Annotated in this window: 99 protein-coding genes and 2 riboswitches (1 of these 101 only partly in view); of the genes, 35 read left to right on the top strand and 64 right to left on the bottom strand. The window is 62.2% G+C overall.

Annotation, left to right across the window (positions count from 1 at the left end; all coding sequences use genetic code 11):
* Positions 1-96: 96 nt before the first annotated feature.
* The 10 genes from HB676_RS26975 to HB676_RS26930 form a co-directional block, all read right to left on the bottom strand.
* A complete protein-coding gene (locus HB676_RS26975) occupies positions 97-345 on the bottom strand; it encodes a hypothetical protein (protein ID WP_213741514.1) in 249 nt (82 codons plus the stop codon).
* A gap of 110 nt (positions 346-455) precedes the next feature.
* A complete protein-coding gene (locus HB676_RS26970) occupies positions 456-854 on the bottom strand; it encodes a hypothetical protein (protein ID WP_213741513.1) in 399 nt (132 codons plus the stop codon).
* 47 nt (positions 855-901) lie between these two features.
* On the bottom strand, positions 902-1,216 hold the full coding sequence (locus HB676_RS26965) for a hypothetical protein (RefSeq protein WP_213741512.1): 315 nt from the start codon (positions 1,214-1,216) through the stop codon (positions 902-904).
* 2 nt (positions 1,217-1,218) lie between these two features.
* A complete protein-coding gene (locus tag HB676_RS26960) occupies positions 1,219-1,683 on the bottom strand; it encodes a hypothetical protein (RefSeq protein ID WP_213741511.1) in 465 nt (154 codons plus the stop codon).
* 320 nt (positions 1,684-2,003) lie between these two features.
* The gene (locus HB676_RS26955; RefSeq protein WP_249780487.1) at positions 2,004-3,722 is read right to left on the bottom strand and encodes an amidohydrolase; all 1,719 of its coding nucleotides are present in this window, start codon (positions 3,720-3,722) and stop codon (positions 2,004-2,006) included.
* A 294-nt stretch (positions 3,723-4,016) separates the two neighbouring features.
* Positions 4,017-4,202 carry a hypothetical protein gene (locus HB676_RS26950; RefSeq protein ID WP_213741510.1) on the bottom strand — a complete coding sequence of 62 codons (186 nt, stop codon included), beginning with the start codon at positions 4,200-4,202 and terminating at the stop codon, positions 4,017-4,019.
* On the bottom strand, positions 4,189-4,425 hold the full coding sequence (locus HB676_RS26945; RefSeq protein WP_213741509.1) for a hypothetical protein: 237 nt from the start codon (positions 4,423-4,425) through the stop codon (positions 4,189-4,191). The genes HB676_RS26950 and HB676_RS26945 overlap by 14 nt, the downstream gene beginning before the upstream one ends.
* A gap of 261 nt (positions 4,426-4,686) precedes the next feature.
* Positions 4,687-5,076, bottom strand: coding sequence for a response regulator (locus HB676_RS26940; RefSeq protein ID WP_213741508.1), 390 nt, complete (start codon positions 5,074-5,076; stop codon positions 4,687-4,689).
* Between the two features lie 175 nt (positions 5,077-5,251).
* Complete coding sequence (locus HB676_RS26935) at positions 5,252-5,917, bottom strand: response regulator (protein ID WP_213741523.1); 666 nt, start codon at positions 5,915-5,917, stop codon at positions 5,252-5,254.
* 14 nt (positions 5,918-5,931) lie between these two features.
* The gene (locus tag HB676_RS26930) at positions 5,932-6,141 is read right to left on the bottom strand and encodes a hypothetical protein (RefSeq protein ID WP_213741507.1); all 210 of its coding nucleotides are present in this window, start codon (positions 6,139-6,141) and stop codon (positions 5,932-5,934) included.
* 248 nt (positions 6,142-6,389) lie between these two features.
* On the opposite strand from HB676_RS26930, the gene HB676_RS26925 reads away from it, so the two are divergent.
* Complete coding sequence (locus HB676_RS26925) at positions 6,390-7,490, top strand: AraC family transcriptional regulator (protein WP_213741506.1); 1,101 nt, start codon at positions 6,390-6,392, stop codon at positions 7,488-7,490.
* Positions 7,491-7,679: 189 nt separating this feature from the next.
* Here the strand turns inward: HB676_RS26925 and HB676_RS26920 are convergent, their stop codons facing one another.
* Complete coding sequence (locus HB676_RS26920) at positions 7,680-7,829, bottom strand: hypothetical protein (protein WP_213741505.1); 150 nt, start codon at positions 7,827-7,829, stop codon at positions 7,680-7,682.
* 269 nt (positions 7,830-8,098) lie between these two features.
* Between HB676_RS26920 and HB676_RS26915 the strand changes: the two genes are divergently transcribed.
* On the top strand, positions 8,099-8,464 hold the full coding sequence (locus tag HB676_RS26915; RefSeq protein WP_213741504.1) for a hypothetical protein: 366 nt from the start codon (positions 8,099-8,101) through the stop codon (positions 8,462-8,464).
* A 171-nt stretch (positions 8,465-8,635) separates the two neighbouring features.
* Here HB676_RS26915 and HB676_RS26910 read toward each other — a convergent pair whose 3' ends face one another.
* The 6 genes from HB676_RS26910 to HB676_RS26885 form a co-directional block, all read right to left on the bottom strand.
* The gene (locus HB676_RS26910) at positions 8,636-8,800 is read right to left on the bottom strand and encodes a Flp family type IVb pilin (RefSeq protein ID WP_213741503.1); all 165 of its coding nucleotides are present in this window, start codon (positions 8,798-8,800) and stop codon (positions 8,636-8,638) included.
* A gap of 927 nt (positions 8,801-9,727) precedes the next feature.
* Positions 9,728-9,874 (bottom strand): hypothetical protein, encoded by a 147-nt coding sequence (locus tag HB676_RS26905; RefSeq protein ID WP_213741502.1) that lies wholly within the window; start codon positions 9,872-9,874, stop codon positions 9,728-9,730.
* A gap of 454 nt (positions 9,875-10,328) precedes the next feature.
* A complete protein-coding gene (locus HB676_RS26900; RefSeq protein WP_213741501.1) occupies positions 10,329-10,910 on the bottom strand; it encodes a DUF6456 domain-containing protein in 582 nt (193 codons plus the stop codon).
* Between the two features lie 59 nt (positions 10,911-10,969).
* The gene (locus HB676_RS26895; RefSeq protein ID WP_213741500.1) at positions 10,970-11,500 is read right to left on the bottom strand and encodes a DUF1376 domain-containing protein; all 531 of its coding nucleotides are present in this window, start codon (positions 11,498-11,500) and stop codon (positions 10,970-10,972) included.
* Positions 11,501-11,511: 11 nt separating this feature from the next.
* Positions 11,512-11,706 (bottom strand): hypothetical protein, encoded by a 195-nt coding sequence (locus HB676_RS26890; protein ID WP_213741499.1) that lies wholly within the window; start codon positions 11,704-11,706, stop codon positions 11,512-11,514.
* Positions 11,703-12,233, bottom strand: a complete 531-nt coding sequence (locus HB676_RS26885; protein WP_213741498.1) for a GcrA family cell cycle regulator — start codon at positions 12,231-12,233, stop codon at positions 11,703-11,705. The genes HB676_RS26890 and HB676_RS26885 overlap by 4 nt, the downstream gene beginning before the upstream one ends.
* A gap of 207 nt (positions 12,234-12,440) precedes the next feature.
* On the opposite strand from HB676_RS26885, the gene HB676_RS26880 reads away from it, so the two are divergent.
* Positions 12,441-13,064 carry an XRE family transcriptional regulator gene (locus tag HB676_RS26880; RefSeq protein WP_213741497.1) on the top strand — a complete coding sequence of 208 codons (624 nt, stop codon included), beginning with the start codon at positions 12,441-12,443 and terminating at the stop codon, positions 13,062-13,064.
* 163 nt (positions 13,065-13,227) lie between these two features.
* On the top strand, positions 13,228-13,503 hold the full coding sequence (locus HB676_RS26875; RefSeq protein ID WP_213741496.1) for a hypothetical protein: 276 nt from the start codon (positions 13,228-13,230) through the stop codon (positions 13,501-13,503).
* A 273-nt stretch (positions 13,504-13,776) separates the two neighbouring features.
* On the opposite strand, the gene HB676_RS26870 is transcribed toward HB676_RS26875, so the two are convergent.
* Positions 13,777-15,096, bottom strand: a complete 1,320-nt coding sequence (locus HB676_RS26870; RefSeq protein ID WP_213741495.1) for an MFS transporter — start codon at positions 15,094-15,096, stop codon at positions 13,777-13,779.
* Between the two features lie 273 nt (positions 15,097-15,369).
* Here HB676_RS26870 and HB676_RS26865 point away from each other — a divergent pair, with 273 nt between their 5' ends.
* Positions 15,370-15,564, top strand: a complete 195-nt coding sequence (locus HB676_RS26865) for a hypothetical protein (RefSeq protein WP_213741494.1) — start codon at positions 15,370-15,372, stop codon at positions 15,562-15,564.
* 230 nt (positions 15,565-15,794) lie between these two features.
* On the opposite strand, the gene HB676_RS26860 is transcribed toward HB676_RS26865, so the two are convergent.
* Entirely contained in the window at positions 15,795-15,977 is a 183-nt protein-coding gene (locus tag HB676_RS26860) for a hypothetical protein (RefSeq protein ID WP_213741493.1), read from the bottom strand.
* A 367-nt stretch (positions 15,978-16,344) separates the two neighbouring features.
* Between HB676_RS26860 and HB676_RS26855 the strand changes: the two genes are divergently transcribed.
* Positions 16,345-17,472, top strand: coding sequence for an amidohydrolase family protein (locus tag HB676_RS26855; protein ID WP_213741492.1), 1,128 nt, complete (start codon positions 16,345-16,347; stop codon positions 17,470-17,472).
* Between the two features lie 376 nt (positions 17,473-17,848).
* On the opposite strand, the gene HB676_RS26850 is transcribed toward HB676_RS26855, so the two are convergent.
* From HB676_RS26850 to HB676_RS26820, 7 genes are all read right to left on the bottom strand, one after another.
* Complete coding sequence (locus HB676_RS26850) at positions 17,849-18,409, bottom strand: amino acid synthesis family protein (protein ID WP_213741491.1); 561 nt, start codon at positions 18,407-18,409, stop codon at positions 17,849-17,851.
* Position 18,410: 1 nt separating this feature from the next.
* On the bottom strand, positions 18,411-19,388 hold the full coding sequence (locus HB676_RS26845) for an amidohydrolase family protein (protein WP_213741490.1): 978 nt from the start codon (positions 19,386-19,388) through the stop codon (positions 18,411-18,413).
* 1 nt (position 19,389) lies between these two features.
* On the bottom strand, positions 19,390-20,085 hold the full coding sequence (locus tag HB676_RS26840; RefSeq protein WP_346347433.1) for an ABC transporter ATP-binding protein: 696 nt from the start codon (positions 20,083-20,085) through the stop codon (positions 19,390-19,392).
* Between the two features lies 1 nt (position 20,086).
* Entirely contained in the window at positions 20,087-20,815 is a 729-nt protein-coding gene (locus HB676_RS26835; protein WP_213741522.1) for an ABC transporter ATP-binding protein, read from the bottom strand.
* A complete protein-coding gene (locus HB676_RS26830; protein ID WP_213741488.1) occupies positions 20,812-21,825 on the bottom strand; it encodes a branched-chain amino acid ABC transporter permease in 1,014 nt (337 codons plus the stop codon). Before HB676_RS26830 ends, HB676_RS26835 begins: the two co-directional genes overlap by 4 nt.
* A 3-nt stretch (positions 21,826-21,828) precedes the next feature.
* Complete coding sequence (locus HB676_RS26825; RefSeq protein ID WP_213741487.1) at positions 21,829-22,713, bottom strand: branched-chain amino acid ABC transporter permease; 885 nt, start codon at positions 22,711-22,713, stop codon at positions 21,829-21,831.
* A gap of 267 nt (positions 22,714-22,980) precedes the next feature.
* Positions 22,981-24,249 (bottom strand): ABC transporter substrate-binding protein, encoded by a 1,269-nt coding sequence (locus HB676_RS26820; protein ID WP_213741486.1) that lies wholly within the window; start codon positions 24,247-24,249, stop codon positions 22,981-22,983.
* A 130-nt stretch (positions 24,250-24,379) separates the two neighbouring features.
* Here HB676_RS26820 and HB676_RS26815 point away from each other — a divergent pair, with 130 nt between their 5' ends.
* Both HB676_RS26815 and HB676_RS26810 read left to right on the top strand, forming a co-directional pair.
* Positions 24,380-25,294, top strand: a complete 915-nt coding sequence (locus HB676_RS26815; RefSeq protein ID WP_213741485.1) for a LysR family transcriptional regulator — start codon at positions 24,380-24,382, stop codon at positions 25,292-25,294.
* 39 nt (positions 25,295-25,333) lie between these two features.
* Complete coding sequence (locus tag HB676_RS26810; RefSeq protein ID WP_213741484.1) at positions 25,334-26,335, top strand: alpha/beta hydrolase; 1,002 nt, start codon at positions 25,334-25,336, stop codon at positions 26,333-26,335.
* 493 nt (positions 26,336-26,828) lie between these two features.
* Here the strand turns inward: HB676_RS26810 and HB676_RS26805 are convergent, their stop codons facing one another.
* Complete coding sequence (locus tag HB676_RS26805; protein ID WP_249780486.1) at positions 26,829-27,209, bottom strand: DoxX family protein; 381 nt, start codon at positions 27,207-27,209, stop codon at positions 26,829-26,831.
* A gap of 335 nt (positions 27,210-27,544) precedes the next feature.
* On the opposite strand from HB676_RS26805, the gene HB676_RS26800 reads away from it, so the two are divergent.
* Entirely contained in the window at positions 27,545-28,387 is an 843-nt protein-coding gene (locus HB676_RS26800) for an alpha/beta fold hydrolase (RefSeq protein ID WP_213741482.1), read from the top strand.
* Positions 28,388-28,391: 4 nt separating this feature from the next.
* Here HB676_RS26800 and HB676_RS26795 read toward each other — a convergent pair whose 3' ends face one another.
* Positions 28,392-29,873, bottom strand: coding sequence for an aldehyde dehydrogenase family protein (locus HB676_RS26795; protein ID WP_213741481.1), 1,482 nt, complete (start codon positions 29,871-29,873; stop codon positions 28,392-28,394).
* 261 nt (positions 29,874-30,134) lie between these two features.
* Between HB676_RS26795 and HB676_RS26790 the strand changes: the two genes are divergently transcribed.
* A complete protein-coding gene (locus HB676_RS26790; RefSeq protein ID WP_213741521.1) occupies positions 30,135-30,941 on the top strand; it encodes a CbbQ/NirQ/NorQ/GpvN family protein in 807 nt (268 codons plus the stop codon).
* Positions 30,942-30,973: 32 nt separating this feature from the next.
* Positions 30,974-33,256, top strand: a complete 2,283-nt coding sequence (locus HB676_RS26785) for a VWA domain-containing protein (RefSeq protein ID WP_346347431.1) — start codon at positions 30,974-30,976, stop codon at positions 33,254-33,256.
* Between the two features lie 201 nt (positions 33,257-33,457).
* Here HB676_RS26785 and HB676_RS26780 read toward each other — a convergent pair whose 3' ends face one another.
* From HB676_RS26780 to HB676_RS26755, 6 genes are all read right to left on the bottom strand, one after another.
* On the bottom strand, positions 33,458-34,789 hold the full coding sequence (locus HB676_RS26780) for a cytosine permease (RefSeq protein WP_213741480.1): 1,332 nt from the start codon (positions 34,787-34,789) through the stop codon (positions 33,458-33,460).
* A gap of 123 nt (positions 34,790-34,912) precedes the next feature.
* Positions 34,913-35,950: an aliphatic amidase gene (locus HB676_RS26775; protein WP_213741479.1), complete on the bottom strand. Its 1,038-nt coding sequence runs from the start codon at positions 35,948-35,950 to the stop codon at positions 34,913-34,915.
* 185 nt (positions 35,951-36,135) lie between these two features.
* Positions 36,136-36,744 (bottom strand): ANTAR domain-containing protein, encoded by a 609-nt coding sequence (locus HB676_RS26770; protein ID WP_213741478.1) that lies wholly within the window; start codon positions 36,742-36,744, stop codon positions 36,136-36,138.
* A gap of 18 nt (positions 36,745-36,762) precedes the next feature.
* Positions 36,763-37,929 (bottom strand): transporter substrate-binding domain-containing protein, encoded by a 1,167-nt coding sequence (locus HB676_RS26765; RefSeq protein WP_213741477.1) that lies wholly within the window; start codon positions 37,927-37,929, stop codon positions 36,763-36,765.
* 67 nt (positions 37,930-37,996) lie between these two features.
* The gene (locus tag HB676_RS26760; protein WP_213741476.1) at positions 37,997-38,941 is read right to left on the bottom strand and encodes a DMT family transporter; all 945 of its coding nucleotides are present in this window, start codon (positions 38,939-38,941) and stop codon (positions 37,997-37,999) included.
* A complete protein-coding gene (locus HB676_RS26755) occupies positions 38,938-39,132 on the bottom strand; it encodes a hypothetical protein (RefSeq protein WP_213741475.1) in 195 nt (64 codons plus the stop codon). The genes HB676_RS26760 and HB676_RS26755 overlap by 4 nt, the downstream gene beginning before the upstream one ends.
* 274 nt (positions 39,133-39,406) lie before the next feature.
* Between HB676_RS26755 and HB676_RS26750 the strand changes: the two genes are divergently transcribed.
* Positions 39,407-40,522, top strand: a complete 1,116-nt coding sequence (locus HB676_RS26750; RefSeq protein WP_213741474.1) for an acyltransferase — start codon at positions 39,407-39,409, stop codon at positions 40,520-40,522.
* A gap of 31 nt (positions 40,523-40,553) precedes the next feature.
* Here HB676_RS26750 and HB676_RS26745 read toward each other — a convergent pair whose 3' ends face one another.
* Both HB676_RS26745 and HB676_RS26740 read right to left on the bottom strand, forming a co-directional pair.
* Positions 40,554-41,861, bottom strand: coding sequence for a type II toxin-antitoxin system HipA family toxin (locus HB676_RS26745; protein ID WP_213741473.1), 1,308 nt, complete (start codon positions 41,859-41,861; stop codon positions 40,554-40,556).
* Positions 41,861-42,106: a helix-turn-helix domain-containing protein gene (locus HB676_RS26740; protein WP_213741472.1), complete on the bottom strand. Its 246-nt coding sequence runs from the start codon at positions 42,104-42,106 to the stop codon at positions 41,861-41,863. The genes HB676_RS26745 and HB676_RS26740 overlap by 1 nt, the downstream gene beginning before the upstream one ends.
* A 302-nt stretch (positions 42,107-42,408) precedes the next feature.
* On the opposite strand from HB676_RS26740, the gene HB676_RS34290 reads away from it, so the two are divergent.
* The gene (locus HB676_RS34290; RefSeq protein ID WP_213741471.1) at positions 42,409-43,551 is read left to right on the top strand and encodes a polysaccharide deacetylase family protein; all 1,143 of its coding nucleotides are present in this window, start codon (positions 42,409-42,411) and stop codon (positions 43,549-43,551) included.
* Here HB676_RS34290 and HB676_RS26730 read toward each other — a convergent pair.
* A complete protein-coding gene (locus HB676_RS26730; protein WP_213741470.1) occupies positions 43,526-43,948 on the bottom strand; it encodes a hypothetical protein in 423 nt (140 codons plus the stop codon). The genes HB676_RS34290 and HB676_RS26730 overlap by 26 nt on opposite strands.
* 365 nt (positions 43,949-44,313) lie before the next feature.
* On the opposite strand from HB676_RS26730, the gene HB676_RS26725 reads away from it, so the two are divergent.
* On the top strand, positions 44,314-45,180 hold the full coding sequence (locus HB676_RS26725) for a fumarylacetoacetate hydrolase family protein (RefSeq protein ID WP_213741469.1): 867 nt from the start codon (positions 44,314-44,316) through the stop codon (positions 45,178-45,180).
* Positions 45,181-45,423: 243 nt separating this feature from the next.
* Here the strand turns inward: HB676_RS26725 and cobD are convergent, their stop codons facing one another.
* Positions 45,424-46,413 (bottom strand): threonine-phosphate decarboxylase CobD, encoded by a 990-nt coding sequence (cobD, locus tag HB676_RS26720; RefSeq protein ID WP_213741468.1) that lies wholly within the window; start codon positions 46,411-46,413, stop codon positions 45,424-45,426.
* Here cobD and HB676_RS26715 point away from each other — a divergent pair.
* Together HB676_RS26715 and cbiB are read left to right on the top strand one after the other, a co-directional pair.
* A complete protein-coding gene (locus HB676_RS26715) occupies positions 46,405-47,307 on the top strand; it encodes an ABC transporter substrate-binding protein (protein ID WP_346347430.1) in 903 nt (300 codons plus the stop codon). The two genes, cobD and HB676_RS26715, sit on opposite strands and share 9 nt — an antisense overlap.
* Before the next feature lies 1 nt (position 47,308).
* Complete coding sequence (cbiB, locus tag HB676_RS26710; protein ID WP_213741518.1) at positions 47,309-48,280, top strand: adenosylcobinamide-phosphate synthase CbiB; 972 nt, start codon at positions 47,309-47,311, stop codon at positions 48,278-48,280.
* Here cbiB and HB676_RS26705 read toward each other — a convergent pair.
* The 6 genes from HB676_RS26705 to HB676_RS26680 form a co-directional block, all read right to left on the bottom strand.
* Positions 48,253-49,734 (bottom strand): cobyric acid synthase, encoded by a 1,482-nt coding sequence (locus HB676_RS26705; protein WP_213741467.1) that lies wholly within the window; start codon positions 49,732-49,734, stop codon positions 48,253-48,255. The two genes, cbiB and HB676_RS26705, sit on opposite strands and share 28 nt — an antisense overlap.
* The gene (cobO, locus tag HB676_RS26700; protein WP_213741466.1) at positions 49,734-50,366 is read right to left on the bottom strand and encodes a cob(I)yrinic acid a,c-diamide adenosyltransferase; all 633 of its coding nucleotides are present in this window, start codon (positions 50,364-50,366) and stop codon (positions 49,734-49,736) included. The genes HB676_RS26705 and cobO overlap by 1 nt, the downstream gene beginning before the upstream one ends.
* Entirely contained in the window at positions 50,363-54,040 is a 3,678-nt protein-coding gene (cobN, locus tag HB676_RS26695) for a cobaltochelatase subunit CobN (protein WP_213741465.1), read from the bottom strand. Before cobN ends, cobO begins: the two co-directional genes overlap by 4 nt.
* Positions 54,041-54,074: 34 nt before the next feature.
* Complete coding sequence (gene cobW, locus HB676_RS26690) at positions 54,075-55,088, bottom strand: cobalamin biosynthesis protein CobW (protein ID WP_213741464.1); 1,014 nt, start codon at positions 55,086-55,088, stop codon at positions 54,075-54,077.
* A 217-nt stretch (positions 55,089-55,305) separates the two neighbouring features.
* Positions 55,306-55,839 carry a bifunctional adenosylcobinamide kinase/adenosylcobinamide-phosphate guanylyltransferase gene (cobU, locus tag HB676_RS26685; protein WP_213741463.1) on the bottom strand — a complete coding sequence of 178 codons (534 nt, stop codon included), beginning with the start codon at positions 55,837-55,839 and terminating at the stop codon, positions 55,306-55,308.
* Positions 55,836-56,261 (bottom strand): DUF1636 domain-containing protein, encoded by a 426-nt coding sequence (locus HB676_RS26680; protein ID WP_249780485.1) that lies wholly within the window; start codon positions 56,259-56,261, stop codon positions 55,836-55,838. The genes cobU and HB676_RS26680 overlap by 4 nt, the downstream gene beginning before the upstream one ends.
* Before the next feature lie 140 nt (positions 56,262-56,401).
* Positions 56,402-56,605: riboswitch (cobalamin riboswitch) on the bottom strand.
* Between the two features lie 89 nt (positions 56,606-56,694).
* Here HB676_RS26680 and cobT point away from each other — a divergent pair.
* Together cobT and cobS are read left to right on the top strand one after the other, a co-directional pair.
* On the top strand, positions 56,695-57,768 hold the full coding sequence (cobT, locus tag HB676_RS26675; protein WP_213741461.1) for a nicotinate-nucleotide--dimethylbenzimidazole phosphoribosyltransferase: 1,074 nt from the start codon (positions 56,695-56,697) through the stop codon (positions 57,766-57,768).
* 1 nt (position 57,769) lies between these two features.
* On the top strand, positions 57,770-58,534 hold the full coding sequence (cobS, locus tag HB676_RS26670; protein WP_213741460.1) for an adenosylcobinamide-GDP ribazoletransferase: 765 nt from the start codon (positions 57,770-57,772) through the stop codon (positions 58,532-58,534).
* On the opposite strand, the gene HB676_RS26665 is transcribed toward cobS, so the two are convergent.
* The 7 genes from HB676_RS26665 to cbiE all read right to left on the bottom strand — a co-directional run bounded on the left by HB676_RS26665 (position 58,524) and on the right by cbiE (position 64,452).
* The gene (locus HB676_RS26665) at positions 58,524-59,039 is read right to left on the bottom strand and encodes a tyrosine protein phosphatase (protein ID WP_213741459.1); all 516 of its coding nucleotides are present in this window, start codon (positions 59,037-59,039) and stop codon (positions 58,524-58,526) included. The genes cobS and HB676_RS26665 overlap by 11 nt on opposite strands.
* A gap of 267 nt (positions 59,040-59,306) precedes the next feature.
* A complete protein-coding gene (bluB, locus tag HB676_RS26660) occupies positions 59,307-59,951 on the bottom strand; it encodes a 5,6-dimethylbenzimidazole synthase (protein ID WP_213741458.1) in 645 nt (214 codons plus the stop codon).
* Positions 59,948-61,297: a cobyrinate a,c-diamide synthase gene (locus HB676_RS26655; protein WP_213741457.1), complete on the bottom strand. Its 1,350-nt coding sequence runs from the start codon at positions 61,295-61,297 to the stop codon at positions 59,948-59,950. Before HB676_RS26655 ends, bluB begins: the two co-directional genes overlap by 4 nt.
* Positions 61,294-62,079: a uroporphyrinogen-III C-methyltransferase gene (gene cobA, locus HB676_RS26650; protein ID WP_213741456.1), complete on the bottom strand. Its 786-nt coding sequence runs from the start codon at positions 62,077-62,079 to the stop codon at positions 61,294-61,296. Before cobA ends, HB676_RS26655 begins: the two co-directional genes overlap by 4 nt.
* On the bottom strand, positions 62,079-62,840 hold the full coding sequence (gene cobM / locus HB676_RS26645; protein ID WP_213741455.1) for a precorrin-4 C(11)-methyltransferase: 762 nt from the start codon (positions 62,838-62,840) through the stop codon (positions 62,079-62,081). Before cobM ends, cobA begins: the two co-directional genes overlap by 1 nt.
* Positions 62,837-63,220, bottom strand: a complete 384-nt coding sequence (locus tag HB676_RS26640; protein WP_213741454.1) for a cobalamin biosynthesis protein — start codon at positions 63,218-63,220, stop codon at positions 62,837-62,839. The genes cobM and HB676_RS26640 overlap by 4 nt, the downstream gene beginning before the upstream one ends.
* Positions 63,217-64,452: a precorrin-6y C5,15-methyltransferase (decarboxylating) subunit CbiE gene (gene cbiE / locus HB676_RS26635; protein ID WP_213741453.1), complete on the bottom strand. Its 1,236-nt coding sequence runs from the start codon at positions 64,450-64,452 to the stop codon at positions 63,217-63,219. Before cbiE ends, HB676_RS26640 begins: the two co-directional genes overlap by 4 nt.
* Before the next feature lie 14 nt (positions 64,453-64,466).
* On the opposite strand from cbiE, the gene HB676_RS26630 reads away from it, so the two are divergent.
* Positions 64,467-65,237 (top strand): cobalt-precorrin-6A reductase, encoded by a 771-nt coding sequence (locus HB676_RS26630; RefSeq protein WP_213741452.1) that lies wholly within the window; start codon positions 64,467-64,469, stop codon positions 65,235-65,237.
* On the opposite strand, the gene cobJ is transcribed toward HB676_RS26630, so the two are convergent.
* The 6 genes from cobJ to HB676_RS26600 form a co-directional block, all read right to left on the bottom strand.
* A complete protein-coding gene (cobJ, locus tag HB676_RS26625) occupies positions 65,201-65,968 on the bottom strand; it encodes a precorrin-3B C(17)-methyltransferase (RefSeq protein WP_213741451.1) in 768 nt (255 codons plus the stop codon). The two genes, HB676_RS26630 and cobJ, sit on opposite strands and share 37 nt — an antisense overlap.
* Positions 65,965-66,723 carry a precorrin-2 C(20)-methyltransferase gene (locus tag HB676_RS26620; protein ID WP_213741450.1) on the bottom strand — a complete coding sequence of 253 codons (759 nt, stop codon included), beginning with the start codon at positions 66,721-66,723 and terminating at the stop codon, positions 65,965-65,967. Before HB676_RS26620 ends, cobJ begins: the two co-directional genes overlap by 4 nt.
* The gene (locus tag HB676_RS26615) at positions 66,720-67,352 is read right to left on the bottom strand and encodes a precorrin-8X methylmutase (protein ID WP_213741449.1); all 633 of its coding nucleotides are present in this window, start codon (positions 67,350-67,352) and stop codon (positions 66,720-66,722) included. The genes HB676_RS26620 and HB676_RS26615 overlap by 4 nt, the downstream gene beginning before the upstream one ends.
* Positions 67,345-68,634, bottom strand: a complete 1,290-nt coding sequence (gene cobG, locus HB676_RS26610) for a precorrin-3B synthase (RefSeq protein ID WP_213741448.1) — start codon at positions 68,632-68,634, stop codon at positions 67,345-67,347. Before cobG ends, HB676_RS26615 begins: the two co-directional genes overlap by 8 nt.
* A 140-nt stretch (positions 68,635-68,774) precedes the next feature.
* Complete coding sequence (gene cobF, locus HB676_RS26605) at positions 68,775-69,545, bottom strand: precorrin-6A synthase (deacetylating) (RefSeq protein WP_213741447.1); 771 nt, start codon at positions 69,543-69,545, stop codon at positions 68,775-68,777.
* Between the two features lie 257 nt (positions 69,546-69,802).
* Positions 69,803-71,827 carry a carbohydrate porin gene (locus tag HB676_RS26600; protein WP_346347429.1) on the bottom strand — a complete coding sequence of 675 codons (2,025 nt, stop codon included), beginning with the start codon at positions 71,825-71,827 and terminating at the stop codon, positions 69,803-69,805.
* A gap of 196 nt (positions 71,828-72,023) precedes the next feature.
* Positions 72,024-72,262: riboswitch (cobalamin riboswitch) on the bottom strand.
* Positions 72,263-72,601: 339 nt separating this feature from the next.
* On the opposite strand from HB676_RS26600, the gene HB676_RS26595 reads away from it, so the two are divergent.
* From HB676_RS26595 to efeB, 6 genes are all read left to right on the top strand, one after another.
* Positions 72,602-72,811 carry a CbtB-domain containing protein gene (locus HB676_RS26595; RefSeq protein ID WP_213741445.1) on the top strand — a complete coding sequence of 70 codons (210 nt, stop codon included), beginning with the start codon at positions 72,602-72,604 and terminating at the stop codon, positions 72,809-72,811.
* Positions 72,812-72,874: 63 nt separating this feature from the next.
* Positions 72,875-73,711: a CbtA family protein gene (locus HB676_RS26590; RefSeq protein WP_213741444.1), complete on the top strand. Its 837-nt coding sequence runs from the start codon at positions 72,875-72,877 to the stop codon at positions 73,709-73,711.
* Positions 73,712-73,779: 68 nt separating this feature from the next.
* Positions 73,780-74,379 carry a histidine phosphatase family protein gene (locus HB676_RS26585; protein ID WP_213741443.1) on the top strand — a complete coding sequence of 200 codons (600 nt, stop codon included), beginning with the start codon at positions 73,780-73,782 and terminating at the stop codon, positions 74,377-74,379.
* A gap of 135 nt (positions 74,380-74,514) precedes the next feature.
* Complete coding sequence (gene efeU / locus HB676_RS26580; protein ID WP_213741442.1) at positions 74,515-75,342, top strand: iron uptake transporter permease EfeU; 828 nt, start codon at positions 74,515-74,517, stop codon at positions 75,340-75,342.
* 30 nt (positions 75,343-75,372) lie between these two features.
* Positions 75,373-76,533: an iron uptake system protein EfeO gene (efeO, locus tag HB676_RS26575; RefSeq protein WP_213741441.1), complete on the top strand. Its 1,161-nt coding sequence runs from the start codon at positions 75,373-75,375 to the stop codon at positions 76,531-76,533.
* Between the two features lie 9 nt (positions 76,534-76,542).
* Positions 76,543-77,832 carry an iron uptake transporter deferrochelatase/peroxidase subunit gene (efeB, locus tag HB676_RS26570; protein ID WP_213741440.1) on the top strand — a complete coding sequence of 430 codons (1,290 nt, stop codon included), beginning with the start codon at positions 76,543-76,545 and terminating at the stop codon, positions 77,830-77,832.
* A 16-nt stretch (positions 77,833-77,848) separates the two neighbouring features.
* Here the strand turns inward: efeB and HB676_RS26565 are convergent, their stop codons facing one another.
* The 4 genes from HB676_RS26565 to HB676_RS26550 form a co-directional block, all read right to left on the bottom strand.
* The gene (locus tag HB676_RS26565) at positions 77,849-79,126 is read right to left on the bottom strand and encodes a HipA domain-containing protein (RefSeq protein WP_213741439.1); all 1,278 of its coding nucleotides are present in this window, start codon (positions 79,124-79,126) and stop codon (positions 77,849-77,851) included.
* Complete coding sequence (locus HB676_RS26560) at positions 79,113-79,448, bottom strand: helix-turn-helix transcriptional regulator (RefSeq protein WP_213741438.1); 336 nt, start codon at positions 79,446-79,448, stop codon at positions 79,113-79,115. Before HB676_RS26560 ends, HB676_RS26565 begins: the two co-directional genes overlap by 14 nt.
* 157 nt (positions 79,449-79,605) lie before the next feature.
* Entirely contained in the window at positions 79,606-80,487 is an 882-nt protein-coding gene (locus tag HB676_RS26555; protein WP_213741437.1) for an alpha/beta hydrolase, read from the bottom strand.
* Between the two features lie 10 nt (positions 80,488-80,497).
* Complete coding sequence (locus HB676_RS26550; protein ID WP_213741436.1) at positions 80,498-81,289, bottom strand: SDR family oxidoreductase; 792 nt, start codon at positions 81,287-81,289, stop codon at positions 80,498-80,500.
* A 250-nt stretch (positions 81,290-81,539) separates the two neighbouring features.
* Between HB676_RS26550 and HB676_RS26545 the strand changes: the two genes are divergently transcribed.
* The 4 genes from HB676_RS26545 to HB676_RS26530 are packed head-to-tail and all read left to right on the top strand — an operon-like array spanning position 81,540 to position 85,072.
* Entirely contained in the window at positions 81,540-82,631 is a 1,092-nt protein-coding gene (locus HB676_RS26545; protein WP_213741435.1) for an ABC transporter substrate-binding protein, read from the top strand.
* On the top strand, positions 82,621-83,511 hold the full coding sequence (locus tag HB676_RS26540; RefSeq protein ID WP_213741434.1) for an ABC transporter ATP-binding protein: 891 nt from the start codon (positions 82,621-82,623) through the stop codon (positions 83,509-83,511). The genes HB676_RS26545 and HB676_RS26540 overlap by 11 nt, the downstream gene beginning before the upstream one ends.
* Positions 83,511-84,341 carry an ABC transporter permease gene (locus tag HB676_RS26535; protein ID WP_249780492.1) on the top strand — a complete coding sequence of 277 codons (831 nt, stop codon included), beginning with the start codon at positions 83,511-83,513 and terminating at the stop codon, positions 84,339-84,341. Before HB676_RS26540 ends, HB676_RS26535 begins: the two co-directional genes overlap by 1 nt.
* Positions 84,338-85,072 carry a GntR family transcriptional regulator gene (locus tag HB676_RS26530; RefSeq protein WP_213741432.1) on the top strand — a complete coding sequence of 245 codons (735 nt, stop codon included), beginning with the start codon at positions 84,338-84,340 and terminating at the stop codon, positions 85,070-85,072. The genes HB676_RS26535 and HB676_RS26530 overlap by 4 nt, the downstream gene beginning before the upstream one ends.
* Positions 85,073-85,084: 12 nt before the next feature.
* Here the strand turns inward: HB676_RS26530 and HB676_RS26525 are convergent, their stop codons facing one another.
* Both HB676_RS26525 and HB676_RS26520 read right to left on the bottom strand, forming a co-directional pair.
* Complete coding sequence (locus HB676_RS26525; RefSeq protein ID WP_213741431.1) at positions 85,085-86,263, bottom strand: MFS transporter; 1,179 nt, start codon at positions 86,261-86,263, stop codon at positions 85,085-85,087.
* Between the two features lie 97 nt (positions 86,264-86,360).
* Positions 86,361-87,758 (bottom strand): ATP-binding protein, encoded by a 1,398-nt coding sequence (locus HB676_RS26520; RefSeq protein WP_213741430.1) that lies wholly within the window; start codon positions 87,756-87,758, stop codon positions 86,361-86,363.
* Positions 87,759-88,134: 376 nt separating this feature from the next.
* On the opposite strand from HB676_RS26520, the gene HB676_RS26515 reads away from it, so the two are divergent.
* The 6 genes from HB676_RS26515 to HB676_RS26490 all read left to right on the top strand — a co-directional run bounded on the left by HB676_RS26515 (position 88,135) and on the right by HB676_RS26490 (position 96,326).
* Positions 88,135-88,464, top strand: a complete 330-nt coding sequence (locus HB676_RS26515; protein ID WP_346347428.1) for a DUF3467 domain-containing protein — start codon at positions 88,135-88,137, stop codon at positions 88,462-88,464.
* Between the two features lie 80 nt (positions 88,465-88,544).
* The gene (locus HB676_RS26510; RefSeq protein ID WP_213741429.1) at positions 88,545-90,437 is read left to right on the top strand and encodes an efflux RND transporter periplasmic adaptor subunit; all 1,893 of its coding nucleotides are present in this window, start codon (positions 88,545-88,547) and stop codon (positions 90,435-90,437) included.
* 9 nt (positions 90,438-90,446) lie between these two features.
* Complete coding sequence (locus tag HB676_RS26505; protein ID WP_213741428.1) at positions 90,447-92,594, top strand: PqqD family peptide modification chaperone; 2,148 nt, start codon at positions 90,447-90,449, stop codon at positions 92,592-92,594.
* Positions 92,587-94,599 (top strand): preprotein translocase subunit SecA, encoded by a 2,013-nt coding sequence (locus HB676_RS26500; RefSeq protein ID WP_213741427.1) that lies wholly within the window; start codon positions 92,587-92,589, stop codon positions 94,597-94,599. Before HB676_RS26505 ends, HB676_RS26500 begins: the two co-directional genes overlap by 8 nt.
* A 4-nt stretch (positions 94,600-94,603) precedes the next feature.
* Positions 94,604-95,431 (top strand): efflux RND transporter periplasmic adaptor subunit, encoded by an 828-nt coding sequence (locus HB676_RS26495; protein ID WP_213741426.1) that lies wholly within the window; start codon positions 94,604-94,606, stop codon positions 95,429-95,431.
* Positions 95,432-95,450: 19 nt separating this feature from the next.
* Positions 95,451-96,326: a putative capsular polysaccharide synthesis family protein gene (locus HB676_RS26490; RefSeq protein ID WP_213741425.1), complete on the top strand. Its 876-nt coding sequence runs from the start codon at positions 95,451-95,453 to the stop codon at positions 96,324-96,326.
* Positions 96,327-96,401: 75 nt separating this feature from the next.
* On the opposite strand, the gene HB676_RS26485 is transcribed toward HB676_RS26490, so the two are convergent.
* Positions 96,402-101,279, bottom strand: the end of a protein-coding gene (locus HB676_RS26485; RefSeq protein ID WP_213741424.1) for an LEPR-XLL domain-containing protein. Its footprint extends 20,631 nt past the window's final position; only the last 4,878 of its 25,509 coding nucleotides appear in the window; its start codon lies beyond the right edge, outside the window; the stop codon is at positions 96,402-96,404.

Here is a 101,279-nt window from a genome sequence, read left to right as displayed (position 1 = left end):
GGAGCAAGTAGCCGATAGCTCATCCTGGCGACAAGCTACCCTCAAAACAAAGAGGCCGCCCCAACGAGGCGGCCCCTGATGTCGGTTTGCGGGGCCTTACGCGCCCTTTTCGCATTTCGCCATGAAGCTGTTTTTCGCAGCACCGGACAGCGGCTTGCCCTCCGAGCTGACCGCCTTGGTGGCGCAGCTATCGGCCATGCACTTCTTCATGAAGGATGTCTTGGCCGCGCCGGCCAGCGCCTTGCCGTCCTTGCCGACCGCCTTGCTCTCGCAGGTTTCCTGCGCGAAGGCCGCGCCGCCGGCAAAGGTAGCAATAATTACCGCAAATACGATGTTTCTGATCATGTCGTTCTCCCATCCGATCTGCTCGGAGCCGAATTTGACCGCGAAAACGCCGCGCGATCAAGTGCCGCATGCACTGGTTTCACCCGAAGATTGTTGGGAGGCCTGAAGGATTACGGCGCCGGCTCCAGCAGGCAATCGACTGAAACCGGCGCATCGCCGTCATTGGCCATCCGGCGCCGGGAAATATCGACGGTGCGATAGCCGGTCTTGGTGCAGGAAACCGTGACGTCATCGGCGACCGTGTCCGCGCCGAAACTCGGAAGCTTGAAATGGCCGTCCGAATTGGTGTTGATCAGCATCCGCCGGCCGTTGTATTCGACCGTCACCCGCACGTTCTGCAGCAACTTGTACGTGCCGACCTCATGGGCGTCGCCAAAGAAATAGGGCCCGACATCGGCTTCGTCACGTTCGCCGAGGGCTTCACCCGCGCGCGCACTCCCGACATCAGCGCAACTCATCGCAAAAGCCATCAGGAGCGCCAGCGAAACGGCGAATTTGCATCGCAACATATCAACCCATTCCCTTCGGCGCTGGCGATCGCCGGCGGGGCCCCTTCTCAGTGCAGAAAGAAACTGCGGAAGAGATAGAGGAAGATCACCCCGACCACGATCGGAACCACCCAGCCGAGCCAGAATTGCGTCGAGGCGCGGCGGACGATGGGGTAGCTTACCAAGCTTACAGCGATCGCACCAAGTAACGAAGTGACGAGCCAGCCATACCAGTACATCGGCGGGCCGTTCTTGGCGGGCTGCGCCAGGAACTGCCATTCGTTGATCTTGGGGTGATAGGTGAACAGCGCCCAGTTGAAGTAGACGGCCAGCTCATAAATGATGGCAAAGGACGCGGCAAAGACCGGGAAGGTTTTTTCCATCTTCATAGCCCGAACAAGCCCCTGATGTTGTTGAGGACGTGGCCGACCAGGAAGCCGTACCAGGTGATGGCGCATAGAATCAGTGTCACCGCGATGCGGGCCGGTTTGGCGCCGTCTTCCAGCGGCCGGTTCCACAATAGCCAGTACAGCGGCAGCATGCCGACGCCGACCGCGACGAATTGTTCTTTAAGTTCGAACGAGCCGGTCGCCGCGAACAACCGCGCGTTCTCCAGAAACGAGCGCACCCCGACCCGGTAGACCGGATAGATGATGCCGCCGAGGATCGCGGTGGCCAGATACAGCACGATGTTGGCGTTGGTATAGACCGAGCTGTTGGTGGCGCGATACGAATTGGCGATGCCGGATTTGCTTCGGGACGGCCACGCCACGGCCACCGCCTGATGGGTAATTCCCCCCAGCAGCACGACCGCAAGCAGGCCATGCAACAGAATAAGATACATAATCATAGTTTGCTCCCCACGCACGCTCTGCGGCGGTTGTGTCTAGAGACACATAGCGGACGCAGAATGCAAGAGCAGCGATCCGGGAGAGTTTAGAATTAGAAAGATTCTGGAGTGATGTTGACGATGCGAAACAATCGACGCTCCATCACGGTCATTCCGGGGCGATGCGCAGCATCGAGCCACGATGTGCAATTGCACATCGGGGAATCTCGAGAGGTTGGATCGCATCTCAAAAAATTTCACGATGTGAAATCGTGCGGGTCGCGTCCTCCAGATTCCGGGCTCATCGCTGCGCGATGCCCCGGAATGACGAGCATCACGACTCACTGCCCTCGCCCCGCTTCCAACTCCGCGAACGGCGCCGCAGCAAAGACCACCTTGCCACCCACCATCGTCAGCACCGAATGGATCTGCGCGACGCGCGACAACTCAACGCTGAAATAGTCGTCGCTGAGCACTGCAAGGTCCGCGAGCATTCCCGGCATCAACCGCCCGCGCCTGTTGTCGTCATGGGCAAACCAGGCACTTCCTATCGTATAGAGCCGCAGCGCCGCCTCGCGGCTCGGGATTTCCTGTGGCCCGCGCGTCGCGATGCCGTCGACGGTGCGGCCATCGAGCATCCAGCGCAGCGACACGAACGGATTTGGCACCATCACCCGGTTCGCATCGGTGCCGCCGCCGACGGGAATTTCCAGCTTCAATGCCGACACGATCGGCGGCGTGTGGCTCATCTGATCCGGCCCGCGCTCGGCGATATAGGAAGGTGCTGCAAAATACAGCCCATCCTGCATCAGCCAGCCAACGCCGAGCGCCTTCATGCGTTGCAGCGATGAATCCGAGGCGTCATGCAGATGCGCGATCGACCAGCGCAATTTCGCCAGCGGGATTTCGCGATTCACCCGCTCGAACACATCGAGCAGATGATGCACCGAGGCTTCGTTGTTCCAGTGCACCGTTAGCGTCATGCCCTGCGAAGCAGCCCAGCGCGCGACGCGATAAAACTCTTCCTTGTTGGCTTCAGTCGGCGTCTCGTTGTTGTACATGCCAAACGTCACGGTTTCGCCGATGCCGTTGAAACGCAGCCAGTCGTCGCCGGTGCCCATCGGCAGGAAGCGCGTGAAAGCCTGAAAGTCTTCCAGCTCCTTGCCCGGGCGCTGCGCGCAGATGCTGTAGACCACGCGCAGCGGAAGCGCATGTTCGCGCCACAGCGCAAACAACGCCGCATAATCCTCGGGGTCGAGATTGTGCCCGCCGGGATCGATCACGCCGGTGATGCCAAGCCCGCTCAATTCGCGCAGGAAGCGCCGCGTGCCGTCGATCGCCTGATCCATGTCGGGCTTGGGCAGGCGCGCATAGGTCGAGGTGATCAGCGAAGCCGGCCCGGTGATCCAGCCGGTGTCGCGATCGTATTTCGCGCCGAGCAGATCTTCCTCGGATCCGATGCCGAGCAGTTCGCGCCCCCGGGCATTGAGCAGCATCGATCCGTAAAACAACTGGATATAGACGGGATGCTCGCCCGCCACCACGTTGATCTCAGTTTCAGTTGGCCGGCGCAATTCGCGAAATTGCCGCGCGGTCCAGCCGCCGGCCACGATCAGCCATGAACCGGGTTTTGTCTGCGCAGCGGCGACGCGCAGCCGTTCCATCGCCTCTTTAATGTCGGTCGCGCCGTCCCAATGCACTTCGGTGGCGTAGCGAAAGCCAGCGCGAATGGCGTGGATGTGGGAATCGATCAGGCCGGGGATTACCGTGCGGCCGCCGAGATCGATGATTTTGGTCGCCGGCCCCGCCTGCTTGCGCATTGCCTCATTGCTGCCGGTTGCGGCAATGCGCCCGCCCTCGATCGCCAGCGCCCCGTGAACGGATGAGGTCGCATCGAGGGTGATGATCTTGCCGTTGACCAGCAGGATATCGGCGGGGTTTGCCCATGCCGGCGCGGCGAAGCCGAACATGACCATGGCGAGAGCAACGCAGCAACGCGCGAGAGATTTATTGAGACGCATGTCGCGATGGTGCCACACCGCGTGGCTCTCGTCACGCATCCCGAGAGGCCGCGAAGCTTGCTCCGACCTCATCCTTCGAGACGCGGCCAAGCGGCCGTTCCTCAGGATGAGGTCCGTGCAAGTATCTCAGAACCCTCATGGTGAGGAGGCGCTCTTGCGCCGTCTCGAACCATCGGGCCACAGTCTATCGCCATCCTTCGAGACGCCGCTTCGCGGCCCCTCAGGATGAGGCCCGTGCAAGGATCTCAGACCCTCATGGTTCGAAACCTGGAGCAGGCTCACACTTCATCCAGAGGATGCCGCGAAGCGCCGTCACGAAAAATGGAAACAGCCCTAATCGTACAGCGCGGGAACGGCTTCCTGCTGCGGCGTCGCCGTTGATGTCTTCAGGAAGATCACGCCCGCCAGAATATGAAGCGCCAGAAATGCCACCGCGATGATTGCGATCAGCGCGGTTTCGCTCAGTACCGGTAATCTGATCGATGATTTTCGGGATAAGGACCGTTCATTCACCGGCATTTTTATTGGCTCCAATCGTTTTATTCAAATTGTGCAAATCAGTATCTTTGGGATCGGCAACCAGATCCCGGTATTGCCGCAGAACGCGTTGTGCCTGCGCCCGCCGCGAAAGATGCAGGGCGGCGAAAATCCCGGCGAAAAAATTCCTGCGAATGGTCTTTTGAGCGCGAAGGACTGTCTCGGACGAAACGGTTTCGGCGATATGGAAGGAGGCGTGTTTCATCGTTGAAACTCCTCGGGTGTGTAGCGACACCCCTCCATGCCCCGATTGCCCCGGCACGGCTGTGAAATGCCTCACATCTCACCTGATGGTGATCGCCGGCGTCACCTGTATGGTGATCGGCCCGCAGTCATCTGCCGTGATCGCACGAGACCGCCGACACAGCATCGCCCAAAGGGATGACGCCGGCTGCAGGATTAGCCTGAGTATGATTCTGAATTGGAATTCGATGAGCCGCGTGCGCTCGGGCGCACGCGATTTTGCCTATGTCGTCGGCGTGCCCGTATTGAGAAGCTGCGCAACCGCCGTCACCAGTTGCGCCGGCGCGAACGGCTTGGTGAGCAGGATGCTGTTCGGAACGCCCTTGGAGGCCCATTCGTCGGCGCTGTCGCCGGTCATATAGATGATGGGCATGTCGGGCCTGCTCTCCCGGGCCTGCCGGGCCACGTCCCATCCATCCATCCGGTCCCGCCCGAGATTGATATCGGTGACGAGCGCGCGAAATTGCGGATTTGCGTCGCTCAGGAGTTCGACGGCCTGCTCGCCGGACGAGGCGATGGTGATCTCAAATCCGCCATCGCTGAGCGCTTCTTCGATCAGACCCTGAATCGCCTGATCGTCTTCGACCACCAAAATCACAACCAGATCGTCCAAGATACTCTCCCCCTTGCCGCATCGCTGCGGCGCAGTCCCCGGGAGGGTAAGTGACGATGGGCGAATTCGTTCCGGGCTTATGTTCAAAAATGAACATAAGGGGGTTCCGGGGCGATTTCCTGCGAAAACGCAGGGATAACCCGATGTGCGCGGCGCGTCAGCGTTCGCCGGCGCTTCAGCGCTCGCCGAGAATCCGGCGAAACAGTTGGGCAGCGTTCTTGACGCCGACTTTCCGCATGATGTTGGCCCTGTGACCCTCGACCGTGCGCGCGCTTAATCCGAGCTGGCGCGCGGCTTCCTTGTTGGAGACGCCGGCCGCCAGCCGTTCCAGCACTTGCTGCTCGCGCCGGGTCAAGGGTTCGCAGCCCGGAAACTGCAGCACGGGAGATTTCGAACGGATCTCGGCCTGCTGCCAGCGCGACAGCTCGCCCATCGCCGCCTTGAGCCGCGCCACGACGTCGGTGCTGCGGAACGGCTTTTCGATGAAGTCGAGCGCGCCATGGCGGATCGCAGCCACCGCCATCGGAATATCGCCATGGCCCGAAATGATAAAGACCGGCGCCGGATAATCTTCCGCGCGCAGTTTTTTCAGAATATCGAGGCCGGCCTGATCGGGGTTGCGCACCTCGATGAACATGCAGACCGGCGTGCGCTCGCGCGCCAGCGCCAGCAACGCGGCGCCATCGGCGAAGCAGACCACGTCATAGCCCTCTTCCTGCAACGCGATCGACAAAGTTTCGCGCATCGCCACATCTTCATCCATCACGAAGATCTCGCCGCGTGAGACGCGGTCGCGGGGCACGTCCTGGGTGCCGCCGAGGAAGTTCGATTGAGCCAGCATCATTTTTTGCGAGTTCATGTCCGGCCTGCCATCACGAGCGGAAGTGAGTGCTGCCCCGCGTCCTGATCCACTTCGTCCATCAGCAGTTCGGCGTCACGATTAGCCGCCGACAACAGACGCGCCGACATCGCAAACAACGCGGACGCGGTCCTCTCGTCGCTACACTGGCGCGCGAGGCGCGCGCATTCGACCGAGCAGTCCAACACAATTTTCGAAACAGACATTGTAAAAAACCCAATGCATGCCGCACGCCTTCGCGAGGGCGTGCAGAGGGGGAAGAATTCAAAAGACGAAAAGCGCCGGTTCACCGAAATGAACCGGCCTCACGGGCACAGCTTTGATAAAGGCCATGCGCCCCAGCAATGGGCGGCGCTTATTGGCCTGATGCTGCAGTACAGCAAAACTACGCCCGTGGTTTTACGGATTGAGACAATTGTTTTACTTTTCGGGACATTGGATTAGATTTTGACGCATGGCTGATCTGATCCGCAGCGCCTGCCTGACGCATTATGCCGAGGTCGCCCGTTCGGTCGGGCTCGACCCACTGGCGATGCTGCGAAAAGCACGGCTGCCGCGCGAGAGCCTCGAACAACAAGACCTGCGAATTCCCGTCAGCGGCGTCCGCCGCCTGATGGAGATATCCGCAGCCGAATCCGGCGTCGCGGAGTTTGGCCTGCGCATGGCGGCACAGGGCGGCCTGGCCAACCTCGGGCCGGTCGCGCTGGTCGTGCGCGAACAGGCGACGGTCGGTGCCGGGCTGGAGGCATTGGCGCGCTACATCCATATTCACAATGAAGCGATGCGCCTGACCATCGAGCATAAGGACGATCTGGTCATCCTTTACCCGGTTTTGCGCGGCCGGCGTCCGCCGCGGCAATCGACCGAATGGGCGCTGGGACTGGTCTACTGCATCGTCAGGTCGCTGTTCGGCCGCGACTGGCGGGCGCTCGAAGTTCACTTCGCCCATGCCGGGCCGGACGATCGCAGCTTCTACCGAACCGGCTTCGGGTGCGACGTTATCTTCGATTCGGATTTCGATGCGATCGTCTGCGCCGCCGCCGATATGGATCACACGATCCCGCACGCTAATCCGATGATCGCCCGCTATGTGGAAGCCAGGGTGGAGGCGATCGAGCAACGGCTTGAACACTGGGACGACAAGGTCAGCGAGCTCGTGCGCACGCTGTTACCGGAAGGCCATTGCACGATCGAGCGGGTCGCCGAACATTTCGGCGTCGACCGGCGCACCATCCATCGTCATCTGCTGGAGCGCGGCACCACCTTTACCGAAATCCTCGACACCCAGCGCGCCAACCTGATCGAGCGGCTGATCGGGGACTCCAACCGGCCGCTGGCGGGCATCGCCGAACTCCTGGGTTTCTCGGCGCAAAGCGCGATGGCGCGCTGGTTCCGCGCCCGCTTCGGCTGCAGCATCACGCAGTGGCGAGGCGGTATGCGGCCGAAGGAATTACCTGCCGGAAGCCCGCGAGGGGTTGTCAGCCGGCCCCGCGCGGTCCGCAAATCGAAGCGCGCCGTTGCCGGAAGCCGGCGCCCGAAGAAACGGGCGCGCTGAGCGGCGAGAGCGTGGCGAAAGCGTCGAATGCCGCCATCCTTCGAGACGCATCGCGTCGCGATGCTCCTCAGGATGAGGATCGAGCCAAGATCAGGTTTGAGCCAGGATTTCAGACCCTCATGGTGAGGAGCGCGTTTACGCGCGTCTCGAACCATGAAGAAGGGAACGACGGTAGATCAACACCCCTAATCAGGTACGCCAGTCCTCGCCCTTGACGCCCTGCGAGCGATGCTCGGGCGCATTAGGCGGTAGCGAGAGACCGCGAAAGAAAACGGTTAATCCAAGCGCGACGACGCCGAGACCCAACCCAACGCCCATCCACTGCCAAACCTGCGCCATTACTGCCCCTGTTGTCCCGGGTTTAAGTCGCAAAACATCGCGACTGGTTCAAAGAGACGCTTTGCAGCCCCCGTTGCCCCTCACCCCCAGACGGGCGGGTTGTACGTCGCCGGCGGATCGATTGCATTGCAAACCCGCGTGAACCCGGAACTTCCCCGGTGCGACCCATGCAGCGTACGACCCGTCATACAAGACCCGCCTTACCATTTCACCGGCGCCGACAGCGTCAGAGCCCTGACCCGCGCCACCCAACATCGAAGGACAGCAACATGCTCGCTCGGCGCGATATGCTCAAATGGGGCTCCCTGGCGGCCCTCCTGGTCGCCTCCATGCAGGTTTCAAACGCGCAGGCGCAGGAGACCAAGACCGCCTTGTTCAAGGTCGTCACATCGAAGGATGAAATCATCATCGGGCTGACCACCGACGAGCTCAAGGCACTCGGCGGCACCGATGCCGCCGCGGTGGCGCATGCGCTGGCGCAAAAGGGCGACATGGCGGTGTGGCAGTACAACGTGCACCGCGGCGCCAATGGCGAATTGCAGGAATCCCCGACCGCCAGGATCGGCCTGATCGCCAATTCCTCGCTGCGGGTCGAGCCCTACAGCACGACGTACGCGATCGTGCCGCATCAGTGAGGTTGGAAGAGCCTCGATAAGGCCGCCATTACTTCAGTCGTCATGCGCGATCAGCGCGAAAAAAAATGCCCCGCCGGAGTCGAATCCGGCGGGGCAGGACCACATGTCTTCCAGGTTTTTCCCTGAGAAGGTTTTCCCTGACAAGTTCTCCCCTGAGAAGGGAACAGGAAACTACTTCAACGAGCTGTTGATCGTGCTGAAATTGGCGTTGAGGGTGGTGCCGAGACCATTCACCGCCGCGATAATCGCGAGCGAGATACCCGCCGCGATCAGACCGTATTCAATCGCGGTTGCACCCGATTGATCGGACAAAAACTTCAAAAAGCAACGCCGCAAATCGACCTCCTGTTGGGACCGTGTTGATCGTGAATCGTGTCGAAGGCATCAAGCGCCGTAGAAATACGGTCGCCGATCTAAGGTTGAGTAAACAGGTTGCGCCCAGTTTTATGCACAACTGAGCTGTTCCATTTCCGGAACCCGGCACACTTTGTCATGCCGGCGTCATGATCCGGCTTGCCGATGGGGCTCGATTTGGAAAAAATGCAGTCGGATCAAAGCGCCGCTGTCGACCGATCTCGATTATCCGTTCAATTCACCGGCGTGTGCACTGCAAAAACAAGCTCAACTCTGGCGAAAAAAATAAACCGGCGCGAAACCATATTTGGAAACTCGGTTCCATCGGGTTCCATTCGTCCCGGCCGCCGGTTCCAAAGATCGGGGTTTCCCCACGCTCTGCGTGGCCTGCGATTGCGGCGAAAGCTCTTTAAAGGCGATGTGAACGGGCGCCATTTTGGGCCGGGCGCATTTCTGCGGGCGGCAACGCGCGCCAAAACATCAGACCGGAATTTTACGGCTTATTATCAGCCTATTCGCTGGCGAACTGTGCCGACGGAAGATGGAAAATCCCCGCCCCTGAAACCTGCGACGCAATCAAAAATGCCGCAACGACGGCCGGCACACTGATCAGTCTCAGAAATTGATCCACCGAAAGCATGATTGTCCCCCAAAGCCTGTCAAAAAAATGCTCTTAATTGGTCCTGCGCATCGCCTGCTGATCGCCGGTCAGAATCAGATCTGACACCACAGCCCCCGAGATCGTGAGCAGCGCGAGAATCGAAATCACGGCCAACGTTTTCATGTGACGGATGGTCGATCCGGATTGTGGCCGAAAACGTCAAAGCTTGGCGCATTTTCAGGACGATGCCGGGAAACAATCGTGGCGGGGGATTTTGTTCCCCTAGAATTACGCGCGCTTTTTCGGGCTCAGTTCCCGTCGGCGACGCAGCTCCATCCGGAGCGGGTTCCGAGCGAGGCAGCGAAGCCGTCGCGGCACATCGGCTTGGTCAGGACCAGCCAGAAGCAAAACAGCACCGCGATCAGCGCGAGGCTAAACCACAGCCGCTGCTTCATCTCCGCGCCTCCCCTTCGCGATGCCACGCGCGCGACATTAGCAAAGGACAAGACGGCGGCGGAAGACAGCGGCCGACAAGAAATTACCCGGCATAAAACCGAGCAGGTCCGCGTCCGGAAGACACCCGAAATGCACAACGCCGCTCTAGCGGAGTATGATCGCTAGAGCGGCGCTGCACTAGACCTGAGAAATTGCAATGCCCCAGTATCCATTCGTCCACCTGGGGTCTGAAAGGTTCATTGGTCCGCACACAAATTTTCGGTTTTGTGACAGATACCATATTACCTCTCGCCGCCCGGCGGGAGCGTTTTCGAGCCAGCGGGTCGCGCGAACGCGCACCCGATGACAGGCTCCGTGGATACCGGTTCGCACAGCAATCAAGTTTACGCAGATTGCGTAGACTTATCTGCGTAGAAAACGCGTCAAAACAAAAGACTGGAGCCCGTTTCTGATTCAACACGGCACCGATGGCCGTCTTTGGGCCGGCGCCCGCTCCGTCGCGAAGCCGTACAATAGCGCCAGCCGGTCCAGGCACTCCTTGAAACGCCGCGCGAAATAGTCGATCCAGCGCTGCCCGCGCAGGCCGCGGCGCTGGCCGACCTGCTCCATGGTCAGGCCCAGCACCAGCACCTCATGCACCAGTGCGGAGCCGTCGGCGCCGAGTTCGCGCTCCGCCCGGTTGAGCCGCAGCACCGCCTTGCGCTGGCGTTCGGTGATCGGTTCGCGCATCCCGCCGCCATCGACATATTCCCGGGTCGGGTCGACCGCCTGCGGGCCGCGCTCGGCCTTCTCCCAATCGTCCTGGAACGCCCGCCCGCTCTGGTACTGCGCCTCGTCGAGATGGCGATGGCTGTGCATCCGCCCGAGCGGATCGTTGCGGATCGAACGCAGCGTGATGATCTTCTCGCCCGGCTCCAGTGCAAGGGGATCGTCGACCTCGACCGCCGCGACTTCGGCGTTGCGCGGCAGATCCTGCGATCGCCGGTCATGGACTTTTGTTTTGGTGCGCGCCTTGCTGCGTTTGGCCCGTGCCATCTCGGATGTCTCCCTTTGCAAGTTTGAATCAAGAATGGATGATGGAATGCGTTCGCCGGTTACGTCGTTCTCTTGGCCACATAGGCCGCCAACTCCGGACTGACGGCGATCTCAGGCTTCGCCGCGCGTCCTCGCGTTTCGCCCGGACTCTCATCCGTAGAAAGACTCTGATGTGAGTCTGAGTGTGAGTGGTCGGCGCCGGCCGTGGCCTCGGTTGACGGTTGCACAGCAATTGCCCGCGGCGGCGCGGGGCGAGAACGCGAAGCATTCTCCAGCTTCATGCGCGCCAGCGCCGAGCCGAGTCCGCCCTTTTGCCCGGCGATCGCGCGCTTTTCAGACACACGCATCATCTTGGCGAGCTCCGCGTCGATGCGCTTGTGCTTCCAGCCCTCGTAGAAGAAATCCTGCAAGGTCGCGCGGTAGTCGCACCAGGTTTTGAGCGGCAGCTTGGCGATCTTGGAGAGCTGCCGGTCGTCGTCGGGCAACTCGCCCTTGCGCCAGTAATGCATCATCAGCAGCAGATACGCGCCGTGCTGCGTGGTGGTGAGGTGGCCGGTGTCGCCGAGATAATCGCCGACATAGAGCGGCATCCAGGGACGGTTCATGGCGCGCGGTTTTCGTTGGCGGCCGGCGGCGGCATCAACCGGTCGCGGAGCAACGCGGCCAGCTCAATCCGCCGTGTCGAATGATCCGGCTGTTGCCGGATCAGCGCGCGCAGATGCGCCAGGCGATGGCGCGGCGACAGCAGCCTGATTCTGGCGGCGACGATGCAGGCCGGCGGATGGCTTGATGTCATGCCGCCTCCACGAGGCGCAGCAGAACCTTGATGGCGGAGCGTTCCGGCGCGGACTCCACCTTGCGCGTCAGATGGAAATGCGCGGCGCAGTAGCTCGAATCTTCCTGTCGCGGATGGCCGCAAAAGGTGATGGCTTCGCCATCCTTGTCGCCGCCATAAGGGTAGCGGCAGTCGCGGGCTTTCAGTTCGATCAAAGAAAGATGACGCGGCTCGATCCCGACGCAGCGCAATTTCAGCGCCGCCGCCCGCTTCAAAACCGGCCGCTGCGGCACCAGGCGGGGTTTGGCCGCACGGTGTTTGCGCATCTTGCGAAACGGCAACAGGCCCGGCTTGCGCAGCTTTCTCGGCCGGCTGTTTTCGGCCAGACCAGCCAGCCCCATCCGCCTGGCGCGGCCGATGGTGGCGTTGCGGGTATAGTCGGTGTTGAACGCCGCATTGATCCGGCGCGCGATCTCCGAATAGGGCAGACCCTTGGCGAGATATTCGCGCAGCGCATCGGAATGTGCCGGCTCCCAGCTTGTTTGCATTTTGTTCCTCACGATTTTCCACGTCATTGCGAGGAGCGAAAGCGACGAAGCAATCCATGCTTCTACCGGGCTATGGATTGCTTCGCTTCGCTCGCAATGACGGCGGCGCGGCTATTCGTCAAAATTCTGATAATCCGAATTATAAGTCAAGTCTTATTTCTGAAAATCGGAATTGCTTATACTTCGGAAATTCGGAAAGAATGCGTCATGGTTGACGTGAAGATGATCGAACGGGGACTGAAGAAGCCGGGCAAGACCAAGGGGGGTCTGGCGGCCGCGATGGGCGTGCGCCCGGGCGCGGTGTCGGAGATTTTGTCCGATATCCGCCTGATCAAGGCGTCGGAAATCCAGCCCATCATCGATTATCTCGATCTCAATTCGGTCCCGATCATGGGCCGGGTCGGCGCCGGCGCGACCATCGAGCCGGAGCACGAACAGGTGCCGCCGGAGGGCCTCGGCGAGATCGAGCTGCCGTTCCCGATCGCCGAGGAGACCATCGCCTTCGAGGTTTCCGGCGATTCCATGCTGCCGAAATACGAGAATGGCGACATTATCGTGGTCTATCGCGATCAGCGCCACCCGATCTCGAGCTTCTACGGCGAAGAGGCCGCGGTGCGGCTGAAGACCGGCGAGCGCTATCTGAAGACCGTCGAGCGCGGCAAATCCCCTACCGTGGTCAACCTCACCAGCTTCAACGCCAAGCCGATCACCGGCGTCAAAGTGGAGTGGATCGGCGAGATATGCGTCACGCTTCCCCGGGGCCAGATCGAGCGCCTGCGCGCCAAGGCCGCCGCCCGCGCCCGCAAGGCCCATAGCGCCTCCAGGAAATAACCGGCCGGCGACGCCAGCCCTGCCCGCCCAGCGATTCGCGGCCGGAGGCGGCTTCCGGCACGCGTTGGACGCTCTATTTCCGATTATCAGAAATTTAGCGCTTGACTGGTTTCCGATTTTCAGAAATATTGCGGCCATCCCTTCGGAGGCCGCCCGAACCCGCATGCAGTATTTCGTGGTGATGATCGATTATGGACGGCGCGGGCGCGAGGCCATCGTCGACCCCGAAATAACCCGCCGCGAAGTCGTCTCGCGCATCGCGTCCGGTGAATACCGCAATATCAGTTTCATCCACGAGGTGGCAGATTCAGCGGTCGACGACATCACCGCCGAAATCCTGGCCGAAGCAGCGTTGCCCGAGGTTGCGGATGCCGGTGCGGATTTGCAGGCGGACCGTTTCGATCACGCGCGGGATCTGAGGAAGCATGAAAGGGCGTGAGCAACAGCGGAAGTGTGCGCCCTCTCCCGCTTGAGGGAGGGCTATCGCATATGAAGAAAGAGGCTGGTCCCGCAGTCTTTGTACGGCGATCCTTCGAGACGGCCGCCTACGGCGTCCCCTCAGGATGAGGACTTTCTGCGCGGCTAAATCTTAAACCCTCATGGTGAGGAGCCTCGTCTTCGAGGCGTCTCGAACCATGAGGCCCCAGGCGATTACCGCGGCGGAAAAGCCATATGCGATAGCCCCGCCCGCAAGCGGGAGAGGCGAATCCCCCTACTCCTTCGAAATCACCAGTTTCAGCGACAGCGAGGCCACCATCGAGGCCAGGATGATCGCGGCCACGGCCGAGAGGCCGACGACGTAGGAGCCTGAAAACTCCTTCAGATAGCCCATCATCGAGGGGCCGAAGAAGCCGCCGGTCGTCGCGACACTGTTGATGAAGGCAAGCCCGCCGGCGGAGGCGACGCCGGTCAAAAAGCGCGTCGGGATGGTCCAGAAGATCGCCCGCGCCGCGGTGACGCCGACCAGCGCCACGCTGAAGCCGACCACGGCAATCCAGAGCGAGCCGGACAGCACCGGCGCCATCAGGCCGATGGCGCCGATAAAACACGCCGCCGCGAGGTTGAAGATACGCTGGCCTTTTTGATCGACGATCCGCGCCCACACGATCATGCCGGCCGAGGCGAAGACGTAGGGGATCGCCGAGATCCAGCCGATCGCAATCGTCGAGAGATGATATTCCTTGAGCATCAGCGGCAGCCAGATGCCGATGCCGTAGGATCCCAGCGTGAAGCCAAACTGGATCGCGGCGCAGATCAACACCCGCGTGTCCTTCAGCGCGCCCCAGAGCGAGGACGGCGGACGCTCGCGCACTTCGCTGGCGAGCACCTTGTCCAGCGTGTCGCGCTCAGCCTGGGTGAGCCAGGTCGCGACCTGCGGGCGATCGGATAGCAGCCACAGCGTCGCGAGTCCGAGGGGGATACAAGGCAGGCTCACCAGCAGGAACAGCCATTGCCATCCGGCATAGCCCCAGATGCCGTCCATCTGCAACAAGAACCCGCAGATGGGACTGCCGACCAGCGACGACAGCGGAATGCCGATCAGAAACCAGGCCAGCATCCGCGTGCGATAGGCAACGGGAAACCAGGCCGCGAGAAAGAACGTCACGCCCGGAAAGAATCCGGCCTCCGCAATGCCGAGCGCCAGTCGCAGCCCGTAAAAACTGTTCGGCCCGACCACAAAGGCGGTTGCCGCCGACACTACCCCCCAGGAAATCATGATGCGCGCCAGCCAGCGCCGCGCGCCGAATTTATAGAGCAACAGATTGCTGGGGATTTCGAACGTCGAATAGCCGAGAAAGAAAATGCCGGCGGCCAAACCGAATTGCCCGGCAGTCAGCCCGAGCTGCTGGTTCATGGTCAGCGCGGCAAAGCCGAGACTGGTGCGATCGAGATAATTGAACAGATAGGCGATGGTCAAAAGCGGCACGAACCGCACGGCGGCCTTGCGCACCGCGGATTGCAGCACCGGATCGGAAGCGGCCTCCCCGGCGGCTTTGAGCCCACCCGAAACGCCCTGCTGCAACACCGTCATCCCCAATCCTTCCGTATTCTTGTTTTTGTGCGTCGTGAGCCGCCTATAGCATGCCCGCCGCATCCGTCGCGAATGGATATCGGGCCGCAAACCGCCCAAAAACCCGCCAGAACACTGGCTCACGATACCGCCGATGTTACATGAATGTCACAGCCACGCAGATTGTGCGGCTGTTCTATATCCGTTCGAAAGAGTTGATGAGGGGCTTGCAACCGGCGCGATTAGGTTGAGGCGGGGTTGAAATCACCGAGCTTCCGCCAAAGGAGAGCCGTCATGCCAGCCTACATTCAGCATCACGAAGCCGAGACATCACCGGTGATATGTCCCGGCTGTATCGGATTGCTTCCGATGTTCGTGCGAGACGTCGAGCCGCATTGGAGTCTCGCCAAGATCGACTTCATCTATGAATGCTCGGATTGCGGCGCCGAAGTCAGGCAGACCGTGACCAAGCCGGAACGGCATCATTAGAGATACCGCGCCCGCGCGGCACGTCGCTAGCGAGCGCGTGGCCCACCCGATACTCGTCGTCCCGGCGAACGCCGGGACCCATACGCCGCAGCTTATCGTTTTAGCTTCACTGTTTGACAACTGTGCGTGGCCCGGCGGCCTGTGGTTATGGGTCCCGGCGTTCGCCGGGACGACATGAAGTGTAAGGCGACCGCCCTTTGCTCAACAGCATTTATTAAGAAGCGCGGGTCTCAGGCCGCGTAGGCCGGAGCGCTTTCGAGATTGCACTCGCGGAAATAATACGCGATCTCGTCCAGCGCGCGCTGCTCCCACTGTTCGGCTTCAGCGAGCCAGAAAATCCGGCGTTCGGAATCGAGTGACGCACGCTCGCGGCAGAGAAATTCCTGCCGGCGAATTTCAATGAGCTTGTTCATGAACTCCACTCCTCTGTGAAGCCAATTAACGTGGGGACTATAGCGGAGTCGTGACGGAAAGTCCTTTCGATTTTATTCGGCGAAAGAGGCAACGTTGCTGCCCCTGTTAATAAGCCGGAAGCCACCGCAGTGCAGCAAGGACGCAATTGCGGCGGGGCCAATTACGACCGAACTTGTTCTCTCCGTCATGCCCGGGCTTGACCCGGGCATCCACGCCTTGACGATATTACAGAAAGTAAGACGTGGATGGCCGGGTCAAGCCCGGCCATGACGACTCTGCTTCTATTGTCTGCAGCAATCGCATACCGCTAAAGTGCAGCCTCACTTGGGGCCAATCAGAAGAAACGAAGCGACAGGGGAAAATGTGATGAAAAAGCACAGAACAGAAAAACATATTGCGCCATCGCTGCGCGGCTGCGTTTGCGGTTGCAGCAACACGCTTTCGTTATCCGGCGCGGCGCTGAGCCGGCGCAATTTCATTCAGGGAGCGGCAGGTGCCGCGACGCTCGCGGCGGCCGGGATCATTCGTCCGCAGGATGTACTGGCCCAGACCGCCGATACAAAACCTTATCGCATCGACGTCCACCATCATCTGTCGCCGCCGAGCTACATCGCGGCTTCCGTCGCCAATAATTTCGGCGATGGCCCGATGCGCAACTGGACGCCGGAAAAATCGCTGGCGGATATGGATGCGGCCGGCGTCACGGTCGCGATGCTCTCGATCACGCAGCCCGGCGTCAATTTCACTTCGGGCGAACCCGCGCGCAAGCTGGCGCGCGAATGCAACGAATACGCTGCCAAGCTGATCGCGGATCATCCCGGCCGCTTCGGCGGTTTCGCGATGATCCCGCTCGCCGATACCGAAGGCAGCTTGAAAGAGATCGCCTACGCGCTCGACACGCTCAAGCTCGACGGCATCGGCCTGCTCACGAACTACCACGACAAATGGCTCGGCGATCCCGTCTTCCTGCCGGTGATGGAAGAACTCAACCGGCGCAAGGTCGTGGTCTATACCCATCCGGCCACGGCCGATTGCTGCGTCAATCTGGTGCGCACCGAGCCGCCGGGCATGATCGAATGGGGCACCGATACCACGCGCACCATCGCCGACATCGTGTTCAGCGGCAACGCGCAGAAATTCCGCGACATCCGCTGGATCTTCTCGCATGCCGGCGGCACCATGCCGTTCCTGATCGAGCGCCTGATCCGTCATCCCCTGCTGGAGCCGAAATACAAGGCCACGGTGCCCGATGGCACGCTGGCCGAGCTGACGCGGTTCTATTACGACACCGCGCAAACCGCCAACAAGGCCGCGATGTCGGCGCTCTCGGCCGTGATTCCAACCTCGCAGATCGTGTTCGGCACGGATTTCCCGTATCGAACCAGCATCGAACATGTGAAGGGCTTGCGCAGCAGCGGCGTCTTCACCGACGCCCAGCTCACCGAGATCGAACGCGGCAATGCGCTGAAGCTGCTGCCGCGGCTGGCGGTGTGATGGCGATAGCACCTCTCCCGCTTGCGGGGGAGGTCGACGCGCTCGAAGAGCGCGGCGGGTGGGGGAAATCTATACTCCCCTCGGTCATTTCGTTTTGCGGAAGCACCCCCACCCCGGCCCTCCCCCGCAAGCGCAGGGCTATCGCATATGACTTCCCGCCGCGGCAATCGCCTGGGGCCTCATGGTTCGAGACGCCTCGAAGACGAGGCTCCTCACCATGAAGGTTTAAGATTTAGCCGCACAGAAAGTCCTCATCCTGAGGGGACGCCGCAGGCGGCCGTCTCGAAGGATGGCCGCACAAAGACTGCAGGCCCAATCTCTTTCTTCATATGCGATAGCCCTACCCGCAAGCGGGAGAGGGAGTCCACCACCACTGTCACCTCGGCGCATGCGGCGCCACTGCGCCTGACTTCGCGATGCGCGGGCGCGGGCGGCCGCCGTCGGCGAGTGCGACGATCACCACGATCTCGTCGGGCCGCGGCGCGTTCGCGACCGTGATGCCGAGCGTGTCGATCTGGTCGAACGCCCAGACATCGTCCTTGTGGCCCAGGGGCACGTCGATGCTGCAGCCGACCGCGCCGATCTTCACGTTGGAGGGAATGATCGCCTGCCCGCCGCCGATCGCCTCGCGCATCGGCTTGCCCATGCGCGGATGCAGGATCGCCGCGCCATGCTCGATATCGCCCGAGGTGCCGACGATCGCGGCCTTGCCATAGGACAGCGCGGGAAGCGGCAGCGCCTTCAGCGCTTCCTGCACCAGCATTTTGCCAAGGTCTTCCCCGAACGGAATCAGCTCGTCGAGATATTCCTGCGCCCGGCCGGCGAGCGGATTGGCAATCACCGCGCAAGCCGCCGCGCGCGTCACCGGCGCCATCGCAGGCAGACCGCCCTCGGCATAGACCACATCCTTGATCACCAGCAGGCGTCGAATATCCATCTCAGGCTCCTATCAGGCGATCGAAATTGCGGTTGAGAATGAGTTCGGCCTGATCGGCCGGCAGCGCATTCTTCACGAAGGTCACCGGATTGGGTTCACCGAGCGGAAACGGCGCATCGCTGCCCAGCATCAGATGCTCGACCGGCACCACTTCGGTCACGTAACGAAGCATCGCAGGCTCGAAGCAAATCGTGTCGAAATAGAGCCGGCGCAGGTAATCGCCGATCGGCATTTTCAGCGAGCTGGCCAGTTGCGGATTGGTATCGACCTCGCGCTGCATGCGCGCGCGCAGCGGCAGGCTGAACGCACCGGCATGGGCGTAGATCAGTTTCAAAGCCGGCCAGCGATCGAGAAAGCCCGAGCAGATCATTTTCAGGATATTGATGGTGTTGTCGAACAGATAACCCGCAACGATGGTCAGCTCATATTCTTTGGTGCGGTCCTTGCCGAGCGGATCGGCCGGATGCACGAACAAGGGCACATTGAGATCGACCGCCGCCCGGTAGATCGGCTCGAACTGCGCGTCGTGCAGATAGACGCCGCGCACGTTGGAAGCGACATGGCCGCCGACAAAGCCGTGATCCCGCACACAACGGCGCAATTCCTGCGCGGCCGCGACCGGGTCCTGCATCGGCAGCAGCGCCCAGCCGCCGAAACGTTTGCGGTCCGATGCGATCGCCGCCGCCAGGCCATCATTGAACACCCGCGCGGCTTCGACCGCGATCTTCGCATCGAGGTGATAATCGATGAACGGCGTGGCCAGCGACAAAATCGTCCGCTCGACGCCGTCGCGCGCCATCCGCTCGAGCTGCTTGTTCATCTCGAAGAACGTGGTGTTGAGCCCGAAATGCATGCCCCTGATGTCGAGATCGACCGCGTCGCCTTCGCGCCGCTTGATCTTGATCGCGAACTCGTCGCGCGACTGGGCGAACCGGAAGAAGTCTTCCGGCACGAAGTGACAATGCATATCGGTAATCATACTAGAGCCCCAGGTAAGCGGTTTTGAGACGGTCGTCGTTGAGAAGTGTCGCGCCCTTGCCTTCCATCACGATCCGGCCGTTTTCGAGCACATAGGCCCGGTCGGCGGTGCGCAGCACGTGATGGACGTTCTGCTCGACGATCATCACGGTCAGCCCGCTGGCGCGCAGGCTGACGATCAGGTCGAACAGCAGTTTGACATAGATCGGCGCGAGACCCTCGGTCGGCTCGTCCAATAGCAGCACGCGCGGCTTGGCCATCAGCGCGCGGCCGATCGCCAGCATCTGCTGCTCGCCGCCGCTCATCGAGCCGGCAATCTGCTTGCGCCGTTCCGCCAGCACCGGCAGCAACGCAAAGACTTCATCGAGCGTTTGCCGCGCGACCGCGCGGGCCTCCGCCGCATAGGCGCCGATTTCGAGATTTTCCAGCACGGTCATGAACGGAAACAGCCGCCGCCGTTCCGGCACCAGAACGAGGCCGCGCTTGGGCCGTTCATAGGCCGCGAGATCATCGACCGCGACGCCGTCGAGCAGCACCTCGCCTTGATGAGTGGTGCGCAGCCCCGCCAGCGTGAACATCAGCGTGCTCTTGCCAGCGGCGTTGGCGCCGACCAAGCCGACGATCTCGCCCTTGCCGACGAACAGATTGACGTCGTGCAACACCTGCACGGCGCCGTAGAACGCATCGAGATGTTTCACCTCAAGCAAGGTCCATCTCCTCGCCGAGATAGGCCTTCACGACCTCCGGATGCCGCGCCAACTCCGTCGGCGTGCCCTCGGCGATCTTCTTGCCGCGGTTGACGACGACCATCCGCGTCGCGGTCTTCATGATCGCATAAAGCACATGCTCGACCCAGATCACGGTAATGCCGCGCGCGGGCAGGCCTGCGACAAATTTCGTCATCGCGCCGACTTCGGTGGGCGTCAGCCCCGCCATGATCTCGTCGAACAGCACGAGTTTCGGCCGCATCGCCAGCGCGCGGGCTACTTCGAGCCGCTTCAACAGCCCGACCGTCAGCGAGCTTGCGGGTGATCCGCCATAAGCATCGAGGCCGACATCGGCCAATGTCGCCTCGGCGAGCCTGCGCGCCCCGGCGATGGATTTCTCGCGCAGGAAGGCGCTGAGCATCACGTTCTCGATGACGGATAACTGCCGATACGGTTTCGGGATCTGGAAGGTGCGCGCGACGCCGACGCGGGCGATGTCGTGCGACTTCCAGCCCTGAATGGGCTTGCCATCGAACAAGATCTGGCCGGACGATGGCGCGATCACGCCCGCGACCAGATTGAACAGCGTGCTCTTGCCGGCCCCATTGGGGCCGATCAGACCCAGCAATTCGCCGGGCTGCACTTCGAAACTGGCATCATCCACCGCCAGCGTGGTTCGGAACGAACGGCTGACATGGCGCACTTCCAACAGCGCACTCATCGCGGGCGCCCTCGCCGGGTCAATTTATCCAGCGCGCCGGCGAGACCCGCCGGGAAATACAGCATCACGACAATCAGCCCGAAACTGTAGATCACCAGATGCAGCCCGACTGCCGAGCTGCCGAGATAAGATCGCAACAATTCGGACAATGGCGTGATCAGGAACGAGCCGAGTACAGGGCCGATCGCGGTGCCCAGACCTCCGACCGCCGGCAACAGCGCGAACTGAAACGACAGTTCCGGCGAAATTACATAGGTCGGATCGAGATAGAGGAAATATTGCGCGAACAGCGAGCCGCCGATACCGGTCAGCGCCGCGCTCAGGGCCAGCGCGGCGGTGCGCCCGAGCAGCGGATTGACGCCGGCCGCACCCGCGGCATCCTCATTGTCGCGGATCGCGAACAAATAATAGCCGAAACGCGAGGCTTCCAATCCCTTGGTGATGGCAAACACCGCGACGAGATAGAACAGCATCAACGCGGCGTAAGCGGCCTTCGAGGCGAACACCATGCCGATAAGACTCGGTGCCGGCATGATCGACAGGCCCTCCGCGCCGCCGGTCAGCGAGGACCAGTTCAACGCGCCGATGCGCACGACTTCGGCAAAGGCGAGCGTCGAGAGGATGAAGAACGGCCCGCGCAGCCGCGCGCAGATCAGCGCCAGCACGGCGCCGAACATGGCAGCGATCAATGCGCCGATCCAGATCCCGATCCACGGCGTGATGCCGTAGCGTGTGGACAAGATCGTCGACGCATAGGCGCCGACACCGAAGAATGCCGAATGACCGAACGAGATCAGGCCCGCATAGCCGCCTGCGATATTCCAGGCCAGCGCCAGACCGCCGAACAGAAAGCTCAGCAGCAGCACATCCTGCAGGCTGGACGCCATGCCGGAGACCACCAGCGCGCAGGCGATCAGCAGCAGCGCAATCTCGAACCACGAGATGCGCCCGCGCGTAGGAAACCACGCCATGCGCCTGGGGCTGAGTGAGGGAATCGTTTCCGCTGACATCGGCTACTCGTTCATGCCGATGGTCGCGGCACCCTGCTGGCCCAGCAGCCCGTTGGGGCGGAAGATCATTACCAGCAGAAACAGAATGAAGAAGAACATCTGCCCGAACGCCGGCGCGACATAATAGCTGCTCAGCGATTGCACCACGCCGACACAGATGCCGCCGATCAACGCGCCCTCGATGCTGCCCATGCCGCCGAGCACAACGATGACGAACGCGATCAGCACGAAATTCAAGCCGACCGACGGAAACACCGAAAACAGCGGCACCATCACGCAGGCCGCAAGACCCACCAATGCCGATCCGCCCGCAAATGTAATGAGAAAGATACGCGGCACCGGAATGCCCATCAGCATCGCGGCCTCGCCGTCCTGTACGGTCGCCCGGATCGCCTTGCCGAGATAGGTTTTGCGGATCATCCACTGCAGCGCAAACGTGCACAGCAGCGTGATCGCAAAGCCCAGCAGCAGTTCGACCTTGAGATGGATCGATCCGATCACGATCGACCGGTTGAAGATCGGCGGAATGTCGCGCAGGTCCGCGGTCATCGCCATCAGCGCTGCGTTCTGCAGAAAGATCGACAGTGCCATGGTCGCGAACACCACCACCAGATGCGGCTTGTCCAGCGCCGGATTGATGACGAGCCAATACACGACGGCGCCGAACAGGAACATCGCCGGCACGATCGCGACCGCGGCGATGTAGGGATTAAGCCCGAACAGATGCGTAAACGCCCAGGCGCCGTACATCGCGATCATCAGGAATTCGCCATGGGCGAAATTGACAATTCGCAGCACGCCGAAGATCAGCGTGAGGCCAATGCTCATTAAAGCATAGACGCTGCCGACGAGGATGCCTGAGAGGATGAGCTGGATAAGGGTGCTCATGGCGTGGACCCCACGGCGTCAAGGGAGTCCATCAGCGAGCCCACTTACCTCTCCCCTTGTGGGAGAGGTCGGATCGCATCGCATCGCGATGCGATCCGGGTGAGGGGTTACGGACCATCGATAGACCTGCCCCCCTCACCCCAACCCTCTCCCACTCGAAGTCGGACATATCCGACTTCGATAAATTGAATTGGCCCAACTCTGGTATACCCGAGTTGGGTGGGAGAGGGGGCTCACCGCCGATGCTGCAGCAGAGCCGCCTCATTTCTAGCGATTGCTCCAGTTCGGCAGCGGCACCATCGCCGGCTCGTGGGTCGCGAGTTCCGGCGGGAACACCTGTTCGTTGCCGGTCTTGGTCCATTGCCAGACGCCGATCGAGGCTCTCAGGTTCTGTCCGGCGTCCTTGGGATCATCAGGCCAATCGAAATTGGTGAACTTGATGCCGGAGCCGTTGACCAGCGACCCCTCGGGCAAATCGAGTTTCAGCGCGATCTCGCGCAGTTCATCCGGCTCGTACGTCTTGGCCTTCGGCAGCACCTCGGTGAACAGCGCCCACACCGCGGAGAAGCCCGCCGCGGCGTGGCCCGCTGGCGCGCGCTTCAATTTGGCTTCGTAGCGCTTGTAGAATTCCCGCGCGACTTCCTTGACCGCAGGCTTGAGCACGCCCTCATTCACCTTGGGCGGAAAGTCGGCAACAAAGATGCCGGCGACGGAATCGCCGATCGAATCTCTTAGATCAGGCGCGGAATAGCCGGCGCTGACGCCGATAAACGCGGCGACGTTGAAATCGAGCTCCTTGGCCTTGCGCTGAAACAGGATCGCATCATTCGGGAAGGAGATCGCGATCAGCACGTCCGGCGCAACATCCTTCAGCTTCTGCACGATCGGCGTCATGTCGGTCGCGGTCTGATCGTAACCCTCGTCATAGACCAGCTTGATGCCTTTGGCCTGCGAGTAGGTGCGGATGCCGTCGCCAACAGACTTGCCGAAGGCGCGATTTTCCCAGAGCAATGCGAGCTTCACATCGGCCGCCGGCTTCTTCAGCCGCTTGGCCAGATCGTCGAGCACGATATCGACCGCAGCCTGGCCGTATTTGCGCGCGGGCGCGCCCACTTGAAACGTATATTTGAAACCGCGGCGGGTGATGATCTCGGCAGCGCCGGTGGTTTCCCAGTGAAACACGCCGTGGCGTTCCGCCGCCTGGCTCACGGCGATGGCGATCGGCGAGGCGAACGAGCCGGTGGTGATCTTGACGCCGTCCTTGGTGATCAGCCGCTCGGTCTCGCTGATCGCCGCGTTGGGATTGGTGGCATCGCCCTGGACGTATTCGATCTTGCGGCCGTTGACGCCGCCGCGCTCATTGATCATGTCGCGCGCGATCTGCATGGCCTCCCAGTTTTCGATGCCGTTTTTGGCGAGCGGCCCGGTGAACGGCAGCAGCACGCCAATTTTAATAGGCTCCTGTGCCTGCGCGCCAAACGTCAGCGCCAGCAGGAAGCTCGCGACAAACGCGCAGGATCGGAAAACAAGTCGCATGGCGAAGCTCCATTGCATCGGCAGGTCCACGGCAGATGAAACGTAGCAATGGCGCTGACATGCAGCAATCGAATTTTTCCTATACAATCTATTCAATAATCGTATATGTGGAAAAACGAGGGCCGCCGCGATGGATATCCGGAAAATCCAGTACTTCTTTGCGGTGATCGAGCACGGCAACCTCTCCAGCGCGGCGCAATCGCTGCGGGTGTCGCAGCCGACACTCAGCCGGCAGATCCAGTCGATCGAAGACCAGTTTCAAACCCCTCTATTCGTGCGCGGCGGTCGCGGCATGATGCCGACCGAGGCCGGCAAGCAATTGCATGAAGGCCTGCAAAGCATCGAGCGGCAATTGCGCGCGCTCAAGACCGACGTCGCCGCGGTCTCGCTGGAGCCCACCGGCGAAGTCGCGTTCGGCATTCCGCCCTCGCCGCGCGGACTGATCGCCGTTCCCCTGGTCAAAAACTTCAACGCCGCCTATCCGCGCATTGCGGTGCGCATCATCGAGGAAACCAGCGCGCAACTGCGCGACCTCGTCGCCAACGGCTTGATCGATGTCGCCGTGACAAACAGCCATGAGCCGGCGCTGGGCGTCGCGGCGCGACAGCTCGGTCGCGAACGCATGCTGCTGGTCGGTCCCGTCGGCGCGAAACTGTCGATGCGGCGCGAGACCCCGATCAAGGCGCTGGCTGAATTGCCGCTGATCCTGACTACGCGGCCGAACAGCCTGCGTCTGACCATCGAGACCGGGCTCGCGGCCCATGGCCTGCAGCCGAATGTGCGTTTTGAGGCCAACACGCTGCCGCTGATGACGGACCTCGTCACCGCCGATCTCGGCTATACGGTGCTGCCGGCCTGCGGCGTGCGCGAGCTATTGGCGCAGAACAAGATCACCGCGAGTCCGATCGCGGGGCTTTTCATCACCTGGCTGGTGGCGCGGCCGAAGGCGCGCACGCTCGGTGTGGCGGCGGAGCGCTTTTACGATATGCTGTGCGAACTCGGACGCAAGCAGGTTCGCGACGGCATCTGGGAGGCGGCCACTTAGGCCGCTCACTCCTGCCGCAAAAATCCCGGAGAGGATGAGATGACTGAACGGAATAATAAAGGCGTGAAACTCGATCGCAGAACCATCCTTGCAGGCATTTCGGCGGGCCTCGCCGCTACCGGCGCGGTGTCGGCGCAGCAAGCGGCGACGTCTGCTTCCGAAAAAGGACCTGCGGTCTGGCTCGACATGGACCAGAAGCAGCTCGACGACGCCTATGACCAGTCGAAATACGCGCCGAACCTCAAGCAAGTCACCGATCGCTATACGTCCAACAGCAATGACATGCGCGCGCGTCTCGGCGAACCCAAGCGCTTCAACTACGGCCCGACCGCGATCGAGAAACTGGAAGTCTATTCGAGCAAGCGGCCAAATGCGCCGATTAATATCCACATTCACGGCGGCGCCTGGCATCAGCGCCCCGCGACCGACTATGCTTTTCCGGCGGAAATGCTGATGAATGCCGGCGCGCATTATGTGGTGCCGGATTTCATTTCGGTCGATGAAGCCAATGGCGATCTCGTGCCGATGGTCGATCAGGTCAAGCGCGCGATCGCCTGGACCCTGCGCAATGCGCCCATGCTCGGCGGCGATGCGGATCGGGTCTACGTCTCCGGCTTTTCCTCAGGCTCGCATCTTGCGGGTGTCGCGCTGTTGACCGACTGGAAAAAGGAATTCGACCTGGCTCCAAACCCGATCAAGGGCGCGGTGCTGTCCAGCGGCATGTACGATCTCAAGCCGGTGCGGCTTTCGGCGCGCTCGAAATATGTGAAGTTCACCGACGCGATGGAGGATGCTCTCAGCACCCAGCGCCATCTAGCGCAGCTCAACGTGCCGCTGGTGCTGGCACATGGCACCTACGAGACGCCCGAATTCAAACGCCAGACCCGCGACTTCGCCGCCGCGCTGAAGGCCGCCAGCAAGCCGGTGCAGTTCCACATCAACGAGAACTACAACCATTTCGAGATGATGGAGACGTTTGGCAGTCCCTACGGTTTGCTCGGCCGCTGCGTGCTGGAGCAGATGCAATTGCGGTCGACCTGACGTTCCTGCCGCGTCATCCTTTGAGAGGCGGCCGCGTGCGAACCCTTCTCCCCTCCCCCCGCGTGCGCAGCGCGTGGCGAGGAGGGGTCGGGGCTGGGGGGTGTTTCAACAAATTCACCGCCAACAGAAGCGCGAGGTGATAGCCCCCCACCCCCGACCCCTCCCCGCCGCTTCGCGGGAGGAGGGGAGAAGATAAAGCGCGCATGCATCGCTTCTCAGGATGAGGTCAGCGCTTTTGCCGAAATACTCCGTCCTCATCCTGAGAGTCTGACTCATAATTCGCAGGACGGCCGCACTTTGGCATTTTTGTCCTGCGGCAGTCGACTTGGCTTCGCTTCTCTTGATTCTAAAATTTCAGAACCACACGCTAATCGATTCTAAAGTTGCGCGGGAACCGGTACTTAAAGCCACACACGGTGGCTCCTACGAATTATCAGTCAGGCTCTGAGGAGGCCGCAACGCGGCCGTCTCGAAGGATGGAAGCAAGCGCGACCTACTTCTCCGGCGTAACCGCCCAGCGGCCCGGCCCCGCCACGAAATACAGCAGGAACACGAAGCAATACAGAATCGCGCCATCGCCGCCGTTGAGGATCGGGAAGAAGCCTTTGGACGCGTGCGCCATGAAATACGCTACCGCCATATCACCTGCCAGGATGAACGCGACCGGCCGGGTGAACAGGCCCAGCGCAAACAGCACGCCGCCCGCCAATTCGATCACGCCCTGAACCCACAGCAGCGTTCCCATCGCCGGCATGCCCATCGGCGTTTGCGGAAATCCGAACAGCTTGGCGGTGCCATGTTCGAGAAACAACAGCCCGATCACAATGCGCAAAATGCTGAGTGTTTCCGGCCAATACTTAGCGACGCGATCCATAGAGAACTCCATTTAACGACGAACCGGATGTGGCTCGTCCCCCGTATCCGCGCACCCTAGCCCCGGGAATCGCCGACTGCCAAGCAGCCGCGCCCATCCCACGGATAGGCACATCCATGTTACCAGCTTCGCGATTGTGCTGGCCGCGCCAACAAAATCGCCAATCACCAGATTTATCGCGGATATCTGCTCGCCCTGCATGCAACGCGTGAGCCGGACCGATCTCACATTCACGACATCTTGTTCCGGGTGCGTCGCTCCGGTGTCACGCCACTGTGACAAAAACCGGGGAAAAGGGCCGGTACAGGTTTCACCCAGACCGAGAAAACCAGACCATGAAACGCGGAATTGCCATTCTGCTGTCGCTGTGCGCGGTCGTGATCGTGGGTTATTTCACCGCGAGCAAATGGGCGATCCACCACAAGACGCTGACGCTGTTCGATCCGCTGCGCACCGACCGCACCGTCGAGGTGGACATCGCGGTCCGGCGCGACAGGGAATGGGAAGCCACGGCTGAGATGATCACGCTGCCGGTGGTGATCCTCAGCCATGGCAACACCGTCAAGTTCACCGAATACTCTTTCCTGGCAAACGTATTTGCCGCGCGCGGCTACATGGTCGTGAGCATCCAGCACGATCTGGAAACCGACGAGCCGATGGTGACGAAAGTCGGCGAGCAATATGTCGGCCGCGGCATGCAGTATAATCGCGGCATCGCCAACATCATGTTCGCGATCGACCAGTTGAAAAAGCTGCAGCCCAATTCCGACTACCGCCACCTCACCATGGTGGGCCATTCCAATGGCGGCGACATCTCGATGTATTTCGCCAAGCGCTATCCTGAAATGATCAAGAAGGTCGTGACGCTGGACAATCTGCGCGTTCCCTTCATGACCGACGGCAAGTTCAAGATCCTGTCGTTCCGCTCGAAAGACCCGGTGTTCAAGGCCGATCCCGGCGTCGTGCCCGACGACGACATCTGCCAGAAGGCCGGCATCACCGTCATCAACACCGGCTTTCAGCACACCGACATGAGCGATCGCGGCCCCGACGAGGTCAAGTCGTCGATCCAGAGCATCATCGACAAGTTTCTGGCCGACGAGGAAGAAGCCACCGCCGATACCGGCGCCCGCGGCATGACCGAGCCGGCAGCGGTTTCCGCCTCGGTCGTGAACTAAGCGATCAACGCATGACGAATGGATTGGCCGGTGCGCCCTGCGCCGTCGAAATCCATACGCTCTTGGTCTCCAGATACTCCCGGACGGCATCGATGCCGCTCTCGCGCCCGAGACCGGAATGCTTCATGCCGCCGAACGGCATCATGTAGCTGATGGCGCGATAGGTGTTCACCCATACCGTGCCGGCACGCAGCAGTTTCGGGATGCGCACGGCACGCGCGAGATCGCTGGTCCAGATGCCCGCCGCAAGACCATAGATGGTGTCGTTGGCGATACGGACCGCCTCTTCCTCGGTATCGAAGCCGATAATCGAGAGCACCGGCCCGAACACTTCCTCGCGTGCGATCCGCATCGTGTTGACCACATCGGTGAAGATGGTCGGCTCGACGAACTGACCGCCCGTGATGCCCGCGCCTGACGCCGGCTTTCCGCCGAGCAGACAGCGCGCGCCCTCCGCCTTGGCGATATCGATATAATCGAGCACTTTCTTGTACTGCGCCGGCGTCGTGATGGGTCCGATATTGGTGTCCGGCGCCATCGGATCGCCGATCTTGGCGGACCGCGCCAGCTCCATCAGGCGCTCGACAAACTTCTCCCTGATCGATTTCTGTACCAGCAGGCGCGATCCGGCGATGCAGGTCTGGCCCGTCGCCGCGAAGATGCCCGACACCGCGCCGGCCGCCGCGGCGCCGAGATCGGCGTCCTCGAATACGATGTTGGGAGATTTGCCGCCGAGTTCAAGCGAGACCCGCTTGAGGCTGCGCGCGCCGGTCTCGTAGACCTTCGCGCCTGTGGTATCCGACCCGGTGAACGTGATTTTGGCGACGCCGGGATGCGAAATGAGGTCGGTGCCGACCTCGGGCCCAAAGCCCGTGACCACGTTGAAGATGCCGTCGGGAATACCGGCCTCCTTGGTCAGCGCGGCGAATTCCAGCGTGCTTGCGGAGGTGAATTCCGATGGCTTGACGATCACAGCACAACCGGCGGCGAGTGCCGCGGCGCATTTCCAGGCGACGAACAATAGCGGCGAATTCCAGGCCGTCAGCGCGGCGACGACACCGACCGGTTCGTGCGTGGTGTAGGCAAAGACATCGGGCTTGTCGATCGGCACCAGGCTGCCCTCGAGCTTGTCGGCGAGGCCGCCGAAATACCACCACCACTCCGGATGATAGCGAAGCTGGCCAAGCATTTCGGCCATCAGCTTGCCGTTGTCGCGCACCTCGATTTCAGCCAGGCGCTCGGCGTTGGCGGCCACGAGGTCGCCGAGCTTGTGCATCGCCTTGCCGCGCGCCGACGCCGTCATTTTCGACCAGGGACCGCGCCACATCGCCTCGTTCGCGGCCTTCACGGCGGCGTCGACATCGGCGGCTGACCCACGCGGTATCTTCGCCCAGGGTTCCCCCCGATAGGGATCGATCGAGTCGAACCATTCGCCCTTGGCGGGATCGACGTAATTGCCATTGATGTAAAGTTGATATTTCTTCACGCCGATCTCCCATTGTTGTTTTTTATAATTCCTAGCAGATCATTCCGGTTTGGACCACCAAAGCGCACCGCAGCCCTCTTGTGCAAAACCGCAATAGGCGGTCTAATACCGCTTGAGGCGTTCTGTAACGCCTGATCCGCGCGCTCCAGGGCTGTGGCGCGTCCATAAGGCGATGTTTGCCGAACCCGTTGCGCGGGCGCAGATCTTAACATCGACAGTCCTGACATCGACGGTCGGTCTCCCCACGCATTATCCGTGGAGATGCATGTGAACCTCGATGCCTACCGAATTGCCGCAGAGCCTTATTACCAGCCGGTCGGCGACGAAATCGCGATATTCGAAGCCGCGTTTTCGCAGCGCCTGCCGGTGATGCTGAAAGGGCCGACCGGCTGCGGCAAGACCCGGTTTGTCGAGCATATGGCCTGGCGCCTGAACAAGCCGCTGGTCACCGTGGCGGCGCATGAAGACATGACCGCCTCGGACCTCGCCGGCCGCTATCTGCTGGAGCCTGAGGGTACCGTCTGGCACGATGGCCCGCTGACCATGGCGGTGCGCTATGGCGCGATCTGCTATCTCGATGAAATCGTCGAAGCGCGGCAGGATACGACAGTCGTGATCCATCCGTTGACCGATGCACGCCGCATCCTGCCGTTGGAAAAGCACAACGAGATCGTTCCGGCGCATGCTGATTTCCAGCTCACGATTTCCTACAATCCCGGCTATCAGAGCGCCGTCAAAGATCTCAAGGAGTCGACCAAGCAACGCTTCCTCGCGATCGATTTTTCCTATCCGCCGGCCGCGGTCGAAGCCGCCATCGTCGCGCGAGAATCCGGCACCGATGCCAATCTGGCCGGTACGCTGGTCGCGATCGCCGAGCGGTCGCGCAACCTTCAAGGCCATGGCCTCGACGAAGGCGCCTCGACGCGGATGCTGATCCACGCCGGGCGTCTGGTGCGCGCGGGGTTACCGCTTGAGGCCGCCGTGCGCTCGAGCATCGTGCTGCCGATCACGGACAATCCCGATATTCGTCAGGCGCTCAGCGCCGCGATCGAGGCCTGCATCCCGTGAGCGCTGCCGCGCGCCCAGCAACGCTGCGGTTGGTGCCAGCGCAACCTTCTGTGCGCCGGCTGCACGAATTGATGCGCCAGCGCGACGCGTTGCGGCCGCTGTTTCGTTCGAGCTGGGACAATCTCGCCGGGCGTTTCGAGGCCGATGAACTCGAAGGCTGGGCTGATGGCGTGCTGGCGCTGGCCGATGTCAATGCCGGGCCATCGTGCCTGGTGGCGTTCTGGGAGATCAGCCGAAACCAGCCGATTGAGGAAGGCATCGCGCCGCTGATCGCGGCGGCCTACACGTCAGCCAATATATGCCGTCATGCTGGTGCGCAGGCCACCGCTGCGACCATCGTCTCGGCCGCGGCCGCGCGGCGGCTTCTCCGCGGCCGCGCAGATCTGGCGCGGTGGTGGCGCAGCATGGACGATCTGGCGCAACGCGCGCCGGAATCGGTCGAGGCCGCGGCGCTGCGGATGAGCGAAATCCTGGCGGCGGGCAGCATCGATGCTTTTGAAAGTTTTATCGCCGCCGGTTTGAAACTGGCGGCCGGTGACAAGCGCAAGCGGCTGTCCTTCTTCACGCTGCAGGACGAGCTGGCGCGGCGGCTGGTCGAGCGCGCGGTGGCCGGCATCGGATTTGCCGAGACCGAACGCCAGACCAAGGCGTTCATCACGGCCTTATGGGGACGCGCGCCGCTGCTGCGAAGTTTTTCGGCCGGCGGCAGCCAGAGCCCGCAACGCCGCGCGGGAATTGCGGGGCCACTGATACGCATGCCCGATATCTATCGCGGCGTGCAGGGCGACGCGGCCTTTGCGCTGTATCGGGCCGCAGCGGCGCATGCGCAAGCGCATCTGGTGTACGGCGGCCCACGATTCCCCGTCGGTCAATTAAAGCCGCTGCAGACCGCGCTGGTCACGCTGATCGAGGATGCTCGCGTCGAGATGCTGGCGATGCGCGCGCTGCCCGGATTGCGCAGACACTGGTCGCCCTACCACGTTGCAGTTCCCTCCAGCGTCGCGACCGCACCGATGCTGCTGGCGCGTCTGTCGCGGGCCTTGTTCGATCCGGCCTACGAGGACCATGACGGTTTTGTCGCCAAAGGCCGCGCGATGTTCGAGGCACGCCTCGCGCGGCTCGAAGACCCCGCGATCAGCCGCGAGATCGGCATGCTGCTGGGCAACGATCTCGGCCAGATGCGCGTGCAGTTCAATGCCAAGACCTATGTGGTCGAACCTGTATACCGCGACGACGGCCTCGGCCTGTGGGATTTTGGCGCGAACGCGCCCTCCTCGGGCGAAGCGCTCGATGTCTCCGTCGATGCCGCGCGCCCTGAACCGCGCGACGAGCCGGACGAAAATGCGCGCAATCCCGATCCAGCCGAAGACGACAGCCAGGTCGGCCGCGCCCGCCCCGTCGCGCCGGACCAGCGTGGCATGGTGATCGCGAAATATCCGGAATGGGATCGCGGCCATAACATCGAGCGGCCGGACTGGACCACGGTGCGCGAGGTCGCCGCTCTGCCGGGCGATCCCCGGTCGGTCGAAGCCGCGCTCGACCAGGCCGATGTCCTGCGCAACCGCATCCGGCAATTGGTGCGTGGCGTGCGCGTCGGCCGCGCCATCCGCCTGAAACGCCAGCTTGACGGCCATGATCTCGATGTCGACGCCATGCTCGATGCCGGCATTGCGCTGCGCATGCGACTCGAGCCGGATCCGCGGGTGTTTAGAACCACGACCTCGAAGCATCGCGACCTCGCAGTGCTGCTGCTGCTCGACATCTCCGAATCCACGCGTGATCGCCTCGCCTCGGGCGCCACCGTGCTCGATGTCGAACGCCTCGCGGTCGCGGTGCTCGCCGAAGCCATGAGCGCGCTCGGCGACCCCTTCGGCCTGCTCGCCTTTGCTTCCAATGGCCGCGACGATGTCGAGATGACCACTGTGAAGCGTTTCGACGAACCTTATGACCGCGCCTGTATCGGGCGGCTGGCTGCACTGTCGTCGGGCCTGTCGACACGGCTCGGTACAGCCTTGCGCCACGCCGGCGAAGTGATCGGCCACGCCAGAAGTTTCCGCAAACTCGTGATCGTACTGACCGACGGCGAACCATCCGACATCGACGTCGCCGATCCCCTTGATCTCGTCGAAGACGCCCGCCGCGCCGCGGTCGGATTGCGTGCCCGCGGCATCGACGGCTTCGGCGTGGTGCTGGGATCGGGCGCGATGAATTCGGCGGTGCGCATTTTCGGGCGCGGCAATACCATGCTGGTGCCGCGGGTAGAGGATCTGCCGGCGAGGTTGTCGGAGGTTTATTTCCGGCTGGCGCGGAGGTAGGTCCATTCCACCGCTTCATCCTTCGAGACGCGCGCAAGAGCGCGCTCCTCAGGATGAGGTCTTGGGGGATGAGACCTAAATTCTTCTGAACGAAATCTCAACTCCCTCATGGTGAGGAGCGCGGCACCGCCGCGCGTCTCGAACCATCGAGCAGGAGCGCCCACAGAAAGTCGGCCTGCCAACTTTAGCAGGCCGAGCGCCTCACGCCGTACTCGCCGCCTTCTCGCTCGCCACACCGGCCACCGCCAGCGCGTAATAAGCAATCCCCGCGACAATCGCGGCGGACAACGCCGTCGAGAGTTGCGGGAATCCCTTTTCAACCACGAACGCACAGACCGAGCCGATGCCCCAGGCGATGAATGGCAGCGGGCGCCAGTCGGCGCTGATCTTGGCGTTGGGCCGCAGCACATATTGATCGATCAGAATAACCGCACCGATCGGCGGCACCAGAATGCCGAGCAGCGACAGCCACTGGATGAAGAACGCCCAGACGTTGCCCGCGGCCACCACGATACCGATGGCGCCGAGAATGACGGCCATCACGCGCATGCGGGTGCCGAGAATACGCGACCAGCCGGTCGCCGCATTGTAAAGACAATGCGCGCAGACCGAACCGAGGTTGACGTAAAGAAAGACGAACGCCAGCACGCTGAGCCACGCCATCTGCTTGCCGTTCATGTAGCCGAACATGTTGTCGGCGCCGAACGGATTGGCGTTGGGAACCGCCAGCGCCGCCGTCATCACGCCGCCGACCAGCATCGCGATCAAATTGGCGAACGGGAACGCGCTGAAGGTCGAGACCAGCGAAGCCGACGGCGTCGCCGCCCAGCGATTGAAATCGGCCGTCACGGTGCCGGCATCGATGAACAGCGCCAGCACCACAGTCAGGCCGACGCCCATCGACATCGTCGCCGCGCCATTGTTGCCGGCATAGTTGAAGATCGCGGAAGCCGTCGTCGTCGAGGCGGCGTCAGCGGCGACCCAGATGCCGAGAACGACAAACAGCGGCACCGAGGCGAGGCCGATCCAGTGCAATCCCTTGACGCCGACAAAGGTGATCGCGATGTAGAGAATCCCGGCGATCACCGTCATCGCGACGTAATTGAGCCCGAAGGTCGAACTGACCAGCGCGCCGGTAATGCCGGTCTGCACGGCGTACCAGCCGAGCAGCAATGTCGAGAGCAGTCCCGAGGCGAGCATGTAGCCATTCTTGCCGAACACGATGCTGGCGATCAGCGCGAAGTTCATGCCGCGCTTGGTGCCGAGCAGCCCGAGCGCGCCGACATAGGCGAACATGATGATGTTGCCGACGATCATCGCGACCAGCGCGCTCTTGAAGCCCATGCCCAGCACCAGCAGCGATCCTGTCATCGCGCCGGTGATGATCATCGGGAAACCGAGCCAGACCATCGTTACCGAAAAGGCACTGCGCCGCGCACCTGCCGGAACCGGCTCGTGCTCGTATTCTTCTCCAAGAAGATGTTCGATCTGTTCTTCGCCTTGAAGCGTCGCGGTTTTCAGACTTTTATCCATGTCGACCTCCAGCCTATGGTTTGAGTTAAAATTGCAGGGCAAGCAGTTTTGGCGCGCAGTTCTCCGTTCGGCGCGCAGGGGGTGCCCGCGCGCCGTGGCCGTTGTTGAAACTCAGTCAGTCAATCAGCGGTGAGTGGTGACCTTGTTGGGAATGCCTTCGATCGGACATTCCTCGACACCCACCGTCGGACGCGTGAAGGATTCAACCATCTCGCGTGTACCTTCGGGATCGGCGATCCATTTCGAATAGAAATCATACGGGCAGGCCGCGACGCCGCGGTCACCCTCGCCGGAATTGATCATGCCGGTGTAACCACGATGCACCAGCTTGAAGAGATGGTTTTCCGATTGGCCGGTGCGGCGCGCATCGCGGATCAGGGACTTGGAGATGGCCGCGTATTGGATGCCGTAATCCTCCTCGCCGCATTCGCCGAGCGTGCGACCGTCGAAACCGATGATCGCGGAATGGCCGAAATAAGAATAGACGCCGTCGAAGCCCGAGGCATTGGCGACCGCGACATAGACGTTGTTGGCCCAGGCCATCGCCTTTGCCATCAGCACCTGCTGATCCTTGGCGGGATACATGTAGCCCTGGCAGCGAATAATCAGTTCGGCCCCCTTCATCGCGCAGTCGCGCCAGATTTCCGGGTAATTGCCGTCGTCGCAGATGATCAGCGACATCTTCATGCCCTTCGGGCCTTCGGAGACGTACGTGCAGTTGCCGGGATACCAGCCTTCGATCGGCACCCATGGCATGATCTTGCGATATTTCTGGACCACCTCACCCTTGTCGTTCATCAGGATCAGCGTGTTGTACGGCGCTTTGTTCGGATGCTCCTCATGGCGCTCGCCAGTCAGCGAGAACACGCCCCACACCTTGGCCTTGCGGCAGGCCTCGGCGAAAATCTCGGTCTCTTCGCCCGGCACGCTCGACGCCGTGTCGTACATCTCCTTGGAGTCGTACATGATGCCGTGGGTCGAATATTCCGGGAAGATCACCAGATCCATTCCGGGAAGACCCTTCTTCATGCCGACCAGCATGTCCGCGATCTTGTGGCAGTTGGCCAGCACCTCGGCCTTGGTGTGAAGCCGCGGCATCTTGTAATTCACGACGGCAACGCCGACCGTGTCATTGCTCGATGAAATGTCGCCGTGATGCATGTTGCTCTCCTTGCGAAGCCGAGGTTCAAAAACACAGACCCAAAAACAGAGGCCCAAAAACAAAAAAGCCCGACAGATCCTCACGGATCTTTCGGGCTAACCTAGCCAAGCCTGACCAACGTCACTGGTGGTCGGGCGAATTTTTACGACCAGAACATCATTGTCCTAAATGGCCGATTTAAAAACTAAACATCTTTTGCGCGGTACTGCAAGAGTTCATTTGCGTGGATGATCGCAGCGGCCATGTCGTCCATCGACAACCGCTTCGCCATCGCCTGGCGGCGAATGCTTTCGTAGGCGTCGGCTTCGCTCAATCCCTGACCGTCCATCAGGATCGATTTCGCTTTCTGGATGCGCTGCAGCCCGGAGAGTTTGCGCTCCAGCTTGCGGATGCGCTTTTCGGTCTCGCGCTTCTCCAGCCAGATGCTGCGCGCGATCGTCAAATTGGTAAGCAGACCGAACGGACGGATCGGCCGTTCGATCACCGCGACCGCACCGGCTTCCAATACCAGTTGCAATGTGGAGGGGTCTTCATAGCCGACAATGGCAATGAGTGTGGGCCGCGGGCCGTCGGCCGATTTCAAGAGACGCTGGATATCGCTGCGCACATCATGCTCGACCGCCAGCAGCATCACGTCGCAACCGCCGGTCCAGGTTTCCGGCACCGGCCACTGCGTTTCCGCCATGCAGCCGATCCGCCTGAGATGTTCGACGAGCCGCACGCGCTCGCTGTCCGGCGGATGCACCACCAGCACGCGAAGGCCCCGAAGATCGCGAAGGATTTGGATTGCCACCGCTGCTCCCGCGCCCCCTCAGTGGCTGACTGTATCGAGATCGTCGACCGACCAGTCGTCGAGACTTTGGACCACGCAATACGGGTCCGGCTTGATCCGCACACCGGGATTCCAGACCGTCTGGAACCGGCCAGACTTGTCGAGGCGCGCGATGCGCGGCCACAAATAAGTGTGGTTATTTTCCAGATCGATCCGCACCCGACCCTGCGGCGCGTCGAATTCGGAATCGCGCAATTCCCTGAGCACGTTTTCCGGATCGTCCGATCCGCACCGCGCCAGCGCACGCATCGCCAGATGCACCTGAAAATAAGCCGCCTCCGCCGCGGCCGGCACCGGCGCGTCCGGGCCGTATTTGGCCTTGAAGCTTTCGACGAAGCGGCGGGCGGCCTTCGAGGGCGACGTCTCGAAAAACGGCGCCGCAGTGATGTGGCCTTCCGCGGCCTCGCGGCTCATCTGCGCGACTTCGGCTTCGCTGGTGGTCAGGCTCGCGATCGGCATTTTTGCAGGATCGAAGCCGGCGCTACGATAGGCTTCATAGAGCACCGAGGTGCTGCGGCCGACTACTGTTGAAAAGATCACATCCGGCGAGGTCTTCTTGATCCGGGCGATGACCTTTTCGAAATCTCCGGCTCCCGCCTCAAGCGGCACATAGATCTCGTCCAGCACCGCGCCGCGGCCCTGCATCACGAAATCGGCCATCAGGCGATTGGATTCATACGGGTAAATGTAGTTCGATCCGACCAGCAGGAAGCGGTTGCCGTAGGTGGACAGCAGATAGCGCGCGAGCTGCAGCGAATTCTGGTTCGGCGCGGCTCCCGTATAGATGCAGTGGCGCGAATATTCGAAGCCTTCATAGAGTGTGGGATAAAACAGCAGCCCGCGATGGCTTTCGACCACCGGCAGCACCGCCTTGCGCGTGCTCGACATGTAGCAGCCGAACAACAGCCTGATGTGATCGGTCTGAAACAGGCGCTCGGCGAGGCTGCGGAATTGCTTGGGGTCGGACGCCGGATCGTAGATCACCGGCTCAATCATGCGGCCGAGCACACCGCCGGCGGCGTTGATTTCCTCGATCGCGAGCAGCGTCGCATTCAATTGGGATTGTTCGACGGCGGAAGTCACGCCGGTCTGGGAGAACAGCACTCCCACACGCCACGGAGCCTCGGTCTTTTCGCTGGAACTCATGAGCCTGACGCAAACCATTTCACGCTGGAAGATTAAGTGAATGAGCTTACGTCAGATCGCACGAAACTCAAATCTCCTGCACCGGCTCCGGGCGCAGCCGCGCTGGACCGGATTTTCCTGAAATCAACAGCCCCGCGAAGATCGCCGCGATGCCGGCGAGATGATACCAGGCCAGTTGCTCGCCGAGCCACAGGATCGAAAGCCCTGCCGAGAATAACGGGCTGAGATAGAGAAACGCCGCCGCGCGCGCGGCGCCGACCACGGCGACACCGTAGAGATAGAAGAGATTGCCGAGCATGGTCGGCAGAATTCCCATGTAACCGACCGCGGCGAGCGCGAAGCCCAGGTTGGCGTTGTTCCACACGAACCACGGTTCGCCCAAAGCGACCGAAATTAGATAAGCGGGCGTCATCACGATGAGCAGCCCCGCCCATCCCGTCACCACCATCAGCGGCAGCGAGGCGATGGTGCGGCTCCAGTCGCGGATGCGGATCGAGAACCACGCAAAGGCGATCGCCGCGATCAGCGACCACAGATTGCCGAGGCTGAGCTGAAACTGGGTGAGTGTCTCGAGCCTGCCCTTGGTGATGATCAGAACTGTGCCGGCAAAGGCCAGCGCGACGCCCCATTTCGTCATCGCCGAGAGCGGCGCCGCGCCCATCCAGCGTCCGAGCACGAGCACCCAGACCGGCGTGGTCGCATTGATGAAGCCGACTTCGATCGCGAGGCTTTGATAGGCCCCGCCGAGCAGGCAATAGGAAAACAGCCCGACGCCGATCACCCCGCCCACGATCAACCCGCCGAGCTGAGCGCGGATCGCCGGCCAACCCTGCCGCAGCGCGGGCCAGACAATGATGGTGAGAATGATGGCGGCGGGCACCCAGCGCCAGAACACCAGCGCCGGCAGCGGGACCATTTCGCGCACGGATCTTCCCGCAACGTGATTGCTGCCCCACAGCGCCGCGGTGGCGATCAGCGCCAGCGTGCCTCGCGACGTCTGGTCAGTCTTCATACGCGCCCGGAGGATCGTTCGTGGCGCGCGCGTTGCGCCAGATGCGGCATGTCAGGACCGGGCGGGCGCAAACCCCGCGCCATGTCGATCACGATCGAAAAAATCGAGAGCATCAGCGTCATCACGACCTTGGGCTGGGGCCCGTCCCCATCCAGATCACGAACACCGGCGCCAGCAAGATCAGCGCCCATCACCACGCCTAAACCCCCACCCATTATCAACGAATTAATCAATAATGAGCGCGCACTGCTGTCAAGACGGCGTGCGGGCTGCCTCCGGCAAACCCGCCGATTCGTCGCTCCGCCGCGGAAATATCGCAAAACACCGACAAGCATGGCAAAATACCCGGGCCTGCTTGCTAGTTGAGCATGACGAACGGGGGGTATTTCGGATAATCATTCCGGGATTCAGCGCTGCTGGCACAAACTGCGCTGGGTTTGCTGCGCGAGAGCTTGGGGAAACATCATGGCGGCCGATATCAGAGCGTTGACGGGGGTGCGGGGCGTCGCGGCCGTGATCATCGTGGTCTATCATTACGGAAAATTCCGTCTCGATCTCACCGGCAATACGGGCGTCTGGAACGTGGCGCACGGCTATCTCGTGGTCGACATGTTCTTCATGCTGAGCGGGTTCGTGATCGGCTATGTCTACAAGGAAGCATTTGCTTCGGAAAACTGGAACGAGTTCGGGACCAACTACAAAAGCTTCATGCTCAAGCGCTTCGCGCGCCTCTATCCGGCGTACATCGTGATCGCGGGTTGTTACGCGCTGAAGATCGCAGCCGGCCTGACCGGCGAAGAGACCTTCGCCCGCTTCCACACCTTCGATTGGATCGGCAACATCCTGATGCTGGTCGGCTGGGGGCTTCATATCTATCCGCTGATTGGCGTGTCCTGGGCCTCGAGCGCCGAACTCGGCTCCTATGTCGCCTCGCCCGTGCTGATGAAATACACGCTGCATAAAACCATCGGCTGGTGCCTTGCCAGCGCGGCGCTGTCCTTAATCGGGATTTACGGGATCAGCATCAGTGGCCAGGGCTCCGCCGGGCCACTCGATGTGGTCTCGGACAGTTCATTCCTGCCGCTGCTGCGCGCGCTTTTCGGCTTTACGCTGGGATTGGCGACATTCCGTTTCGCGCATCATCTGGACCGGCTGTCCGCCACCGCCCAGGACATCCTCGTGATCGCGATCCTCGCCGCGATGCTGGCGGTCGCGATCTTTACCAAGGACGATCTGCCGATTTACGTGCTGTTCATTCCGTTCATCGCGATCCTGTCGCGCGATGGCCGCATGGCGCAGCTATTGTTCGGCAATCGCCTGGTCTACCACCTCGGCGTGATCTCCTATTCGATCTATCTGATCCATCCGTTTTTCCTGACTTTCACGGAGCGCACGACGCGGCATGTCGGAAACAATCTGACGGCCTATGTGTGCTGCATGCTGGTCGCCCTGGCCGCGATCTGGCTGTTGTCATATCTGAGCTGGCGCTTCATCGAGATTCCGGGCCGCGAATTCGTGATCCGGTGGCTCAGCCCCAAGACCAAAGATAAGGCCAAGGCTAAAGCCGCGCCGGCAACCTGACCGGCGTGCGCGCGGGAGGAATTCCGGCCGGCTAACCCGCCTTGATCAGTTCAATCCGATGCGCCAAAGCCGTCAGGATTGAATCTGACACGGCCTGAGGAAATCTTGCGGGAAGGTTTTTCACGACCATTTCGCTCGCGCGCACGGCATTCTTGATCAAATCATCGAAGATTGTCGTGACCAGGCCGGATTCGATACCAGCAGCTTCTGCCGTTTGAAGAAAATGCCTCGGCATGATTTCGGCGACTTCATAGTGGCGGCTTTTCCCGACTGACATTGCCAGTTTGAATTTTTTACGCTGGATCTGATGGGCATCAAGGCTCGGTTGTGCACTTAGCACGTCATAAAGTGGCGTCATGCGGAAGCGTCCGCCCGGCCCCAGGAAAATGCTGAAATTTTTTGCGTGGCCATCGGTCGCGCCGATCAGCCAGAAGATGATATTGGCGCGCATGAATGTTGCCAGATTGTCATCGGGAATGTCGCTCCCCTTCAACAATCTGAAAATCTCGTTCACGCCAGGACCGCCGTCAGATTGATATTTCCTGGTCGGCGGAATCGAGAGAGCCTGCAGACAATCCTCCTGCGGAAGGCGGAGTAACCGTCCATCGCTCGTCCAACGCCGATCGAACCGCTCTACGATGAGAGTCCTTAGCGAACCAAAATCATCGATTCCCGCATTCGCCGTCGGCACGCCAAGTGCTGAAAGAAGCTTCAGGCACAAATATTCATTTTCCACGCTGTTAGATAAATCGATACCGTTTGGCAAACGTCCGATTTGTGGCTTGAATATGTGCGTGGTCGCGGTCGTCCCAACCGGCTTGTACCATTTGTTGTCACGTCTCAAGAGTGCCGTTTTCTCTTGTGCACCCGCAATTGAAATTCGAAAATCTTCATCACCATCCATGCCGAGCGGAGCTGAGGCGAGATTTTGAAGCAGCCTGGTAATTTCGATATCGTCTATCGGCTTGCCTTGAATGCCACCTGCAGGCCCCGGGTCGATGCCATCCGGCAAGAACTGTAACGCGCCCACGCAGTCATGGCCCAGTGCCGAGAGCATGCTATATGCATCTGTTCCTGCCGCACCGACACGCTCCGCAACACGTTTGCGTATGTCATCGCTATCCGGCAACAGATTGTCGAAAACGTTGATAACCGGCGACCCGACATAACGGTCTTCGCGAAGGGGCAAGGATAGAGAAATCGGGAAGGTCGGCCCCCAACTGAGCCATTCCTGATCATAGCAAAAATCGATGGCGCCGTTCGCCTCTCGCCGGAAAACTCCAACGAGGCGACCGTTGAGAAATACGTTTAGAGGAATGTGGGTCGGCCGCCGGGCCATCAAAAGATGCTTTCGATATCAGCCGCGCTTGCCGTGCTGCGAGGACGTACGATCAGTTCAAGGTTTAGAGCCGTGAGCGCTTCCATGACCGTGCGAAGCTGGACGGCCGGCTCGCCGGCCTCCAGCCTCGATACTGTTCCTTGCCTTAACCTTCCGAGGGCAGACTGCGTTAATCCTGCTTTTTTTCGTGCCCGCCGCAGGATGGCGCCTAGCTGTTTTTCATTACGGGCTATTTGCTGTTCCATTTGTAAAAGCCTCCCATCTCGAAATATACGCAAGTACGTATAAAACAGCAATATCCGCGATCGCGTATAAGACAAAAATATACGCAAAGCTGATTAAAGTAGGATTATACGCGATCGCGGATAGCCGTTTATCTGGCGGAAATTGGCCGCGGGCCGGTGTGATCTGCGCGGGAATTGCACAGGGTCTCCTCCGATGTATGCTGTTGCCTCGCCTTCGATGGATCGCAGCGAAGCGGTTCAAGGCCGCAAGGATCGATGTGATATTCATCTGCGCTCGAAAGATCGCACTGACGGCCATCTTGGTGGCTCTCGCGGCTGCAACATCGATCGCTGCCGATGCGACCGAGGCGATCATTCCCCACCGCGCGTTGTGGCCTGATCCCGTCGCCTCGCCCGCCGCATTCGACCGCGCCTCGCGCGCTGAAATCCTCGCCTTTGCGCATGAACTCGCCGAAAGCGACGCCTTAACCGAAGCCGCGTTGAACGCGCGATTGACGACTGATGCCGTCGATATGCCCTCGATCGAGCGCACTCGACATAAACTATGGAAACTGCTGACCGACAATTATGCGATCGCATCGCGCAGTTGCGTCGCCGCAGAACCCTTTTGCCCGGATAGTCCCGATCCCGAATATCTGCGGCGCGAAGCCATTGTCTTCTCCAGTACCCGGATTCCATCGCGTTATCAGCCCTGGCTCGCGGACGCCGCCCGGTTTCAGCGCTCTTATCTGGACGAACTATTGCTGCTCGCCGCCGTGATGCCCCACCGCAACAGCGAGATCGCAATCTTCAACGACAATGAGATGCCGGGCTGGGATTTGCCCGACCGCGAATTCCTGCTGACGTTCGACGACGGCCCGACGCGCCCGGCGGGCGATGAAGCGCTGGAGGCCGGCAATACCGACCGCACCCTCGCCGCGCTGCGCGATAACCACATCAACGCCGCCTTCTTTGCGATCGGCGAACCCTTTGCGGCGCGGCTGCGCGACTCTTCCAGCGAAGCGATGCAAACGCTTTATTCAGGGATGTGCGTCGGCTCTCACGGCTGGGTGCACGAATCCCATGCCACGTCGCCGCGCTGGAAGGAGTCGATCGCGTCGAGCTCGAAGCTGATCCACGACACGCTGCCGGAGGCCTATGCGCCGGCATTTCGTCCGCCCTATGGCCAGCGCCCCCCGGATAGCGGGACTTATCTCAAGGCACAGGGCGTGAAGCTGATCCTGTGGAACATCGATTCACATGACTGGGACGACAGCCTGAAGATCGCCGAGGTCGAGCAGCGCACGATGTCGCTGATGCTGCTGTGGCGCCGCGGCATTGTTCTGTTCCATGATTATTTCCCGCGCGCGCAAAAGGTGGTGCCGCGTCTGGTCGCATGGCTGGCGCAGGACGGCGTGACCTGGGCCGATTGCCACGGGATCAATTGGTCGCATCGCGGCCCATGATGCGGCGATCCAGAAGCCTGAGCGCTTTGGTATCGCCGGACGCCTGCGCGTCCTCGATATAGGCGATCAGCAGATCGGCCAGCGCGGCATAGTCCCACAGCTTCAACTTTGCCGGATCGACCCAGCCGGAAAAATATCTGTCGAGATAGCCACGCTCCGCATCGTGGGTCTCCACCCAGCTTGGCCCGGCAAGGATCAAGGGCTCCGCGTCCCAGTGGCAGATGACGAGGCCTGCGGCGGTCTTGTCTGAGGTGGTCTTATCTGAGGCGGTCTTGTCTGAGGCAGCCTTGTCTAAGGCAGCCTTGCCCAGGATGCCTCGCCCGTCCCGCGGGGCTTCGCTCATCGGGCGCAGCGATTGGCCAATCTCGCCCAACACCCGCTCAACATTGCAACCCATTCCACTTTTCCGGCTTGTGCTGACATGCCGGCGGGAACCGACAACGCTTAAGTGTCTACTCCCTTCCATGGGGACATGGTTCAACTATGGCAGCGCGATTGGGTTGCATAGGGCGCACCCGACAAATTCAGGCCCCTCGATGGTGCGGACCCCGCCGATCACGACCACGAACAGCACATAGGCGGTCCGGTTACGAGGGCGGCTTGGTGGGCGTGCTCGCCAATTTGCACGCAGCGGTACCCGGGGCACGACGAGCCGGCCAATCTTTGAGCCGTTTTTCGCGCATTTCTGATCGGGGCGCGGTTGATCCCACGGGGGCTTCTGTTATTGGGTCCGGGACAATCAAACCCAAATGGAAATCGAAGATGAAGTTTGCATCATTCTACCGCGACGGTGCCCTGAACGTCGGAATCGTCGATACCGCCACCGGGCGGGTGCGCCCCGTCAGCGGCGTGGCCGACATGATCGACCTCGTGACGCGGCATGCCGACGGCAAGATATCCTCGAGCGCGCCGGACCTGGCGCTGGGCGACGTCAAGCTGACGGCGCCGATTCCGGTACCCCGCCGCAACATCTTCTGCGTCGGCAAGAACTATGGCGAGCACGCCCGCGAATTCTCCAACAGCGGGTTCGAGGCCGGCGCCAAGAAGGATCAGGCGATCGACGAATATCCCGCGATTTTCTCCAAGGGCCCGAATACCGTGATCGGCCCGAATGATGATGTGCAGCTTCACGCCAACATCACCTCCAGCGTCGATTACGAGGCGGAGCTCGCCGTCATCATCGGCAAGCCGGGCCGCAACATCGCCAAGAAGGACGCCTATAGCCACATCTTCGGCTACACCATCGTCAACGACGTCACCGCGCGCGACCGCCAGAAGAACCACAAGCAGTGGTTCATCGGCAAGACGCTCGATACCTTCTGCCCGATGGGACCGTGGATCACGACCAGCGACGAGCTCGATCCGGAAAACCTCGACGTGAAATGCTGGGTCAATGGCGAGCTGCGCCAGAACGCCAACACCAAGGATCTCATTTTCGATATCCCCACGCTGGTTTCGACCATCTCCGAGGGCATGGCGCTGGTCCCCGGCGACATCATCGCCACGGGAACGCCGGCCGGCGTCGGCATCGGTTTCAATCCGCCGAAATTCCTGAAGCCGGGTGATGTGGTGAAGATTGAAATCTCGGGTCTCGGCACGATCGAGAACAAGTTCGTCGCGGAGGGTTGAGCGGGCGGCACATCCTTCGAGACGCCGCTTCGCGGCTCCTCAGGATGAGGTCTGAACCGTAGCCCGGATGAGCACGGCGATATCCGGGAGCGAACGCTACACCGGCCCCGGATGTCGCTGCGCTCATCCGGGCTACAACCACTTGCTGTCACGTTCCGGCTGGTCATTCCTCATGGTGAGGAGCGCGTCTTCGCGCGTCTCGAACCATGAGGCCCCGATAACAGCCGCAACGATCCGAAACTATTACAATGACCCCAGCGCAGCCGCGAGACGCTCTAACTCGCGGTCGCCTGCCGGCAGGCCGAAGCGGAGGAGATCGTCGGCCCACTCGAAGCGGCGGCACCAGATGTGTTGTGTGGCGAGCATCGTGTGTAGTCTGCCAGCGTCAGCGCGGCGCGCGAGCCGGAACAATCCGGTGCCGCCTGCGATCGTGAAACCGGCATTGGCGAGCACAGCATCGAGTTTCTGCGCCTGAGCTTGAATCGTAAGACGCGTGCGATCTGCCCAATCCCGATCGCGCAGCGCGGCGGCACCAATATGCAGCGCCGGACCCGAACACGGCCACGGACCAAGCGCCAGCGCAATACGCTGCGCGATCTCTGGGGATGCGATAACAAATCCCAACCGCAGCCCCGCAAGGCCGTAAAACTTTCCGAACGAGCGCAGCACCACGACCGGCAGATCGGCGCATAACCCGACGACGCTCACGTCAGGTTCAAGATCAGCAAAGGCCTCATCCACCACCAGCCATCCGCTACGCTCACGCAATTGCGACGCGACGCGCGCCAGCACCGCACGCGAAATCACCCGCCCGTCGGGATTATTGGGATTCACGACCACGGCATGGCGCACCGCTTGCGGAAGCTCATCAAGCCCAGCACACGCGATCACCTCATGACCACCCAACCGCCACGACGCCGCATGCTCATTATAGGTCGGCCCGACAATGGCGACCGGCCCGTCGCCCGCCAATTGCGGCAACCATTGAATCAGCGATTGGGTTCCCGAAGCCGCGACAATCTCGGCACCCGCGGGCACCGCATAGGCTTCACGCGCCGCGGCGATCAAATTCTCTTCATCGGCGCGCGACGGCAGCCGCTGCCACAGCGCACCCGGCATATCCTGCGGAATCGGCCACGGCCAGGGGTTGACGCCGGTCGACAGGTCGAGCCACATTTGCGGCGACCCGCCATATCGCGCCATTGCTTCAGTCAGATCGCCGCCGTGCTTCATCCGCGCTTCATGCCACCATCCGCGCCAAAGCGCGAGAGGTACCAACGCGCGCTCGGCGCGTTGCTGCTGCTGGCCGCAAGCCTTAGCCTGCCGCTATGCCTCGGTGCGCCTCCCGCGCATGCCGCCGGCCTGCCCCGGATCGCCTCGATCAATGCCTGCACCGACCAGTTGCTGATGGCGCTGGCCGACCCCGAGCAGATCCTCGGCCTCAGCCCCTATGCGCGCGATCCCGCCCGCTCCTGGGACGCCGCCAAGGCCCGGCAATTCCCGCAACTCTCGGGCGCTGCGGAAGACGTGCTGGTGCTGGCGCCGGATGTCGTGGTCGCTGGCCGCTTCACGAGGCTCGCGACACGGCAATTGCTCAAAGACAAGGGGCTTCACGTTGTCGAATTCGATGTCGCGCGGTCGCTGGACGATGTGAAAAAAAGCATTCGCCAGATGGGCGAGGTGACCCAACATCCGGATCGCGCCACGGCCGAAATCAACCGGCTGGATAAAGCGATCGCGCATGCGCATGACGTCGCCTCGCGAAAACCCTGGCGCGTGCTGGCGGTGTCGCGGCGCGGCTGGGTATCCGGCCGCGACAGCCTGACCAGTTCTTTGCTGGCCAATGCCGGGCTTGCCAATGCGGCCGGCGATCTCGGCATCAAATCGGGCGGCTTTGCGTCACTCGAAGCGATTGTCGGCCTCAAGCCGGATTTCATTATGGTGTCCGAGGACAGCGGCTTTGCCGAGGATGAAGGCAGCGCCTTCCTGCTGCATCCCGCACTCGAACGGTTTTATCCGGCCTCAAAACGCATCGTGATCCCGGAACGGCTCACGGTGTGCGGCGGCCCGATGCTGGCGGAAGCGCTGGAGCGGCTGGCGTCCGAGCTTGAGCGCGTGGATCACTGAAGTGCTGATCTCCAGCAGTGGACTTTTTATCGTGATCGCGGCGCTGGCGTTCGACGCGCTGATCGGCGATCCCGACTGGCTATGGCGTTATCTCGGACATCCCGTGTCGCTGATCGGCGCCCTGATCGACCTGCTGGATCGGAAATTCAATCACGACAACCAGTCGCCCGAACAACGCAAATCCGAGGGGATCAACAGCACGGCCATCCTGGTCGTGATCGCGCTAGCCGTGGGCGCGCTGATTCAATTCCTCGTGCAGACACTTCCCTTCGGCAATATCATCGTCGCCCTGATCGCCTCGATCTTCATCGCGCAACGAAGCCTCTATCAGCACGTCGCCGACGTACGCGCGGCATTTACTGAAGGCGGCCTTCCGGCGGCGCGCGAAGCGGTCTCGATGATCGTCGGCCGCAACCCCGAGCAACTCGATGAAGCCGGCGTCTGCCGCGCCGCAATCGAATCCTGCGCCGAGAATTTTTCCGATGGCATTGTCGCGCCGGTGTTCTGGCTGGCGCTGCTCGGGCTGCCCGGATTGATCGCCTACAAGGCGATCAACACGGCCGACTCCATGATCGGCCATCGCACCGAGCGCTATGAATCCTTCGGCTGGGCGGCGGCGCGGCTCGATGATCTCGTCAATCTGGTTCCCGCACGATTATCGGCGCTGTTGCTGGCGCTCGCGGCTCCGATGGCCGGCGGATCGATCGGGACATCGCTGGGCGTGGTGCAGCGCGACGCCTCAAAGCATCGCTCGCCGAATGCCGGCTGGCCGGAAAGCGCGATGGCGGGCGCATTGGGATTGGCACTGGCCGGCCCGCGTCGTTATGCCGAACACGTCGCGGACGATCCCTTTCTCAACGCCGAGGCAACACGTGTTGCCGCACCTGATGATATCGGCCGCGCGCTCGATCTTTATCTGGCGGCGTGCGTGATCGAAGCGGCGGTTTATGCCGCGCTGGCGTTGGTGGTCTGACGGCTGCGCGCAATAGCTAGGATAGACTCGATATCGAGATGCGCCTCGAGATGATCGGCCAGCGCCTCCAGCGCGGATTCGATCTGCGATTCATACGCCAGCGTTGACGCAATCCCGAGATTGGCCAGCCACGCCTTGCGAAAGGCATCGCCGGTGAACAGCCCGTGCACATAAGTCCCCTGCACGCGGCCATCGGCGGTGCTGGCGCCATCGGGGCGTCCCTCAATAGTCACGATCGGCCTGATACAGTCGCTGCCTTCGCTGCGGCCGAGATGGATTTCGTAGCCTTCAATGGGCGCGCCCGTTGAGGAATGAATACCCTGAACCAGCCGCGTGGATTTATCCGCGCTCATGACGGTGGAAATATCCAGCAGGCCCAGTCCATCCACCGTTCCGGACGGCCCCTCGATGCCGTCGGGATCGGCGATCGTCCGCCCCAGCATTTGATAGCCGCCGCAAAGACCGAGCACATGACCGCCCCGGCGCACATGCGCAGCGATGTCGATGTCCCAGCCCTGTGCCCGCAGGAAAGCGAGATCGCCGATGGTGGATTTGCTGCCCGGCAGGATCACCACATCGGCATTGCCGGGAATGGCCTCGCCCGGCCGCACGAACACCAGCTTGACGCCGGGCTCCATGCCCAGCGGATCGAGATCGTCGAAATTGGCGATGCGCGCCAGCACCGGCACGGCGATCACGCGCGTCGATGTCGAAGCATGGACGCGATCGAGATCGACGGCATCTTCCGCCGGCAGCCATGCCGCCTTTGGCAGCCACGGCACCACACCGAGCGAAGGCCAGCCCGTCAGGCGCGTCACAGCCGTGAGGCCCTGGTCAAATAGCCTGGGATCGCCGCGAAACTTGTTGATGACAAAGCCGCGGATGCGCGCGCGTTCCTCCGGCTCCAGCACCAGATGCGTCCCCGCAAGGCTCGCGATGACGCCGCCGCGATCGATATCGCCTGTCAACACCACGGGCACGTCGGCCGCCGCGGCAAATCCCATATTGGCGATATCGCCGGCGCGCAGATTGATTTCGGCGGGGCTGCCCGCGCCCTCCACCAGCACGATATCCGCCTCGCGCGCCAGCCGCGCAAAACTGTCCAGCACCGCCGGTAATAGCGCCGCCTTCTTGTCGAGAAAATTCTTCGCACGCAGCGTGCCCCATCGTTGGCCTTGCACGATCACCTGCGCACCGCTGTCGGTCTCCGGCTTGAGCAGTACCGGGTTCATGTGCACGCTTGGAATCATCCGCGCCGCGCGCGCCTGCACGGCCTGCGCGCGACCGATCTCGCCGCCCTCGACCGCGACCGCGGCATTGTTCGACATGTTCTGCGGCTTGAACGGCGCCACTTTCAATCCGCGCCGCGCCAACACCCTCGCCAGCCCCGCGACCAGGGTCGACTTGCCGGCATTGGAGCCGGTGGCCTGGATCATCAGCGCCGGCGTTGCCATCAGAACTCGACGCCCTTCTGGGCTTTCACGCCCGCGCGGAACGGATGCTTTATCAGCGTCATTTCGGTGACGAGATCGGCCATCTCGATCAGCGAGGCATGCGCGTTGCGGCCGGTGATGACGACATGCTTGCCGGGCGGCTTCTCGTCGCGCAGGAAATTCACGACGTCTTCAATGGGCAGGTATTCATAGCGCAATACGATGTTGAGTTCATCCAGCAGCACCATCTGGTGGCGGTCGTCGCGAATGAGTTCCTTGGCGCGCTCCCAGCCCGCGGTGGCCGCGGCGATATCGCGGGCGCGGTCCTGGGTTTCCCAGGTGAACCCCTCGCCCATGATATGCAGCGTCACGAGTTCAGGGAATTTCGCCAGCACCCGCGCCTCGCCGGTGTCCCATGCCGGCGACTTCGTGAATTGCACGACGGCGACGGGATAGCCGTGGCCGATGTGGCGAAACACCATGCCGAGCGCGGCGGATGTTTTTCCCTTGCCCGTGCCGGTGTGGACGATCAGCAAGCCCTTCTCGCCGGTTTTGGTCGCCATGATCTTGTCGCGCGCGGCCTTGTGCTTGCGCGCCTTTTCCGCGTGGCGGGCGTTTTCCGCATCGTCATCCTCTGTTGAAGACCCGGTCATGCGATTTCCTTTTCGGCTTCCGGCAGCAATTCAGCAATCAGATAACCAGCGCGATTGGAGCGCGGCGTCCACAGCCCGCGCCGGATCGCCTCGGCAAACCGCGCAGCGGTCTCGCGCAACGCCGCGGGGTTTGCCGTCTCCATGAAATCCCGCACGCGCTCGTCTTCCAGATAGGCCGCAAAGAGTTGATCGAAATGATGGTTCGAGACTGCTTCGGTGCTGGCGGCGAAGCCAAACAGATAATCCACCGTGGCCGCGATCTCGAACGCCCCCTTATAGCCGTGGCGCATCACCCCGGCGATCCATTTCGGATTGGCCGCTCGGCCACGCACCACACGGGATATCTCATGGGCCAGCGGCCGCGCTATCGGCGCCTCCGGCCGCGAGGTATCGATATGGGCGATGCGTGGCGCCTTGCCGCGCAGGCTTTGCACCGCCGACGCAAGACCGCCCATGAATTGATAATAATCGTCGGAATCGAGAATATCATGCTCGCGATTATCCTGGCTGTGCGCGACGAGATCGATGGTCGCAAGCCGCTCGGCGAAATCGCCGCGCGCGGCCTCGCCCTGCACGCCGCCGCCATAGGCATAGCCGCCCCAGTCGAGATAGATGTCCGCGAGATCGCCGCGACCCTGCCAATGGCCATCGTCGATCAAATTGCCGAGCCCTGCACCATACGCACCCGGCTTGGAGCCGAACACACGATGAGATGCTTGCCGCGCGGCCGCCTCGCCACTCACGCCCTCGGCTTGGAGCGCTTTTCGCTTGGCCCTGACATTCGCCGCGATCGGATTGGCCTCATCGGGCTCGTCGAGTTCCGCGATGGCGCGGACCGCACTGCCGATGATGTCCATCTGGGTCGGGAACGCATCGCGAAACAGACCAGACACACGGAATGTGACATCGACGCGCGGACGCTTTAGTTCCGACAACGGCGTGATCGCGAAACCCGTGACCCGGCCTGATGTCTCTTCCCACAACGGCCGCGCCCCGATCAGCGCCAGTGCCTGCGCGACATCGTCGCCGCCGGTGCGCATATTGGCGGTGCCCCAGGCCGACAGCGCGATCGCACGCGGCCATTCGCCGGCTTCCTGCCAATAACTTTCGACCAGCCGCTCGGCGGCCAGACTCCCAATCCGCCACGCCGACGGCGTCGGCACCGCGCGGACATCGACCGCGAAGAAATTTCGTCCGGTCGGCAGCACATCCGGCCGGCCGCGGGTCGGCGCGCCGGATGGGCCGGGCCGCACGAACTGGCCATCGAGGCCGTGCAGCAGCGCTTTCATTTCCGCATCGCCGCAGGCATCGATAGCCGGGCGCAATTTGGCGTCGATCCAGGCAAGCACGGCTTTGGTGCGCTCCCACGCCGCATCGCAGACTTTAGCGCCGGACACCAAGCGAAGCGCCAATAGCTCGATCCGCTCTACGGTGTCGCCCGAGGTACGCCAAATGTCGTTACTGATCTCCGACAGGATTGCCGGGCGCGGCCCCACAAAATCATCGGCGAGGTCGCGCGTCAGCGGATCGAAATCGCCCAAGCCCAGATCGAACGCCAGCGCGCGATGCAGCGAGGCATCCTGCGGTTTGATGTCGGAACGCGGCAGCCGCGCGATCGAGACCAGGAGGTCGTTGCCTTGGGTATCTCCGGGCGTTCGCCCGAAAATATGCAGGCCGTCCCGGATTTGCATTTCCTTGAGATCGCACAGATGCGCATCGAGTGCGCGCAGCGCATCGTTGGTCGGCGTTTCGCGGGTCACGTTGACATCGGCATCGAGCCGTTGCGCGCGGGCCAACGACAAAATATCTTCGGCAATCACTGCAGCCCGCTTGGGATCGAGATCCGCCGCGAGCGCGTATTCATCGACCAGCGTTTCCAGCCGCGCCAGATCGTCGTGCAATTCCGCGCGCGTCATCGGCGGCGTCAGATGATCGATGATCACGGCAGACGTGCGGCGCTTGGCCTGAATGCCTTCGCCGGGATCGTTGACGATGAAGGGATAGAGATGCGGCAGCGGGCCCAGTATAGCATCGGGCAGGCAATTCGCCGACAAGCCCGTACTCTTGCCCGGCAGCCATTCGAGATTGCCGTGCTTGCCGAGATGCACCACCGCATGGGCATCGAAGTGACGCCGGATCCAGAGATAGAACGCCAGATAGTGATGCGGCGGGACCAGATCAGGATCGTGATAGGTCGCCTTGGGATCGATGTTGTAGCCGCGCGCGGGTTGTACGCCGACCACGGCGTTGCCAAAGCGATGCAGGCCCAGACGAAAGCTGCCGTTCGCGACATGCGGGTCTAGCGCCGGATCACCCCAGCGCGATTCGACGGCGAGTTGCACGCTGTCCGGCAATTCCGCGAAGGCGGACTGATATTCGGCGATCGGCCATGACACACCGCTTGGAGCGCCCAGAAGAAGCTGCATCATCGACGCAACATCGCCAGGACAATCATTGACGTCATAGCCCGCCCCGCGCATCGCACCGAGCACGTCGATCAGGCTTTGCGGCGTATCGAGGCCGACGCCATTGGCGAGGCGGCCATCGCGGTTGGGATAATTGGCCAGCACAATCGCCACACGCCGCTGATCGCTCGTCGCGCGCCGCAGCCGCACCCAGGCCCGCGCCAGATCGGCAGTCGCATCGATCCGGTCCTCGACCGGACGAAATGTGGTCGGCGCAAAGCCCACCTCAGACTCGCCGCGCTCCTTGAACGCGATCACATTGGCAAAAATGCGCCCGTCGACCTCCGGCAACACGACATGCATCGCCAGATCGCGCGGCATCAGGCCGCGCGATGAGCTTTCCCAGCTCGCCTTTGATATCCCGGCCTGCGCCACCTGCAGAATCGGACAACCCGACGCGGCCAACGCGCCGGCATCATCATGGGCCGTTGCGGTCGCGAACGCCGTCGCGTTGACAATGATGTCCGGCGGATAGGCCGCCAGCGCCGCGCGCAGGAACGCCGCCGAACGCTCATCCTTGAGACTGGTCACATAAAGACAGACCGCATTGAGTCCGCGCGCGGCCAGCGCATCACGCAGCGCATCGATCGCCGCGGTGTCGCCGCCCGCGACCAGCGCGCGGTAGAAAATCACGATGGCGTTCGGACGATCATCGATTGCAGGCGCGCCGCGCCAGAACCCGGCCGGCGGCATCGGCCGCGCCGGCGCGGGCCGTTCGTCACGGCCGATCAGATGCGCGGCAAAACGCAGCGCCAGTTGCGCGTTCTCGACGCCGCCTTCGGTGCAGTAGCGCCACAACGCATGGGTAGCGGCGGCGTTCAAGGTGCCGCGCGCGGCCAGCGCCGCGTCCCAGCTCAATTCGCCGGGGATGCAGGCCAACAACACGCCGCGGCGCAACGCATCGCTGCGCAGACTCTCGACGCCATGCGGCCAGTAGCTTTCGCCACCGAGCATGCGCAGCAGAACAATCTTCGCATCACACAGCGTGCGCTCGACATAGAGATCGACCGACGCGGGATGACCGAGCGCCAGCAAATTCGTCAGCCGTACGCTCGGAAAATCGCCTCGCAATTCCGCGTGCGCGGCGCCGAATGCCGCAAGATCGCTGTCGGCGGCCGACAGCACGACGATATCGGCGGGAGCCTGCCCGAGATCGCGGGCAACGTCGCCGTCGTCAATGCTGCCGCTGCTGTCGAGCTTCAGATGCATGCGTGTCTACAATTGTCGTCATTACCCCGCAAAACTATCCTGCCAGCGCGCGGCGCACCGCGTCGCCATCGAATCCCTTGAGACCGATCACGACCAGATGCTCGGCCTGCTTCACGTCGGGACGGGCAAAGGACAGATCGACCCGGCCACCAACAGCCTGCACCACGACCGGCGACGGCCGGTTGTCGATTCGGGCATGGCCTTTGACGCGCAACACGCCGGTCTGGCTCAGCGCATCGCTGATACGCAGGCGCATCGCATCGACGCTATCGGCCGGCGAAGGCTTCACCACGATGCTGTCGAAATCGTCATGGTCGTGCTCTTCTTCTTCGCCGTGATGACCGGCTCGCGCAGCCATGTCGTCTTCGGCCGCGGAATTGAGACCGATCAGCACCGACGGCAACAGCGCGCCATGCGAGCGAACGATGCGCACACCCGGCCGCAGCACCGCCGCGAGCCGTTCCTCGATCGCGGCCAGCGCGTCGGACGACACCAGATCGCTCTTCGAGAGCACCACCAGATCGGCGCACGCCAGTTGGTCCTCGAACACTTCCTCGATCGGGTCGTCATGATCGATGGAATCATCCGCCGCGCGTTGGGCCGCAACCGCGCCTTCATCGAGCGTGACGCGGCCTTCCGACAGCGCCAGCGCATCGACGATGGTCACGACGCCATCCACAGTAGCGCGGGTGCGGACATCAGGCCACGCGAACGCCTTGAGCAGCGGTTGCGGCAGCGCCAGCCCCGAGGTCTCGATCACGATGGCATCGAGCGGACGGTCGCGCGACAGCAATTTGTCCATGGTCGGCACAAAATCATCGGCCACGGTGCAGCAGATGCAGCCATTGGTGAGCTCAACGATATCGCCGGGCGCGCAGGCTTTTGCAGCGCACTCTTCCACCAGCCCACCGTCAAAACCGGCATCGCCGAATTCGTTGACGATAACCGCGATGCGGCGGCCATCCGCCTGCGTCAGCAGCGAACGCAACAGCGTGGTCTTGCCGGCGCCGAGAAAACCGGTGAGCACCGTGACGGGAACGCGAGACATTTATTGGTTCTCCTTGGCGGAATTTACTTTGAATTGAGTCGAGCTATTGGCGATTCCTCTTACCTCTCCCCTTGTGGGAGAGGTCGGATTGCATCGCAGATGCAATCCGGGTGAGGGGTTACGGACTATCGATCGACCTGGACCCCTCACCCCAACCCTCTCCCACAAGGGGAGAGGGAGCGCACCTTCGTTGCCGTTGCAGCTTCATCTAATCTCACTATGCTTTTAGCAATGATTGTTTCAGCCAGAGCGGAAGCCCGGCGGCGATGAACACGACATTGGGCACGCAGGCCGCAACGAGCTGATTGAGCCGTCCTTGCGCGTCGCGAAACCGGCGCCCGAGCGGCGTTTCCGGCACAAGGCCAAGGCCGACTTCATTGGAAACGAAAACCACGGGATATTTGGCCACGCCAAGAAATCGCGTCAGCCGGCGCGCTTCGACTTCGGGATCGCGCTCTGCCATCATGAGGTTCGACAGCCACAGCGTCAGGCAATCGACCAGCACGGCGCGACCACGGGTCGCCTCCCGCGTCAGCGCATCGACCAGCGCCAGCGGTTCTTCGACCGTAACCCAGCCGTCGCCGCGCTGCGCGCGATGCTGCGCGACGCGCGCCTTCATCTCGTCATCCCCGGCGGTCGCGGTCGCCAGATAAATGCGCGCCAGCCCGCTGTCGCGAACCAGACTTTCGGCAAAGGCCGATTTGCCGGACCGCGCGCCGCCCAGCACCAAGGTGGTTTCGAGCGCCGTCATTTCGGCGCACGCCCGTCATCCGGCGACCAGCGCATCGGCGGCACCCGGGCGACCATGCCCTTGCGCAGAACATCCGCGCGCTCGCGCCACGGCACCAGGCCGTAATCCGATTTCTGATAGGACTTTACAAATGACTTCAGCGCGGCGGTGCCGCTTTCGGTCTGCAGGTCGCCGAACAAAAACGTGTAGCCATCCGGGCTCGTCACCGCGACGGTTGCCGGGCGCTTGCAGACGCTGAGGCACTGCACCGGCCGCACCATGACGCCGGGATCATCCGCGCCAAGTGCGGCGCGCACCGCGGCGAACATCTCCGAACCCACCACCGCGCCGCCATCGGCGGTCTTGCAGGTGATGCAGACGCTGACGACGACAGGACCGCCCGGCAGGTTGGACTGCCGCAGCTCAACCAGCGTCGAATCCAAGGAATCTTCCTCAGCGCTTTCGCGATCCATCACAGGCTCACATCAAGGCCTAAAGGCCACGAGCTTTGTTGGGTCGCGCTCGAAGGCTCATCGCCGTCAAGCTCGCTCCCGTCCGGTGCACCCCGCCCCGACGACGCCTCCAAAGCACAGTTCGTGATGGCAGGTCTCCTGGCTCGCGGGTCGTTGCCATCAGCCGCCTTCCCGGGAATTCCCAGTGGCACCGGCGAGGGCTCGTCGCTTACAGTTGCGGGGGCAGCCCCGGCCTTGAAAGCTCCAATGAGAGCATTCGCACCGGCTTCCCTTTTCACCTTCCACGTGGAAGGACCATCGTGGATGACGCTAGCTGGCACCCCCGCCGGGGTCAACCGGGCATAGCCGCAGTTGACCTGATGGTGGGCGTTGCGTCAGGTAAGATCACGCGAAAGGGAACCCGATGTCGTCTGACTTGCAGGAATTCTGCGATTTGAAGCAATTTTGGCAGCCGCCAGCCATTGCGCCGCTCGATCAGCAGCTTGTGACCGCCATGCGCGGGCGCATCGACGGCAAGGCCAAGCCGCCGGGATCGCTGGGGCGGATCGAGGACCTGGCCGTGCAGCTCGGCATGATCCGGCACCCCGAGCCGCCGCGGGGCGACAGAGCGGTATTATTGGTGTTCGCCGCCGACCACGGCCTCACCGAGGAAGGCGTCTCGCAATATCCTTCCGCCGTGACGGTCGCGATGGTGATGACCTATCTGGCCGGCCGCGCCACCGCCAATGCGTTCGCCGCCGCCAGCAATGTGACCATCCGCGTGATCGATGCCGGCGTCGCGGCCGATCTCCCCGCGCATCCGGATTTGATCGTAGCCAAAATCCGCATGGGCACCGCGAACGCGGCGCGCGAGCCGGCGATGACGCCGCGACAGGCCGCGGACGCGCTGGCACGCGGCTGCCAGATCGCAATCGATCAGATCAAGGCCGGCGCTGATATTATCGCGCTTGGCGAAATGGGCATCGGCAATACGGCTTCTTCGGCGCTGCTGGCCCATCGCCTTGCGCCCGCGACGCTGTCGGATTGCATCGGCGTCGGTGCCGGCCAGGACGAACCGGGAATGGCCCGCAAGCGCGCGGCGATCGAAAAGGCCGCCGCGCGCAGCAATGCCACCGCGCCGTTCGAGGTGCTGGTTGAATTCGGCGGGCTGGAAATCGCCATGATGGCCGGCGCGGTGCTGGGCGCGGCATCGCAGCGCCGCCCGGTATTGGTCGATGGATTCATTTCCAGCGCCGCGACGCTGGTCGCGATCCGGCTGGTCCCCGCCGCGCGCGATTATTGCGTGTTCGCGCATCGCTCCGCGGAAAAGGGCCACGACATCCTGCTCGCCGCGCTCCACGCAAACCCGCTGCTCGATCTCGGCTTGCGGCTTGGCGAAGGCACCGGCGCCCTGCTCGCGGTGCCGCTGGTGCGCGCGGCGGCAAGGCTGCTGACCGATGTCGCCGATCTCAGCGACGTGCTGGCCGGAAAACTCTGAGATGAGCGCGAACCGCGACTTCTTCAACGCGCTGCGGTTCATGACCATCTTCCCCGTGCCATCGTCCGAGACCGCCACCACGCCGGACTGGCTGTCGCGTTGCGCGAAATATTTTCCGGCAGTCGGGATTTGCGTCGGCCTGGTATCGGCCGTGGTTTTACTGTTGGCGGGCTCGATCTGGAGTCCGGTGATTGCGGCGCTGCTCGCGGTGGCCGCAAGTATCATCGTGACCGGCGCGCTGCACGAAGACGGCCTCGCTGACACTGCCGACAGCTTCGGCGGAGGCTGGAGCGTGGAAAAGCGGCTCGCGATCATGAAGGACAGCCGGATCGGCGCTTACGGCGCGCTCGCGCTGCTATTTGGCGTTGCATTGCGCGTGACGTCCTTGGCGGGGATGCCGTTATGGACCGGCGCCGCAGCGCTGATCGCCGCCCACGCTGCCGCACGCATCACGCCAGCCCTCGTCATGAATGCGCTGCCATACGCCGGCGATACCGCCGCGATGAAGGTGAGCTATGCCGACGCGCCCGTCAGCACGAATGACATCTGGTTCGCATTGCTCGTCGTCGGCTGCGCGCTGGTGCCGCTGGCTTCGATATCGATTACGTCGGCGATTTCGGGACTCCTGCTCGGCGCCCTCCTCGCCGCCGCCCTTGCGCTGTGGGCGCGCAGGCTGATTGACGGCTATACCGGCGATGTCCTCGGCGCGATCGAACAGATGTTCGAGATTGGCTTTTTGCTCGGCGTCGCCGCCATCATCCGATAGGCCATTGCAGCGGAATCTCATACGGCGTGCCTTCGCGCGCTTCGGCACCGCGGCCGATTTTTTCAATCGCCTCGATCATGCGACCGTCGCGCGCCAGCAGATCATCCGCGAGCCGGACCATCAGCCGGTTCGGCGTCGCGAACGGCGCGCGCCGGCGCAATTCATCGGCGACGTCTCGCTCAAAACCGGGATTGCGATCGCAGGCGATGACAAACGCCGCCGCACTGGAGCGGCTGATCCCGGCCCAGCAATGGATCAGCAGCGGCCGTTGAGGTTCGTGTTGACGGCCAAAATCGAGTACCGCCTGCATCGTGTCGTGGTCCGGCAGCGTCAGGCCCGGCATCGGCTCCACGACATCGTGAAACGCTAGCCGCACATGCCGTTCGCGAGCGAACGCGCTCCAGTCGGTTTCCGGATGGCCCGGCGACAGCAGCGTCAGCAGGTCGTAATTTTGCAGACGCGCGGTGACGGTTTCGAGGGCGTTGAGCGAAGTGACGTGAATCATGGATGCACTTTAGTAGGATGGGTGGAGCGAAGCGATACCCATCAATTCCAGCTTGTGAAAGTGATGGGTTTCGCAACGGGCTCAACCCACCTACAGGACGCCGTCGTCCCGGCCCTGTGCGCAATTGCGCACAAGGAGCCGGGACCCATAACCACAGGACCTTGTGTTGCGCGAAAGTCGTCCAACAGCATCCTCCAACGATAGGCCGCGGCGTATGGGTCCCGGCTCGAGGCCGGGACGACGAGGATGAGATAGCGGTGTCACGCATCAGCGCTTGAAAATCATCCGCTCGACATCGAGCCGTTGCTGCCAGCGGTGACGATCGAGTTCGGGATCGAGATGTTCTTCCACCGGCCAACCGAGGCAGAGATAGGCGACCAGCGTCCAGGTTGAGGGCACGTCGAGCGCGCGATGCACGGCGTCGGGCTCGAGAATCGAAACCCAGCCGAGCCCCAATCCCTCCGCGCGCGCGGCCAGCCATAATGTCTGAATCGCGGCGACGACCGAATAGCGCAGGGTTTCGGGCATGGTGCGGCGGCCGAGGCCGCTGCCCTCCTCCGCCGCTTCGTCGGCGAACACAGCGACATGGACCGGCGCGTTCTCGAGGCCCTCCAGTTTCAGCCGCGCATAATGCGCGCGCTGTTCGCCATGATAGCTTTCGAGTGCGTCGGCATTGGACCGCACAAAGCTGCTTCTGATCGCGTCGCGGCGATCGGCTGATTCGACCAGCACGAACCGCCAGGGCTGGCAGTGCCCGACCGAAGGCGCGTGGCTCGCGAGTTCGAGCAGCGAATGCATCAAGCCGGCATCGATGGGATCGCGGCGAAAACGACGCACATCGCGGCGCCAGAGGATGAGATCGCGGAATGCCTCGCGAAATTTATCGTCGAATTGCCGCGGCGTTTCCGTCATGCGGCTGCCCCGTCGATGACATGGAAAAACGTCCCCGTGGTTGAGCCCCGCCGCATGCCCTGTTCGGGCACGTTGGCGCCGGAAGCGTCCCGGCAATCGACCAGCGCTTCGCCATCGACCGAAACGATACTCGCATAATGGTATTCATGGCCGAACACTTCGTTGCCCGCCGCGCCAAGCGAACAATCGCGCTGCAGCCGCGCGCGGCGATAGCCCAGATGCAGCTTGCGCTTCGCAAAAGACGTTTCGAGTCCGAGCAGCCCCGCCATCTCGTGTCGTACGCCGTCGGCATCTTCGAGGCCGCGACCCAGCACCATGTAGCCGCCGCACTCGCCGTGGATCGGAACGGAACGCACGGCCAGTGCGCGAAGCCCTTTGTGGAAATGATACGCCGCCGCCAGCGTGCCGGCGTGAAGCTCGGGATAACCCCCGGGCAACCAGACGGCGTCAGCAGTCGCATCTGGCGCTTCATCGGCCAATGGCGAGAACGGAATGATCTCCGCGCCGGCGCTGCACCATTGCCGCAGCAGATGCGGGTACATAAATGAAAATGCGCGGTCCTGCGCCAATGCGATGCGCTGTCCCGGTGGCGGCAGCTTTGATGCGTTGGAACGCGCGTCACTGGCTGCGGGCAACACCTTCGCGGGCCGCGCCGCTCGCCGGATCGCATCGACATCGATGACGGCATCGATCGCATCTGCAAGCCGATCCAGATGCTGGTCGATATTTTCGATCTCGCGCGCCTGCACCAGGCCGAGATGCCGTTCGGGCAGTGCAATCCCTTCATCGCGCAGGATCGCACCGAACAGCGGCAGCTTGATCCGCTCGAACGCCGGTGCGATCAGGGCCAGATGCCGCGCGCTGGCGACGCGGTTGAGGATCACGCCGGCGATAGCGACGTCGTCGCGATATCCGGCACAGCCGAGCGCGACGGCCGCCGCGGTCTCGGTCTGGCCGGTGACATCGAGCACCAGCACGACCGGCCATCCCAACAGTGCGGCCAGATCGGCCGTGGTGCCTGAGCCGGATTGCCCGCGCGCCGCGGCGCCGTCGAACAATCCCATCACGCCTTCGGCAATGGCGATATCTGCATCCATCGATGTTGTCGCGGCCAGTGTCGCGATCAGGCCTGCGCCCATCGCCCAGCTATCGAGATTGTAGCTGGCGCGTCCCGCCGCGACCTCATGGAACGCGGGATCGATATAGTCAGGCCCGCATTTGAACGGCTGCACGCGGTGATCCCTGCGACGCAGCGCGCGCAACAACCCAAGCGTGACGGTGGTCTTGCCGGCGCCGGAACGCGGCGCGGCAATGATCAGGCCCGGTGCAGCGGCGGGATGGATCATGGCCAGCCCACCATATTGGCCAGCAATTGCTGCCGCATCGACGCAATCGCGCCGACGATCACGATGGCGGGCGAACCGATGCCCTCGCGCGCGGCATCGGCGACGGCCGTCCCGAGCGTGGTTTCGATCACGCGCTCCTCCGGCGTGGTGGATGCGCTGATCACCACCGCGGGCGTATCATGCGCCATGCCGCCGCGCTCGAAAGCGCTCATGATATCAACCAAATTCGCCATCGGCATGTAGACGATGATCGGCTGCCCGACGCGCGCCAGCTTTTCCCATTCGGCGACCGAGCTGCCATCGGCCGCGCGGCTACCCGCCATCAGGATGATGGCATGATTGGTATCGCGCGTGGTTGCGGGAATACCAGCCAGCGCGGCGGCCGCCAATCCCGACGTGATGCCCGGGATGATGCGGAACCGCAACCCGGCGCGCACCAGCGCCAGCACTTCCTCGCCGCCGCGTCCGAACACAAAGGGATCGCCGCCCTTGAGGCGCAACACGCGCCGCTGCATCCGGGCGCGCTCGATCAGGAGGTCGTTGATGTCCGCCTGTTGCGCCGATGGCTTGCCGCCGCGCTTGCCTGCAAAGAACAATTTTGCCTGCGGCCCCGCGAGTTCGAGGATGCGCGGATCGACCAGCGCATCGTGGACGATATCGTCGGCGGTTTGCAGCGCGTGAAGCGCATACAGCGTCAGCAGCCCGGGATCTCCGGGACCGGCGCCGGCCAGCCAGACCTCGCCCGGTGGGAAATCAGGAAAATCGGGAAGCCTCAACTCCATCACGAGTCTCTTCCGCGGAACCGGCGCTGATAGGCCGCGTCATAGAGCGCGCTTTCACGAAAATCCCGCGCGGCCAGCACCTCGCCGACCAGAATGAGCGCGGTGCGATCGATATTGGTCTTCGCGACTTCGGCGACGATGGTGCCGAGCGTGGCGCGGATGATTTTCTCGTCCGGCCAGCTCGCACGGAACACCACCGCGACCGGGCAAGCCTGGCCATAGGCGGGAATGAGTTCCGCGACGGTTTTGTCGAGCGCGTGGATGGACAGATGAATCGCCAGGGTCGCGCGGGTCGCGGCGAAGGCGGCAAGGTTTTCGGTTTCCGGCATCGACGACGCGCGGCCCGAGGTGCGCGTCAGCACCACCGATTGCGCGACTTCGGGCAGCGTCAATTCTCTGGCCAGCGCGGCCGAAGCGGCTGCGAAGGCCGGAACACCTGGGGTTACCGTGAAGGGAATATCGAGCGCTTCTAACCGCCGTAGCTGTTCGCCCAGCGCGCTCCAGATCGACAGGTCGCCGGAATGAAGCCGCGCGACATCCTGGCCCTCGCCGGTCGCGCGCTGGAATTCGGCGACAATCTCATCAAGCGACATCGGCGCGGTATCGATGATGCGCGCGCCGGGCGGGCAATAATCGAGCAACGCCTTCGGCACCAGCGAGCCCGCATAGAGGCAGACCGGGCACTTGGCGATCAGATCGCGTCCACGCACCGTGATGAGATCGGGCGCGCCGGGCCCGGCGCCGATGAAATGAACGGTCACGATCCCTCACCCACGGCAATGGCACAGGTCACTCGGTTGGCCGCGACGCGCGCGCCGAGCAGCCGCGCGTTGGGTCCGGCCGCGACCAGCGCGGAGGCTTCCGCGATCGACGGCACGCCCTTGATGGCCTGAACGCGCAACGAGCGCGTCAACACCTGATCGGCGACCCGTCCGAGATCCGCGACCGAGCAACTCAAGACGGGAATCGACAGCGACTTGGCCGCGCCGGCGATGCCGCGCTCATCGGCCTTCGAGCTTTCGGTCGCAATCGCGGTGAGGTTTTCCTGCGCGATGCCGAAATTCGAAAGCGCGACCGCAATCAGGTTCACAATCTCCTCGGAGGACGTTTCGCGTCCGCATCCGATGCCCGCAACGATCATGGCTTCCTCACTCGCCATTGCGTGACCGGCATCGCCGGCCGCCAGCCCGTCATCGCGCCCACTCTATCGGCTCTGGCGACCTGCAGTCGAATGAGTTCGCCGCCATATTGCTGGAAATAACCGGCCAGCCGCGCTTCGGTTTCCAGCGAGATGGCATTGGCGACAAGACGCCCGCCTGGCTTCAGCGCCGCCCACGCCGCATCGAATACGCTGTCATCATTCATGCCGCCGCCGATGAAGACCGCATCCGGCCGCGCCAATCCTGCCAGCACGTCCGGCGCATGGCCCTGCACGATCTCCAGTTCCGGCACGCCGAGCGCTGCCGCATTGCGCGCGGCGCGCTCGGCGCGGTCGCTGCGTGACTCGATGCCGGTGGCACGGAGCGAGCGATGCAGCAACAGCCACTCGATCGCGACCGAGCCCGCGCCGAGCCCGATATCCCACAGCAATTGTCCCTGCACTGGCTGCAGCGATGACAGCGTGACCGCTCGAATTTCCCGCTTTGTCAGTTGGCCGTCATGCTCGAACAGATCGTCGTCGAGGCCCGAGCCCAAGGGAATGATGGCAGCATCCGGTTCCGCTATGACCTCGATCGCAATCGTATTGAGCGGCTGGATATCGCTGATATCGAATTGCGAAGCCGTCGCGTGATGCGTTCGCTCGCGCGGGCCGCCCATCGCCTCCAACACGGTCATGCGCGATTGTCCCATGCCCCGCGCCGCGAGCAACTCGGCCAACTGACGCGGCGTGGCGCTGTCCCAGGATAGCGCCAGGATTCGCGCGCCGGGTTGCAGATGCCGGATAATGCCGGTGAGCGCGCGGCCATGCAGCGTGACCAGCGCGACATCCTGCAGCGGCCAGCCCATCCGCGCTGCGGCGAGACTGAAGGCGGAAGGCTGTGGCAGGCAAATGAACTCGTCGGCGGCAACAAAAGCCGCGATCTGCTTGCCGACGCCGAAATGAAAGGGATCGCCGCTTGCCAGCACCACGACCGGGCGACCGCGTTGGCGCTCGATTTCGGGGAAGGCGTCGCCGATCGGGTTCGGCCATGCGAGACGCCGACCCTGAATGAGTTCACCCGCCAGTTCCAGATGGCGCGCGCCGCCGACGACCAGTTCGGCGGACCGAATGAGTTGCCGCGCGACGGACGACAATCCATCCACGCCGTCTTCACCGATGCCGACGATGGACAGCCAGCGTTGCACTGTGCAAGTTGCAGTTTCAGCCATCACGGAACAAAGCCCCGATGCGCATTCTCATTCTCGGAGGGTCGACGGAATCCTCGGAACTGTCGCGTCTCATCGTGGGCGACAAGCGCTTCGACACGACGCTGTCGCTGGCCGGGCGAACCTTGAAGCCGAGGCCGCAGCCGGTTCGCACCCGGACCGGCGGCTTTGGGGGCGCCGACGGATTGGCCGCGTGGCTGGCGCAGGAATCGATCGAGGCCGTGGTCGATGCAACGCATCCCTACGCCGATCGTATCTCGGCCAATGCCGTGAATGCCTGCACACGGCTTGCGCTGCCGCTCGCCACCATCCTGCGACCGGCCTGGCAGGCTGTAACAGGCGACAACTGGCTGACGGTTGCTAGTGCGCAAGCGGCGGCCGATGCGCTCGGGTCGAAGCCACGCCGGGTCTTTCTCAGCCTCGGCCGTCTCGAACTCGACGCCTTCGCAACCGCTCCTCAGCATCATTATGTCGCGCGCAGCATCGAGCCGCCCGATGTCGCGTTGCCGCCGGATATCGATTTGATCTTCGACCGCGGCCCGTTCGACGAGCAAGCCGAGACCGCGCTGCTCACGCGGGAAAAGATTGATGTGATCGTTTCCAAGAATTCGGGCGGCGCGGCGACCTATCCGAAGATCACGGCAACGCGCAAGCTGGGCATTCCCGTCGTGATGATCGCGCGACCGGTTAAAGTGCACGGCCATGCGGTGGAGCTTCCCGCTGACGCTGTTAGATGGCTGGAGCAACAACTCGCTCATCGCGCCATCCCGGGTTCGGCGCGCGGGGTATAGACCCAAGGGCGCTGTCCTGCGCGCGGGATGAGCCGCGTCGTCGTGGCGCCGATCATGACCAGCGTGCGCATATCGGCCAATGCCGGATCGGCTTCCGCCAAAGTGGTGACGGTGACGCTCGTTTCCGGCGTCGCGGCTTTCCGCACGAACAGCACCACCGTCTGCGGCGGCTTGATCGATCGCAGGAGATCAAACGCCTGCCCGAGCTGATGCGGCCGGGCTTTTGACGCGGGATTATAGAGCGCGATGACGAAATCGCCGGTCGCGGCGGCGCGCAAACGGCGCTCGATGGTTTCCCAGGATTTCAGATTGTCCGACAGCGAGATCGCGCAGAAATCGCCGCCAAGCGGCGCGCCGGCTTCGGCCGCGGCGGCCAGCATCGCGGTGATCCCGGGCTCGACGCGAATATCGAGTTCGCGCCATTGCGAAGTCCCGCCTTCGACAGCTTCGAACACCGCCGCCGCCATCGCGAACACGCCGGGATCGCCGCCGGAGACCACCGCGACTTTCCGGCCTTCGGCCGCGAGCGCCAGCGCGTGACGTGCGCGCACGATCTCGACACGGTTATCGGTGGGGTGGCGGCGCTGGCCGGGGATGTTTTCAGGAATGCGATCGAGATAGGGTCCATAGCCCACAAGATCCGTCGCGGCATCCAGCGCGCGCGAAGCGGCCGGCGTCAGCAAGTCCTGCGATCCCGGCCCTAGCCCGACAATGACCAGCGAGCCGCTCACAGCCGCCTCCCCTGACCGGGAATCAGCACCATCGAAAAATAGGGACTGCCGACTTCAGGCCCCTCGGACAGCGGCATGATCCGCTCGCCCTTCATGCTGCCGCGCTCGACATAGATCGCGCGCGCCAAGAGCCCGGCAGCGGTGACGGCGCGGCGAATTTTCGCGAGGTTCTTGCCGACCTTCATGATGACAGCCGCGTCGGTATCGGCGAGGCGGCGCGTCAACTGTTCTTCGCCCATCGTTCCCGGCAAAACCGAAAGCGCGTCGTCGCCCCAGGTGATCGGCGCATTGGCGCGGGTCCAGCAACCCGACATGCCGGTGACACCGGGCACCACTTCAATCGGGAAGATTTTATCGAGACGGCGCCAGATATGCATGAACGACCCATAGAAAAACGGATCGCCTTCGGCCAACAGCCCAACGGATTTGCCTTGCCGCAGCAGCGCCGAGACGGTCTCGGCGCTGGCCTCATAGAACCGGCTGATCTGTTCCTGATATCTCGGGTCTTCAGGCGGAATTTCATTGGTGACGGGATATTCAAGCCGCAACTCTTCGCGATGCTCGCCCATCAGGGGATCGACGATGCCGCGCGCATTGCCCTGCAGGCCACGCTTGGCGAAGAACGCGATCACATCCACTTGCTGCACCAGCGCGGCAGCGCGCAGCGTCAGATAACTGATATCGCCGGGCCCGACGCCGATGCCATACAGCATTCCCTTGCGGGCGGTTCCGCCGATCGCGTCAAGATCCATCATTCGCGCTCACTCGCCAGCGCATTGACCGCCGCCACGGCCATCGCGCTGCCACCCCGGCGTCCGCGCACAATTAAAAAAGGTACGCGGGTCTGCAGCGCGAGCGCTTCCTTCGATTCCGCGGCGCCGACAAAGCCGACGGGAACGCCGATGATCGCGGCAGGCAGTGGCGCACCCCGATCGATCATGTCGAGCAGGTGAAACAACGCGGTCGGCGCATTGCCGATCGCGACAATGGCGCCTTCGAGATGCGGCCGCCACAGCTCCAGCGCCGCGGCCGATCGGGTATTTCCGATCTCGGCAGCGAGCCCTGCCACAGAGGGATCGTCCAGCGTACAGATGACGTTATTGTTGCGCGGCAACCGGCTGCGGGTGATGCCGTTTGAAACCATCTTCGCATCACAGAGTATCGGCGCGCCGCGCGATAGCGCCTGCGAGGCCGAGGTGGCAAAGGTCGGCGACATCACGATATCCTCGACGATATCGACCATGCCGCAGGCGTGAATGATGCGGACGGCGACCTTCTCTTCGTTGGCCTTGAAACGCGACAGATCGGACTCGGCGCGGATGATCGCAAACGAGTTGCGATAGATCTCGGCGCCATCCCGGATGTAGGAACGCAACTCAGTCATGCCGCTGGCTTTCGAACTCAAACATTTTGCCGGGATCAGCGGCCAATTCAGCAAAACAGTAACGGCCGGCGGGCCGATCCTGCGCGGTGCCGTGGCGTACGACGCCGTAATGCCCATCGGAACCAACCAGCACGAGATCGGCGGCGCCGGTTTTCGCGCATCCCTTGGCGCAACCGGAGACATGAACGGTCCCGGCAAAACCAGATTGCGGCAGCAACGCCGCCAGCCGACGACCGTCGCCGCGCGTGTCCAGCGTGGTTGATTGGCAGCCCGGAGCCCCCGTGCATGCCTCGATTTGAAGCAGCTGGTCGCGCGGATCGGTGATCAGGCCCTCGCGCGCAGCGGCAGCGAGGATGCCACGTGCGGCGTGTCCGCTCGATACTCCGGCATACAGCGCGCGCCACGGCGAAAGCCTGATCTCATCGATACCGAGTGAGGCCATCACATCCGTGAACTTGCGAAGCTGATCGCTCTCAATGCGACCAAACGGCGCGGCGATTCCCACAGCGAACTTATCGTGACCCAGCTCGATCAAGCCGATACGATCCGACGAAGCATCCAGCTCGCGCGGATGTTCACGCAACGCATCCAGCCGCAGTCGCATCGCGCCACGGATAGCTGCAAGCCCCTCATCGGAGAGATCGCGCATGCGGTGCCGCTTGTCGCGCGACGCAGCCTTGATGAAGAGAAGACCGATCTCGGTCGCCACGGCGGCTGCCGCGCCGGGCGCAGTTGACCCGAGCCATTCGATCCCGGCTCGCGTCTCGATTCCGATCGCGATCTGCGCGCCGATCGCCACAAGGCGCACATCGGCGCGCTGCGCCGCCAGCGAAAGCGCTCCACCGCCATCAATGATAAAACCGAATTTGGACGGCAGCGCCCACAGCGACCGGTCCGAAGTCAGCCAGCGCGCCAGCTCGCCCGCAATCGGCCTGACATCGCAGGCTTCGGTGGGATCGATCCCCGCCAGCGGATTGATCATGACGTTGCGGACGGCTTCACCCTCCGCATTGGCATCGAGCAATCCGAGCCGTGCGATCACATCGTGCAAATCTGGAAGCGACGCTTCGCGCACGCCCCGGATCTGCAGATTGGCCCGCCGCGTCAGATCGATGTGGCCGTTGCCGAATTCCCGCGCGGCATCGGCGAGCGCACCCAGATCCTGCGGGCGCAGACTCGCGGATTGCGGGCGCACGCGGACGATCAGCCCGTCGCCGCTTTGCATCGGCCGCAAAGCACCGGGGCACCAGCCCTTCACCTCGAATGCCACTGAGCGGTTCAATTCCTGGTTCCTCTGACGGCGGCGGCCAGGATCAGCCGCCGCCCCCTATTCAGCCAAATCGTGCTTAAAAGCAAAGTCAACCAATAGCTGGCGCAAACCATTGAAAACAGGCGAAAAATCAAGCCTCCGGGCCTGGCGGCTCAAGTTTTGGCGGGACCTGCGCGCCGCATCAAATAGCTGTCCATGATCCACCCATTGGCCGCACGCGCATCGGCCCGCATCCGCTCGATCTCGCCGGCCACGTCCCGCAGCTTGCCGGAGACCAGAACCTCATTGGGCATGCCGAGATAGGCGCCCCAGAAGATATCCATGTCCTGATCCACAAAGCGCTTGTAGGTGTTTTCGGCATCGAGCATCACCACGACACTGTCGGCGCCTTCAGGAAAACCCTCCGCCAGCTTCCGCCCGGTCGTGATCTCGATCGACTGGCCGATACGATTGAGCGGCACCTTGTGTTTCGCCGCCAGCGCCTGAACGCTGCTGATGCCGGGAATGACTTCATAGTCGAGCTGATGACGGCCGCTACCCGCGATGATTTCGACGATGCGGATCGTGCTGTCGTAGAGCGCCGGATCGCCCCACACCAGAAACGCGCCGCATTCGCCGTCCGCCATCTCCTGCGCGATCAGGCGCTCGAACAAAGCCTGCTTGTCGTGGTTGAGGTCATCGACAACAGAGAAATAATCCTCGGTGCCGCGCGTCCATTCCGGACTGGTGGCGTCGACAAAACGGTGCTTGTTGCCCTTGATGTAGCGGCGGCAGATTTCCTTGCGCAGCTCGATCAGTTCAGCCTTGCTCTCGCCCTTGTCCATCAGGAAGAACACGTCAACCCGGTTGAGCGCGTTGACGGCCTGCATCGTGACGTAGTCGGGATCGCCCGCCCCGATGCCGATAATGAGTATCTTCTTCATCGAACCAGACTCCACTTACCTCCCCCGCAAGCGCAGGGCTATCGCATATGACTTTCCGCCGCGGTAATCGCCTGGGGCCTCATGGTTCGAGACGCCTCGAAGACGAGGCTCCTCACCATGAGGGTTTGAGATTTAACCGCACAGAAAGTCCTCATCCTGAGGGGACGCCGCAGGCGGCCGTCTCGAAGGATGGCCGCAAGCGGGAGAGGTGGCGCACCTTCGTCTGCCGTTGCAGATCAATCTAATCTCATCATCCACTAAAACTGCCAGTGATATCGCGCGGCAAAAGCGTTCACGGGGCCGCGGTCGGCGTTGTAACCGGGGTTGCTGACGAACTGGTAGTCGAACGACACTTTCGACGAAGCGTTCAGCGCATAGCTGTAATAAGCCTCGAAGATTTTCTCGAGGCCGTAATTATTCAACTGCCCGTCGCCGACGAGAATGCCGAGGCCACCGGCATTGAGGAATGCGACATGGGCGGCGGAGATGCCATTGATAACGCCGGCAACGCCGATGGTGTCGTCCGGACGTCCCCATGATTTGCCGTTGATGGAAACGCCGGCCGCGATGGTGCGGTCGATATCGGTGAAATCCCACGGCTCGATATTGCCATCGGCCCAGCCGGCGCGAAGAAAAACGCCGAGATTGTCGTTGACCTGCTGTTCGATATTCATGCTGACGCTGGGACGGCTGGTGTAGGACCTGACAGCATTGATATCGGCCGGCAGACCGGTGGCCAGTGCCAGCGCGACCGCATCCGAGTATTGCCCGGCATTACCGCGGCTGAGGAGTCCGGTGATCTTGATCTTGCCCGGCTGTCCCCACAGTTCATGGCGTTCCTCGATTTCTCCCACCATCTGGAATTGCTGGAAGGTCGAGTCGAGCCCGTACGCTGTCGGGCTTACGCCTCCCGCGGGCGATGTCGACAGATCGAACACACCCGCGCGCAGCGTCCAGCGGCCCTGGTACCATTCGGCTGCGCCGCCGTAGGTGTAGCCCCAGCCATCGCCGGCATAGTCGAACGTGCCGGTATTGATGAACGCCCAGTTCAGGAAATCGGTCTTCGGATTGGTGGCGTATTTGTTGGTATCGAAGAGGTCGGCGGCACTGAACCGGCCCACCGTCAGCACCAGCCGGTCGGTGCTGCGCGACCCCGCAAATTGATTCATGTCGGCATCGACCTTTTCGGTATCGCCGCCGAGATTGATGGTCTGGCGCAGAAAAGCGCGCTGAATGCGCGCATAGGGATCGGCCTGGCCGAGCTTGTAAGACTCACCACTCAAGGAACCAGCGGTGCCGTGGGTATTGTTCAACCCAAAACCCTGATCGATCTCGGGGTTGGTCCAGAACTCGGCGCCCTGCCACAGCTTCACGCCAGCGAACAGCGTGAGGTCGAAGGTCTCCCGGTTCTGGCCGCCGCCTGATAGGCTGTTGGTGCCCTCATAGGGCGAGCGGAACGACGGATAGCCCTGGTCGACGAAAGTCGCCTGTCCGTGCACGCTGATGATATCGGGCGCGAACGGCGCCACCACAAACGACGCCTGCGGCGAACCGAAATGATAGTTCAGCCCGAGCCGAAGCTCCTGCAGCGAAAAATCGGAACTGATGCGCTGTCCCGAGAACGGGTAGTTTACGCTGGTGGTCGGATAGCCGGTCCACAAATATTCGGCCTTCGCGGTCCAGTTCGGCGCCACCGGAAATTCAACGCCGGCCCCCGCCGCCCAGCCGAACCGCCACAGGAACGGCGCTTCGCTGTTGCCGGACGCCGTTTGCGTGAGTGTCTGCTGGTTGTAGGTCCAGGCCAGACCGCCGGTCGCATAGAACAGCCAGCTTCCGGGCGCGTATCCGATGCGGCCGCGCACCGTGCCGAACGTGATCGCCGTTTCGCTCAGGCTTGCCGGGCCGAGCACCGGCGAATTGAAATTGGACACGCCCGTGATCGACAATCCATTCACGTCAGGAAAGGGATGAAACGAAATGTCGGCTTCGCCGCCGATCAGGACGCGGTTGGAGAGTATGGTGTTGTAGCCGACCTGCGCGCCCGCGAAAAAACTTCCCGATTCGAAAAAATGATCGGGCGCCTGAAACACGGTCATCGAGCCTGATACCAGCGGCAGACCTGCCACTGTCGGGGTGGCGGTCCAATCCGAATTGCCCGTCGCGACGCCCAAATGCCCGCCGACATAGAAACCGGTCCAGTCAAAGGCTTTAGGCGTAGGCAGCGCCTTATAGGCGATCGGAAGATCGGCAGCCGCCAGGGGGCCGGTTATCTGAAGGATCACTGCGCTCGCCAGCAGCGCGGCACGGCTCGTCCGCCCGCGCAAGCGCGGCGTCACACCTTCCGGCAAAATCCTTTCCGGCAAAATTTTCGGAGAAATCGAGATCAAACGCGCCGCCAAGGCCGCCCCTCCATCCGCAGACAGTTCCAGTTCTGTCACCGCAGCGAAAAGACCGCGCCCTGCGCGCGCACCGCACGCCGGATGGATGACTTGCCCAGGTCGGTCTCCTGGCTCGCGGGTCATAACCCCTCTCCGCCTTCCCGGGTTTTGCCTGAAAAACCCAGTGGCCTTTTGGAGAAGGACTCACCGCCTACAGTTGCGGGCGCAGCTTCGGATTTGGCTCACCGTCACAACGATATTCGTCAGGACGAGACAGGCCTCACCGAATTCCCTTTTGCCGATCAGCGCGACCAACAAACCTGAACACATTTATCCTGAAACCATCCCGCCATCCCTGTCAACGCGACAGGCATCCATGCCAAAAGCTTCGGAATTTCACTGGCGGAGCGTGTGATTCCGGCAACAGGATTTGGAGCGACTCCCCTTTTCTCTGTTACAATATCCACTCCGCTTGAGGATGCTGCCGGAATCGGAGCGCAACGGACGAGGTAGCCGTTCATTGACAATGTCCGGCCCCTCTTTATGCTCAATCGCTTACCGATCACAAAGATGGGAATCGGCGATCTTCCGGTTCTTGCGGGCGGATATCAGGCCTAAGGTCGAATCCGCCTCGCACATCAGCGGGCCTCTTACGGTCCCATATTCAGGAGTTCAGGGATGACATCCGTAACATTTGCGCCGACAGCCGCGCCTGTCGCGATTCCGGTTCGCGAAGTGCTGCCCTGGGCCGTTTTCGCCGGTCTCGTGCTGATGATTGCGCTGTATTTTGTCGGTGCCGAAGAAGGCGCAACGTCGCTGATCCGCGGCATGTATGTGCACGAGTTCCTGCACGATGGCCGCCATCTGCTTGGCTTCCCCTGCCACTAACGCATGATCGGCTTGTCGCGAATCCAGGCGCGCGCGACCGCCGTCTCACACGAGGAAACTAGGATGGTCGGAATCCTTCTGACACGCGGGATGCTGGTCGGTTTTGTCGCGGGCCTGTTGTGTTTCGGCTTCCTGAAACTGGTGGGTGAGCCGCAAGTCGATCGCGCCATCGCTTTTGAGTCGGCGATGGAGGCCAGGGAAAAGCCCGGCGCCGGGCAACCCCAGCACGATCATTCCGCGCATGACCATTCCATGCATGATCATTCCGCGTCTGCGACACCCAAGTCGGCGGAAATGGCAAAGGACGAGCCCGAAGAACTGGTCAGCCGATCGACCCAGGCCGGCCTCGGCCTGTTCACCGGCGTGACGGTGTACAACACGGCGTTCGGCGGTCTGTTTGCTCTGGTATTCGCGCTGGCCTATCGTCGCATGGGCGACTTCGATGCGCGAACGACTTCCGCGCTGCTGGCGATCTGCGGCATCATCGCGGTCTATTTCGTGCCGATCATGAAATATCCGGCCAATCCGCCGGCGGTGGGCAATCCCGAGACGCTCGGCATGCGCACCGCATTCTATTTCGCGATGATCGCGATCTCGCTCGCAGCGATGATCGCCGCCTGGATGCTGCGCAACCGGTTGCTGCAACGCCATGGCGGCTGGAACGCGGCACTGATGGCGAGCGCGGCCTATTTCATCGTCGTTATCTGCGTCGCTCTGGCGCTGCCCGAAGTCAACGAGGTCCCCGATGCGTTTCCCGCCGTCGTGCTGTGGCAGTTTAGAATAGCCTCAGCCGGTGCGCAGCTCATCATGTGGACCGTGATCGGCCTCGCCTTCGGCGCGCTGGCGGAGCGTGCGGAAGGAAGCCGGAATTTTCTGCGGCTGAAGACCGCGAGATATTAAGCCGGTTGCCCGCCTCTCGCGACAGGGGCGCAAGATCGGCGTGTATGTGCTGTGGGGCAGTTTGACCGATGGCCACGCGTCTAAAACTGCTCTGCCATGCCTCCACGTCGGCGGTGCGGACCTCGACCTTTCCGGCCGATGAGCCGCTCGACGATCAGGGACGGCAAAAGCTCGCAGCTTTCCCGAATTCCTTCCTGAATTCCTTGCGCCACAATGATCGCTGTTTGACGAGCCCGGCGCTGCGGGCCCGCCAGACCGCCGAGGCGCTTGGGCTCACGGCTACGATCGACCTCACATTGCGCGATTGCGATTACGGCCAATGGACCGGGCGCACCTTCGAGGAAGTGCAGGCGCAGGAGCCGCAAGCCATGGCCGAATGGATCGGCAATCCGGAAGCGACGCCCCATGGCGGGGAATCCATGGCGGCGCTGATCGCGCGGGTATCGAGTTGGCTGGACGCACAGAGTGCGGCACCCGGGACGGTTGTCGCCGTCACCCACGCTTCGGTGATGCGTGCCGCCATTGTCTGCGCACTCAAAGCGCCGCCGCAATCCTTCTGGCACATCGATATCGCGCCGCTGTCGCTGGTCCGGCTCAGCGGCCATGGCGGCCGCTGGACCCTGGCCTCGATCAGTTCCGGCAAGACCGACGCCTCCGGCGCGGATTAACCCTGTCAAATCGGGGCTGCCAAATCGGCCCTGTTGCCGGTCACAGCCACGCTAGTTTTTAACGATTCCAATCATATAGCCGTTATTTGGGTGTTACAAAGTGAACCGTTTTCACCCCTGAAAAAGGATGCATTCTTGCTCGTCGCGTTCCTGATCATGCTCCGCGAAGGTATTGAGGCGGCGCTGATCGTCGGCATCATCGCCGGCTATCTCAAACAGACCGGCCGCGAGAACATGCTGCCCTCGGTCTGGATCGGCGTGGCCATCGCGCTATTGCTCTGCACCGCGCTCGGCATCGCGCTGGAAATGGCCGGCGCCGAATTTCCGCAGAAGATGCAGGAGCTGTTCGAGGGCATTGTCGCGCTGCTGGCGACCGGCATTCTGGCATCGATGGTGTTCTGGATGGCCAAGGCCGCGCGCTCCATCAAAGCCCAGTTGCATGATTCCATCGACGCCGCCACGAAATCCGATGATCGTCACAGTTTCGCGCTGGTCGGCATGGCGTTTCTCGCCGTCGGCCGCGAAGGACTGGAATCGGTGTTCTTTCTGATCGCGACCTTGCAGCAGGATGTCGGCATCGGCGTGCCGATCGGCGCTGCGCTGGGCGTGCTCTGCGCCTTCGCGTTCGGCGTCGCGCTTTATCGCGGCGGCATCCGGCTCAATCTGGCGACGTTCTTCCGCTGGACCGGCGTGTTCATCATCTTTGTCGCGGCAGGTCTCGCGGCCAGCGCGATCCGGGCCTTCCATGAGGCCGGAATCTGGAATGCGCTTCAACAGACCGCGTTCGATGTCAGCGGCGTATTGCCGAGCGACAGCATTGTCGGAACGCTATTGACCGGCATCTTCGGCTATCAGGATGCGCCCACGGTCGGCGAGGTCATCATCTATCTGGCGTTCCTGCTACCGGCGCTGTTTCTGTTTTATCGGCAGCGGCGCTCGCCCGCCGTTCCCCGCCCCGCCTGATTTTTTCTGCGTGTTGAAAGATATTTGCTGATGTCGTCGATTCCTTTCGCGTCGTTTCGAAACTCTCGCCTTGCGGCTTGCGCCGGTATCTCGCTCGCGGGAGTGGCGCTCTGCGGTCAGGGCTTCGCAGCAACGCCGGAGGCTTCGCAACCGGTCGCGATCACCATCACCGGCAAGGGGTGTGAGCCCAACGTCGTGACGGTGCCGGAAGGCAAGACCACGTTCAGGATCAAGAACGCGAGTGCCCGCGTGCTTGAATGGGAAATCCTCGATGGCGTCATGGTGGTCGAGGAACGCGAAAACATCGTCCCCGGTTTCGTGCAGAGCCTGACCGCGACGCTCAAGGCGGGCCAATACCAGATGACCTGCGGCCTCCTGAACAACCCGAAAGGCACGATTACGGTAACGGCCACGGGCACCACCGAGGCAAAGGCCGAGCCGGGCATGTCCGATCTCGCGGGACCGCTGACCGAATACAAGGTCTACGTCACCAAGGAGATCGTCGATCTCATCGCCAAGACCAAAATCTTTATCGACGCGGTGAAGACCGGAAAGCTGGAGGAGGCGCAGAACCTGTACGCGCCGACGCGCCAGCATTTTGAGCGAATCGAGCCGATCGCCGAACTCTTCAGCGATCTCGACAAGAGCATCGATGCCCGCGCCGACGATTTCGAGAAGAAGGAAAACGATCCGGCTTTCGGCGGCTTTCACCGTATCGAGAAGGCGCTGTTTGCGGAAAAGACCACTGCGGGCATGGAGCCGGTGGCCGACCGCCTGATGCGCGACCTGCAGGAGCTGCAAGGCCGCATTGCCGATCTTGCGATTCCGCCCAACAAGATGGTGGGCGGTGCCGCGGCGCTGATCGAGGAAGTCGCGGCCACCAAGGTCAGCGGCGAGGAAGAACGCTACAGCGGAACGGATTTGTGGGATTTCCAGGCCAATGTGGACGGCGCGCAGAAGATCTTCGATCTCTTGCATCCGCTGATCGCGGCGCGAAATCCGAAGCTCGATACGCGCATCCAGACGAATTTCACCAAGGTCGACGGACTGCTCGCGCTCTATCGCAACAAGGACCGCCAGATGACGACCTACGACAAGCTTTCACCCCGCGACCGTAACGCCCTCAAAGGCGCCATCACCGCTCTGGCCGAGGATCTCTCGCAATTGCGCGGCACCCTCGGCCTCGACTGAGATCGCATCATGACAAAGAAACAGCCGCCTTCCGACGCCACCGAAATCGCGTCCGTCACGCCGACGCGCCGGCATTTGATCGCAGCACTCGGCACTGCCAGCAGCATCGCCGCCCTCGGCGTGAAGCCGACGCCGGCCGCCGCCGCCGATCGCACGCCCGACGATGAAAGCGACGGCACGCTCGATGCCCAACCGTTCTTCGGCAGGCGGCAGTCGGGCGTGGTGACGCCGCAACCCGCAGCCGCGATGGTCGCGGCTTTCGATGTGCTGGCGGACGACCGCGCCGGCCTCGAAAAGATGCTGCGCATCCTGACCACGCGGATTTCAGTGCTGACCAAGGCCGGCCCGATCCCGGTGCTCGATCCCAAACTGCCGCCGGCGGAATCCGGCCTGCTGGGTCCGCGGATTTATCCCGACAATCTCACCATGACGGTCTCGGTCGGCGCCTCCCTGTTCGACGACCGCTTCGGGATTGCCGCACAAAAACCCAAGCATCTGGTGACCATGGAGCGGTTTACCAACGATGCGCTCGATCCCAAATTCTGTCACGGCGACCTGTTGCTGCAGATCTGCTCCAACACCGCCGAGACCAACATTCACGCGCTGCGCGACATCATCAAGAACCTGCCGGATTCGATCGCGCTGCGCTGGAAGCTCGATGGCTTCCTGCCCCCGCACACCATCAAGCGCGCCGGCAAGGACACCGTGCGCAATCTCTTAGGGTTCAAGGACGGCACCGCCAATCTCGATGGCCGCGACAACGCGCTGATGGACCGCGTGGTATGGGTGCAGCCCGGCAGCGATGAGCCGGCATGGGCTGCGGATGGCAGCTATCAGGTCGTGCGCATCATCCGCAATCTGGTCGAGCGTTGGGACCGCACACCGCTCGGCGAACAGGAAAAAATCATCGGCCGTCACAAAATGACGGGCGCACCGCTCAGCCTCGCTGCCGAGCATGACGTTCCCGATTACGCCAAAGACCCCAAAGGAGACCGCATTCCGCTCGATGCGCATATCCGTCTGGCCAATCCGCGCACCAGGGAGACCGAGCCCAGTCTCATCCTGCGGCGCGGCTTCAACTTCTCGCGTGGCATCTCCGCATCCGGTCAGCTCGACATGGGCCTGTTGTTCGTCTGCTTCCAGTCGAACCTCGATGCAGGCTTCCTCACCGTCCAGAAGCGCCTCAACAACGAGCCGCTCGAGGAATACATCAAGCCCACCGGCGGCGGCTATTTCTTCGTGCTGCCGGGCGTAGCGGATGAGAGCAGGTATCTCGGGCAGGGTTTGCTGGAGGCGTGATCGAAGCGAATGTGGATTAGCTGACCAATTTGGTGAGCGCTTCTGGGGCGTCAACAAAGGCGAAGGCATTCAGGAATTGCCGTCCCCACATGAAATTCCGGTCTACTTCCGTAAGTTCAGCCGCATCACAAACTTCCGTCCAGAACTTCTTGACGATCTTGATCTGGTGACCAATGAGTTCGGTGGCATCGTCAGCTTTAAGTAAAAAAAGCGGGGCCGCCTTGAGGCACAACGATATTTGGCTGCTGCGTTGTTCGCCCATGATCAGCATTGCCTGCGTTGCTTCCCCGCCGGATCTGGATTGCGGACAGATATCATAGGCTGGCGTCAACGATAGCTCGCTGCCATTCCAGAATGCTGCATGATTTCTGGCGTGATCGTCCGTATTGCCGCAAAGCACATTGAATACCATCCTTGCGTACAATTCTTTTAGCGCGGTTTTTGGCGACACAAATCTATGGCGCATGACAGTCGCAAAGTCTTCGTAGCTGGCATAACGGTCCATCATTTCGTCAAGGCTAAGCAGGGTTAAAGCCGAAACCATGACTCGGCGGCACCAACCGTCTTCGGCTTTTTGCCGATCGAAGCGCTCGATGAGAATGACATCTTTTCCGGTCGCACGTTCAAGCCTGACGGCGGCAGTGGCAATACCGGCTTTCTCCGCAAGCCGCATGGCGACGAATTCCGCCTTGACCACATTGTACAGATCGTTCTGCGATGAAAATTTGGCGACGAACTTCCCGTTGTTCGAAGTGATCATCGTTTTCGGGCGGGTACCGCCGATCGAACTTCCGTGCAAGAGAGCACGATCGAGGTCTGGGGGAAGCGGAATCCCTTTTTCGACAAAAACTGTCGCGCTTTGAAGTTGTTCGAGTGAGGCCGTCGAAGCCTCCCTCGCCACATATCGATCAGCCGATACCTGGAAATCCAATGCGCCTATACGATCGGAACCGGACTCCAGAAGGTAAGTGAGTTCATCAAGCTCCGTCGTATCAACGTCCTTCTTTCCGAATTTGCGGTTGATGAGGACCCGCCGCCCCCAGGCATCAGGTGCAGCATCACGTATGCAATTCGGCATTTTCAATCCCGGCGTCAGCGGCAAGACGCCGTTTCGCAACGGTAGCTCCGGCTCGTAGAGCGCGATCGCATTTTTCCGCGCAAGATAACTTCGTCCGTAGTTGAAAAGCAGCCGATCCCCGGAGGCTGACAGCCGGCCAGCCACAACCGGCGCCGTCTCTTCAGGCAGCCAGACCCATACGAAAGCCTCAGTTGGCTTTTTCTCAGAAGTCGTCATCGAGATTGGTCTGTGAGGTGCGGACAGCTTTCGGCAACAGCGTCATCACGGCACTATTAGACGCTACGGCGCTGGAGAGTGCCGCCTGATCGGTATCGAACAAGCGTACGCCGACAATGGCGGCGGCTTCGAATACGGCCCCAATCGTACAGCCAAGGTCGCCGTTCTCGACACGCCGCAGTAGACCGCGCGACATGCCCGCCCGATCGGCGAGTTCTTCCGTTGTCATTTTATGGTCGATACGCGCCTTACGGATGATCTGGCCTAAGAGGACAGCAGCATCTTTAGCGTAGGGAGAGCGAGGCCTCGCTATCTTTGGCATTTTGATCCATTAATAGACCACTAGGCGGATAATGGTCGATTTATAGACCAGTTTTATCTAGACGTCAAGTTTCGATCTATTAATGACCCATATAACGCCAAATGATCCATTTATAGCCCATTAGCCGCAAACCCGACCCACCTCGCTCGTAAACATCTCAATCCGTCCGCATCACCTGCGCGGGATTGGCGCGGGGATCGCGCGGGGTCCATCGGCCGGCTTCGACCTGCGTGATGAAATCCGCCACCAGCCGGTTGAACAGATCCGGCTCTTCCAGATTGAGCGTGTGGCCCGACTTCGGAAACACCGCGAGCGCCGAGCGTTGAATCGTGCGTTTGAGAAACAGGCCCGGTTGCAGGCAATGATCGTCCTCGTCGCCGACCATCACCAGCACGGGCGCTTTCAGCGCGCGAAACTCTGTCTCAAGATCATACAGCGAGGGCCGTCGCATCTGCACGCCGCGCATGGTGTTGGCCGCGCCTTTCGAATCGTGATGACCGAGCCGATCGGCGAACAATTGCCAGCCGCGCGGATCTTTCTCCTGGAATTGCACGCGCGAGGCGCCCTCCGCATAGGTCGGAGCGAAATCCTTCGCGCCGCGTTCCTCGAAATTCCTGGCGACCTGTTCGGAAACGCCCTTGAAATAGTCTTCGTGGATTTTTTCGGCGCCGTATCCCGCGCCCGCGGCGACAACAGACAGCACGCGCTCGGGATGACGCAAGGCACAGTGCAGACTGGCAAAGCCGCCCATCGACAATCCCACGACATGGGCCTTGTCGATGCCGGCCGCATTCAGCACATCGATGATGTCATCGGCGGCGCGCGCCTGTGAATAGGCATCGACCGATTGCGGAATGTCAGAGGGCGGAAAGCCGCGCGCCGCAAAGGTGATGCAGCGGTGGCGGCGCGGAAAGAAATTGAGCTGCGGCTCCCAGCTCCAGTGATTGCCGCCGAATTCATGGACGAAAATGATCGGCGTGCCCGATCCGGCGCTCTCATAGAACAGGCGGATGCCATCGCTCGTGGTCGCAAAGCTCATCGCAAAATCCTCAAATTATTGACCGGCGGGACGCGATGCCGCCATCGACCGTAAAGATCGTCCCCGACGTGTATCCGGAACGATACGACGCCAGAAACACAATGAGATCGGTGATCTCATGCAGATGTGCGGGCCGCTTGAGCGGATAGCGCTCCTCCAGTTCCTTGTAACGATCCTCGTCACCCAGCCATTGCTTGGCGCGCTTTTTCAGCATGCTATAGATGCGATCCGTATTTACAGGACCCGGATTGACCCCGACCACACGAATATTGTCGTCGAGCGAATGCCCGCCCATCGCGCGCGTGAACGCCATCAGGCTGGCATTGCCCGTGGTCCCGGCGACGTAGTTCGGATCGAACACTTCACCGCCATTGCCAATATTGTTGATGATCACCCCACCGCCACGCGCTTTCATCCGCGGATAGATCGCGCGCGTCAGGTTGATGTAGCCGAACACTTTCAGCTCCCAGCCGGCACGCCATTTGGATTCATCGACATCCCAGAGATTGCCGCTGGGAATGACGCCGGCATTGTTGACGAGAATGTCGATATCGCCGATGGACTCGACCAGCGGATTGATCACATCCGATGACGTCAGATCCAGCGGATGGATCGTGACTTTTACCCCTTGCCCCCCGTGCGCCGCCTCGATCTCGGACTTGATGGCCGCAAGCCGATCGCCGGAACGCGCGACCAGGTGAAGATGACAGCCCTCCTCGGCAAAGGAGCGCGCCACGCCTTCGCCGATCCCCTGCGACGCGCCGGTAACCAGCACCGACTTGCCCTTGAGCCTCAGATCCATGTCAATCGTCTCCGCTTTGCATGCAAGATAAGTGTCTTTTGTATCTAAGTCGGAAACAAGCATGATTTCGGTATGCACGATAGCTAAAAACTTCGGCTCCAATCGCCAATTCAATAGGCCGTTGGCCGATATTCTATGCAGAAATGGTATTCTGGCATAATGGCGCTTGCGCCGGGAGGCGATCGATATGATGCTGGCGGTCATGCAGTCCGGTCCGCCGTCGCTGCGGGGGAAAAGAGGGAGAAGATCGATGCGCGTTTCACGTCGTGGCGTGTTGAAGGGCATGGGCATCGCCGGCTTGGGCGCCGCTGGCCTGCCACTCGCCACCCCCGCCATCTCGCAAGGCGCGGCAAAAGTCAGCTTCACGACCTCCTGGATTCCCGAAGGCCCCAATCTGTTCGCCTATGTCGCGCGCGACAAGGGTTTCTGGAAGAAGGCCGGTCTCGACGTCAGCGTCGCGCGCGGCTCGGGGTCAGGCGCGGCGGCACAGGCGGTCAGCGCCGGTACCTTCGATTTCGGCATGGCCGCGACACCGACTGTCATCGTGCAGGCCGCCAAGAAACTGCCGATCACCTGCATCGGCCAGATCAATTACGACGCGCTGATGGGCATCGGCCTGCTCGCGGCCTCCCCGATCAAGACGCCGAAGGACCTTGAAGGCAAGAAGCTCGGCGCCAGCGTCAGTTCGGGCGAATATCCGTTCCTGCCGCTCTATGCGGAGAAGGCCGGCTTCGATCTCAGCAAAGTGCAGGTCGTGCAGATCGACGGCAAGGTGCGCGAGCGCTCGCTGATGGAAAAGCAGGTCGATGCTGTCTCCGCCTTTGCCACCAGCACGATCCCCTCGCTGTCGCCGCTCGGCACGGATGTTCGCTTCATGCTGTTCCGTGATGCCGGGATCGAATTCTACGGCCAGTCGCTGACCACCCAGCCGCAGCGGCTGGAAAAGGATCCCGCGCTGTGCGGCGCCTTTGTCGCCGGCGCGCTGGAAGCCATCCGCTTCACCATGACGAACTTCGACGAAGCGCTCGATATTTTCCTGAAAGCCAACAGCGAAGTCGCGATCTCTTCGACCGGCAAGGAATACGCCCGCATCGGCCTCGGACTGACCAACCTCACCAACCTCGTGCCCGAAGTGAAGGAACATGGCTTCGGTTACGCCGATCCCGCCAAGGTCGCGACCATGGCCGACCTGGTGGTGAAATATGCGGCGGGCGACGGCGCGACCAAACCCGATGTCGGCGCGCTGTTCACCAACCGCTTCGTCGGTAATGTCACGCTGAGCGCCGATGAGCTGGCCGCCGCCGAAAAGGGCGCCGCCGTCTTCCGCAAATATGTCAGTTGATTTGACCCTGCCGCTACCATTGACCAATTCGATACCCGCCATCAACGCCGGCGCGGCGCCATCAGCGCCGCTGGTGTCCGTGCGCGCCGTCGAGAAGACCTATTTCACGCGGCAGGCGCCGGTGCAGGCGGTGGCGTCGGCGTCGCTCGACGTCGCGCGCGGCGAATTCGTCTCGCTGCTCGGTCCAAGCGGCTGCGGCAAGAGTACACTGTTGATGATGATCGCCGGGCTCGAACAGCCGACCGGCGGATCGATATTGTTAGGCGGCGCTGAAGTCAAAAAGCCGCGCCGCGATATCGGCGTCATCTTCCAGGATGCAACATTGCTGCCATGGAAGAGCGCGCTCGACAACGTACTGTTTCCGATCCGCATTCTCAAATTGCCGGTCGAAGCCTATCGCCCGCGTGCGCTTGAGCTTCTGAACATGGTCGGGCTCTCAGGCTTCGAGCACAAGAAGCCGTCGGAGCTGTCGGGCGGCATGCGCCAGCGCGTCGCGATCTGCCGGTCGCTGATCCATGATCCGGATATTCTGCTGATGGACGAGCCGTTCAGCGCGCTCGACGCCATCACGCGCGACCAGATGAACGTCGCGCTGTCGGAAATTCTGGAAACCTACAAGAAGACCGTGATCTTCGTGACCCACTCGATCCGTGAAGCCGCGTTCCTGTCCGACCGTGTGGTCGTGATGGGCGGCCGCCCCTCCACCATCGCGCTCGACATGACCATGCCGTTTCCACGGCCGCGGCGCTTTGAAATTGAGGAGACGCCCGAATTCGCGCTGGTCTGCCGCAAACTGCGTCTCACCATCGAGGAAGCCCATCAAAACCCGCTTGCCGTTCGAAGCGCGGCATCTGGAACTTTCGCTGGAAAGATTGAGTGATGGCAACGACAGGCATCGGCACCGAAACCGGCGCGATCATCGCCACACCCACGCCACCAAAAGAAAGCGGCGGTGCCAATGTGCGCGGCATCGTGTTGCCGCTGGGATTGGCCGCCATCGTGCTCGTGGGCTGGCAGCTCGCAGTCACGCTCGGCCACATCCCGCCGGTGATCCTGCCCTCGCCGGTCTCGATCACCAGATACATCATCGAGCGTTATGACATCCTGCTGATGCATGCGGTGCCGACGACGCTGGAATCCGCAGCCTCCTTTGTGCTGGCGACATTGCTTGGGATCGCGCTGGCGATCATCATCACCTATTCGCAGATCGCGCGCGAAGCGCTCTATCCCAATCTGGTGTTCTTTCAGTTGATCCCGAAGATCGCGCTGGCGCCCTTGTTCATCATCTGGCTCGGGATCGGCTCGCAATCGCGGATCGCGTTCTCGGTCTTCATCGCGTTCTTTCCAGTCGTGATCGCGACCACGGCGGGCTTTGCCAATGTCGACAAGGGCATGCTGCGGCTGTGCCGGGCGCTGACCGCAAGCGAGTGGCAGATCTTCACCAGTGTGCGCTTTCCGGCGGCGCTGCCGCATATTTTCAGCGGCATGAAGATCGCGATTACGCTGGCCATTATCGGCGTCATCATCGGCGAGTTCATCACCGCACAGGCGGGACTCGGCTATCTCATCATCTTTGCCACTGCACGCGCCGACACCGAGATATCGATGGCGGCGATCGTGGTGCTTTGTATCTGCGGCCTGTTGCTTTACGGACTCGTCGCACTCGGTGAATCCATAGCGAACCGGTTTTACTCGGCGGACAATTCATGAAGACCATCGCAGGCGCCCCCGCCGTCGCGCGGGCAACGAATTCAACCGAAGAGCCTGAATCGCTTTCGGCCGGCGTGGTTCACCGTCTGGAAGTTGAAATCCTCAAAGGCCAGCGCAAGCCCGGCGACCGTCTCGACGAGCGTCAACTGGCCGAACAATATGGCGTGTCGCGCACCCCGGTGCGCGAGGCGCTGCAACGGCTGGCCGCCAGCGGCCTCGTGGTGTCGCGCGGGCGGCAGGGACTGCAGGTGGCGCAGCTATCGATCGCCGATCTGCTTGATGCCTTCAGCGTCGCGGCCGAGATGGAGGCGCTGGCTTCGGCTCAGGCCGCCCGCCGCATCCGGCCCGAGCAGCGAACCCGCCTTGAAGCCGCGCATCACGCCTGCGCCGCCGCCGCGCAAGCCGGCGATGTCGATGGGTTCTACGAAGCCAATCTCGAATTTCACGAAACGATCTCGACGGCCAGCCACAACCGGATTCTGCAGGACGAATTGCGGCGGCTGACCGTGAAGATCTCGCCCTATCGCCGCACCATCACCTATCAGCCCGGCCGGATGGAATCCTCGATCCCCGAACATGAGCAGATCATGATCGCGATCTTCCGCGGCGAGCCGATGCAGGCGAGCCTCGTGATGCGTTCGCATGTCACGCTATTGGGTGAAGGCCTCTCAGACCTGCTGCATTTCCTGCGGGTATCCGGCGATCAAAACCTGCTGGCCGAGTTGGCCTGAACGGGCCGAGCATCAAACCGCAGGCGTCACGCGCGCGGCGAACCGCTTGAAAGCCCAATACGCCGGAAAACACAGCACCAGCATGAGGGCCCCGAAGTCGAAGGCCACCGCGGCCGTCCCGGCCCGGCTCGAGAGGATGCCCGCGACAATGGGCGCGGAAACGACGAATAAATAAAACAGCGTGAAGTAGATTCCCATTCCAACCGCCCGCAATGGCGGGGTGAGGATGCGCGCGGGCAGGCTCATGATCGGACCGGCCGACAGACCGCCGACAAGGCCCAGCGCGACAAAGGCCGGGATCACCGCATCGGTGCGGTTCGCCGCTAAAAGCGCGATCGCAAACAGTGCAAAGCCCGCCAGCATGATCGCGATGGGCTTGCCGGTTCTGTCGGCTAGAAAGCCGCCCAAGGGAACCGATGCGCTGACAAGCCACAGCACCAGACTCGTCGCCGAACCCGCCGCGGCGAGCGTCCAGCCGCGCTCGACCAGCATGGTGATTCCGAAGCCGAACACCATGCCGATGGCGGCATTGAAAAGGCCCCACATGATCCCCGCCGCAACCACCGGCCGGATCACGGACGGATGCGGCCAGGAAGCTGGAGCTGCCGGAGCGGATTGAGTGGCTGGCGCCATCTGGGCAGGCGGCCGATACAATGTTGCAAGCAGGACCAATCCGAGCGCGCAGAATGTGGCTGTCAGCAACAAGGCGCTGGTGATGCCCTGTGCGGCGGCAAGCGCCGGCAGCACAAACAGGCACAACGCGATCCCCGCGGGCCAGGAATTGACAAAGATCGCCATCGCGGTGGCGATTTCCTTGCCGGCGAACCAGTCCGTCACCATTTTCGACATCAGCACGTTGAGCAGCACACCGCCAATGCCCGCGACGATGCGGCCAGCGATCTGCCATCCCCAGGTCGGCGCGAACGCCATCGCAAGACCGCCCGCGATCATCAGCACGAGACCGAACAGCACCACGCGCTTGTCGCCGAAGCGGCGTCCGATCTCGCCACCCGGCAACGCAAAGGCGAGGCCCGGCGCGAGATAAAGACTGATCAGGAATCCGATGTCGCCAAGGCCGACGCCATATTGCTTCATCAGGGCCGGTGACATCGACGCCACCGACTGAAACTGGAACGCCATGCTCAGGCGCACGACGAACAGCAGAATCAAAACATTCCAGCGCTGCGTCACCTGTCAGGCTCCCCACCACCCCACCCGGCTTCCAGGTCCGGTCAGATGTGAATGCTATCTCAGGCGTAGAACGCTGCCCAGCCAATGAGCGCTCCGGCTAGCTGACACCGGCCAATTGCGGCGTGACGTCCAGCTCACCTCTATCAGGACAAATGATCTCCACCCGGCAGCCGGGTCCGGAGAGGATCGACAATCTGAAACCGTGCAACTTGACGATCGCGGTCACGAGATTGAGTCCGAGGCCCAGTCCCGGCGTATTTCTCACCTTGTCGGAGCGATAGAAACGCCGCTGCACGGCGACGCGCTCATTTTCGTCGATCCCGCAGCCGGTATCGGCCACCCGCATGATGGTTTCGCCGTTACCGCGCAACAACGCGATATTCACCATTCCGCCTTCGGGCGTGAACTTGATGGCGTTGTCGACCAGATTGGCGACGGCTTCGATCAACAGATCGCGGTCGCCACGCACCGTCAGATTCTGCGACGGCTCGATGCGCAGCGTGATGTTCTTGCTTTCGGCGATCGGCTCGTAAATATCCGATACCGCACGCAGCATATCGTTCAGCACGACGGTGCCGAAGCGCGCGGACCGCTCGTTGTTTTCGATTTCCGCAAGCCGCAGCAGCGCGGTTATGATCGTCAACGACTTGTCGATACCCGCGATAGCCTTGTCTGAAACCGCATGGAACTGCTCCAGCGTGCTGGCGTTGGCGCGCCCCCGCTCCAGCGTCAGCCGCACGCGCGTCAGCGGGGTTCGCAAATCGTGGGCAATGTCATTGCCGACGCCGGCGAGCGCGTGAATCATCTTCTCCATTTCATCCAGCATGCCGTTGACGATCACGACGAGTTTCGAGAAGGGATCGCCGACGTCACGATGCGGGAATCGCTCATGCAGGTCGCCGGCGATGATGCGCTGAACCCGCTGATTGATCTCTGCCACCCGCCTCTGTGCGCCAAGGCTCAGCCAGGCCCCGGCCAGCAAGCAAAGGAAAAAGGCCGGGATCAGCCCCCACGCCAGCGCCTGTCCGACAACATGGGCCATCTCGGTGGCCTCGTCGATATTTCGCCCGAGCACCAGCACGTCGCCGTTTTCCATGCGCCAGGCGATCGCCCGGACCGTCTGGGGTTCCCGAAAACCCCGATCTGTCCTGATGATGTCGGCGCCTTGCGCTTGAGCGTCGATTTGCAAATGTGACGGCAGGCTTTCAAGATTACCGGTGATCAGGCGGCCGTCGGCGCTAAATATCGCCGCGAGTTGCACCCCCCGAAGGTCCTGTTTAAGCCGCTCGTCGACGGCATCGCGCCGCCGTTCGGGTGGAAGCGAGGCAATGCCCTCAAGCTGCGCGGCGACCACCCGGTTACCTCGTGTGATCAGATAGTCGCCAATCCGCCAGTAGATGATTCCGAAAAGTCCGGTGACGAACACCGCAAATACCGCGGCCACCACCAGGGCCCAATAGAAGGTGTTGGAGCGCAGGAATTGTGCTTGACGCATTTTTATGGCGTTTTCTTCACACGAACCGGGCGCGATAAACCGGCCCCGGCACTAAGTAGCATTTCACGGTTGACGCCCCCCGCGACGGTCAAAAATCAGGTATCTCCTCCACTATCCCTGCCAGATGGCCGGGATGCAAGATGCCCCGGCCCCACCGGGCACCCGTCCGTATCGCTCCGCAACATGACCGCTGCTACGGAATATTTTCGCCGATGCGGGCCCGGATCAGAACGCCGCTCGCCACGCCCGCCGCTCCTGTCATATTGCGCCCGCCGTTTCATCAGCCCGTCATGGATTTACGTTGTATTGCGGTGGAAACGGGGCGCCCGGCTGCCCAGGCGGGCGCCCGTTCTATTGTGCAGGGGGAGTAACCATCGTGACGGCAAATACCGCGGAAATCATCGACAAGTCGCACCCGAAAGAAGCCACCGACGCCAGCGTCCTGTCGGCCGTCAACTGGGACGATTCCAAGATGGCCACCCACTTTGCCAATGTGGTCAATATCCAGAGCACGCTGGAACAGGTCGACCTGTTTTTCGGCACCAACCAGACCTGGAATGTTCCGAGCGATCGTCGCGTTCAGGTCGAGCTCAACAACCGCATCATCCTGAGCCCCCATGCCGCCAAGCGGCTTTGGCTGGCGCTCGGCGGCGTGCTGGAGGGTTACGAAACCCGCCACGGCGAACTGCGGGTCGAAGGCCGATAGGCAAAGCGCCTGTCGAACGGGGGTTCGACCGGCAACCGCGACGGGACCTGGTTATCGGCCAACCTGGCGGATAGATTTTCATGAGACTGACCGGACTGAATGCGGCATCGACATCGGGCGATGCCGCATCGTCTCAAGATGGCGACCGCGTTCAACTGCTGGAGCCCGCGCTCTGGAAGCAACTCGGAGAGGCCACGGATTTTCCCGCCTTCAGCCAGATCTGGCTTGCACTGCAATGCGGCCTGATCGGCAATGTCACGGGCGGCGTTGTCGTCGCCGTGCAGGATGCTCAAGCCACGCCGGTCGCGATCTGGCCGCAAAGCTGGGATTTCACATCGCTTTCAAGCGTCATTCAACCTGCCGCAGCGCAACGCCGTGGCGTCGTGCGCTACGATCCCGTCTCGACCGAATCGACCGCGGAAGCACATGCCGGCCTGACCGCCAGCCTCGCTTTTCCGATCCTCATCGGTGACGACATCCGCGGGATCGCCGCGGTCGAGTTGAAAAACGTCAGCGAACCACAGACGCGCGCCGCGATGCGGCAGTTGCAATGGGGTGCCGCGGGCCTGCGCGAATATCTGCTGCGGCAAGGCCGCCTCGATACGTCGCGTCAGGCGCGCCAGTCGCAAAGCGCGCTGGATATCCTGTCGGTGACGCTCGAGCAGGAAGGTTTCGACACCGCATGCCGTTCGCTGGTGACGGAACTCGCGGTCCGGTTCGGCTGCGAACGCGTCAGCGTCGGGATGGTGCGGGGCGGCCACGCCAAGGTGGTGGCGATTTCCCATAGCGCGCAGTTCGGCCGGGAGATGAATCTGGTTCGTCTCGTCGGGGGCGCGATGGACGAAGCGCTGGATCAGCATGCGCTGATCCGTTACCCGGCAGCATCAGACGAATTGAACGTGACGCGCGCGCATGCGGAGCTGGCGCAAAGCGGCGGCGCGGCATCGCTGCTCACGATTCCGATGTTCATCAAGGACCGCTTCATCGGCGCGATCACGTTCGAACACCCCAACGGATTCGATGCCGACACCATCACGGTGCTGGATTGCGTCGCCGCCACGGCCGCGCCGATCCTCGAAGAAAAACGCCGCAACGACCGCTGGCTGATCGTCAAGGCCGCCGAGTCGCTATGGAGCCAGTTCGAACATCTGCTCGGCCCGGGTTACGCCAAGCGCAAGCTGACCGTATTGCTGCTGTTGGCCGCCACTGCCGGCGGCTATTTCTGGCACGGGCTTTATCGTGTCACCACCGAAGCCCTGATCGAGGGCCAGATCCAGCGCTCGGTGGTCGCACCCTTCAATGGTTTCGTGCTGGAAGCGCCGGTGCGCGCCGGCGATACCGTCAAGTCCGGCCAGTTGCTGGCCCGTCTCGACGACCGCGACCTGCTGCTCGAGCGCCTGAAATGGCTGACCGAGCGCCAGCGCCGCAAACTCGAATTCGAAAAAGCGATGGGCGAACGCAATCGCTCCGAGCAGCAGATCTCCACGACGCAAGTCGAGCAGGCCGAGGCGCAGATCCGTCTCGTCGACGAACAATTGACGCGGGCCAGTCTCGTCGCGCCGTTCGATGGCCTCGTTATCAGCGGCGACCTCACCCAGTCGATCGGCGCCTCGCTGCAACGCGGCCAGGAAATGTTCCAGATCGCGCCGCTCGACAGCTATCGCGTCGTGCTCGATGTCGATGAAACCCAGATCGGCGATATCGCGATCGGCCAGAAGGGCCTGCTGGTGGTGTCGTCGCTGCCGGGAGAGGAATTCGCGCTGGCGGTCACCAAGATCACGCCAGTGTCCAAGGCCCATGACGGACACAACACTTTCCGTGTCGAGGGGCAGCTCGAAACCGCGGCGCTGGCGCTGCGTCCGGGCATGCACGGCGTCGCCAAGATCGACATCGATCGGCGGCGGATGGTCTGGATCTGGGCCCGATCGTTCCTCGACTGGGCCCGGCTGACGCTCTGGCGCTGGTTCAGCTAGGGAGCGCCAATGTCCAGCGGACTCTATAGCCCCTCCTGGTACCGCGTTGTCGATCTGCGGCCTCGGCTGCGGGCGCATACCGAAATTCACCGCCAGAGGTTTCGCGGCGGGGTCTGGTACCTGCTGCAGGATCACCAGACCGGCCATTTCCACCGGCTGTCGCCGGCGGCGCATCTCGTGCTGTGCCTGATGGATGGACGGCGCACCGTCAACGACATCTGGACGCGCGTCGGTGAGACGCTCGGCGAAGAGCAGCCCACGCAAGAGGAAATCATCCGCCTGTTGGCGCAGCTTCACAGCGCCGATCTGTTGCTCAGCAAGCTTCCGCCCAACATCGAAGAATTGAACGAGCGCGCCGACACCCATTCGCGGCGCGCTCTGATGACGAAGATCCGCAATCCGCTGGCGCTGCGGTTTCCGCTGCTCGATCCGAACCGGTTTCTGGATGCGACGCTGCCTTTGGTGCGACCGCTGTTCACGACTGCGGGTTTTATCGGCTGGATCGTTCTGGTCACGATCGGCATCGTGATGGGCACGATGAATGCCGCGGCGTTGTCGGGCAATGTCAGCGACCAGTTGCTGACCACGCAGAACGTCACGCTGATGCTGCTGGCCTATCCGCTGGTCAAGGCGTTTCACGAACTCGGCCATGCCTATGCCACTAAGGTCTGGGGCGGCCATGTCCACGAGATCGGCGTGATGCTGCTGATCTTTGTGCCGGTGCCCTATGTCGATGCATCGGCCTCGGCGGCGTACCGCAACAAGTGGAACCGGGCCGTGGTGGGCGCGGCAGGCATCATGGTGGAAGCGGCACTGGCGTCGATCGCGCTGTTCGTATGGATCTCCGCCGAGCCCGGACTGGTGCGCGCCTTCGCCTTCAACGTGATCCTGATCGGCGGCGTATCGACCCTGCTGTTCAACGGCAATCCGCTGCTGAAATTCGACGGCTATTATGTGCTGTCCGACATCCTGGAAATCCCCAACCTCGCCGCGCGCGCCAATAAATATGTGATCTATCTGGTGCAGCGCTACGCCTTCGGCATCGGCGGCATCTCGTCGCCCGCGACCGCCCCCGGCGAAGGGCGCTGGTTCACGATCTATGCGCTCTCAGCCGCGATCTATCGCCTGTCGATCCTGTTGACGATCGCGCTCTATGTGGCGAGCAAATTATTCTTTGTCGGCATTGCGCTGGCGATCGCTTCAGTGGCGAGCACCACGGTGTGGCCTGTTATCAAGGCGATTAAGTTCGTCGCCGGGAACCCACTGCTGTTCCGCCGACGCCGCCGCGCAATCATCGTCTCCTCGGTGACATCAGGCGCTGCCCTTCTGCTGCTGCTGGCGATCCCGCTGCCGTTCAACACCATCGAACAGGGCGTGGTCTGGGTCGGTGACCAGGCCGCGGTGCGGGCGCTGACGGACGGGTTCGTCGCTTCGGTTCCGGTCGCGAGCGGAAGCTTCGTCGATTCCGGCACGACGCTGGTCGCAGGCGAGGATGGCGTGCTGGTGCAAAGCACCGCGGTGATCGAAAAACATCTCAATGAGCTGCATTTCCGGCTAGAGGCCGCCATCCCACATGACATTGTCCAGGCCAACGTGCTGCGCGAACAGGTCCGGCTCACCGAAGGACAGCTTGAGCTCAGCCGGCGCCATCTCGCCGATCTCGATCTGAAAGCATCCAAGGCCGGGCAATTCCTCGTCACCGATGAAGCCGACCTGCCCGGGCGTTATCTGCACAAGGGCGACATCGTCGGCTACGTCATCGGCGACGACGATCCCATCGTGCGCGTGGTGGTTCCGCAAAACGATATCGATCCGGTGCGCCGCAACGTGCTGAAAATCGACATCCGTGCCGCCGACGATCTCGGCCATTCGCTGCCGGCCACCATCCTGCGCGAGGTTCCCTCGGCTACGGCGGAAATCCCGCATATGGCGCTGAGCACGGTCGGCGGGGGGCCGGTGCTGATGGACCCATCGAAAACCGAGCACCCGAAGCCGCTCGAAACCCTGTTTCAATTCGACCTGCGCGTTCCCGGCGGCATCGACAAGTCGCGGCTCGGCGGGCGTGTCTATGTCCGGTTTCAGCACGCGCCCGAACCGATTGCCTTTCGGATCGGCCGCGCGGTGCGCCAGTTATTCCTGAGGCAGCTCAATGTCTGACGCCTCAATGTCCGAACGGCTGGGGATTCCGCAAGCCGCCTTGCCGCGCGCGATCTTCTTTGCGGAGCGCACCCCGCCGCGCGAGAAAGCCATCGACCGGATCATGGTCGATCTGCAGGCGCGAATACTGACACCGTTCGCACGGTTGCGCGCGCGGAATTTAGGCCGCATTGCCGTGCAAGTCGGTGCGCATCGCGACCGTCTGCAGGCAATGGATGACGATGCATTGCGCGCCCTCGCCCGCGAGGTCCGGCTCGATCTGCGCCGCCATACCAAGCCGCGGACAGCCGATGTCGCGTTGAGCTTCGCCCTCATTCGCGAGGCCGCGGGACGCATCCTCGGCAAACCCCATTACGACGTTCAACTGATCGGCGGCTACGCCTTGCTGCGCGGCATGATCGCGGAGATGAACACCGGCGAAGGCAAAACCCTCACGGTGACGCTGGCGGCAATCACCGCGGCGTTCTGCGGCATGCCCGTGCATATCGTCACGGTGAACGACTACCTGGCGCAGCGCGACGCGGAAGAACTCGGCCCGCTCTATCATTTCTTCGGCGTCACCACGGGCTGCGTGGTGGAAGGCATGAAGCGCGACGAGCGGCGCGTCGCCTATGCCAATGACGTCACCTATTGCACCAACAAGGAACTGGCATTCGATTATCTGCGCGACATTCTCGCGCTCGGCCGCCGGCGCGGTCATCTGCGCTTCAAGATCGGCGCGCTGACCGGATCGCACGATGCAACATCCGGTGTGGTGCTGCGCGGGCTTCATTTCGCGATCGTCGACGAAGCCGATAGCGTCCTGGTCGACGAAGCCCGCACGCCATTGATCCTGTCGCAGGAGGCTACATCCGAAGGACAGGCTGAGCTGTATCGCCAGGCGCTCGAAAACGCCCGCGCGCTGCTGCCGGGGCGCGATTACACGATCTGGGGCGACGACCGCAGCATCGCCTTGACCTCGAGCGCAGTCAGCCAGTTGAAGGATCTAGCGGATCGACTCGGCGGCGCGTGGCGCAACCGTGTCCACCGCGAGGAACTCATCGTCCAGGCGTTGACGGCGCTGCATCTGATGCACCGCGACGAACACTACATCGTGCGCGATGATAAAGTTCAGATCGTCGATGAATATACCGGCCGCATCATGGCAGACCGGTTCTGGACCGACGGCCTGCATCAGATGATCGAGCTGAAGGAAGGCTGCGCGATGTCCGGCACCCGCGTGACCCTGGCGCGGATGACGTATCAGCGCTTCTTCCGCCGGTATCGCCGGCTGTCGGGACTGAGTGGCACCGCCCGGGAGGTCGGCGCGGAATTGTGGTGCGTGTATCGTTTAGCGATTGCGCAGATTCCGCTGAACCGGCCATCCCGCCGCAGCAACGTCCCTGCCATCGTGGCGCGCAATCTTGACTCCAAATGGCCGTTGATGGTGGCGAAAGCCCGCGAATTCTCAAGCCGTGGCGTGCCGGTTCTGATCGGCACGCGTTCTGTGGCGACCTCCGAACTGGCAAGCCGGCATCTCAGCACAGCGGGCCTGTCGCATGTCGTGCTCAACGCCGCGCAGGACAAGGCGGAGGCCGAGATCATCGCCGCCGCCGGCGAGCCGGGCCGCATTACGGTTGCGACCAATATGGCCGGACGCGGCACGGACATCAGGCTTTCGAAAGAGGCCGTCGCCAATGGCGGCCTTCACGTCATCATGCTGGAAGCGCATGACGCGCGGCGCGTCGATCGCCAGTTGGCGGGACGCTGCTCGCGCCAGGGCGAGCCCGGCACCTTCATCCCGATTCTGTCGCTGCAGGATGCCCTGCTCGACGAAACGCTGTCGCGATCCGAGAAGAAATGGATCCGGTTTGGTTACGGCCTGTATGGCCAAAGCTTCGCGCGCTGGATCATGCGCCGCGCCCAACGCAAGGCCGAACGCCTCCATGCCCGGATGCGCCGCGGTCTTTTAAGAAGTGACGAGGTTCTCGATCATGCTTTGGCCTTTTCCGGCAACACAGAATAATCGGATGAAACACGTTCTCACCGCACTCGCCATCGTGATGGCCCCCGCGGCGGCGATGGCCGCCCCGCCGTCCTTTGACTGCGTGATCGATCCCTCGGAGGTGGTCAAACTCGGCAGCCCCATTACGGGTGTGCTCGCCGAGGTCAAGGTCAACCGCGGCGACATCGTCACGCGCGGACAACCGGTGGCCGCGCTGGAATCCAGCATCGAGACCGCGGCGGTCCGGCTCAATCGCTTTCGCGCCGAAAGCACCGCCAAAATCAACGCACAGGAAGAGCGCCTGAAGCTGGCGCAATCACGCGTAGAGCGTTTCGGCGCCCCGCGGGGATTGGTCGTCACCCAGGACAAATATGAGGAGCTGCAGGCCGAGGCTCGCGTCGCGGAGCAGGAACTGCTGCGCGAACAGCAGGACCGCCAGCTTTCGCAACTGGAACTGGAACGATCGCAGGCCACGCTGGACCAGCGCACCATCCACAGCACCATCGACGGCATCGTCACCGAAAAGAAACTGTCGGCCGGCGAGTTCGTCAATCAGGAAGGCTATGTCGTCACGGTGTCGCGGCTCGACCCGCTCTATGTCGAGGTGTTCCTGCCGGTGGTCTATTACAAGCAGGTTCGCGTCGGCATGGAAGGCAGTGTGCAGCCGGCCCCGCCGATCGAGAATACCTATAGCGCCAGTATTTCAGTGGTCGATCACGTCTTCGATCCGGCCAGCGGCACCTTCGGTGTCCGGCTGACGCTGCCGAACCCCGGCAATACGCTGCCGGGCGGCCAGCGCTGCAAGGTGACGTTCGATTTCCCGAACGAGCCGGCCTCCGGCGCCGACCGCTGATCGGAAAGACCAACCCGGCATGCCCGCGCCCTTCTTCCTTCATCGCTCCGACCTCGACGACTTCAACCTGATCTACACCATGGGCAAGGTCGGCTCGTCGGCGGTGAAGCGCTCTCTTGAGAAGGTCAATATCTACTGCCGCCACTATCACTGGGCGACCGCCGGGACGGAAGCTTTCTTCGATCGCATGGAGCAAGTCTCGCCCACGGGATCGTCGCAGTGGAATTTCTATGTACAGAACCGGCTCAATATCCGCCGCGCCCGCAGTGCCTTGCAGGACCACGAATACGCATCCCTGATCAAGGTGATTACCGCGATCCGCGCGCCGGTCGATCAAATCCTGTCGCATTTTTTTCAAGGCCTACCCATCATCGAGGCCGCATTGGAGCGCAGGAAGCTGGAATTCAATGCCGACAATATCTCGCGCAATATTCGCGACGGCGTTGAGTTCTATATGGCCAAGTCAGACCGAACGATCGCAGACCTCACACGCGAATTGACCGAGGACAATTGCGACCGCATCATGTTCTGCTGGTTCGTGCGCAATTACGTGCACTGGTTCGACGAGGAGTTCAGGCCGTTTTTTCCGGTGGATATTCTGGCCGGCAAGGTCAACAGCGGCTTCCAGGTCGCCGGCAATGTCCTGATCTTCAGGTTTGAAGATCTGCCGATCCATGGCGAACGCGCCATCGCCGCCTATTCAAAGCGTCCGGGCCTGAAACTGACGCGCGAGAATATCGGAACCCAGAAGAATTACGGCGATCTGTACAGGGACGTGCTCGCCACCATCAAATTTCCCGCCGGTTTTGTCGACCACCTTTGCAGCGGGCCGTATGTGCGTCATTTCTACAGCGACGCCGAACGCGAAGCCATGCGATCGAGATGGATCGGCTGAAGCTCGTCGATTGAAACGCGGCGATCCTTGACGGCTTCCCGCCTCGCCCGCTTGCGGGGCGAGGCAGGCTTGCCATTACTCCCGAACCACCAGCCAGTCTTCGGTATCGGCTGCCTGCGCAGCAGCGTTGCCGGCCAGCAGCCAGTCATCGACCTCGTGCCATCCATCGATCCCGCCCGCGGCCGGCACGCGATAGGGCGTCGCCAGCCAATCCGGCTTGGCCGCAACGATCGGCTTTCGCATCTGGATCGGATGTGCCGGTGCCATCTGCTGCCGCCGGATCGTGTTTGTCAGTGAACGATCGACCCACAACGCCGCCGGCTCGACCGCCGTCGGCGTGCCGTCGAGATCGGAATCGCTGCTCTCTCCAGAGCCCAGCTTCGCGTTGCGCTTTTGCACGCCGCCCGCAATGGCGAGCGCGCCGGCGCCGAACATCAGCGCGAGATCCGACTGCGTCACCGCAGATCCGTTCGGTGTATGGAGCGTGATCGCGCGATTGGCACGATGCGTTGGGGCGAGCTCGCCATGACGCTGGCCGGGTGCCGGGGTTTGATTGGACGGCGCGGCCGGATCGAGCATGCCCGAGGACTGCGGCTTGATCTCGAACGATCCGATCACCTTCGAATTGGTGGTGCTGATGAAGCGCAGGCTGACCAGCGCCGGCGGCGCCTTGCCTGCGTAGTTTCGCACCGCCGAGAACCAGAATTCGCCGTCCCGCGCTTCGATCGTGCCATTCGACGTGGTGCCATCGGACCAGACGATCGACACCGTGACGGAGTTGGGAAGTCCCTGGAAGGCGATGCGCCCATCAAGGGTGTCGATGTCCCCGTCCGCGCCTTCGCTGCGGTGGAGCGAGAACCTGTCGATGTGCGGCGAGGTGCCTTCGACCACGATGCGATAGCGGGTGATCGACACCAGTTCGTTATGACCATCCGGGCCTTTCCTGAAGGCCTTGACGACCACTTCGTTCTGGCCGTTGTCGCTGGAGCCGGCCGGCGCCAATGCACCGGTCGCGATTTCGTCGTCGCCGACGATATGCTGGAAATTATGGGCAACATCGATCGAACCGTTGCCCGGATTGTTCAGCGTCTGCGTATTGCCGTCGCCCCAATCGATCTGGAGTTGCGACAGATCGCTTCCGCCAAGCTCGGCCAGATTGAGCGGCAGATCGATCGGCGATCCCTGCGCCGCGGCAACACGGATGACCCGAAGGCCGCCGCTGGCGACGTCGATCGGGGTAAAGACCGTCGACTGGAACTCGAATGGGCCGACCGCCTGCACAACGGGCGGGCCGAGCGGAGGCAGCGGAATAAACGACCCGAGGAAACCGGTTCCGCCGGAATTCGGCAACGCATCGATCTCGACCGCAGTATGCGCAAAGGCAAACCCGGTATCGTCATCGAACACCGAGACCTTGATCTGGTCGAAGTGAAGCTGCCCCGATCCATCGTTGAGATACCGATGGATCGCCGTGAAGGTATGAGTTGCCGCATCGTAGGTAACGGTCGTATTCGCGAGACTGGAGAGCCCGCTACCGTCACCCCAATTGATCTGGATATCCGCGACCGGATGCAGCCCGCTGTCGGTGATGTGGCCGGTCAGCACCACTTCGTCACCCCCGAGAATCACGGGCGGATTTACCGTCACGCTGTCGATCACCGGTTCGATATGGGCGATGGTGATCAAGGCATTGACCGTCGTAGTGCCGCCATCCTTGTCGGTTGCGGTCATGCTGATCTCGCGGACCGGCATGTAAACGCCGCCCGGATTGTCGCGCACATATTCGTGCGACGCGGTGAAGTGCCACAGCGTCGGATCGGTGGCGTCGCGCACCGCCGTGACGATCTGGTTCGGCACGCCCGGATCGTTCCAGTTGATGCTCACCGTCTCGGTATCCAGGATGCCCGGATCGCGGAAGCTGCCGACGATCGTGACCACGCCCTTCTCGTCGATGGTGATGGTCGAAGGGATCTGCCCATTGATCGGCGACGCGGCGCCGGTGCCGTTGAGCGTGACGCCCGCGAAGATCGGCGCGACGTTGTCGACCTCGACCTGTGCGGCCTCGGTGTTGCTGGAGAGCCCGTAATTGTCGGTGACCGTGGCCTTGATGGTATATTCGGAGCTCGGCGTGGTCGTCAGGTTCGGATTGTCGAGATACTCGTGCGTCGCCGTGAACGTACGATTCAGCGTATTGATCACGATGGTCGAATCCGGATCGGTGCTGCTCATGACCGTACCATCGCCGAAATCGATGGTCACGGTGTGGGTATCGAGCGTACCGACATCGGTATAGCTGCCGCTGACGGTCACGATGTGACCGCCCTCGGTGGTCTGCACCGGCGTCACCGTAATCGGCGCAAGCACCGGCGCCACGTCGTCGACTTCGAGGTTGACCGGAACCGTCGGGCTGACGCCGTTGTCCTTGTCGGTCACGAAGGTCGAGATCGTGTAATTGCCCGGTTGCAGGAACTGGTGCGAGACGTCGAAGTTCAGCGTGCCCGCCGCCAGCGCATAGGTGCTGATGTCCGGATTCCCGGCCGTGCCATCGCCCCAATTTACGGTGAGCGTGAAGCTGTCCTTGATGCCGGGATCGACGATCCGGCCGCTGAGATCGGTAAAGCCGTTCTCGTTGATCGGCGACGTCACCGTCACACCTTGCAGCACGGGCGGCACATTGAGGACCTGAACCGTAACCGGGTTGTCGTTGTAGGTGTCGCCGTCACCGTCGGTCGCGGTCTCGCTGATCGTGTAGGTGCCGTTATCGGCATAAACATGCGTCGGCGAGATGCTGGAATTCGCGACCGCCGGATTGATGCTGTAATGGCTGGTGGTGCCGTCACCCCAATTGACGTCCCAGGACTCGATCACCTCGGTGGTGATGTTGGGATCGGTTTCCTTCTCCGTCAGGTTCAGCGTGTAGGCCGAGCCTTCGTTCGATGTCGCGGCTCCCGTTGCTGTCAAGGTCGGCGGCACTTTGTTGACCGTGATAAGAGTATTGCCGTCAACGACGAGACCTTCGGCGTCCATCACCTCGACATCGACGAGTTGCTGGCCGACCTGCAGCAGATATTGGCCGGGCACCGCGAATGAGTTGGAGCTTTGGAAACCGGTATCCAAACTCGTGCCGGCGATGAAGAAGCGATACTCCAGCGTCCTGGCCTCGACCGAAGACACCGCCGTTGCGCCGTTGATAGTCACGGTCGCTGACTGATCCTGGTTGACCGGGCCATCGTTGGTGACCGACACGATGGTCGGCGCAGTCGGACCGACCATCAGGTCGACCGGAACCGTCGCGGTCTGCGTATTCGCGTCGCTGAAATCGGTATAGGTCGCGCTGAACGACAGCAGATAGGGATTGCCGCTGTTGGCGGTGCTGATGCCGTCGGCCTCGAGCTGCGCCCAGGTCAGCGTCACCGACTGGGTGTGATAGACGCCGGTGCCGATATCCCAGGTATAGCCGGTGGGACTACCGGCCGCGCTGCCGCTCACCGTCAGCCCGTCGCCTTCATTGATCGTGTAGGGACCGCCCGGATTAGGTACTGGCGCGACGACGCTCAGATTCAGCGGATTGGACTTGGTGCCCGTGGAATTATCCTTGTCGATCACGATCGCGGAGACGGCGAACGCGCCCGCTGCCGTGCCGGTGGTGAGATAGGTGTGGGTTGCGCTCGTCGTCGTGGAGCCGAACACCTGGGTGGTGCCGTCACCCCAATTGACGATCCATTCCAGCGGCCGTTCGACCGGCGCCGGCCAGATCGCCGAGAAATCGACGGTGAAGGGCGTACCGACCGTTGCGGTATTCGACCCGTTGTCGGATGTGAGCGTCACGGTCGGTACCGTGTAGATGACGTTCACATTGGCCGTGGCGGTCGCCGACAGGCCGTCGCCATTCGTCGCCTTGACCGCGATGTGATAGGTGCCGACGTCGCTGAGCCCGAGATCGAGCAACTGGCTCCAGGGTATCGTGACCGATGCCGTGAATGCGCCGGTGACGGAGTTCACGGTCGCCACCGCGGTGACGTCGCCGAAATTGCCATTGCCTTCGATGTCGAACAGCAATGGACCGGACAGCGTCTCGGCCGCGCCGTTCGCGGTTCCCGTCACCGTCAATGTCAGCGACTGGCCTTCTTGGACGCTATAGGTCGGCGAATTGAAGGAGACGAGTGGCGACGTCAGGACTTCCTGCTTCTCGAAGTGTTTGAAGGCGACGGTTCCCTTACCGGCCAGACCGGTCGTGCCGCCGGTTTCGAGGTCGCCGTTGATGACCGGGTTGATGCTCGGATCCTGCGGATCGAGCACGAGCGTGTCACCGGGCAAAAACGCCGGATCCGACCCGTCCAGGTTGGTCGTCGCACTTGCCGACAGGTTGGCGAGTTCGACGCGCACGGTGTCGTCAAGGTCGCTGCCGACAATGGTCGTTACGGCGTTGTCGCCGGCTTCCTCGATCAGGACGGAATCGCCGGCGGTGGCATTCTGGTTGCCCAGGAACGTGGTGTGCGCGCCGGTACCGGTGCTCGCGATATCGACCGCATCGGCGCCGGTGCCGCCATTGATGGTGAGCGTGTTGGCGGTCCCGGTCATGTCGGCGGTCACCCGCACATCCACCGTATCGAGACCGTTGCCGAGATCGATCGCGGTGGCGCCACCGTAATTATTGACGACCACCTGATCCTGTCCGCTGCCGGTCATGATCGTGGTGCTCTTCACCGACGATGGCGGCGGGTTGTTGAGCGTGATGTTGTCGTCGCCGTTACCGACCTGCAACGTCAGGGCGCTCATGTTGGAATATTCGGTCACCTGCGTGGCAGGCGGCGATTGCGGGCTGAGATTGATGAAGAACAGTGCGAGGCCGCCGAGATCGGTGGGCGCGCCGACGCTGCCGATCCACAGATTTTCCTGCGGCTGACCCGTTGAACTGGTGTATTCCGGTCCAACCACCATCGAGGTCGGTGC

Source organism: Bradyrhizobium sp. dw_411 (assembly GCF_018449695.1).
GTDB lineage: Bacteria > Pseudomonadota > Alphaproteobacteria > Rhizobiales > Xanthobacteraceae > Bradyrhizobium.
This window is presented reverse-complemented; position numbering and strand designations above follow the sequence as displayed.

Coding starts and splice junctions, on each gene's coding strand:
- HB676_RS26585 (WP_213741443.1), top strand. CDS start 73,780: ATGGCCACGCGTCTAAAACTGCTCTGCCATGCCTCCACGTCGGCGGTG.
- HB676_RS26490 (WP_213741425.1), top strand. CDS start 95,451: ATGCCCGCGCCCTTCTTCCTTCATCGCTCCGACCTCGACGACTTCAAC.
- HB676_RS26800 (WP_213741482.1), top strand. CDS start 27,545: ATGAAACGCGGAATTGCCATTCTGCTGTCGCTGTGCGCGGTCGTGATC.
- HB676_RS26790 (WP_213741521.1), top strand. CDS start 30,135: ATGCATGTGAACCTCGATGCCTACCGAATTGCCGCAGAGCCTTATTAC.
- HB676_RS26760 (WP_213741476.1), bottom strand. CDS start 38,941: ATGAAGACTGACCAGACGTCGCGAGGCACGCTGGCGCTGATCGCCACC.
- HB676_RS26550 (WP_213741436.1), bottom strand. CDS start 81,289: ATGGATCTGAGGCTCAAGGGCAAGTCGGTGCTGGTTACCGGCGCGTCG.
- HB676_RS26950 (WP_213741510.1), bottom strand. CDS start 4,202: ATGCCGGTGAATGAACGGTCCTTATCCCGAAAATCATCGATCAGATTA.
- HB676_RS26815 (WP_213741485.1), top strand. CDS start 24,380: ATGGATATCCGGAAAATCCAGTACTTCTTTGCGGTGATCGAGCACGGC.
- HB676_RS26875 (WP_213741496.1), top strand. CDS start 13,228: ATGCAGTATTTCGTGGTGATGATCGATTATGGACGGCGCGGGCGCGAG.
- HB676_RS26520 (WP_213741430.1), bottom strand. CDS start 87,758: ATGCGTCAAGCACAATTCCTGCGCTCCAACACCTTCTATTGGGCCCTG.
- HB676_RS26705 (WP_213741467.1), bottom strand. CDS start 49,734: ATGGCAACGCCGGCGCTGATGATCCAGGCCACCGGCTCCAATGCCGGC.
- cobD (WP_213741468.1), bottom strand. CDS start 46,413: ATGAAGCACGGCGGCGATCTGACTGAAGCAATGGCGCGATATGGCGGG.
- HB676_RS26495 (WP_213741426.1), top strand. CDS start 94,604: ATGAAACACGTTCTCACCGCACTCGCCATCGTGATGGCCCCCGCGGCG.
- HB676_RS26870 (WP_213741495.1), bottom strand. CDS start 15,096: ATGACGGTGTTGCAGCAGGGCGTTTCGGGTGGGCTCAAAGCCGCCGGG.
- HB676_RS26595 (WP_213741445.1), top strand. CDS start 72,602: ATGACATCCGTAACATTTGCGCCGACAGCCGCGCCTGTCGCGATTCCG.
- efeO (WP_213741441.1), top strand. CDS start 75,373: ATGTCGTCGATTCCTTTCGCGTCGTTTCGAAACTCTCGCCTTGCGGCT.
- HB676_RS26915 (WP_213741504.1), top strand. CDS start 8,099: ATGCTCGCTCGGCGCGATATGCTCAAATGGGGCTCCCTGGCGGCCCTC.
- HB676_RS26620 (WP_213741450.1), bottom strand. CDS start 66,723: ATGATGGATCTTGACGCGATCGGCGGAACCGCCCGCAAGGGAATGCTG.
- HB676_RS26880 (WP_213741497.1), top strand. CDS start 12,441: ATGGTTGACGTGAAGATGATCGAACGGGGACTGAAGAAGCCGGGCAAG.
- HB676_RS26905 (WP_213741502.1), bottom strand. CDS start 9,874: ATGAAGCAGCGGCTGTGGTTTAGCCTCGCGCTGATCGCGGTGCTGTTT.
- HB676_RS26500 (WP_213741427.1), top strand. CDS start 92,587: ATGTCTGACGCCTCAATGTCCGAACGGCTGGGGATTCCGCAAGCCGCC.
- HB676_RS26825 (WP_213741487.1), bottom strand. CDS start 22,713: ATGAGCACCCTTATCCAGCTCATCCTCTCAGGCATCCTCGTCGGCAGC.
- HB676_RS26895 (WP_213741500.1), bottom strand. CDS start 11,500: ATGCCGCTCTATGTCGGCGATTATCTCGGCGACACCGGCCACCTCACC.
- cobN (WP_213741465.1), bottom strand. CDS start 54,040: ATGCATCTGAAGCTCGACAGCAGCGGCAGCATTGACGACGGCGACGTT.
- HB676_RS26615 (WP_213741449.1), bottom strand. CDS start 67,352: ATGACTGAGTTGCGTTCCTACATCCGGGATGGCGCCGAGATCTATCGC.
- HB676_RS26725 (WP_213741469.1), top strand. CDS start 44,314: ATGAAGTTTGCATCATTCTACCGCGACGGTGCCCTGAACGTCGGAATC.
- cobT (WP_213741461.1), top strand. CDS start 56,695: ATGTCGTCTGACTTGCAGGAATTCTGCGATTTGAAGCAATTTTGGCAG.
- HB676_RS26505 (WP_213741428.1), top strand. CDS start 90,447: ATGTCCAGCGGACTCTATAGCCCCTCCTGGTACCGCGTTGTCGATCTG.
- HB676_RS26885 (WP_213741498.1), bottom strand. CDS start 12,233: ATGCAAACAAGCTGGGAGCCGGCACATTCCGATGCGCTGCGCGAATAT.
- HB676_RS26740 (WP_213741472.1), bottom strand. CDS start 42,106: ATGGAACAGCAAATAGCCCGTAATGAAAAACAGCTAGGCGCCATCCTG.
- cobF (WP_213741447.1), bottom strand. CDS start 69,545: ATGAAGAAGATACTCATTATCGGCATCGGGGCGGGCGATCCCGACTAC.
- cobU (WP_213741463.1), bottom strand. CDS start 55,839: ATGACGGCGCTCGAAACCACCTTGGTGCTGGGCGGCGCGCGGTCCGGC.
- HB676_RS26665 (WP_213741459.1), bottom strand. CDS start 59,039: ATGATTCACGTCACTTCGCTCAACGCCCTCGAAACCGTCACCGCGCGT.
- HB676_RS26830 (WP_213741488.1), bottom strand. CDS start 21,825: ATGTCAGCGGAAACGATTCCCTCACTCAGCCCCAGGCGCATGGCGTGG.
- efeB (WP_213741440.1), top strand. CDS start 76,543: ATGACAAAGAAACAGCCGCCTTCCGACGCCACCGAAATCGCGTCCGTC.
- HB676_RS26920 (WP_213741505.1), bottom strand. CDS start 7,829: ATGGCGCAGGTTTGGCAGTGGATGGGCGTTGGGTTGGGTCTCGGCGTC.
- cobS (WP_213741460.1), top strand. CDS start 57,770: ATGAGCGCGAACCGCGACTTCTTCAACGCGCTGCGGTTCATGACCATC.
- cobA (WP_213741456.1), bottom strand. CDS start 62,079: ATGGAGTTGAGGCTTCCCGATTTTCCTGATTTCCCACCGGGCGAGGTC.
- HB676_RS26545 (WP_213741435.1), top strand. CDS start 81,540: ATGCGCGTTTCACGTCGTGGCGTGTTGAAGGGCATGGGCATCGCCGGC.
- HB676_RS26975 (WP_213741514.1), bottom strand. CDS start 345: ATGATCAGAAACATCGTATTTGCGGTAATTATTGCTACCTTTGCCGGC.
- HB676_RS26945 (WP_213741509.1), bottom strand. CDS start 4,425: ATGAAACACGCCTCCTTCCATATCGCCGAAACCGTTTCGTCCGAGACA.
- HB676_RS26935 (WP_213741523.1), bottom strand. CDS start 5,917: ATGCTGGCTCAATCGAACTTCCTCGGCGGCACCCAGGACGTGCCCCGC.
- bluB (WP_213741458.1), bottom strand. CDS start 59,951: ATGACGGAAACGCCGCGGCAATTCGACGATAAATTTCGCGAGGCATTC.
- HB676_RS26850 (WP_213741491.1), bottom strand. CDS start 18,409: ATGGATATTCGACGCCTGCTGGTGATCAAGGATGTGGTCTATGCCGAG.
- HB676_RS26750 (WP_213741474.1), top strand. CDS start 39,407: ATGGCGGCCGATATCAGAGCGTTGACGGGGGTGCGGGGCGTCGCGGCC.
- HB676_RS26540 (WP_213741434.1), top strand. CDS start 82,621: ATGTCAGTTGATTTGACCCTGCCGCTACCATTGACCAATTCGATACCC.
- HB676_RS26730 (WP_213741470.1), bottom strand. CDS start 43,948: ATGGGTTGCAATGTTGAGCGGGTGTTGGGCGAGATTGGCCAATCGCTG.
- HB676_RS26630 (WP_213741452.1), top strand. CDS start 64,467: ATGCGCATTCTCATTCTCGGAGGGTCGACGGAATCCTCGGAACTGTCG.
- HB676_RS26755 (WP_213741475.1), bottom strand. CDS start 39,132: ATGGGCGCTGATCTTGCTGGCGCCGGTGTTCGTGATCTGGATGGGGAC.
- HB676_RS26960 (WP_213741511.1), bottom strand. CDS start 1,683: ATGATTATGTATCTTATTCTGTTGCATGGCCTGCTTGCGGTCGTGCTG.
- cobO (WP_213741466.1), bottom strand. CDS start 50,366: ATGACCGGGTCTTCAACAGAGGATGACGATGCGGAAAACGCCCGCCAC.
- HB676_RS26765 (WP_213741477.1), bottom strand. CDS start 37,929: ATGAGTTCCAGCGAAAAGACCGAGGCTCCGTGGCGTGTGGGAGTGCTG.
- HB676_RS26865 (WP_213741494.1), top strand. CDS start 15,370: ATGCCAGCCTACATTCAGCATCACGAAGCCGAGACATCACCGGTGATA.
- HB676_RS26835 (WP_213741522.1), bottom strand. CDS start 20,815: ATGAGTGCGCTGTTGGAAGTGCGCCATGTCAGCCGTTCGTTCCGAACC.
- HB676_RS26805 (WP_249780486.1), bottom strand. CDS start 27,209: ATGGATCGCGTCGCTAAGTATTGGCCGGAAACACTCAGCATTTTGCGC.
- HB676_RS26810 (WP_213741484.1), top strand. CDS start 25,334: ATGACTGAACGGAATAATAAAGGCGTGAAACTCGATCGCAGAACCATC.
- cobW (WP_213741464.1), bottom strand. CDS start 55,088: ATGTCTCGCGTTCCCGTCACGGTGCTCACCGGTTTTCTCGGCGCCGGC.
- HB676_RS26900 (WP_213741501.1), bottom strand. CDS start 10,910: ATGGCACGGGCCAAACGCAGCAAGGCGCGCACCAAAACAAAAGTCCAT.
- HB676_RS26565 (WP_213741439.1), bottom strand. CDS start 79,126: ATGACGACTTCTGAGAAAAAGCCAACTGAGGCTTTCGTATGGGTCTGG.
- HB676_RS26530 (WP_213741432.1), top strand. CDS start 84,338: ATGAAGACCATCGCAGGCGCCCCCGCCGTCGCGCGGGCAACGAATTCA.
- HB676_RS26925 (WP_213741506.1), top strand. CDS start 6,390: ATGGCTGATCTGATCCGCAGCGCCTGCCTGACGCATTATGCCGAGGTC.
- HB676_RS26970 (WP_213741513.1), bottom strand. CDS start 854: ATGTTGCGATGCAAATTCGCCGTTTCGCTGGCGCTCCTGATGGCTTTT.
- HB676_RS26890 (WP_213741499.1), bottom strand. CDS start 11,706: ATGACATCAAGCCATCCGCCGGCCTGCATCGTCGCCGCCAGAATCAGG.
- HB676_RS26640 (WP_213741454.1), bottom strand. CDS start 63,220: ATGATCGTTGCGGGCATCGGATGCGGACGCGAAACGTCCTCCGAGGAG.
- HB676_RS26930 (WP_213741507.1), bottom strand. CDS start 6,141: ATGTCTGTTTCGAAAATTGTGTTGGACTGCTCGGTCGAATGCGCGCGC.
- HB676_RS26510 (WP_213741429.1), top strand. CDS start 88,545: ATGAGACTGACCGGACTGAATGCGGCATCGACATCGGGCGATGCCGCA.
- HB676_RS26965 (WP_213741512.1), bottom strand. CDS start 1,216: ATGGAAAAAACCTTCCCGGTCTTTGCCGCGTCCTTTGCCATCATTTAT.
- HB676_RS26535 (WP_249780492.1), top strand. CDS start 83,511: ATGGCAACGACAGGCATCGGCACCGAAACCGGCGCGATCATCGCCACA.
- HB676_RS26745 (WP_213741473.1), bottom strand. CDS start 41,861: ATGGCCCGGCGGCCGACCCACATTCCTCTAAACGTATTTCTCAACGGT.
- HB676_RS26655 (WP_213741457.1), bottom strand. CDS start 61,297: ATGATCCATCCCGCCGCTGCACCGGGCCTGATCATTGCCGCGCCGCGT.
- HB676_RS26820 (WP_213741486.1), bottom strand. CDS start 24,249: ATGCGACTTGTTTTCCGATCCTGCGCGTTTGTCGCGAGCTTCCTGCTG.
- HB676_RS26955 (WP_249780487.1), bottom strand. CDS start 3,722: ATGCGTGACGAGAGCCACGCGGTGTGGCACCATCGCGACATGCGTCTC.
- HB676_RS26560 (WP_213741438.1), bottom strand. CDS start 79,448: ATGCCAAAGATAGCGAGGCCTCGCTCTCCCTACGCTAAAGATGCTGCT.
- HB676_RS26555 (WP_213741437.1), bottom strand. CDS start 80,487: ATGAGCTTTGCGACCACGAGCGATGGCATCCGCCTGTTCTATGAGAGC.
- HB676_RS26775 (WP_213741479.1), bottom strand. CDS start 35,950: ATGCATCACGGCGACATTTCATCGAGCAATGACACGGTCGGCGTTGCC.
- HB676_RS26860 (WP_213741493.1), bottom strand. CDS start 15,977: ATGAACAAGCTCATTGAAATTCGCCGGCAGGAATTTCTCTGCCGCGAG.
- HB676_RS26855 (WP_213741492.1), top strand. CDS start 16,345: ATGAAAAAGCACAGAACAGAAAAACATATTGCGCCATCGCTGCGCGGC.
- HB676_RS26590 (WP_213741444.1), top strand. CDS start 72,875: ATGGTCGGAATCCTTCTGACACGCGGGATGCTGGTCGGTTTTGTCGCG.
- HB676_RS26845 (WP_213741490.1), bottom strand. CDS start 19,388: ATGATTACCGATATGCATTGTCACTTCGTGCCGGAAGACTTCTTCCGG.
- HB676_RS26780 (WP_213741480.1), bottom strand. CDS start 34,789: ATGGATAAAAGTCTGAAAACCGCGACGCTTCAAGGCGAAGAACAGATC.